Source organism: Streptomyces sp. NPDC004539 (genome assembly GCF_040610055.1).
GTDB lineage: Bacteria > Actinomycetota > Actinomycetes > Streptomycetales > Streptomycetaceae > Streptomyces.
In genome coordinates this window covers 115344-198561 of record NZ_JBEXLS010000021.1, presented here as the reverse complement: position 1 = coordinate 198561, position 83218 = coordinate 115344, and the positions used below count along the sequence as shown (strand labels likewise).

Here is an 83218-nt window from a genome sequence, read left to right as displayed (position 1 = left end):
TGTCCTGGCGGGTGGTGTTGCGGTCGCGCCCCGAGAGTGTCGTTCGCGCCGAGGACGTCCTCGGCGCGATGGACGGTCGCGTGGCTGACCTGGGCCTCGCGGGCGAGATTCTTCTTGGTGAGGGCTCCGTCAGTGTGTCGGTTCGGTCAGCGCGTCGGGCGACGCCGAGGCATGGGGGTCGCTGCGGCGGCCTGCCCAGCCCGGGGCCCGCTGCCGCGCTGCGCGGCGGCAGGTGCGGGGGCTGCCGACAGCCCGGCGATCCGCCGGACCCGCCAGACCATCACCGCGGTAACCGAGTCGGCGCTGTCCAGCTCTCGCCAGGACTTCGCCTCCTCAAGCAACGCGGCCGGATCGTGGCCGGCGGCCTCGGCCTCGGCGAGGGTCGCGGCAAGCGCGTCCCAGCCCTCCCTCTCCCGGGGTACACCCTCGGCCTCAGCTAGCCGGGTGCGGATGATCTCGGCTTGGCGCTCGCGAACCGCCGGGGGCAGCGTCCGGCCACCCTGGGCCATCGCCGCCATCGACCTGGAGGCGACCGTCCTGTACGCCGCCCGCAGCTCGTGGGCGGCGGCCTTGGCGGCTGCGGCCTGCTGGGCGTGGCCGCGCGCTGAGTGCCAGCGGGCGGCAGCGATGGCCAGCAGGACCAAGGCGGACAGCAGCATGCCGCTGGCTCCTCCGTCCTCGCCGCGGTTGGTGGCATAGCCACTGAATAGCATCTGTCGGGCGGCGTAACGCAGGGCGCGGTTGTCGGCGCGCTCGGCGCGGACGTGGCTGCGCGAGGCACGCTCGAATGCCCGCGCAGCCACAAGGAGCTGAGCCCTGGTGTCGGCTGGCGCGCGGATGGCGATCACGTCGATCACCTCGATCGCCCCGGCAAGCTGGGCAGCGACGTGTTCGTCGTCGCCTTCGTCGATCGTGCGGGCGGCGGCGTCGACCGCGTCGGCGGCGGCGCGCCGGGCCTGGGCGGCTCGGGAGCCGGGCACGCGGGCCTGGCCCGTCGCAGTACTGTCGGGCCGTGCGGCGTCGGCGGCATCGCCCAGTCCGGTGCCCAGGCGCTTGCGGATGCGGGGAAGGGAGAGGTCGGGGGCGAGCCGGGAGCCGCCAAAGAAGATCGGTTCACCCTTGGCATTACGGTCGTCGGGGTGGGCTACGGAGTATCCGAGGACGTCACCGGACGGCCCGGTCTTGAGGTTGACCAGGAGGCCAGCGGTCTTGAGCCGGTCGAGGAACTCGTGCTCGTCAGCGGCGCCCGCGAGGGATCGCCGGACGGCGTCGCGCAGCTGGAGCCGGACGGGTTCGCCTCGTCCGAGCCGCTCCGCCTTGTGGCCCTCCGCGCTGGTGGGCCGCTTGGCGGCGGTCCCGTCGCCCTGGTTCAGCTCCTTGAGGCCGAAGTCCTTCTCGATCTGGCGGCATTCGGCCTGGGCCCGCGCCGCGTCGCCGTTCAGGCGGGCTTGGCGCAAGTCGCCGCGCACGATGGTGGCCATGATGTGGATGTGCCGAGGGTCGTGGCGGACCGCGATCCAGCGGCAGCCGTCCGGATCGCCTTCGGTCGCGATGCCAGCTGCGGCGACCACACGGCGGGCGACCTCGGCCCACTCCTCGTCGGTCAGGAGCCGGTCGCCGGGGTCCGCGCTCACGGGACAGTGCCACACGTGCCGCTTCGGCCGGCGCTCGCCGAGCTGGTTGACCCGCAGGTCGAGCGCGGCCTCAAGCTGGGAGAGCGAGGCGTTCGGGTCGCGGCCCGGGTCCGGCGCGAACCCGTCCCAGCTCGCGACGATGTGCGGGTCAACATGTTCGTCGTGCTTGCCGGGACCGAAGAGGTAGGCGAGCAGTCCGTACGTCTTGGATCCACGGCTGATGTCAGGGACCACCTGCCGCCCCGGTAATGAGTTGGGCGGCCGTGCGGTCGACCGTGGCGACGGCGGCGCGGACCGCGCCGAGCGTGGCGTCGAGCGCGGCGGGCCGGACCTGGCCGCCGGCGTTGAAGGCGAACGCGATCTGGTTCAAGTTGTTGCCGACGCGAGCGAGGTGGGCACGGGTGGCAGCAAGGGTGTCGACGGATCGGTCGAGGCGGTCTTGTGGGTCGCGGGCGCTGCTGTGGCCGCGGGCGGCGGCGAGTGTGCTGGTGGCGACGAAGCGGGACACGGTCTGCTCGCGTTGCTCGGCGGCGGCGACGATCTCGTCGCGCTCGGCGGCGTTGAAGCGGGTGACGATGCGGTGGGGGCGCTGCTGGGCGTCGCGGTGGCGGCGGCGCGGGCGGCGCTTGGGCGTCAACTCGTCTTCTGCTGCTGCGAGTTGTGGCGTAGTCGTGGCTTCTCCTTTCCTCGGTTCCCGGAGCGCCCTCGCTCCGGATCCTGGGTGGAGTCGAGCGCCTTCGCTCGGCTCCACCCAGGTCCCTCGCCCCCTGGGCGAGGGCAAGTGCCTGGGGTGGCCCGTAGGGCTGCCCCAGGCGATAGCTTGCTGCGCCGTGGTGCCGGTCCCCGTCCCGGGCAGTGCGGGTCAATTCACCTACACGGCAACCGACTTCAGCGCGCCGAGGGGGCTTCCAGCTGGTAGTCGACGAGCACTTCGACGGCGTACTCGATCGCGTCCGGCGGCGTCTCCAGGACGAACTGCGGGCCGCTGCGGGTCCGGCGGACGATCCAGCTGCCGTCGTTCGCCCCTTCGGCGCTGTGCAGGAGCTTCTTGTCGCTCAGCAGGGCCATCAGTCCGATGGCGAGGTGTTCGTCGGTGTTGCTCTTGGCGGTCAAGTCGGTTCCTCGGGTGGCGTGGCGGCGTATTCGGCGGGTTTCGGGAAGGTCAGCGTCGGGCGGGCGGGGGTTTGCCCTCGATGTCCTTCAGCTCCCGCAGGAGCTGGCCGAGCGCGGTGTTGTTGATCGGCACGTTCTGGGCCCGCAGGCCAGCGCGCAGCGCCTCGCGGGTCAGCCGTCCCTCGGCGGTGGCGGCGACGGTGCGCCCGATCGGCAGCAGCGCCTCCAGCTCGTCCTCGCTCAGCTCCCGCTTCCGGGCTTCGCCGGTCGCTCCCCGCCCAGTACCCGGGACCGGGGACGGAGCGGCGGGGACGGTATTGGGCGTGGTGCTGGCCCTCGGGACGGTCACCGGTCCCGGCCTCGGCTGGTCCCCGGCGGGGACGGTCGGTGTTCCGGGGGTCTCCACGGTCCCGGTGCGGGGACCGGACTCCTTCGCGGGGACCGGGAGCGGTCGGGGCTCGGGACCGGTCCCGGTGCTCGCGGTCCCCGGTGTCGGGACGGCCCTCAGCACGGTCGACTGTGCCGGGACGGTCCCGGGGCCCTGGAGACGAGCGACTGTGGTGTCCGCCGCAGCGGGGACGGCCGGGACCAGGGACGGGGAGATCACCGCGGGGGCCGTGGTGCGGTGGGGCGCGGTCACCGTGGCGGCGGCCTCGCCGCCCGGCCGGGACGCTGCGCTGCTGTTGGGGACCGATCCGCCTCCGTGCCGGGGACCGTGTTCGGCTGGCGGGGCCGCCGCAGCGGGGACCGCTGGGGGCGCGGCGTTTACCACCAGTGGGACGGATTCGGCAGGGACGGAAACGGAGGGGCTGCTCGCCGGTCCCGGCGATGCCGGGGTGCCCGGGACGGTCCCCGGCTTCAGCTCCGGTCCCACCGGTGCGGTCCCAGGGGCGGCCGTTCCGTTCTCGGGGTCGGGGACCGGGTCGGGGACGGCGGCAGCGGCGGAGATCGCGGGAGCGGGGACGGTCCCGTTGGCGGAGGCGGAGACAGACTCGGGGACGGGGACGGTTTGCGGTTGTGCCCCCGAGGCGGAGGCCGGTCCCGGCGGAAGCGCGGCCCGTTCCTCGGGAGCCTTCGTCAGCGACACCGGGGACGGCGAGGGGACAGCGGTCAGCTCGGACTGCTCGTCCGCGGTCACGGAAGCCGCGCTCTCCCGGACGGCGGCTTCGGTCCTCTTGCGGTTCCACCACCGTGTGCGGACGGCGGGCTTGGCCGGGTCCTCCAGGCCGGACGCGTCCCCCCGGCTCCACCGGCTGGTCGTGCTCGGCCCCTGCGTCTCCGGGGTGTCCGCGGGGTCCGTGTCGGAGCCGGAGGTGTGACGGGACATGACGATGTAGAGGTGGGTGGCGCCGCCCAGCACCAACGGGGCGATGGTGCTCAGCACGCCGACGGACCAGTCCGGCAAGTGCAGGCTCTCGCCGGGCGGGGTGAGGTCGTTGAGGCGCACGGCGTGGGTCCAGTTGGCCCAGACGCTCGTAGCCGTGGCGCTGCCGAAGACGCTCCACGTGTAAACGCGGGCCCTCAGCGGCGCTTCCTTCAGCACGACCAGCGCCCTGGTGCCGTAGGCGATGAACCCGTCGATGGCGACGGGGAACAGGTAGGTCAGTTCGGGCCGGACGTGCATGGCGACGGCCATCTGCTGCAAGGCGTCGTAGGACAGGACACCGCCGACGCCGCCCATAGCGCCGATCGTGGCCTTGTCCCACCAGGACATCCCGGGGCGGGATCGCTGGTCGCCGCTCACGCTGCCACCGTCCGGACTGCTGCCATGGAGGCGGCGATGCGCTGCTCGCGCCGTACCGTCAGCGGCTGGGTGGCGATGTTGGAGCGGGCCTCGCGCAGCAGTTCCAGGCCGTACTTGCGGCTGATACCGAGGACGGGCGCCCACGTGCTCACGTCCAGCTCAAGGATCGCAGCGACGGTCACCACGGAGGTGCGCTCCGGCCGGGAGAGGTGGACCGACCGGCCGGCGAGCGCGTCGCGGATGCGCTGCGCCTCCCAGCGGAACACGGAGGCACGGCGGTGGAGGACGAGGCGTTCAGCCTCGGAGAGACCGCCGCGGACGCCCCAGCGGTCGTTCAGGTCCAGAGCCTCTTCCAGGCATTGCTGGCTGACAGGGCAGGCCGCGCACGTCGCCTTGGCGGCTGCAGTCTCCTCGCTCTCGTCGGGCAGGGGGTGGAACCGGTCCGGGTGCGGGGTGCCGGCGCAGGCGGCATCGGTGGTCCAGCCGTGGTCGCGGCGGCGGGCAGCGAGCTGGATCGGGGTGGGCTGGGTAGCGGGCACGGTGCGGTGGTCTCCGAGGTGGGCCTGCTGCGGCAGGCGGCTGGTCGTGGGCGGCCCTGCGGTGGTGGCGAGGTCGGGCCGCTCAGCTGCTGGTGGCGGGCGCGCGGGCTGTTCTGGCCAGGGCGCGGACTTTGCTTTCGATGGCCGGGGCGGCAAGCGGGTTGGCCGGGACGCGGGCGCGGGCTGCTTGTAGCTGCGCGAGGGCTCGCTGGTAACCAGGTGAGCCGTTCTCCCGGTCGCCGACCGGTCCGGGCGGGCGGCGCTCCGGTCCGGTGGTGCTCGGTGCGGGCGCGGTCCTGCCTCTGCGGTCGGCCAGGGCGCGGACGCCGCGCGGCTCGTGGGGCGGGGTCATCGAGTGGCTCCGGTGGTGAGGTGACTGGAAGCGCTGGCGAGGCGCACAACACGCTGGACGAGGTCGGTGCCGTAAAACTGCTCGGCGCTGTCCTGGCCTGCGATGGCGATGGCGGAGGTGACCAGTACGGGCTGGCCTGCGAGGTACTGGCGCCAGGCAAGGGTGCGGACCTCGGCCAGCTCCGCGTCGGTGGGCTCCTGCGGCAGCTCGTCGAGCTGTGGCTTGGGCTTGGAGGCGGCGAAGGCTTCGCGGACCAGGCGGGCGACCGCGTTGCGGCGCGGTGCGGACCACGAGCCGCTCCACTCGGCGTGACGCTCCCGGCTGGCCTGGCGGCTGTCACGCCACCAGGCGACCAGGTTGGCGCGCTTGGCCGGGGTGCCGAACAGCTTCTCCGCGCCGACCAGTCGGGCCGTCAGGAAGCCGCTGGGCCGGTGGATCCGGTCGGATGGGGCGCGCAGGGCGAGCACGGCGATCACCTCGTGGGCCGTCCAGCCCGCGTCGGCGAGATGCCGCACGGCCCAGGCGACCCGCGCGACCGGCGTGCCGGCCAGCCACGGGACCTGCCGCACCAGCTCCAGGCCGAGCTGGTAGCGCCGTCCAACGGCGTTCAGCGCCTTGCGGGTTCTGCCTCTTCTCGTCGGGGAGCTGCTGGACTCCCCGTTTCGAGGCTCGTCCTCAGAGGGAGAAGAGGTAAGTGCTGTAGGAGAGACAGTGCAGGAATCACCCTCCATTGGGGTGCAATCCGAACTCGCAGAAAATGAGGGCTTCTTGGTCCTGCGGGCCTGGCGGAGCACAGTGCGTGCGGCCTTCTTCCCGAGCCGGGCCAGCTGGGTGCGGCCGTGCTCGGAGACGCCGACGACGGCACGGATGAAGGTGTCGGAGGGAGCCGTGCGCAGGCCCAGGGCCTGGTCGAAGGAGGAGGGTATGGTGCGGGCGAACTCGCTTGCGCGGGCTCGCTCGTGGCGCACCCGTGTGCCCTTGACGCGGTAGGCCAGCAGGCCCGCCTTCCGCAGGAGCGCCATGTGGTACTTCACTGTGCGCGTGGAGACCTTGAGCATCCGGGCGAGGAAGTCAACGCCGGGCCGGCAGGGGTTGAGCTGGGCGAGCTGCTGAGCCAGCAGCACGGTGGTCGTGCCGAAGCGCGGGCCGTGGCTGCGGACCGGCGTGCGGGCGCCGAGGTCGTGCGCCCAGTGGACAGCCTGCATCCAGGTGTAGGGGTCGGGGGCGATGCGCGAGCTGGTGGTGGAGATCCACTGCTCGGCGTCGGGAACGGGCAGGCCGGGGGCGCCCGGCGCCCCCTCGGCGGAGGCGCGCGAGGGCAGGAGGGAGCTAGGCATGGAGGTGAAAGGTTTCGCCTGGTGCGCGCGGCACCGGTCGCCAAGGCGGGCGGTGCCGTCAGCGCGGAACGGGTCAGGGCAGGAGAAGGCGCATCAGGGGCGCGGCCACGTCCGACGGCGGGACGGTCGATCCCGGCACGGATGCCTGCGCTCTGCGCGGTGCGGCGGGCTCTACCGCTCGGCGGACGTGGTGAAGGTGAAGGTGAAGGTTCAGGCCGCCAGCGGGAGATCCTGGCCACCGGCAGCGGCCAGGGCGGTCAGTTCCCCGGTGGCCAGGTCGAGGCGGTGGGCACATCCGCGGTCCAGCGGGAAGGCGGTGGCGATCCACCGGGCGATGGCCTGGCGAATCGCCAGCGGCTGCGGGACCGGGCGGCCCTGGGCGTCGTACGCCTCGGCGGTACGCGGCAGGCCGCCCTCAGCGGCACTGTTCAGGACCACCGACGCGGCCCCCGGGGCAAGGCGGGCGAGGATCTCGGCGAAGGCCACGGAGGTGACGGCGACCAGGCGGCCGTCACGGGCCCCGGTTGTACGGATAGAGGAGGACATGCGAGACTCCTGGACTGATGCTCGGCCGCGTTGTGAGATGCGGAGGCCGGGCGTCGGACGTGATCGACGTCCTCGCATGCGGAGGGGTCCGGGAGCGCCAACTTCCGGGCCCTCCACCGAGGGCGGCCGAAGCCGCCGCCTCGCCGGTCGGCCCGGCGCGCAGCGAATGCAGCCCCTGGACGAGCGAGCGCGACATGGCCCCTCACCAGGGATTCTGCACTTTAGTTCCCTTCGGCGAGATCAAAGTACACCAGAGTTCGCCCGAACGGGGTACTAAAGTTCCGATCCTGGCGTGCATCCAGGCACCGGTGGGCACTAAAGTGCGTCCGTGGGACGATCTGGCACGGAGGACACGGCGATGGGCGGACGGATGGACAAGGACAAGGGCCTTGCGCAGATCGCCGCACGCCTCGACCGCCTCTTCGAAGAGCGTCACCCCGACAACCGCGGGCCGTACACCGTTGGCGAAGTCGCCGCCGGCACCGGCATCAGCGACACCCTGCTCCGGGGTATGCGCAGGGGAGACAAGACCAACCCCACGATCGACACACTCGTGAAAATCGCGGCCTACTTCGACGTCCCCCCGACCTACTGGGTTTCGGACGACCCCGACAGGGAGATCGCCGGCCGGGACCTCCAGAGAGCCATGGAGGACGTCGGCGTCCAGTCGATCGCCCTGCGCAGCAAGGGGCTCGACGCCCAGGGTCTGCGTTTCGTCAAAGAGGTGATCGACGTGGCGCGCAGCTCGCAGGGCCTGCCCCCGGTGGAGGAGCCCGGCGAGCCGGGGCCCTGAGTTCATGTCCGCCCTGGCTGCTGCCAAGCGGGCGGCTCCAGACGAGACCCTGCCGTCCGCGACGAGGACGGAGACCGGCTCAGCGAGCTGGAGCTGGTATCTCTCGCAGTGCTGTTCTTGGTCGCCGGGCACGAGACGACACCGCGGCGATCGGCAACAGAGTCCTGGCCCTGCTCCAGCGCCCCGAGCAGCTCGCTCTGCTGCGCGCCGACCCCAGCCATGTCTCTGCGGCGGTCGACGAGCTGCTGCGCTGCGACTCCCCGGTAAGCATCGCGACCTGGCGGTGGGCTCCGACGGCCATCCGGCTCGGTGAGGCGGAAGTGCCAGTGGGCAGCCCGGTCTTCGTCAGCCCCGGGGCCGCCAACTGCGACCCGGACCGGCTCGACCTCGACCGGCCCGACGCCCGGTCGCACCTGGCCTTCGGTCACGGCATCCACCGATGCCTCGGCGCGCCGCAGGCCCAGGCCGAGGTCGAAACCATCCTGCAGCTGCTGCTGGAGCGCTTCCCCGGCCTGCGACTGACGGAACCTGCCGACCAGTTGCCCTGGCGGCACTCTCGGCTGGTCCGCGGGCTGGAGGCGCTGCCCGTACAGCTGTAGCCGTCAGTGGTGAGCCCGTCCGCCTGCCACAGTGGCCGCACCAAGCCGACAGCCGCCCGATCGCGGCCACCCAGGTCCCCCGCTGTCACAGGCTCGCGACGGGCCTCACCGCCGCGAACTCGCCATCGCCGCCCGCACCTTCGCGATGCGGCGCGCGGTCACCTGATCTACGCGATCCTCCGCGCCGTCCGCGCGCCCCACTCCTCGGCAGCCCGCGCACAGCCCCGGCTCGGGCAGCGGGTCGCGGCACTGCTCGCACTCCGCCAGACGCTTCTGCGGTACGACCGACCGCTCAGCGGGCTTCTTCCGCTCCAGCCGCGACCGCAGCACCGCAACTGGAGAGTGCACCACCTCGGGCAACCCGGTCAGCAGCGCCTGCCGCAGCTCGTCCTGCGAGGCTCCCCGCTCCATCCACTCCCGCACCAAGGGCGCGAGCGCCGCCGCCTCCGCCGCGCCCAGCGGCAGCCTCCGTTCCGGGCGAACCGCTCTCAGCAGCGCGTTCACCGCCGCGAGCGACTCCGCGTCCAGGTCCTGCGAGCGCTCCGGAGCCGTACGACGCGGGCGAGGCGTCTGTTCGCAAGCAGGCTCCTCCGGCCCTCCCTCATCATGGGCCGGAGCCGCCGCTGCGAGCGGCTGCTCCTCCTCACGGGGGAGGGAGGGTACTTTGACCAGGTCCTTTGGAAGGACGCCACGATCACCGCACTCCGGCTCACCGGAGCCCGGTGCAGTGGCACCCGGCAGCAGCCCGGTCTGCGGGCAGTCGAAGACGTGCGCCTCCGAGCGCACCTGGCCGCTCGGCAGGCGGACCACCTCCACCCCGTAGTACCCCCACACCCGCAGCTCGTTCAGCGCCGCCGCCAGGGCCTTGCGCCCCTGCGGGCTCGAGTCCGCCATCTGCCGGCACGTCTCGCGCCAGTCGCCCGGACGGGAGAGGAGATCCACCAGCAACCCGCGGGCGGTGTAGCTCATCGCGCGGTTCTGCGCCAGCGCGTTGGGGACGATCACGAAGTTCGACGGATGGGGGCTGCGGTGGATGCGCAGGGAAAACCTCCTCGGCACCGCGGCCGGACCAGTCCCGGCCGCGGGACGACGAACCATAGTCAGGAAGTCCCTGCAAGTGAAGCCCGTGCCGAGCGACCTCGATCACACTCCGATGGTCGTCTGCGCGACCACGACCTCGCTCGCCATGGCACCGCCCCTCTTGATCGGTGTGTCTTTCGACCTTGCCCAGCGGTGCCTCGGGGGGATCTGGGACGTGAGGGCGGGCAACATGTCGGGCGGGGCACCCTGAACTCAGCGCAGTGGCGCGAACGTGAGCACGGCCAGCAGCGCGCCCAGCACGGTCCCGGCGGCGACCTGGGAGGGTGTGTGGTCGCGCAGCTCGATGCGTGACCAGCCGACGAGGGCCACGAGGGCGAAGCCGGCGAGTGCCCAGGGGCCGTACGCCACGGCGATCATGACGACACTGCCCGAGGCGACGGCCTGGTGGACGCTGATCTTCCAGGCGAAGGTGATCGCGGTGAGGGCGAACAGGGTCACCATCATGGTGACCACCATGGCGATCATCTCCTGGGGCGCTCCGCCGGCCAGCATCACGCCGAGGCCGACGGCGACGGACAGGAGGATGAACGGCAGGACGACGAACCGCTGCTTGCGCGAACCGACGTGTCGGTCGCCGTACTTCCCCTTCTGGACCCCGCGTTTGATGAACACCATGGGGATGACGGCGCAGAAGGCGGCGGCGAAGACGCCCCAGGCGATGCCGGACCAGTGGGAGCTGTGCCATCCGATGACGAGGGTGTTGAGGACGATCCAGGTCCGGGGCTCAAGTACGTCGGTGATGCGTTGTGCGGTCGGCGACTTGGAGGCGGGCATGTGGGGGGTCCGTTCGTGGTCGGGTGCGTTCAGACAGTGGTGAGCTGGGTGGGGGTGGGGTGTTTCATCGCGTCGGAGAGTGACACGAGCCAGCGGAGTTCCTCGGCAGGCGCGAGTCCCTTGTTGCCCAGTTCGGGGTGAGGGCCGGGAAGAGAGGGCAGGCCGGCGGCCTTTCGCTCGATCGCAAGGCGCATCCAGGCGGCCTCACGTTGGGCTTGGGCAAGAGGGCTTGCGAGGACATCCGCCTCGGTGACCCATTCCCGGAGCGTGAGCTGGCCGTCGCAGATCTCGATCACGCGCCGGTGCAGCCACAGCTCAGGGCTCAGAACGGGTTCTCGGCGCAGCACGACGTGCGGGGTGGCGCGGGCGACGGCCTTCCAGAGGGGGCGCAGGCGGCGCCAGGCGGTGTACTGGTGGTAGGTCCGTGCGGAGGCCGGTAGGAGGGGAAGCGCCTGGCCCACGACGATCAGGAGGAGCGCGGCGCTGCGCAGGGCGACGGCGATGGCGTTCTGGCCGCCGGTTGAGATCGGCGGGGTGATGTCGGCGAGGCGGAGGTAGACGAGGAGGGTTTTCTGGAGGGCGTAGACCGCTCCGAGGGATGTCCCGATGCCGAGCAGCAGCAGTCCGTTGCGCAGCCAGCGTCCTTCCGTTTCCCGGATCGCGCCGAGGAACAGCCGGGAGGCGACGAACATGGTGACGCCGAGGGAGAGTTCGAAGGTCACGGCGTGAGCGGACGGCCAGAAATGCCCATCGACGTTCTTGAAGGGCATCGAGTCGATTTCCGGCCTGTCCGAGAGGAAAAAAGTGAGTGTCAGGGCCGCGACGGTCAGCGTCCTTCCTGCTATCCGGGCCCTGCCGCTCGGTCTCCGGGCCGGCTGTACGACGGCGATGACGAAGTTCAGGAGGCAGACGGCCGACAGGAATGCGGCGACATGTTCGATGAGCGAGGAGACGCTGTGGATGCGGAACAGAGTGTTCGTGTAATGCGCGACTGCCGGTATCTCGAAGCTCATGGCGAGGGCGATGAGGAGGAGGGTTCCGGCCCAGGCCGTCTGCTTGCGGGTTCGCCCGATTGTCGGGAGGCGCCAGAGGGCCGCGCACCAGAGGAGACCGGCAACGATGGCGTTGCTCATGAGACACCGTCTTCTCGCTGGGGGCCGAGGGCCCTGGCGAGCCGGGTGATGATGCCGGGCCGTCCCGGGGCGAGATCGCCGGGGTGGCTGTGGCGCAGGATGCCGACCATGATCGTGGCCGCGATCTCGGCCTCTTCCTCCTGCTCGGAGTTGTAGGCGGTCCGCCCCAGGGCACGCTGAATCCGGTGGGCGTCGGCCTCGGAGAGCGCGGAGGCGGCGAGGGCTTCGACGGTCCGGTCGCTGCGGTGGTTGAGGAGCAGATGGGCCAGCTCGTGCCGGACGATCTGACTGCGGTGGCGTCGGCTGGCGGCGGCCTCGTGGAAGATGAAGTCGGTGTCCGGCAGTTCGAGCCAGATGCCGCACGGTGCATCGGCGGCCTCGATCGTGGGGAGCGACTCCACTCTCAGGGGGCGACCGCGCTTGAGGGAGATAGCGCGGCACAACTCGTCCACGTCGCTGGGGTTTTCAAGGAATATTCCGCGAAGAGCTTCCTTGCATTCGTGTTGCAGCCGACGCACCTTTCGGGTGCCGGGCCGGTATCGCCGCATTCCTGTTCCCTCGTGCTCACGCCCCCGTGGTTGTTCAGCTTGGTGTGCACGCGAATCACAGGCCGAGATGAATTCCGGGTGCCGAATTTTTATACGGCGTGGTGAATCTTCGATGCAAGTGAAGATCAACTCTCGGCCGGGTAGGGTCCGGAACTTTCTGGCGAATCGTCAGAACGGTCAAGTCCCTCTAGCTCTCGGACTCTAGCGACCACTGCCTCGATCATTTTCAGGGACCCGGGGGAAAGCCCGGCGCTTCTCAGGGCGATGTTTCTCACATCGGCATCGGCGAGGACTGCCGCGAGTTCCGGTTCCGGAGCGTCTCGATCGGGCGGCATCAGGCGTTCTTCCGGGACGCCGAAGAACTGGGCGAGCGCGGAGATCGTGTTGATCGTCGGGTTGGGTCGGTCGCCGCTGCGCAGGGCGGCCACCGCCGCCTCGCTCAGCCCCGAGCCGGCGGCGATCTGGGCGGTCGTGTAGGGCCGGCCGGAGGGGGAACGGACCTCCTCTATGACCGACCGGAGCCCGCGAGCTACCCGGCCGGAACGCTTGTCGGCTGACGTCATGACGGTGTCCTCGGTTGATGGCTTGCGGGTAGAACTCTACGTGAGTGGTTTTCCGTGTCACCGTGGATGACTATTTGACTACTTCAGTAGAAGGTAGCTTGCCATGGATGGAGCGGGGACTGATGGTGTGTCCACCTTGCCCGATCAGCCAAAACCGTTAACTCCTGGCCGTATGCGATCTCTTCGTCATCGAATCCGACCCCTCCGTGGTAGATGTTTCAGCCACACCACAGTATGTTCACGCCCCACAGAAGGAACACCACAGTAGCGATCGGAGGGGGAGGAGAACGAAAAGCGGCGTCCGGGAGAGCCAACTCCTGAACGCCGCTCGTGACATCGAAGTGCCACCACAGTCACGCGGAAGCGGGGCCTCTCAAGTCCAGCCTCCGGCTACGCCACCTCTGCTCGGACTCAGGCGCGTACTGGACATGGAGACACATCTCGGCGTCGCCCTCACGCGGCGGCTTCGGCAGGCAGGTCCCGTACCCGCAGGAGCCGTTGCAGCTCATGCTTGCGGACGCGGTACTCGCATCCCACCCGCAGCACGGCACACGGGTACTGGCCGGTCCGGGCGAGCCTGTACCCGGTCGTGCGGCTGAGGCTGAGCAGCTCGTTCGCGTCGGGCAGGCGGATCGCCGGCGGCAGGCTGGCGATCCGCTGGCGGATCGCCAGGTCGGGCAGGTCCAGGACGCGCAGAAGGTCAGCGGTGACGACCCGATGCTGATCGCCGACCTTGAGGACGGCACAGGGGTACGTGCCTTCGTGGATCATGCGGTACCCAGTGGTGCGGGTGAGGTCCAGAAGCCTGTTGGCGTCGGCCACAAGTAGCGCGGGGGGCAGCTGCGCCAGGGCCTCGCGGGAGAAGCGCTTGACACGCGCCCTCGCCGTTATGTCGTTCAAAGCAGCACTCCCCGTACAGGATGTTCTCTGTCGGAGAAACTTCTACCACACTTGCTCGCGAAGCAGCACAAAGCCAAGTTACGCTGCTTCTCATGACGAACGCACCAGTACCAACTGCGCTCACCCTCCGGGTGGGCGAGGCCGTCCGTGCGGCACGAACCGACTTGGGGCTGAGCGCTCCCGAGGTCGCGAAGAGGTGCGCCGACCTCGGCGTCCCGATCCCTCCCACAGGCATCAACAAGATCGAGAACGGAGGACGCGGCAGCCTGAAGGTCGAGGAGGCTCTGGCGCTCGCCGTAGTGCTGCGGGTGCCGCTCGCATCGCTCCTGGTACCGCTCGGGACGGACGCCACCATCGAGCTTCTGCCGAACCTGCGCATCTCCAGCTGGGAAGCGGTGCGGGTGATCACGGGCGAGGGCTTCACGGAAGACGCGCCCATGGGGAGCCCTCGCTTCACGCTGGCGATGTTCCGTGAGCACGAGGTGGACGTGCAGACGGCGACGATCTCGACGCGCGCGGCCCGCGACTGGCGGGCACAGGCAGGCAAGTCCTCTATCGGCTCGGACAGATACGACCAGCTGACCCGCCAAGCGGCCGAGATGGAGCGCATCGCCCGCGAGGACTGCCGACGCCTGCTGGCCACCCGCCAGCGAATGCGTGATCTTGACCTGCACCCGGCACCGCTGCCGGATCACCTTGCATTCATCGCCCAGGAAGAGGAGGTGCCCGACTGAAGGGCTCCACAACCCGCACGTGCTACTGCCGGGATACGAAGACCGGCGCTCTGCACACCGCGGCGAATCCCTGCCCGAAGCTCCGGAACCCCAAGCACGGCAAGTGGTCCGTGCGCCAAGAGGTCTTCCCCGACGCCGAGGGCAAGCGCCGCCAGTTCCGCCGCACGGGCTTCGAGAACTCGACGGACGCGCAGAAGGAACTCGACCGTGTCCGGGCTCTTCTCGCTCTCGCACCGGAGGACGAGCCCGAGGATCTCGCCCGCGTCAGCGACCTGATCATGCTCTGCCAGAAGGAGCGCTCGCCGCTCCCCGACCCGGAGAACACCGGCCGCCTGCTGAAGGCCGGGTTTAGCCTGACCAGCCGCCTGACGGTCAGCGAGTGGCTCGATGTCTGGCTCAAGGGCAAGAAGAGGCTGCGGCCCACCGGAACGACCCGTTACGACGTGGACATTCGCTGCCACCTGAAGCCCCGCATCGGTCACATCCGGCTCGACAAGCTCCGGGTGGAGCACCTCGACGAGATGTTCGAAGGGATCGACGCGACGAACGTGGAGGTCCTGGAGCAGAACGCGCAGCGGCGCCAGGCGGTCGAGGACCTCAAGTCCATCGAAGACCGGGCGGCCCGCCGCACCGCCCGGGAGGCCATCGCCGCGATGCCGCCGTTCCGGCGCGTCACGGGACTGTCCTCGCAGCACCACATCAAGGCCACGCTGCGCGCCGCACTGAACACCGCCATCGCCCGCCAGCTGATCACCTTCAACCCGGCGCAGCACGTCGAGCTGACGACCGCCCCGAAGCCCAAGGCTCTGGTGTGGACGGCAGCCCGGATCGCCGAGTGGAAGAGGACCGGCAAGAAGCCGTCCCCGGTCATGGTCTGGACTCCGGCCCAGGCTGGTCTCTTCCTCGACCATGTCTCCGACCACAGGCTCTACGCCCTGTGGCACCTCTTCTGCTTCCGCGGCCCCCGCCGCGGAGAGGGCGTCGGTGCCCGCTGGGTCGACTTCGACCGGGACACCCCCTGCCTGTCGGTGGAGACCCAGCTCGTGCAGCTGGGCTGGAACGTCCTTGAAGGCGAGCCCAAGACCTCCAGCGGCATCCGCGTCGTCGCCCTTGACCCGGACACCAACAGCGTCCTGATCTACCACGAGAAGCTGCAGAAGGCCGAGCGGTTTCGCTTCGGCCCCGGCTGGGCCGACACGGGCCGCATATTCGTGGAGGAGGACGGGACCTGGCTCCACCCGGGCAAGGTCTCCGACCTGTTCGCCCGCCTGGTGGAGGAAGCCGGGCTTCCGCCCGTCCGCCTCCACGACCTCCGGCACCTGGCCGCAACGCTCGCACTACTGGCGGGCATCGACATCCGGGTCGTCTCGGAGATGCTCGGCCACAGCGAAACGGCCGTCACCCGCGATATCTATCAGACCGTGCTGGAGGAGATCGCCCGCGAGGCGGCCGAGGCTGTCGTGAAACTCGTCCCCCGCCGCAAGGCGGTCTATCCCCGTCCCGGCATCACCGTCGCGTGACCCTCTCCCCCAACAGTGCCCGCCAGGAAATTCTTTCCGGCGGGCACTGTCGTTCCAGGAAGCTGCGGCGGGCGAAAAAACACTCTCCGTCACCAGCCCGCGAGATGCGCTGGAAGCCCCGAACCGCAGCCGGACAGCGCCCACTGTTTTGGCCCCGCCAGCGTCCATCCGCCCCGGGCAAGTTTCGGGCAAGTTCCTGACGCGCACACGTCATCAAGTCGCTCACGCACTTGACCGTGGCCACACAAAAGCCCAGGTCACTGGCTATGTGACCTGGGATTTTTCAGAGCCGCCTTCGGGATTCGAACCCGAGACCTACGCATTACGAGTGCGTTGCTCTGGCCATCTGAGCTAAGGCGGCGAGCTGGCCACACCATGGTGCGATCAGCGACGGAGGTAAGTCTACACAGTTTCGAAGGGTGCTCGGACCACCCCCCGGCCCGGTCAGGAGCAGCGCTTGTCGGTGGGTGGGACGGTGCCGCGGAGGAGGTAGGTGTTGATCGTGGAGTCGATGCAGGAGCTGCCGCGCCCGTACGCGGTGTGGCCGTCGCCGTCGTACGTGAGGAGGCGCCCGGCGGAGAGCTGGGCGGCGAGGGCCTGGGCCCAGCGGTAGGGGGTCGCGGGATCGCGGAGGGTGCCGACGACGAGGATGGGGGCGGAGCCCTCGGCGGTGATGCGATGGGGGGCACCCGTCGCGCGGACGGGCCAGTACGCGCAGTTGAGGGAGGCCCAGCCCATGCCCTCGCCGAAGACGGGGGACGCCTTCTCGAAGGCGGGCAGGGCGGCGCGGATCTCGTCGGGGGTGGAGTACGCCGGCGGCAGGTCGAGGCAGTTCACCGCGGCGTTGGCGAACATCAGGTTGGCGTAGCGGCCCTTGGAGTCCCGTTCGTAGTAGCTGTCGGCGAGGACCAGCAGCCCCGACCCGTCGTTCTCGCGGATCGCGGCGGACAGGGCCTCACGGAGCTGCTCCCAACTGCTCTCGTCGTACATCGCGGCGATCACCCCCGTCGTCGCGAGGGCCTCGCCCAGCTTGCGGCCGTCCGCGTCGCCCGTCGGGATCGGGTGCGCGTCCAGCCGGCGGAAGAACGCCTTCAGCCCCGAGCCAACCTTCGCCGGGCCGCCGCTCATGAAGCAGTCGGTGTGCCGGACGCAGTCCTTCGCGAACGACTGGAACGCCGTCTCGAACCCGGCGGTCTGGTCGAGGTTCATCTGCCTCGCGGTCAGGGAGGGGTCCATCGCGCCGTCGAGGACGAGCCGGCCGACCCGGTCGGGGAAGAGGCCCGCGTACGTCGCCCCGAGGAACGTGCCGTACGACGCGCCCACGTACGTCAGCTTCGGGTCGCCCAGCGCCGCCCGCAGGACGTCCATGTCCCGCGCGGCCTCGACGGTCGAGACGTGCCGCAGCAGCTTGGGGGCGTCGGCGCCGCAGCCCTCCGCGAACCTCTTGTACGCCGCGACCAGCGTGTCCGTCTCCTTCTGGTCGTCCGGCGTCATGTCGGTCTGCGTGTACGCGTCCATCTCGCGCCCGTCGAGACACTCCACCGGCTCGCTGCGGGCGACCCCGCGCGGGTCGACGGCGACCATGTCGTACCGCGCCCGCACCTCGGCGGGGTACCCGATACCGGCGTACTGCTGGAGGTAGCCGATCGCCGAACCCCCCGGCCCGCCCGGGTTGACCAGCAGCGACCCCAGCCGCTTCCCCGGCCCGGTCGCCTTCTTCCGGGCCACCGCCAGCCGGACGTCCCCCGCACCCGGCTTCGCGTAGTCCAGCGGCGCCCGCATCGTCGAGCACTCGAACCCCGGCACCCCGCAACTGCGCCACCGCAGCTTCTGCCCGTAGTACGACGACAGCTCGGCCGGCGTCGCCTTCGGCAGCGCCACGAGCTGCGTCCGCGCCACATCGGCCGCCGGCGCGGAACACCCGCCCAGCAGCAGCGCCGCCGAGGCGAGCGACGCGATCAGGGCGGCGGGGGAGGTACGGGCCGGGGTGCGGAAGGTGCGAGTACGAGTACGACGGAGGCGCATCACCCGATCGTAACGCTGAGCAACGACATCGATACGGTTCGCCCCTGATTCACCCCGGACGAGTGACAGATCCGTCAACCCACAGTGACGCCACCCTCCCCCGGCCCGTCCTCAACACCACGTTCCACCCCACCTCGCTGACACCACCGACCGCTCCCTCCCCTCCCCGACACGCCCAAGCCCCCTAAAAAACCGCCCCCTCACCCCGCCCGCAGAGCCATCGTCATCGCCTCCACCGCCAGCAACGGCGCCACATTCCGGTCCAACGCCACCCGGCACGCCCCGATCGCCTCGATCCGCCGCAACGTCGCCTCCGCGGACCCCTCCCGGGCGAGCCGCTCCAACGTGTCCTGGGCGTCCGCGTTCGCGAGGGCGATCCGCGTGCCGAGCTGGAGCGCGAGGACGTCGCGGTAGAAGGCCGTGAGGTCGGTCAGCGCGAGGTCGAGGCTGTCGCGCTGGGTACGGGTCCGGCGGCGTTTCTGCTTGTCCTCCAGATCCTTCATCACCCCCGCGGTGCCACGCGGCAGCCGGCTCCCCTGCACCGCGCCGAGCGCCGCCTTCAGCTCCTCGGTCTCCTTCGCGTCGACCTCCTCGGCGAGCACCTTCGCGTCCTCGGCCGCCGCGTCCACCAGCTCCTGCGCGGCCTTCAGCGCCCCGCCGATCTCCCCGACGCGCAGCGGCAGCTTCAGCACGGACGCGCGCCGCTCCCGCGCCGCCGGGTCGGTCGCCAGCCGCCGGGCCCGGTCGACGTGCCCCTGCGTCGCGCGCGCGGCCGACGCCGCGACCTCCGGCTCGATGCCCTCGCGCCGGACCAGCATGTCGGCGACGGCGGCGACGGACGGGGTGCTCAGGTTGAGGTGCCGGCAGCGGGAGCGGATCGTCGGCAGGACGTCTTCGAGGGAGGGGGCGCACAGCAGCCAGACGGTGCGCGGCGCCGGTTCCTCCACGGCCTTCAGCACGGCGTTCGCCGACTTCTCGTTCAGCCGTTCCGCGTCCTCGACGAGGATGATCTGCCAGCGGCCGGTCGCCGGGGACGTGAACGACTTGCGAACCGTGTCCCGCATGTCCTCCGCGAGGATCTGCGTGCCGACCGCGGCGACCGTCGTCACGTCCGCGTGCGTCCCGATCAGGGCCGTGTGGCAGCCGTCGCAGAACCCGCACCCCGGTGCCCCGCCCAGCGCGCGGTCCGGGCTCACGCACTGGAGCGCCGCGGCGAACGCCCGCGCCACCTGCGTACGCCCCGCCCCGGGCGGCCCGGTGAACAGCCAGGCGTGCGTCATCTTCGACGCCTCGGGAGGCGCCGCACCGCTCACCGCCGCCGTGACGAACGCGTCGGCGTCCCGGGCGGCGGCCCCCAGCTGTTCACTGACCCGCTCCTGCCCGACGAGGTCGTCCCACACGCTCACCGCGCCCGCCGCCCTTCCGTTCCGTCCCGTTCAGCACCGCGGACTCCATTGTGCGGGCCACGACTGACAATCCAGGAACGCGAACGGCACCCCGCCACGCGCCCTACCGCCGACGCCCCTCGTCCTCGTCCCGCCGCGACCCCAGCAACTCGTCGGCCAGCGACGGCAGATCGTCCAGCGGCGTCTCCTCGGCCCAGTCCGACCGGGGCCGCCTGCGCGGCGCCCCGCCCTCGTCGACCTGAGGCAGCTCCCGCGTACGGTCCTCGCGCTCGTCCCGGAAGAACCCCGGCGGCACCCGGTCGGCGGGCGCCTCGCCCGAAGCCCGACCCGAAGCCGGACCCAAACCCGAAGCCGGACCCGAACCCGTCGGCGGAACCGGCGGCAGAACGGCCGTCTCCTCGGCATCGGCGTCCACGGCCCACGACGGCCGCGCACCCGAGGCGGCAGCGGACGGCTGAGGCAGCTCGGCCGTCACCTCACCGGCCCCCGTCACCTCACCGGCCGCACCCTTACCGGCCCCCGGCGCCTCGTCCTTCACCAGCCGCACCGGCGGCAGCACCGCGGTCTCATCGACATCGGCATCGACGCCCTTGCCCCGAGCCGCGTCCTGCGGAGCCACCGCAGGGGTCGGCACCGTGACCGCCTCGGACGGCGCGGGCCACGCCCCCTTACGGCCCTTCGCGGTCGGCCAGGCGGCGGACTCACCGGACTCGGTGCGCACCTCGCGCCCCTCGGAAGCCCCCTCGGCCCCGGCACCCCCGCGCGCGGCGGGCCAGCTCACCGCACCGGCACCCGTCCCGGGCTCACCGCCGATCGGCGTCGAGGGCCACCCCCCACCGGTGACCGGCGTCCCCCGGGGCGGCGTACGCGGTCCGGCCTGCGCGGCCTCGGCGGCCTCCTCGGCCGCCCGGCGTGCCTCCTCGGCCCGCAGCAGCGCCTCTTCGGCCCGCCGCTGCTTCTCCAGGCGCCGCGCCTCGGCCTCGGCACGCAACCGCGCCTCCTCCTCGGCCTGCTGACGGCGCCGCTCCTCCTCGGCGGCCCGCCGCGCCTCTTCCTCGGCGCGCGCCTTCTCCTCGGCGAGGAGCCGGGCCCGCTCCTCCTCGGCCCGCTTGCGGGCCTCCTCCGCGCGCACGCGCGCCTCTTCGGCCTGCCGCTCGGCCTCGCGCCGCTGCGCCTCCTCCAGCTCGCGCCGCTTGCGCTCCTCCTCCTCGGCACGGAGCTTGGCGAGCTGCTCCTGGCGCTCGCGCTCCAGGCGCTCCTCCTCGGCCTTGCGCGCGGCCTCTTCCTCGGCCTTGCGCCGGGCGTCCTCCTCGGCCTTCCTGCGCGCCTCCTCCTGGGCCTTGACCTCGGCCTCGGACAGGGGCAGCAGCTGGTCGAGCCGGGCGCGGACGACGGTCGTCACGGACTCGGGCTCCTGGCCCGCGTCGACGACCAGGTAGCGGCCGGGGTCGGCGGCGGCGAGGGTGAGGAAACCGGACCGCACGCGCGCGTGGAACTCGGCGGGCTCGGACTCCAGCCGGTCCGGCGCCTCGGTGAACCGCTCACGGGCGGTCTCCGGGGAGACGTCCAGCAGGACCGTCAGATGCGGGACGAGGCCGTCGGTCGCCCAGCGCGAGATGCGCGCGATCTCGACCGGCGACAGATCGCGCCCGGCGCCCTGGTAGGCGACGGAGGAGTCGACGTACCGGTCGGTGATGACGACCGCGCCACGCTCCAGGGCGGGCCGTACGACGGTGTCGACGTGCTCGGCGCGGTCGGCGGCGTACAGCAGGGCCTCCGCGCGGTGCGAGAGGCCGGCCGAGGAGACGTCGAGGAGGATCGAGCGCAGCCGCTTGCCGACCGGCGTGGCGCCGGGCTCGCGGGTGAGGACCACCTCGTGTCCCTTGGCCCTTATCCACTCGGCGAGGGCCTCGGCCTGGGTGGACTTCCCGGCGCCGTCGCCGCCCTCCAGGGCGATGAAGAAGCCGGTCGCGGCGGGGGCGGTCGCGGGCTCGGAGCCGCCGAGCAGCGCGTCCCTCAGGTCCTGGCGCAGGGGGACGCCGGAGCGGTCGTCGACCTTGGCGAGGACCAGGGCGGCGACCGGCAGCAGCAGCGCGCCGACCAGCATCAGCGTGAACGCGGCGCCGCCGTGCGCGAAGACGAACCGGCCGCTCTCCAGGCGGTGCGGCCCGATGAGGGCGGCGACCAGGGGGGCGATCAGCGCGGCGAACCCGACGAAGACCCGGACGACGGCGTGGAGGTGTTCGGTGACCCGCGCGCGGCGGCTGTCCTCGGTCTCCTGGTCGAGCAGCGCGTGCCCGGTGTTCGCGGCGACACCCGCGCCGACGCCCGCGAGGGCGGCGAGCAGCAGGACCGTCGCGTTGTCCGGGACGAGGCCGGCGGCGAGCAGGGCGACGCCGGTGACCGCGATCGCGAGCGCCAGCAGGCGGCGGCGCGACAGCGCGGGCAGGATCTTGGGGGCCGTACGGATGCCGACGACGACTCCGCCGGTCAGGCCGAGGACGAGGAGGCCGTAGGAGATCGGGCCGCCGGCCAGGTCGACCGCCTGGAGGGCGGAGACGGCGACGGCCGCGGCGATCGCGCCCGCGACGGCGCCGCAGGCGCTCACGAGGAGCGGGATCGCGCCGGTGCGGCCGGTCTCGGAGCCGCTCGCCGCGCGCGGGCGGCGCAGGCCCTCCAGCGGGGAACGCGCGCGCGGGGTGCGCGCCTTGGGCAGCTCCAGCGCGGTGACGACCGACAGGGAGGCGGCGAACAGGCCGGCCGCGACGTACGACGCGAGGGCCGCCTGGTGCTGGTCGAACCAGGCGACACCGGCGCCCAGCAGGACGTTCACCAGGCCGGCGGCGATCAGGACGGCGGCGCCCAGCGGGATCGCCGCGAAGCTCGTCCGCAGCGAGAGGCGGCGCAGCGCGTCCATGTGGTCCGGCAGCGGGCGGACGGTCGCGCCCTCGGGGGGCGGGGCCGGGAGCAGCGCGGGGGCGGCGCCCTCGCGGGCGACGGTCCACAGGCGCTCGGCGATGCCGGTCACGAAGACCGTCGCCAGCAGGAGCACCAGTGCGTTGCCCGGGGTCCAGTCGATCCACAGGGGGGCGACGATGAGCAGGACCGCCCGCACGCCGTCCGCCCCGGCCATCGTCCAGCGGCGGTCCAGGGGGCCGTCGGGGGAGGTGAGCGAGGTCAGCGGGCCGAGGAGGACGGCGCCGAAGAGGACGGTGGCCAGAATCCGCACCCCGAGGACGAGCGCCACGGAGAGCGCCATGCCGCGGTATCCGCCGCCCAGGGACTCCTGGCCGACGGCGGCCTGGAGCGTGAGGAAGACGAGGACCAGGACGGCGAGGGCGTCCCCGACGCCGCCGACCAGCTGGGCACTCCACAGCCGCCGCAGCTGGGGCTGCCTCAGCAACGCCCGCACGGCGCGCTCACGTGAGTCCACCACCAGGGCGTCATTCTCTGCCGGGTGAAGGCCCGTCGGCTGCTCGGCTCGCGTCATGCTTTCAGCCTATCCGCCCCCACTGACAGCCCACCCCCATCCGGCCGCCCCCCACCCCGGAACCCGCACCAAAACGACAACGGTTCCGCATCACGCCGCACAAGAGCGTGATACAGAACCGTGCCCTCAGCCGTTTTCCGGCCGTCCCTCGGTCAGTCCTCCGCGGGAGCGGCCGTCTTCCGCGCCGCCGTGGTCTTCTTCGCGGCGGTCGTCTTCTTCGCCGCCGTCTTCTTGGCGGCGGCCGTCTTGGTCGCGGCGGCCTTCTTCGCCGGGGCCTTCTTGGCGGGCGCCTTCTTCGCGGTCTTCTTGGCCGGGGCCTTCGCCCGCTTCTCCGCGAGGAGTTCGAAGCCCCGCTCGGGGGTGATCTCCTCGACGCTGTCCCCGGAGCGCAGGGTCGCGTTGGTCTCGCCGTCGGTGACGTACGGCCCGAAGCGGCCGTCCTTGACGACGACGGGCGCCCCGCTGACCGGGTCGGTGCCCAGCTCCTTCAGCGGCGGCTTGGCGGCGGCCCGCCCGCGCTGCTTGGGCTGCGAGTAGATCGCCAGCGCCTCTTCGAGGGTGATCGTGAAGAGCTGGTCCTCGGCCTGGAGGGACCGGGAGTCGGTGCCCTTCTTGAGGTACGGCCCGTAGCGCCCGTTCTGCGCGGTGATCTCGACGCCCTCGGCGTCGGCGCCCACCACGCGCGGGAGGGACATCAGCCGGAGGGCGTCGTCGAGGGTGACCGTGTCCAGGGACATCGACTTGAAGAGCGAGGCGGTCCGCGGCTTCACCGCGTTCTTCCCGGTCTTCGGCGTCCCCTCGGGCAGCACCTCGGTGACGTACGGGCCGTAGCGGCCGTCCCGGGCGATGATCTGGTGCCCGGAGACCGGGTCGGTGCCCAGCTCGAAGTCGCCGCTGGGCTTGGCCAGCAGCTCCTCGGCCATCTCGACGGACAGTTCGTCCGGCGCGAGGTCCTCGGGGATGTCCGCGCGCTGGTGGCCCTCGGAGTCCTTCTCGCCGCGCTCGATGTACGGCCCGTACCGGCCGACGCGCAGGACGATCCCGCTGCCGACGGGGAACGACGACACCTCGCGGGCGTCGATCGCGCCGAGGTCGGTCACCAGCTCCTTGAGCCCGCCGAGGTGGTCCCCGTCGCCGTTGCCGGCGTCGGCCGCGCCGCCCGCGTCGCCGGTGCCCTCGCCGAAGTAGAACCGCTTGAGCCACGGCACGGACTGCGCCTCGCCGCGCGCGATGGCGTCGAGGTCGTCCTCCATCTTGGCGGTGAAGTCGTAGTCGACGAGCCGCCCGAAGTGCTTCTCCAGGAGGTTGACGACGGCGAAGGACAGGAACGACGGGACGAGCGCCGTGCCCTTCTTGAAGACGTAGCCGCGGTCGAGGATGGTGCCGATGATCGACGCGTACGTCGACGGGCGGCCGATCTCGCGCTCTTCGAGCTCCTTGACGAGGGACGCCTCGGTGTAGCGGGCCGGGGGCTTCGTCGCGTGCCCGTCGACCGTGATCTGCTCGGCGGTCAGCGGGTCGCCCTCGGTGACCTGCGGGAGGCGCCGCTCGCGGTCGTCCAGCTCGGCGTTCGGGTCGTCCGCGCCCTCGACGTACGCCTTCAGGAAGCCGTGGAAGGTGATCGTCTTGCCGGAGGCGGTGAACTCGACGTCCCGGCCGTCGGAGGCGGTGCCGCCGATCTTGACGGTGACGCTGTTGCCGGTGGCGTCCTTCATCTGGGAGGCGACCGTGCGCTTCCAGATCAGTTCGTAGAGGCGGAACTGGTCGCCGGTGAGGCCGGTCTCGGCGGGGGTGCGGAAACGATCACCCGAGGGGCGGATCGCCTCGTGCGCCTCCTGCGCGTTCTTGACCTTGCCGGCGTACGTGCGCGGGGCGGAGGGGAGGTAGTCGGCGCCGTACAGCTGCGTGACCTGGGCGCGGGCGGCGGTGATCGCCGTGTCGCTGAGGGTCGTGGAGTCCGTACGCATGTAGGTGATGAAGCCGTTCTCGTACAGCTTCTGGGCCACCTGCATGGTCGCCTTCGCGCCGAAGCCGAGCTTGCGGCTGGCCTCCTGCTGGAGGGTCGTCGTACGGAAGGGGGCGTACGGCGAGCGGCGGTACGGCTTGGACTCGACGGACCGGACGGCGAACCGGGTCTGCTCCAGGGCGGCGGCCAGGGCGCGGGCGTTCGCCTCGTCGAGGTGGAGGATCTGCTCGCTCTTGAGTTGTCCCAGGGAGTCGAAGTCGCGGCCCTGCGCGACGCGCCTGCCGTCGACGGTCTGGAGGCGGGCGACCAGCGACGACGGGTCCGACGAGTCCCCGGCGCGGCCGGTCGCGAAGGTCCCCGTCAGGTCCCAGTACTCGGCAGAACGAAACGCGATGCGCTCGCGTTCCCGCTCGACCACAAGTCGTGTCGCGACCGACTGGACGCGGCCCGCCGACAGCTTCGGCATGACCTTCTTCCACAGGACCGGCGAAACCTCGTAGCCGTAGAGGCGGTCGAGGATGCGGCGGGTCTCCTGGGCGTCGACGAGCTTCTGGTTGAGCTGGCGGGGGTTGGCGACGGCGGCCCGGATGGCGTCCTTGGTGATCTCGTGGAAGACCATGCGCTTGACCGGGATGGTCGGCTTCAGGACCTGCTGGAGGTGCCACGCGATGGCCTCGCCCTCGCGGTCCTCGTCGGTGGCGAGGAAGAGTTCGTCGGACTCCTTGAGGAGGTCCTTGAGCTTCTTGACCTGCGCGCGCTTGTCGGCGTTGATCACATAGATGGGCTGGAAGTCGTGCTCGACGTCCACACCGAGGCGGCGCACCTCGCCGGTGTACTTCTCCGGCACCTCGGCGGCGCCGCTCGGAAGGTCACGGATGTGCCCGACGCTGGCCTCGACGATGTAGCCGGGGCCGAGATAGCCCTTGATCGTCTTCGCCTTGGCAGGCGACTCGACGATGACGAGTCGCCGACCGCCCTTCGCGGTCTCGCTTGTCGGGGACAACTTCGCTCTTCTCTCCGGTCGACGCTGGGGCCTCCCCAGGCTTCGTCCCGGGGCACAGTCATGGTGACGCTGCGGAGTGTGACGGTACATCCCGCCCCCGTGTCAAACGGGAAAAGCCCGCAACGGCCACTCGAACGGTAACCCGACTACCGCCATTCCTGCCGCCCGGAGTGTCGAGCGACGGTTTTACGACGGCTGGGGGAACACCGGCCCGCTCGCCGGTACGACGCTCCCGCGCGGGACGCGACCATGCCCCCGGGCGCATGTGCCCGGCCCCTCTCAGACCCGTGTCAGACACCACAGGGCGACGGCGAGCGACGCCACCCCGGCGGCTGTCGCGAACGTCACCGAGACCCCCTGCCGCACCCCGTGCGCGACCGGCTGCCGCTGGCGCGCGCGTACCGCCGTCCACACCAGCAGCCCGCCCCCGAACAGGGCGAACACCACACCCGTGAAAACCGCCGGCCCAGTCTCCATACCGGTCCCCGCCCCCTGTTCCCGCCCCACCCCCTGTGCGGCTCCGCCGGACCCTCCCACGCCCGGACGACACCCCGGCGAACCCGAGGTGAACACACCCCCGACGCCCCGTCAGCCCCCGCCCGCACCCCGGCGCACCGCCGCACACGCCGGGCACACACCACCCCCGCGCGGGTACCTTTCCAGCCGACTTCCGGGAGGGGGCGGACGGGGGGCACGGCCGGTCTTCGGCGACTTTCCGCACAGGGCGCGGACACGGGGCACACTCGCCCCAGGGCCGCGGGAAGCCTCCACGGCCTCCCCCGGACGATCACGCGGTGACCGGCTCCAGGAACCCCTGTTCCACCAGCAGCCGGATCTGTGCGGGGGTCCGGTCGCGCAGGACCACCGGGTCCTCGCCGACGAGCTGGGCGATCGCGTCGAGGATCACACCGGCGCTGAGCGATCCGTCGCACACACCGGCGAACCCGGCGCCGACGGTGTCGACCTTGGTGGCCCGCCGCATCCCGCGGTGCTGGCGCAGGACGACGTGTTCGGGGTCGTCGGCGCCGGGCAGGCCGACCTGTTCCTGGACGACCTCGGAGGCGAGCCGGAAATGGGCGGTGAGGAGGGCGGCGTCGTCGTGGTCGCGGAGGTAGTCGACGCGCTCGAAGTGGGCGCGGATCGCGTCCCCGAGGGGCTGCTCGACGGAGTGCGGCCACTCCTCGACGGTGACGGACGGCTCGGCGGCGCCCGTCCTGCGCAGGGTGATCCACCCGAACCCGACGGCCTTGACCTTGCGCGCCTCGAACTCGTCCAGCCAGGCGTCGTACCGCGCCTGGTAGGCGGCCGGGTCGTCGCGGTGGTCGCCCGCGTCGCGCAGCCACAGTTCGGCGTACTGCGTGACGTCCTGGACCTCGCGCTGGACGACCCAGGCGTCGCAGCCGCGCGGCACCCAGGAGCGGAGCCGGTCCTGCCAGTCCTCGCCCTCGACGTGCTGCCAGTTGGCGAGGAACTGCGCGTACCCGCCGTCGGCGAGCCGCTCCCCGGCGCCCTGGACGAGCGCGCGGCACAGGTCGTCGCCGCCCATCCCGCCGTCCCGGTAGGTCAGCCGGGCACCCGGCGAGATCACGAAGGGCGGGTTGGAGACGATCAGGTCGTACGACTCGTCGTCGCGCAGCGGCTCGTACAGCGAGCCCGCGCGCAGGTCGGCCGCCGGGACGCCGGAGAGGGCGAGCGTGAGGGCGGTGATGTGCAGCGCGCGGGGGTTGAGGTCGGTGGCCGTCACGCGCGTGGCGTGCCGGGCGGCGTGCAGGGCCTGGATGCCGGAGCCGGTCCCGAGGTCGAGCGCGCTGGCGACGGGCGTGCGGACGGTGATCCCGGCAAGGGTCGTGGAGGCCCCGCCGACGCCGAGGACGACGGCTTCGTCCCGCTTGCCGATCCCGCCGGCCCCGCCGACCGCGCACCCGAGGTCGGAGACGACGAACCAGTCCTCGCCGTCGGGCCCGCCGTACGGGCGGACGTCCACGGTCGCCGCGATCTCGTCGCCGGCCCGGGTCAGCCAGCCGCTCGCCACGCACGCGTCGACCGGCAGGACGTCGGCCACGCGCGCGTGGAGCACGGGTCGCTGGAGCAGGAAGAGCCGGACGAGCGCCTCCAGCGGCGTGTCCCCGCGCGTCGCCCGCAGCGCGGGCACCGTCTCGCTGCGGGCCAGCGCGGCGTACGCGGGGGCGCCGAGCAGATCGAGCAGCCCGTCGGCGGTGAAGGAGGCCGCGAGCAGCCCCTCCCGCAGCCGAGCGGTCACATCGGCGTCTTCGGACGAGGGCAGCGGCAAGAGGGTGGCTTCACTCACCCGCCCATTCTCCCCCGCCCTCTCCCTCCCCGGCCGCCCCCCCGGAACCTTCGGCCGGGCGACGCCGTTTCCCGGCCGCCTCGGCCCACCGCCGGCCCGCGGGACGACGCCCCTGAACCGGCCGCCGACTCAACGCACCGCTGGCCGCACCGGGCGACGCCCCCCGAACCGGCCACCGACTCAGCGCTCAGCCCACCGCCGCCCCGCCGGGTGACGGCCCCGAACCCGCCGTCGGCTCAGAGCTCAGCCCGCCGTCGACGCGCTGGGGGACGCCGACGAGCCCGCCGGCTTCGAGGCGGACGGTGAGACCGCCGGGGCCGAAGGGGTGGCCGAGGTGTCGGCGGGCGGTGTCGGGACCGCCGTCTGCTTGCAGGTGTCCTGCTCGACCATCGCCCGCTTCACGTCCCCGGTCTCCAGGTCGGTGAGCGCGGTGTCGCTGGTCTTGAGGGTCTTGAGGTCGGTGGCGACGGCTTCGAGGCCGACGGAGAACTTGGCCTCGCTCTTGGTGTCGAGGGCGTCCGTCTTGGTCTTGAGGCCGGCGTACGACGTGGAGAGCGAGGTGAGCGCCTGGACGGCGTTCTGCTGCTTCGTGGCGCCGTTCTCGACCCCGGGAGGCGCCCCGGCGCCGCTGATGGCGTCGGCGAGCCCCTTGTAGCCCTCGGCCTGCGCCTGGAACGCCTGGGACAGCGTCTGCTGGACCTCCTTCGGGGGGAGGCCGTTGCTGGAGACCTTCTGGATCGAGGCGCTGGCCGTGTCGATCTTGGCCTTGAGTGCCGGGACGTCCGAGCAGAGCTTTCCCGCCCAGGCCACGAGGTCCTTGTTCACCTCGTTGTTCTTCTCGTTGCTGCATCCCGACAGCGTCAGTATCAGAACCGCACCGCCGGACAGCGCGGCCACGAGCTTCTTGTTCACCGGATGGGTCCCTTCCATGGCTCTCGGCCCCGGAAGATACACGCCACCCGGGTGGCCGGTTCAGGGAGAACGGCCCTTATGGGTGCTATCGGAATATTTGTTCCCCGGTATCAGGGAGAGAGAAGGCTCACGACCGCCCCGGTGCACGCCGACGGGCGGCCCGCGCACCCGGTGTGCGCGAACCGCCCGCCCCGACGCCGTGCGGACCTACGAAACCGCCGCCCGGTGATGCGTGCCGGCGCTCTCCCCGGCCGCCTCCTCGTCCCCGACCGCGATCCCGCGCCGCTTGGACACGTACACCGCGCCCACGATCACCGCGAGCGACAGCAGCGCGACCAGGACCCGTACCCCGACGCTCTTGTCCGCGCCGTACGAGAACTTGATCACGGCGGGGGCGATGAGCAGGGAGACGAGGTTCATGACCTTCAGGAGGGGGTTGATGGCGGGTCCGGCGGTGTCCTTGAAGGGATCGCCGACGGTGTCGCCGATGACGGTCGCGGCGTGCGCCTCGCTCCCCTTGCCGCCGTGGTGCCCGTCCTCGACGAGCTTCTTGGCGTTGTCCCAGGCACCCCCGGAGTTCGCGAGGAAGACGGCCATCAGCGTGCCCGCCCCGATCGCCCCCGCGAGGTACGCGCCGAGCGCGCCGACGCCGAGCGTGAACCCGACGAAGATGGGCGCCATGACGGCGAGCAGCCCGGGTGTCGCGAGTTCCCGGAGCGCGTCCTTCGTACAGATGTCGACGACCCGGCCGTACTCGGGTTTCTCGGTGTAGTCCATGATCCCGGGGTGCTCCCGGAACTGGCGGCGCACCTCGAAGACGACCGAACCCGCCGACCGGGACACGGCGTTGATGGCCAGTCCGGAGAACAGGAACACGACGGCCGCGCCCGCGATCAGCCCGACGAGGTTGTTGGGCTGCGAGATGTCCATCATCAGACTCATCGGCGCCCCCGGCCCGCTGAGCTGCTCCCCGACGTCCTGCGCGCCGGTGGTGATGGCGTCCCGGTACGACCCGAAGAGCGCCGCCGCGGCGAGGACGGCCGTGGCGATCGCGATCCCCTTGGTGATGGCCTTCGTCGTGTTGCCGACGGCGTCGAGGTTGGTGAGCACCTGCGCGCCCGCGCCCTCGACGTCCCCGGACATCTCGGCGATGCCCTGCGCGTTGTCGGAGACCGGCCCGAAGGTGTCCATGGCGACGATGACCCCGACGGTCGTCAGCAGCCCGGTCCCGGCCAGCGCGACCGCGAACAGGGCCAGCATGATCGACGTACCGCCGAGCAGGAACGCGCCGTAGACGCCGAGGCCGATCAGCAGGGCGGTGTAGACGGCGGATTCGAGGCCGATGGAGATCCCGGCCAGGACGACGGTCGCGGGGCCGGTGAGGGACGTCTTGCCGATGTCCCTGACCGGGCGCCGGGTGGTCTCCGTGAAGTACCCGGTGAGCTGCTGGATCAGCGCCGCGAGCACGATCCCGATCGCTACGGCGACCAGCGCGAGGACGCGCGGATCGCCGCCCCTGCCGCTGATCGCGGTGTCGGTGACGCCGTCCAGGTCGCCGTAGGAACCCGGCAGGTAGACGAAAACGGCGATCGCGACGAGCGCGAGGGAGATCACGGCCGAGATGAAGAAGCCCCGGTTGATGGCGCTCATACCGCTGCGGTCGGCGCGGCGGGGGGCCACGGCGAAGATGCCGATCATGGCGGTGAGCACGCCGATCGCCGGTACGAGCAGCGGGAAGGCGAGCCCCGCGTCGCCGAAGGCGGCCTTGCCGAGGATCAGCGCGGCGACCAGCGTCACGGCGTACGACTCGAAGAGGTCGGCGGCCATGCCCGCGCAGTCGCCGACGTTGTCGCCCACGTTGTCGGCGATGGTCGCGGCGTTGCGGGGGTCGTCCTCCGGGATGCCCTTCTCGACCTTGCCGACCAGGTCGGCGCCGACGTCGGCGGCCTTGGTGAAGATGCCGCCGCCGACCCTCATGAACATGGCGATCAGGGCGGCGCCGAGGCCGAAGCCCTCCAGCACCTTCGGGGCGTCGGCCGCGTAGACGAGGACGACGCAGGAGGCGCCGAGCAGTCCGAGGCCGACGGTGAACATGCCGACGACCCCGCCGGTACGGAAGGCGATCTTCATCGCCTTGTGGGAGACGGCGGTGAGATCCTTTTCCGGCTCCCCCTCGGCCGGAGTGGCTTCTCTGGCCGCCGCGGCGACCCGCACATTACTGCGCACCGCGAGCCACATGCCGATATAGCCGGTGGCCGCGGAGAACCCCGCGCCGATCAGAAAGAAAACCGATCTTCCGGCCCGTTGATTCCAGTCGTCGGCCGGTAGCAACATCAAGAGGAAGAACACGATCACCGCGAATACGCCGAGCGTGCGCAGCTGCCTGGCGAGATACGCGTTCGCGCCTTCCTGGACCGCCGCCGCGATCTCTTTCATGCTGTCGGTGCCCTCGCCCGCCGCCAGCACCTGGCGCAGCAGCACCCCCGCCACCAGCAGGGCGGCGAGCGCCACGACGGCGATCACCGCCACCAGGACACGATTTCCGTCGGTCAGCTCCGCCATTCGTCCTCCTTGACGTTTGGGCTGAGCTCCTGAGATGTGGACGGATTGTAGGTACCGGAACCCGATCAATACAGTGCGCGGCAGGCAGAATTCGCCGCCGCGTCAAGTAATGCGGCGGGGGCATTAAGATTCTTTTGACGAATCCACTGTAAGTGTTAATCAGCGGGTCCGCACATGCCGAAGGGCCCCGCTGCGGGGGCCCTTCGGTACTGCCGTGTGTATTACGCCGGTGTCGTCGGCCAGGTCATCCGGATGAGCCCCGGCGTGACCTGTACGTCGTCCACGAGCCCGCTGATGACCGCGAGGCCCATGTCGTCCTCCTCGGGCTCGGCGCCGGACGCGCCGCCGGGGGCGGAACTCGGCGCCTCGTCGCCGACCTCGATGGAGAACTGCTTCTCCTCCTCGATCAGCGCGACCTTGACCGGCGCGGTGAGCCCGGCGCTCTGGTGCAGCCCGACCGCGCGGGTGCATGCCTCACCGACGGCGAGCCGGACCTCGTCGAGTACGGCCTCGTCCACTCCGGCCCTGCGCGCCACCGCTGCCGCCACCAGACGGGCGGTCCTGACGTGCTCGGGCAGCGCGCTGAAGCGGAGTTCAACGGTGGCCATGCGTCCCCCTCGGAACTACGGGCGTGCTTGTGGGAAGGCCGGACCGCCGGTGTACGGCGGCCCGGTCCCCCCGGTTGTTCGGTTTGTCGTACCGCTGGTGGGCGGAGGTCAGTCGGTGGCCTCGACGGCTTCCGTGACCGAGGTGTGGATCGGGAACACCTTGGTGAGCCCCGTGATCCGGAAGATCTTCAGAATGCGCTCCTGGTTGCAGACCAGGCGCAGCGAGCCCTCGTGGGCGCGCACCCGCTTGAGGCCGCCGACCAGCACGCCGAGCCCGGTGGAGTCGAGGAAGTCCACGCCCTCCATGTCGACGACGAGGTGGAAATTCCCGTCGTTCACCAGCTCGACCAGCTGCTCGCGCAGCTTGGGCGCGGTATATACGTCGATTTCGCCACCGACCTTGACGATCGTGCGATCGCCGATGGTCTCGGTCGACAGGGACAGGTCCACTGATCCTCCAGCACCTTGCTATCGAGCGGTCGCCCCTCGGGACACCTAGGCAGGAGCCCCTGGACGGTTCGCCAGCCGCGATGGCATTCAATCACTTACCGGCAGGCGTGCACGACGCCTTCGCTCCATTGTCCGTCACGCCGGTGACACACTCGGTGCCGATGGCCAAGAATCACCGATCCGATCGACCCTCCCCGCAGGCGCTGCTGCGCAGCATCGCCGCCGGGCGGGACCGCGCCTCGCGCATCACCCATACGGAGCACTTGCCCCCGCGCGCGGGCCGTCATGCCGTCTGGCCGCACCGAATCCGCGCGGAGGTGATCGCGGCCGTGGAGGGGTACGGCATCGGACACCCCTGGGCGCATCAGGCGCTGGCCGCCGAACACGCCCTGGACGGCGACTCGGTGGTGGTCGCCACGGGCACCGCCTCGGGCAAGTCGCTGGCTTATCTCGTACCGGTCCTGTCGGCCCTCCTGGACGGCTCCGAGGCCCCGAACGGCCGGGGCGCGACGGCCCTCTACCTCGCCCCGACGAAGGCCCTGGCGGCGGATCAGCTCCGTTCCGTGAAGGAACTTTCACAACCTCTCGGCACCTCGGTGCGTCCTGCCGTGTACGACGGTGACACTCCCGTCGAGGAGCGGGAGTGGGTCCGTCAGTACGGCAACTACGTCCTCACCAACCCCGACATGCTGCACCGCGGCATCCTCCCCTCGCACGCCCGCTGGTCCTCGTTCCTGAAGTCCCTGAAGTACGTCGTGGTGGACGAATGTCACACCTACCGAGGCGTGTTCGGCTCCCACGTCGCCCAGGTCCTGCGCCGGCTGCGGCGGCTGTGCGCCCGCTACGGCTCCTCCCCGGTCTTCCTGCTGGCCTCCGCGACGGCCGCCGAGCCCGCCGTCGCCGCCTCCCGGCTGACGGGCCTGCCGGTCGTCGAGGTCGCGGACGACGCCTCCCCGCGCGGCGAGCTGGTCTTCGCCCTGTGGGAGCCGCCGCTGACCGAGCTGCACGGCGAGAAGGGCGCCCCGGTGCGGCGTACGGCGATCGCCGAGACCGCCGACCTGCTGACGGACCTCGCGGTCCAGGGCGCCCGTTCGGTGGCCTTCGTGCGCTCCCGGCGCGGGGCCGAGCTGATCTCCGTCATCGCCCAGGAGAGGCTCGCGGAGGTCGACCGCTCGCTGGCCCGGCGGGTGGCCGCCTACCGGGGCGGTTACCTCCCCGAGGAGCGCCGGGCCCTCGAACAGGCCCTGCACTCCGGGGAGCTGCTGGGGCTGGCGGCGACGACGGCCCTGGAGCTGGGTGTGGACGTCTCCGGGCTCGACGCCGTCCTGATCGCCGGGTACCCCGGTACGCGCGCCTCCCTGTGGCAGCAGGCGGGGCGTGCGGGGCGGGGCGGTGAGGGGGCGCTCGCGGTCCTCGTCGCGCGGGACGATCCGCTGGACACGTACCTCGTCCACCATCCCGAGGCGCTCTTCGACCAGCCCGTCGAGTCGACGGTCCTCGACCCCGACAACCCGTACGTCCTCGCGCCCCAGTTGTGCGCCGCCGCCGCGGAACTTCCGCTCACGGAGGACGACTTCGAGCTGTTCGGGCCGTCCGTCGAAGAGTTGCTGCCCCAACTGGAGGCGGCCCGGCTGTTGCGCCGGCGCACCAGGGCGTGGCACTGGACGCGCCGGGAGCGGGCCGCCGACCTCGCGGACATCCGGGGGGAGGGGGGTACGCCGGTCCAGATCGTCGAGGCGGGTACGGGGCGGCTCCTCGGCACGGTCGACGCCGGGTCCGCGCACACGTCCGTCCACGAGGGGGCGGTCCACCTCCACCAGGGGCGTACGTATCTCGTGCGCGCGCTGGATCTCGACGACTCCACGGCGCTCGTCGAGGAGGCGAACCCGCCGTACTCGACGGTCGCCCGGGACACGACGTCCATCGCTGTCCTCTCCACGGACACGGTGGTCCCCTGGGGGGACGGCAGGCTGCACTACGGCTCGGTGGAGGTGACCAACCAGGTCGTCTCGTTCCTCCGCCGCCGGGTCCTTACGGGCGAGGTCCTGGGCGAGACGAAACTGGACCTGCCCCCGCGCAAACTCCGTACCCGTTCGGTCTGGTGGACGGTCACCGAGGACCAGCTGGACTGCGCCAACATCCCCCCGGAGATCCTCGGCGGCGCCCTCCACGCCGCCGAGCACGCCTCCATCGGCATGCTGCCCCTCTTCGCGACCTGCGACCGCTGGGACATCGGCGGCGTCTCGATCCCCCTCCACCCCGACACCCTCCTCCCCACCGTCTTCGTCTACGACGGCCACCCGGGCGGGGCGGGCTTCTCCGAACGCGCCTTCCACACCGCCGCCCCCTGGCTCCGCTCCACCCTCGAAGCCATCACCACCTGCCCCTGCGACACCGGCTGCCCCTCCTGCATCCAGTCCCCCAAATGCGGCAACGGCAACGAACCACTCCACAAGCGGGGGGCGATACGGCTGTTGGGGGAGTTGCTTCGGGGGGTGGGGTAGGGGGCGGGGGGTGGGGGTTGCGGGGGTGGGGTAACTGGGTGGGGAGTGCTGCGGGGGCGTGGGGGTCGGAGGGGGTGTGGGGCGCACTGGTGCAGGGAGGGGCGCGAGGGGGGCGCGGGGTGCCTTGGGGACAGGGCGGCGCAAAGGGGGAGGCCGGGGAGAGGCGTGGGACAGGACTGAGGGCAGAAGGACTCGGACGAGGACGAGGACGAGGACGGCTACGAAACGGAACCCCCGAACCAACCCGCACCCGACCACCACCCCCAACCCCCAACTCCAGGGGCGCGGGGAACTGCGCAAAAACCCACAACGCACCGGCACCGGCCCAAAGCCCTCGGCCCCCTCTCTCAGGAGCGCGGGGCCGCATCCATTTGCGGCTCCCACCGCGTGGGCGCGACAAGCCACAACGAACCCGCACCCGATGACCACCCCCAGCCCACCCCCTCAGGGGCGCGGGGAACTGCGCGAACAACCACAACGCACCCGCACCCACCCCACCACCTTTCACCCCTACCCCTCGTCCACCAACACCCCCGCCCGAGCCCGAACCTCCGCCCGAAACACCCCCACCCCCGAAGCCACCGTCAGATCCACCACCTCCCCCACGACCGAACACCGCACCACCCGCCCACCCTGCGCCCCGGCCACCCCCCGAGCCCGCTCACAGGCCACCCCCTCCCCCTCGAACACCCTCCCCGCAGCCGCCAACGCCGCCAGATCCGCCCCACCGGCCGCCCGATGCCGTACGACGACGGCCTGCCCCAACGCCAGCACCGCCCCGAACACCACACACAGCACGGCGACGACCACAACCCCCCACACACTCGCGGACCCCCGATCCCCGCACCGCCCCTTCACCGCCCCACCCCCTCGACCACGGCGACAGCCTCCTCCCGCACCTCGAACGGCAGCCCCCCGAACCCGGCCGGCTTGGCGACGACCACCACCCGCACCCGATCCCCCTCCCGCCCGACCGACACCCGAGCCCCCCGAGGGGCGGTGGCCCGCACGACCCGGACCACCGCCTCCCCGGACTCCTCCCGCGCAGCGGCCCGCGCCCCGGCACTCGCCGCGTCCACACACCGGATCTGAACGACCACCGCGAGCAGCCCCCAGACCAGCGCCATCGCGAACCCGACCAGCACCGGCAGCACCACAGCCGCCTCCGCCGTCACGAACCCCCGGTCCCCACCCCGCTCACACCGCTCACACCGCCGCATTGAGCGCCCTCGAAACGATCGCCGCCAACTGCTCGGACACGGCCCCACTGGTCACCACCTTGTAGAGCACCATCGCGAACGCCACAGCCGCCAGAATCCCGACCGCGTACTCCGACGTCGCCATCCCGGCATCCCGCTCCCGCCCCTTCCCCCGGGCCCGCACCCGGCACCCCACACCCCGCATCCGCGCCCACACCATCCGACACACCCCGACCCCAGCCGTCCCGACACCCATCACTCCGCACCTCTCTCGAATCACCGCACCGGACATCACTGACCTCACCTCTCCGCTCTCGACGCACAACTCCCGATCCACAGCCCTCACTTCTCCGCCCTCAGAACACCGCTCCCACCTCCCTCCAGCCCCGTCCCTCCCGAACCGCCCCCTCAGCCACCCATCACCCCTCCCGCCAGCCCGACCATCACCGGCACCACCCCCACCACCACGAACGCCGGCAGAAAACACAGCCCCACCGGCGCGGTGACCATCACCCCGGCCCGCCGAGCCCGCGCGGTGGCCGCACGCAACCTCTCCGCCCGAGCATCCGCGGCCACCCGCGCCACCGGCCCCGCCGCGGGCAACCCCGACACATCCGCCCGCTCCAACACCCGCGCCAGCCCCTCCGCCCCCGGCACCCGAGCCAACCTCCCCCACGCGTCCCGGGGTTCACCCCCGAGCCGCACCTCGGCGGCGCCTCTCGCCAGCCCCTCCCCCACCGGCCCCCCGATCGCCTCCCCCACGGCCTGGGCGGCGACCACAGGCCCGGCCCCGGCGGCGACACAGGCGGCCAACAGATCCGCGGCCAACGGCAGTTGCCGAGCCGCGGCGGCCGTATCGACCACCTCCGCGCCACCCTCACCACCCCGCCGCTCCCGCCCCCGCCGCCACCGCCACACCCCGACGGCCCCCACCACCCCGAGCACGGCCCCGGTCCCGCCACCGACCAGCACCCAGCCCACCCCCACGACCGCCGCCTCGACCCCCCAGCGCCGCACCAGATCCCACACCCGCGCCCTCGGCACACTCGCCTCCGCCACCAGCCGCAACGCCATCAACTCGGCCAACCGCCTCCGCACCTGCCGCTCCCTGCGCACCTTCCCCACCGCCCGCAACCCCCACCCGACCGCGACCAGAACCCCCACAGCCACCCCCAGCCTGTGGACAACTTCCTGACTCACCGACCCACCACCTTCCCGAACCCCTCGAAAGAACCCGCCCCGAACCCGACCCACATGCCGCACCGCCTCCCGCACCGTCTCCCGTACCGAACCCCGAACCCCGAATCCCGAATCCCGAACCCCACCCCGTCCGCAGACACCCCCTCACAACCCGCCCCACCGAACCCACCGCCCCCGCCCTCACACCACCTCCGCCCCCCGAACGATCCGCGCCACCCACCACACCCCCACCCCCTCCAACACCCCACCCACCACCAAGCACCCCAACCCCGCCCCGGAATGCAGCAACACCCCCAACGGATCGGCCCCGATCGCCGCCCCCAGCCCCAACCCCAGCACCGGCAACCCCGCAAGCATCACCGCGGTCGCCCGAGGCCCGGCCAACTGGGCCCGAAGATCCGCCCGTTGATCCCGCTCCGCCCGCAACGCCTCCTCCACCCGCTCAAGCCCGGCGGCAAGCCCGGCCCCCTGATCGACGGCGACCCGCCAGCACGCGGCGAGCCCCAGCAACCCCTCGGCCCCCGGCTGCCGCGCGGCAACGGCGAGGGCGGCCGGCACATCCCCGCCGAACCGGGCCGCCGCCAGCACCCCGGCCCGGGCCTCGCAGAGCCCCGCGGACTCCCGGGCGGCCAACGTCAACGCCTCCCCGGGCTGCCGCCCGGCCCGTACTTCCCCGGCGAGGGCCGCACAGAGCCCGATCACCGCGTCGACCCGCCCCTCCCGCTCCCGCCGCTCCTCGGCGGCCCGCCGCACCCGCCGGACCAACGGCACCGCAACCGCCCCGGCGAGCACCGGCAGCACCGAGGCCCCCAGCACCCCCAGCACGGCCCCGACGACAGGCGCCCACCACTCGGCCCGCCACCGCTCCCGCACGGGCCCCAGCACCCGGGCCACGTCCCACGGCTCGTCGGCGACGACCCCGCCCCCGGCCAGCACCAACCGCGCCCGCCGCACCCCTCGCCGCTCCTCCCCGACCGTCCAGAACACGACCCCGGCACAGGCCACGGCCGCCCCGAGGGACAGTTCGTACGCCGACGTCACGCGCCCTCACCGCCCAGCAGCTCCCGCAGCCGCCCCCACCCGGTCTCCTGGACGAACGCCTCCGCGCCCCACCGCAGCGCCGGCACGGTCCGGACGAGCCCGGCCCGATCCCGTTCCAGGACGTGCACCTCGGCGATCCGCCGCCGCCCGCTCCCGTCCCGCACGAGATGCAGGACGACCGACAGCGCGGCGGCCAACTGGCTGTGCAGCGCGGCCCGGTCGAGCCCGGCGGCGGTGCCGAGCGCTTCGAGGCGGGCGGGCACCCCGGACGCGGCGTTGGCGTGGACCGTCCCGCAGCCGCCCTCGTGGCCGGTGTTGAGGGCCGCCAGCAGATCCAGCACCTCGGGCCCGCGCACCTCCCCCACGACCAGCCGGTCCGGCCGCATCCTGAGGGCCTGGCGCACGAGGTCCTCCAGCGTGACCAGCCCGGCACCCTCCTGGTTGGCGGGTCTGGTCTCCAGCCGGACGACGTGCGGGTGATCGGGCCGCAGCTCGGCCGAGTCCTCGGCGAGGACGATCCGCTCGGCGGGCCCGACGAGCCCGAGCAGCGCGCTCAGCAGCGTCGTCTTCCCGGTCCCCGTCCCGCCGCTCACCAGGAACGACAACCGCGCCCGCAGCAGCGCCCGCAGCACCCGGTCCCCGCCCGGCGGCACGGTCCCGGCGGCCACCAGCTCGTCGAGCGTGAACGCCCGGGGCCGTACGACACGCAGGGACAGGCACGTACAGCCCATGGCCACCGGTGGCAGGACCGCGTGCAGCCGGGTGCCGTCGGGGAGGCGGGCGTCCACCCAGGGCCGGGCGTCGTCGAGCCGCCGTCCGGCGACCGCGGCCAGCCGCTGGGCGAGCCGCCTGACCGCCGCCGCGTCGGGGAAGGCGACGCCGGTCAGCTCAAGCCCGCCGCCCCGGTCCACCCACACCCGGTCGGCCGCCGAGACCAGCACGTCGGTCACCGACGGATCGGCGAGCAGCGGCTCCAGCGGGCCGCTCCCCACCAGCTCGGACCGCAGCCGGTCCGCCGCGCCGAGCACCTCGGCGTCCCCCAGCACCCTCCCCTGCTCCCGCAACGCCTGCGCGACCCGCGCGGGCGTCGGCTCACCCCCACTGACCGCCAGCCACTGCCGCACCCCGTCCAACAGCTCCGTACTCACAACCCTCTCCCGATCTCCCGAAGCGACCTGAAACGAACGAACCAAAACCGAATCGACCCGGACGAAAACGAACCGCGAACCTCTGCGCCTCACCCCTCACTTCCTCACCCCCTCACCGCCCCTTGCCCCACCCCCCTCCACCAGCGCCCGCTCCCAGAACTCCTTGCAGAACCGCCCCAACGCCCCCCGCGCGGCCCCTCCCGGCGGCCCCCCGCCCGCGTCCGCCCGCGACAGCGCCGGGTCCAGCGGGACCTCCCCCGCGAGCGGGAGCCGCAGCAGCCGGGCGACCTCCTGATCGTCGAGACCGGGCGCGCCGGGTGCCCGGACGGCGACCCGGAGGTCCCGCAGGACCATGCCCACCGCCGAGGCGACCCGCCCGGCGGCGGCGACGGCCCGGAGTTCGGCGGGGACGACGAGGAGCCCGAGGTCGAGCTGGGCGAGGGCCTCCGCGACGCCGTCGTCGAAGCGGCGGGGCAGGTCGACGACGACGGTGCCGCCCCGGCGCCGGGCGGCGGCGAGGACCGCGCGGACGGCCTGCGGCGGGATGGCGACGCAGTCGCCGCGGTCCCAGCTGAGGACGCGCAGCGCGTGCAGCTCGGGCAGCGACTCCTCCAGGGCCCCGCCCCCGACGCGCCCCCGGGAGGCGGCGAAGGCGGGCCAGCGCAGCCCTTTCGCGGTCTCCCCGCCGAGCAGGACGTCGAGGCCGCCGCCGAGCGGGTCGGCGTCCACCAGGAGCGTGCGCAGCCCCTCCCGGGCCGAGGTGACCGCGAGGGCGCAGGCGAGCGTGGAGGCCCCGGCGCCACCGCGTCCGCCGATGACGCCGACGGTGAGGGCGGGCCGTCCGACGCCCTCGGCGACATCGGCGATGCGGTCGATGAGCCACTGCTCGCCGTCGGGCAGCACCAGCACGTTGTCGGCGCCGATCTCGACGGCGAGGCGCCACACGTCGGGGTCGTCCTGGTCGCGCCCGACGAGCACCACGCCCCGTCTGCGGGCGGAGTGGCGGACCCGGCGGGCGGCGTCGTCGCCGACCAGGATCAGCGGCGCGGACTCCCAGACCCCGCCGTGCCGCGGCAGCGCGGGGTGCACCTCGGGTGTGGCGCCGGCGGCGGCGCACAGCCGCAGCAGGTCGTCCAGCAGGCACACGTCCTCGGTGACGATGAGCGGCCTGCCCTGGCGTCCCACGGTGGTGGACGGCGGGTCGTGTGTGACGGAACCGGACACGGTTTCCTCCCCTTTCTCGCAATCGGCCGACATCGGCGGCCGGACGGAAACCGGCCACCCCACGTCCGGAAAGCGGAACGGACTCCGAAGTGGACGCGGTGGAATCACGATGCGGCGATCCCGGAAATCGTGTGGATCTTGGTCGAAAACTGTGGACGGGCGGCGGCCTGTGGATATCTCCGTCACCCGAACCGGTGAGCGCGCGCCTTCCCCTGACGAAATCCCGACGACGTGTCGACAAAATGCCGGGAACTCACCGCGGCGATCTCCGCAGAGCAGCCCCGCGACTACGCTCCGTGATGCTCAGCGGGCACGCGAAAGAGGCGGCCGAAACCGCCTCGTACGGCGCGATCGCCGCGGAGAGAAGGGGAAAACGCACCCGGACATGCGACGACCCCCACCGGGGGGGAGAGTGGGGGTCGTCTCCACGGCCCTACTCGGGGGGGGAGGAGTCGGGCCGGGTTAGCACGGTCGCGAACGATCCGTGACTTCCATGGTGTACCCGAGAGCCCTCTCAGGCAAACCCACGCGCCCCACCTTACGCCGAATGGGCTGCGCCTATGCTCAGGGACGTGGAAAACCACCCCTCGCCCCGGACGGCGGCGTTCTTCGACCTGGACAAGACGGTCATTGCGAAGTCGAGCACTCTCACCTTCGGCAAGTCCTTCTACCAAGGCGGTCTGATCAACCGCAGGGCCGCCTTGCGCACCGCATATGCCCAGTTCGTCTTCCTCGTGGGCGGTATGGACCACGAGCAGATGGAACGCACCCGTGAGTACCTCTCCGCGCTGGTGCGCGGCTGGAACGTCCAACAGGTCAAGGAGATCGTCGCCGAGACCCTGCACGACCTGATCGACCCGATCATCTACGACGAGGCCGCCTCCCTCATCGAGGAGCACCACACGGCCGGCCGGGACGTCGTCATCGTCTCCACCTCCGGCGCCGAGGTCGTCGAGCCGATCGGCGAACTCCTCGGCGCGGACCGGGTGGTGGCGACCCGGATGGTCGTCGGGGACGACGGCTGCTACACCGGCGAGGTCGAGTACTACGCCTACGGCCCGACCAAGGCGGAGGCGATCCGGGAGCTGGCCGAGTCCGAGGGGTACGACCTGGAGCGCTGCTACGCCTACAGCGACTCGGCGACGGACCTGCCGATGCTGGAGTCGGTCGGGCATCCGCACGCGGTGAACCCGGACCGCGCGCTGCGGCGTGAGGCGCTCGCGCGCGGGTGGCCGATTCTCGACTTCCACCGCCCGGTCCGGCTCAAGCAGCGCATCCCCTCGTTCTCCGTGCCGCCCCGCCCGGCGCTCGTCGCGGCGGCGGCCGTGGGAGCGGCGGCGGCCACGGCCGGGCTCGTCTGGTACGTCAGCCGGAAACGGGCCCCGCTCGCCTGACCTGCTGGAACGTCCTTCACGCACGGCCAAATGCAAAGAAATGCGGTCAGGACTTTCGCTCTCCCGGGTGCGGGAGTACAAAGGAAGACACGGCCCGCGAGACCGAAGGACATCCGAGAGGATCACCTGACTGACGCATTTGGCCCCACGGACCGCGCATGTGAACCAGGCACCCACGCGACGTCGACCCGTCGATTACGGGCCAGCCGCACCAGGTGACGGGCGAAGCTCCCGACCTGATGGGCAACATTTCGAGGACGCTTGGTAACCCGGCGAACATGCCAGCGGCGGTACGAACCTCTCGTACCGCCGCAACCCTTTTCCGGCCGCTCCCGCACCGCGAGAGACATCAGAAGCGCCAGGAACGCCCCTCCACGCGCGCGTGCCTCACGCCGCGCCCCGCTGGAGCGCCTCGCACACCGCCGTCGACTCCCGCGCCCCCAGCTCGACCGCCCGCCCGCAGTGGACGATCCAGGCGCCGACACCCTCGGGCGTGCCGGAGACGTACCCCTCCAGGGCCGCGAGATAGGCGGCGCGTCCCAGTTCGGCGTGGCCCACCTCGGCCGGGCAGATCGACTTGGGGTCGAGGCCGCTGTCGATCAGGACGATCCGGGCGGCGGCGCGCGCGACGATCCCGTTGCGGGAGGTGAACGGCCGCAGCGCGAGGAGTTCGCCGTGGACGACGGCGGCGGTCACCAGCGCGGGCGCGGCACTGCCGGCGACGATCAGCCCGGAGAGCCCCTCCAGGCGCGCGGAGACCTCGGCGGCGCCCGGCAGCGGGAGTTCGACGAGCGGTTCGTCGACGGGTTCGCCGTCCTGCCGGGGCCGTCCGGTCGTCCCGCCCTGCTCGGCCGCGGCGACGAGGTGCAGCCGGGCCAGGACGCGCAGCGGCGACTGGCGCCAGACGGACAGCAGCTGTCCCGCCTCGGCGCCGAGGCGCAGCGCGGCGCCCACCACGCGCGCCTCGTCGTCGGCGCCGAAGTCGGAGCGTCGGCGGACCTCTTCGAGCGCCCAGTCGGCCCCGGCCAGCGCGGCCGAGCCGCGCGCCCCGCGCAGGGCGGCCTCGGAGGTGACGGCGGTGGAGCGGCGGCGCATGACGCGGTGGCCGTAGACCCGGTCCACGGCCTTGCGGACGGACTCGACGGACTCGGCCACCCCGGGCAGCTCGCCCAGGGCCACAAGGGGATCGGCGGTCGTACTCATGGGTACGACAGTAGCCACCCCGCGCCCGCGCCCCTCGAAGGAGTGGTCTTCTTCACGGACCACTGCCACGTACAGCCATCGGACCACTACCCTTCGTGAACATGAAAATTGCTTTCGTCGGGAAGGGCGGCAGCGGCAAGACGACGCTCTCCTCCCTGTTCGTCCGGCATCTCGCCGCCTCAGAGGCGCCCGTGATCGCCGTGGACGCGGACATCAACCAGCATCTGGGGCCCGCGCTCGGCCTCGACGAGGACCGGGCCGCGGCCCTGCCCGCGCTGGGCGAGCACCTGCCGCTGATCAAGGAGTACCTGCGCGGCGCCAACCCGCGGATCGCCTCGGCCGAGACGATGATCAAGACCACCCCGCCCGGCGAGGGCTCCCGGCTGCTGCGGGTGAGCGAGGACAACCCGGTCTACGAAGCCTGTGCGCGGACCGTGGAACTCGACGGCGGCGCCGTCCGTTTGATGGTCACGGGCCAGTTCACGGACGCCGACCTCGGGGTCGCCTGCTACCACTCCAAGACTGGTGCAGTAGAGCTCTGCCTCAACCATCTGGTGGACGGCCCGCAGGAGTACGTCGTGGTGGACATGACGGCGGGTTCGGACTCGTTCGCCTCCGGGATGTTCACCCGCTTCGACATCACGTTCCTCGTCGCCGAGCCGACCCGGAAGGGGGTCTCCGTCTACCGCCAGTACAAGGAGTACGCCCGGGACTTCGGCGTCGAGCTGAAGGTCGTCGGCAACAAGGTGCAGGGCCCGGAGGACGTCGACTTCCTGCGCGCCGAGGTCGGGGACGACCTGCTGGTGACCGTCGGCCACTCCGACTGGGTGCGCGCCATGGAGAAGGGCCGCCCGCCCCGGTTCACGCTCCTGGAGGACGCCAACCGCGCCGCCCTGGAGCTGCTGCGGACGACGGCCGACGCGTCGTACGGGCGCCGCGACTGGGAGCGGTACACGCGCCAGATGGTGCACTTCCACCTGAAGAACGCCGAGTCCTGGGGGAACGCGCGCACCGGGGCCGACCTGGCGGCGCAGGTCGACCCCGGGTTCGTGCTCGGCGAGGGCGTGGCGCTTACCGCGTGACGGTGGCCGCCGGGGCCCCGGGGACGCCCTTCGGGGCGGGCGCCGGGCGGGCGGTCAGGAAGGCCGTCCAGCCCTGCTTCGGGGCCTCGCCGACGTCCAGGGTGCGGAGCTTCTCCAGCGTCTTCGGGTCCTGGGCGTCGAGCCAGTCGGAGAGCTGGCGGAAGGAGACGCAGCGGACGTCGGGCTTGTTGCAGACCCGTTCGATCGTCTCCTCGACGGCGCGCATGTAGGTGCCGCCGTTCCAGGACTCGAAGTGGTTGCCGATGATCAGGGGCGCGCGGTTGCCGTCGTAGGCGCGCTGGAAGCCCTTGAGGAGGCCGTCACGCATCTGGTCGCCCCAGTACTCGCGCTTGTCGGGGTCGCCCTGGGTGGTGGTGCCGGACTGGTTGACCATGAAGTTGTAGTCCATGGTGAGCTGCTCGTAGGAGTGGCCGGGGAACGGCACGAGCTGCATGGACAGGTCCCACAGCCCTTCCTTCTTGCCGGGCCAGACCTGGTTGTTGACGCCGCTGGTGTCGTAGCGGAAGCCCAGTTCGCGGGCGGCCTTGCGGAAGTTCTGCTGGCCTTCGAGGCAGGGGGTGCGGGCGCCGACCAGTTCCTTGTCGTAGTCGAAGGGCAGGGGGGCCGCCTTCGTCATCCCGGTGTTGGTCTTCCACGTCTTGACGAATCGTTTTGCCTGAGCGATCTCGTCCTTCCAGTCGGCCACCGACCACTCGCCGACCCCGCCGCCCTTGCCGCAGAAGTGGCCGTTGAAGTGCGTGCCGACCTCGTTGCCCTCCAACCAGGCGAGACGCAGTTGCTTGACGGTGTCGGCGATGCCCTGCTCGTCGTTGAAGCCGATGTCGGAGCGGCCCGGCGAGTGCTGCGGCGGCCGGTAGAGGTCACGTTTCTCCTCGGGCAGCAGGTACACACCGCTGAGGAAGTAGGTCATCGTCGCGTGGTTGGCCTTGGCGACCCCCCGGAAGTGCGAGAACAGCTTCTGGCTGTCCTCCCCGGCGCCGTCCCAGGAGAAGACCACGAACTGCGGCGGCTTCGCGCCGGGCGCGAGCCGCTCGGGGCGGGGCAGGTGGGGCTGGGCACCGGTGTAGGCGGTGGACCCGTCCCCGATGAGTCGTACGGCGTTCTTCGGCGCCGGGGCGGCCGGCTTGGCCTTCTGCGGGCCCCGCGCCCCTTCGCTGGCGGCGTCGGGGCTCCCGCCCGCACAGCCGGCGAGCGACGTGGCGACGGCCGCGGCGAGCACGGCGCACGCGGCGATCCTCTGGGTGGCGGCCATCTGTTTCCTTCTCTTCCGGGGACGCGACGGGCCGCCGGGGCGAGCCGACGGCGCCGCCAAGGTCGCACGGGACCGGGAAGGAATTAGTACGACAAGCCGATCAAATACCCACGTCATCCGCAAGGGTGATCAATGGGTCCATTTGCTCTCATGTTCTATTCCCTATCTTTACTCTGCATTACGATTCGTTTACCGAGCGTTACTTCATCCCGCCGCTGCATAGGAGACGGGAAACATGTTCGCCTGCGCCCCCACCCAAGCCGTCGATCCGTACGACCACACCCCGCGCCACCACCCGGCCCACCCCGCGCACAGCCCCCCGCCGCGCCGCCGCTTCCGCCTCGCGGGAGCCGATGTCTCCGCCTCGATCGCGGTCTTCCTGATCGCGCTCCCCCTCTCCCTGGGCATCGCGCTGGCCACCGGCGCCCCGCTCCAGGCCGGCCTCGTCGCCGCCGCGGTCGGCGGGCTCGTCGCCGGGCGGCTCGGCGGATCGCCCTTGCAGGTCAGCGGCCCCGCCGCGGGCCTGACGGTGGTCACCGCCGACCTCATCCAGCGCTACGGCTGGCGGACGACCTGCGGGATCACCGTCCTCGCCGGCCTCGCCCAGCTCGCCCTCGGCTGCCTGCGCGTGGCGCGCACGGCCCTCGCCGTCAGCCCCGCCGTCGTCCACGGCATGCTCGCCGGCATCGGCGTCACCATCGCCGTCGCCCAGCTGCACATCGTCCTCGGCGGCAGCCCGCAGAGCTCCGTCATGGACAACGTCCGCGCCCTGCCCGCCCAGCTCGCCGGGCTGCATCCGGCGGCGGTCGCGGTGAGCGCGCTCACGCTGGCGCTCCTGCTGCTGTGGCCGCGCATCCCCGGGCGGCTCGGGCGGCTGCTGCGCAAGGTCCCCGCAGCCCTGGTCGCCGTGACCGGCGCCACCGCCGTCGCCTCGCTCGCCGGGCTGACGCTCCCCAAGGTCGACCTGCCCTCCTGGTCGAGCCACGCGCTGGCCGGGCTGCCGGAGGGACCGGTGCTCGGGATCGTCGCCGCCGTCCTCACGACCACGCTGGTGTGCAGCGTGCAGTCGCTGCTCGGAGCGGTCGCCGTCGACAAGATGATCGCCTCGCGGCAGGCGTCCGCGCCCGTCGCCGGCAGCGGCCCCGCCCCCCGGCCCGCCGCCCCCGCGCCGCGCGTCGGCCGCTCCGACCTGGACCGCGAGCTGCTCGGCCAGGGCGCCGCGAACATCGTCTCGGGGGCGCTCGGCGGACTCCCCGTCGCCGGGGTCGCCGTGCGCAGTTCGGCCAACGTGCACGCGGGGGCGGTGAGCCGGAACTCCACGATGCTGCACGGCGTTCTCGTAGTGATCGCCGCGCTGCTGCTGGTCCCGGTCCTGGAGCTGATCCCCCTCGCCTCCCTCGCCGCCCTGGTCATGGCCGTCGGCATCCAGATGGTGTCCCTGCATCACATCCGTACGGTGACGCGCCACCGCGAGGTGCTCGTCTACGCCGTCACCACCCTCGGCGTGGTCCTCCTCGGCGTCCTGGAGGGCGTCCTCCTCGGGGTCGCCGTCGCGGTCGCCGTCGCCCTGCACCGCCTCGCCCGCACCCGCATCACGCACACCGAGCGGGACGGCGTCCACCGCATCCACGTCCGGGGCCAGCTCACCTTCCTCGCCGTCCCCCGCCTCAGCCGCACCCTCCACCTCGTCCCCCAGGGGGCGCACGCGGTGGTGGAGCTGGACGGCTCCTTCATGGACCACGCGGCGTACGAGTCCCTCCAGGACTGGCACAAGACGCACACCGCCCAGGGAGGCACCGCCGACCTCTCCGGCCGCCGCGCCCCCGCGGCCCCGGCCGAGTGCCGCTGCCGTCCCTGGACGCCGTGGCGCAACCACCAGTGCGACAGCCTGATGCCGGCCACGAAAGACCTGAAGGACCTCCAGGAGCCGAAGGGCCCGAAGGCGGCGGCCGGGGCTTCGGGACTGGGCGACGACAGCGTCGTACCGCCGGAGCACGCCGACGGCACCGGTACGACGAACGCCACCGGCCTCGCCGCTTCCCTCGCAGACGCCGACGCCGGCACCACCGCCCCCGGCGCCGAAAGCCACCCCACCCCGCCCAGCGCACACCAACTGGCCCGAGGCATCAGCGCGTTCCAGCGCAACACCGCCCCCCACGTCCGCGGCGAACTCGCGCGGCTGGCCAGAGAGGGCCAGCGCCCGGCGCAGCTGTTCCTCACGTGCGCGGACTCCCGGCTCGTCACGTCGATGATCACCTCCAGCGGCCCGGGCGACCTCTTCGTCGTACGGAACGTCGGCAATCTCGTCCCGCTGCCCGGTGTGGAGAGCGGGGACGACTCGGTGGCCGCGGCGATCGAGTACGCGGTGGACGTGCTGGAGGTCCGGTCGATCACGGTGTGCGGGCACTCCGGGTGCGGGGCGATGCAGGCGCTGCTCAACACCGGGCAGGACGCCCCGCAGACGCCGCTCAGGCGGTGGCTGCGGCACGGCAGGCCGAGTCTGGAGCGGATGGCGGACGACAGCCGGGCCTGGGCGAAGCTGGCCGGCCGCACGCCGGCGGACGCGGTGGAGCAGCTCTCGCTGACCAACGTCGTCCAGCAGCTGGAGCACCTGCGGGCGCACGAGTCGGTGGTCCGCGCCCTCGCCGCCGGCACCCTGGAGCTGCACGGCATGTACTTCCACGTCGGCGAGGCGCAGGCGTACCTGCTGACGGAGTCCGCCGAGGGCAGACTCTTCGACCACGTCGGCTCGGCGGACCGCACGGCCTGAACCGGGCGCCCGGAGCACGCCCCCGCCCCCTCTCCCCCTCAAACCGGGAATTCGAACCCCAACCCCCCGAAGTGTGAAAGGTGTTACAGACGCTGAACTCCCTCTCCCCGACATCCGTGGGTACGAATGACCCCAGCCGATCCTGACCCCGACAGGTCTAAACCATTGATCGGCCGACCCTTGTCATCGCCCCCCGGGTCTGATGAGCTGTGGCCTGGGACACAACGGACACCCTGGGAAAGGGAGATGTCGTGAGCAACGAGAGCCTGGCCAACCTCTTGAGGGAGGAGCGGCGCTTCGCTCCGCCGGCGGACCTGGCGGCGAACGCCAATGTCACGGCCGAGGCGTACGAACAGGCCAAGGCTGACAGGCTCGGCTTCTGGGCGGCGCAGGCCCGCCGGCTGAGCTGGGCCAAGGAGCCGACCGAGACGCTGGACTGGTCGAACCCGCCGTTCGCGAAGTGGTTCGCGGACGGCGAGCTGAACATCGCCTACAACTGCGTCGACCGGCACGTGGAGAACGGCCTGGGCGACCGGGTCGCGATCTATTTCGAGGGCGAGCCCGGCGACAGCCGCGCGATCACCTACGCCGAGCTGAAGGACGAGGTCTCCAAGGCGGCCAACGCCCTGCTGGAGCTGGGCGTCCAGGCGGGCGACCGGGTCGCGATCTACCTGCCGATGATCCCCGAGGCCGCGGTCGCGATGCTGGCCTGCGCCCGCATCGGCGCCCCGCACTCCCTCGTCTTCGGCGGCTTCTCCGCCGACGCGCTGGCCACCCGCATCCAGGACGCCGACGCGAAGCTGGTCATCACGGCGGACGGCGGCCACCGGCGCGGCAAGCCGGCGGCGCTCAAGCCCGCCGTCGACGGCGCCGTCGCCAAGGCCGGCGGCGTACGCAACGTCCTCGTCGTCCGCCGCACCGGGCAGGACGTCGCCTGGGACGACAGCCGCGACCTGTGGTGGCACGACGTCGTCGGACGGCAGTCCGCCGAGCACACCCCGCAGGCGTTCGACGCCGAGCACCCGCTGTTCATCCTGTACACCTCGGGGACGACGGGTAAGCCCAAGGGCATCCTGCACACCTCCGGCGGCTACCTCACCCAGGCGTCGTACACCCACCACGCCGTCTTCGACCTCAAGCCCGAGACCGACGTGTACTGGTGCACGGCCGACATCGGCTGGGTGACCGGGCACTCGTACGTCGTCTACGGGCCGCTCGCCAACGGCGCGACCCAGGTCATGTACGAGGGGACCCCCGACACCCCGCACCAGGGGAGGTTCTGGGAGATCGTCCAGAAGTACAAGGTGTCGATCCTCTACACCGCGCCGACCGCGATCCGGACGTTCATGAAGTGGGGCGACGACATCCCCGCGAAGTTCGATCTCAGCAGCCTGCGCGTCCTCGGCTCGGTCGGTGAGCCGATCAACCCCGAGGCGTGGATCTGGTACCGCAAGCACATCGGGGCGGACGCGGTGCCCGTCGTCGACACGTGGTGGCAGACCGAGACCGGCGCGATGATGATCTCGCCGCTTCCCGGAGTCACCGACGCCAAACCCGGTTCCGCGCAGACGCCGTTGCCCGGTATCTCCGCGACCGTCGTCGACGACGAGGCGAACGAGGTGCCCAACGGGGGCGGCGGGTATCTCGTCCTCACCGAGCCGTGGCCCTCCATGCTGCGCACCATCTGGGGTGACGACCAGCGGTTCATCGACACGTACTGGTCGCGCTTCGAGGGCAAGTACTTCGCGGGCGACGGGGCGAAGAAGGACGACGACGGCGACATCTGGCTGCTCGGCCGGGTGGACGACGTCATGCTCGTCTCCGGGCACAACATCTCGACGACCGAAGTCGAGTCGGCCCTCGTCTCCCACCCCTCGGTGGCGGAGGCGGCGGTTGTCGGCGCCACCGACGAGACCACCGGACAGGCCATCGTCGCGTTCGTCATCCTGCGCGGCACCGCCTCCGAGAGCGACGACCTGATCGCGGACCTCCGCAACCACGTCGGCGCCACCCTCGGCCCCATCGCCAAGCCCAAGCGTGTCCTGCCGGTCGCCGAACTCCCCAAGACCCGCTCCGGCAAGATCATGCGCCGCCTCCTGCGGGACGTCGCCGAGAACCGCGAGATGGGCGACGTCACGACCCTGACCGACTCCACGGTCATGGACCTCATCCAGGCGAAGCTCCCGGCCGCGCCCAGCGAGGACTGACACGCCCTTCGCACCCCGACGACGCTCCCGGCACCGAGCAGGTGCCGGGAGCGTCGTGCGTGGGGGACGGGGAACGGGCTGTGCGGGTGGATGGGGGAGCGCCGTGCATGGTGGGGCGAGCTGCGCGGTGCGTGAGGGGCAGGGGAGCGCGTCGTGTGCGGCGGGCGGGGCGAGCCGCGTCCGCCGTGTGCGGTGGGCGGGGCGGGGGTGCCTCGTGTGCGGCAGAGGGGAAGCCTCGTGCGTGGCGGGCGAGGGGGAGCGCGTGCGTGACAGGCAGGGGGAGCGCGCCGTGTACAGAAGGCAGGGCGAGCCGTGCTGTGCGTGGCGGCTGAGGGGGAGCGCGTGCGTGGTGGGCAGGGGGGAGCGCGCCGTGTGCGACGGGGGCGCCTCGTGTGTGGCAGGGGGCGAGCCTCGTTCGTGGCGGGCGGGCGGACGCCTCCGGTGTCCACCAGCGTGCCGTCCAAGTCGCCCCGTGCATGGCGGGCCGGCCGCACAATGGGCCGCATGCTGCTGCCCGCCTCCCACGTCCGAGCCGAGTTCGTCGAGGCCGTCCGGATCACCGGCCCCGCCGGGCACCTGACCTCGCGGGGGCTGTCCGGCGAGGTCGTGGAGGTGTGGGTGGCGGAGGAGGCGCGGGAGGTGCTGCGGCTGGCCGGGGAGCTGCCGGACGGCGAGCAGCACCGGTGTTTCGTCCCGGGCTGGGGGCTGCGGGCCCATGACGAGGCCGGGCCGCTCTTCGAGATCGCGTTCTGCTTCCGGTGCCACGGCGTACGGGTCTGGGGGCCGGGCCTCCCGCCGGAGGTGCGCGGCCAGAACTTCGACGCGGGGAGCGCCGCCGCCCTTGAACTGCTGGCGAGGTTCCGTGCCTGCACCCCAGGCACCCCAGGCACCCCCAGTTCTCCCGCCGCCCCCAACTCCCGCAGCCATCCCCAGCGCCCCTAGCTCTCCCAGCGCCCCCGCCACCCCCAGCTCCGCCGACGCCCCCGGCGCCCCAGACTCCCCTGACATCCCAGGCCCCCTTGCCATCCCCAGCACCCCCAGCTCCTCCGACGCCCCGGCGCTCCAGACTCCTCCGGCATCCCTGGCTCCCCTGACATCCCAGGCCCCCTTGCCATCCCCAGCTCTCCCGGCGCCCCCGTCTCCCCTGCCTCCCCCGTCAGCCCCAGCAGCCCCAGCAGCCCCAGCAGCCCCAGCAGCCCCAGCAGCCCCAGCAGCCCCAGCAGCCCCAGCAGCCCAGAATCCCCCGGCTCCCCCAACTCCTTCGCAGCCATCCCCAGCTCTCCCGGCGCCCCGTCTCCCCTGCCTCCCCCGTCAGCCCCCGCCTCCTCCAGCTCCCCCAGTTCCTACGCAGCCATCCCCAACACCCCCGCCGCCCCCAACTCCTCCGGCCTCCCCCGCGCCCCAGACTCCCCCAGCTCCCCGCCCTCCCACCCAAAAATCCCCCCAGATGACCCCCACCCCCGTCTTCGGTACCCTGGTAAAGGTCGCGTCAAGATCGTGGCCGGGCCCGTAAAGGGTCCTCAAGGTGCGCCGGGAAGTCTGGTCGGCATGTGTGTCCGCATGCCCTGAGACCGGAGGTCGTCCCCGTGACCGCGCCCCGCAGCACCCGCAAGCTCCTCGGCCGTCTGTCGCTGCCCGAACGGACGTTCGTCGTGGACGCGCTCCGGACGGAGACCGTCGGCGGGGTGCTGTTGCTGATCGCGGCCGTCACGGCGCTGGTGTGGGCGAACGTGCCGGCGCTCAAGGGGAGTTACGCGAGCGTCAGCCACTTCCACCTCGGCCCGGGGGCGCTCGGACTCGATCTGTCCGTCGCACACTGGGCGGCCGACGGACTGCTGGCCGTCTTCTTCTTCGTCGCCGGGATCGAGCTGAAGCGGGAGCTGGTCGCCGGGGATCTCAAGGACCCGAAGGCCGCCGCGCTGCCCGTCGTCGCCGCGCTGTGCGGGATGGCGGCACCGGCATTGGTCTATACCGTCGTCAACGGCAGTGTGGGCGGGTCGCTCGCCGGGTGGGCCGTGCCGACCGCCACGGACATCGCGTTCGCGCTGGCCGTCCTCGCCGTGATCGGGACGTCGCTGCCGAGCGCCCTGCGCGCGTTCCTGCTGACGCTGGCCGTGGTGGACGACCTGTTCGCGATCCTGATCATCGCCGTGTTCTTCACGAGCTCGCTGGACTTCGCGGCGCTGGGCGGGGCGGTCGCGGGCCTGGTGCTCTTCTGGGTGCTGCTGCGCAAGGGCGTGCGGGGCTGGTACGTGTACGTCCCGCTCGCCGTCGTCGTCTGGGCCCTCATGTACAACAGCGGCGTCCACGCGACGATCGCCGGGGTCGCGATGGGGCTGATGCTGCGCTGTACGACGCGGGAGGGCGAGGAGAGGTCGCCCGGGGAGCGGGTCGAGCACCTCGTGCGGCCGGTGTCGGCGGGGCTCGCCGTCCCCCTGTTCGCGCTGTTCAGCGCCGGGGTGACGGTGTCGGGCGGGGCCCTCGGGGACGTGTTCGGGAAGCCGGAGACGCTGGGCGTCGTCCTCGGGCTGGTCGTCGGGAAGACGCTCGGCATCTTCGGCGGGACCTGGCTCACCGCGCGCTTCACCCGGGCCTCCCTCAGCGAGGACCTCGCCTGGGCGGACGTCTTCGCGCTGGCCTCGCTCGCGGGGATCGGCTTCACCGTCTCCCTGCTGATCGGCGAGCTGGCGTTCGACGGGGACGCGGCCCTGACGGACGAGGTGAAGGCCGCCGTCCTGATCGGCTCCCTGATCTCCGCGTGCTGCGCGACCGTCCTGCTGCGCCTGCGCAACGCGCGCTACCGCCGGCTCGCCGAGGACGAGGAGCGCGACGAGGACGGCGACGGCATCCCGGACGTGTACGAGGAGGACGACCCCGCGTACCACCTGCGGATGGCCGAGATCCACGACCGCAAGGCCGCCGAGCACCGCCGGATCGCCCGGGAGATCGCCGCCGCGCGCCACACGGCCGCCGAAGTACCGGGCGGGACGGGCGCCGGGGACGGGCGTCCGGCATGATCTGACGGGACGGTACAAATCGAGAGCCTGTGAAGACGAGGGAGAACGCGATGAGCGCACCTGACGACAGCCCGGTCGGCGCCGAACGCAGTGTCGGCCAGTTGTTCGCCTCCGCGACGGCCGAGATGTCCGCGCTGGTGCACGACGAGATCGCGCTGGCGAAGGCGCAGCTCAAGCAGGACGTGAAGCGCGGGGTGATCAGCGGAGGCGCGTTCACCGTCGCCGGCGTCGTCCTCCTGTTCTCCCTGCCGATGCTCAACTTCGCGCTGGCGTACGGCATCCGGACCTGGAGCCACTGGAACCTGGCGGTCTGTTTCCTGCTGTCGTTCGCCGCGAACGTGCTGGTCGCCGTGGTGCTCGGGCTGGTCGGGGTGGCCATGGCGAAGAAGGCCGCGAAGAGCAAGGGCCCGCAGAAGGTGGCCGCCTCCATGAAGGAGACCGCGGGCGTCCTCCAGAACGCGAAGCCGCACCCCCGGCCCGAACTCGCCCTGGAGAAGTCCCCGAAGGCCGTCGAGGCTGTGGCACGCTCGACATCATGACGGACCCCTCGACAGCGCCCTCCACAGTCGTACGACCGGACGGCCCCTGGACGCACCGCGAAGTCGCCGCGAACGGCGCGCGCTTCCACATCGCGGAGGCGGGCGAGGGGCCGCTGGTGCTGATGGTGCACGGCTTCCCCCAGTTCTGGTGGACGTGGCGGCATCAGCTGACGGCGCTCGCGGACGCCGGTTTCCGCGCGGTCGCCCTGGATCTGCGCGGGGTCGGCGGCAGCGACCGCACCCCGCGCGGCTACGACCCGGCGAACCTCGCGCTCGACATCACCGGCGTCATCCGCTCCCTCGGCGAGCCGGACGCGGCGCTCGTCGGGCACGACCTCGGGGGCTATCTGGCGTGGACGGCGGCGGTGATGCGCCCCAAGCTCGTACGGCGCCTCGCGGTCGCCTCGATGCCGCATCCCCGGCGGTGGCGCTCCGCGATGCTCGCCGACGTCAAGCAGACGACGGCGAGTTCACACATCTGGGGGTTCCAGCGGCCCTGGCTGCCGGAGCGGCGGCTCGTCGCGGACGACGGCGCGCTGGTCGGCGAGCTGATCCGGGAGTGGTCCGGTCCCGTGCCGCCGGACGAGGAGGCGCTGGCGGTGTACCGGCGCGCGATGTGCATCCCGTCCACCGCGCACTGCTCGATCGAGCCGTACCGCTGGCTGGTGCGCTCCCTCGCCCGCCCCGACGGCGTCCAGTTCTACCGCCGGATGAAGCGCCCGGTCCGCGTCCCGACCCTCCACCTCCACGGCTCCCTCGACCCGGTCTCCCGCGCCCGCAGCGCGGCGGGCAGCGCCGAGTACGTCGAAGCGCCGTACCGCTGGCGGCTGTTCGACGGGCTCGGGCACTTCCCTCAGGAGGAGGACCCGGTGGCGTTCTCGGCGGAGCTGGTCAACTGGCTGAAGGACCCCGAACCCGACCGGTGAACCCGGCCGTCGAACCCGCTGTGTGACGAGGCCGGTGCGCCCGGTATCCGGACGGGAACGTCTGTCCTGCGAACGGTCAGGTGTCCCGGCGCGCGGGCGGATTGCCGGGGTCCGGGGAGGTTATCGACCTTGGGGCGGGGGCAGACGTCGGGGTATGGGCTGGACGCACGACTACAGTGACGCAGCACGCAACCGCCGCTCGGCCGACGGCCTGAGCCCCCACCAGCGAGGCAGCGACCCGGACTTGCCGGGCAGCGACCTCCGGGTGGGCATTCCGCGCATCCTGCGCCGCAGGGCCCGCTGGGTCTCGGTGCGCCTGCGCCACCCACGCGGCTGACCCCCACCCACGCCGCCCCCTACAGCGCGCAGTTGTCGCTGTCGACCTGCTGCGACGCCGTACGGCCCTCCGTGATGTCCTGCCGGATCTCGTCGGCGGTCAGGGCGTACCCCGTCTGCGGGTCGTCCAGGGACTTCGCGAAGACGACGCCGTAGACCTTGCCGTCGGGGGTCAGCAGGGGGCCGCCGGAGTTGCCCTCACGGACGGTCGCGTACAGGGAGTAGACGTCCCGGCGGACCGTGCCGCGCTTGTAGATGTCCGCGCCGGACGCCGTGATGCGCCCGCGCACGCGCGCCGCGCGGACGTCGTACGCGCCGTTCTCGGGGAAGCCGGCGACGATCGCGCCGTCGCCGCTGCCCGCGTCGTCCGTCGTGAAGCGCAGGACCGGCGCGTCCAGGTCGGGGACGTCCAGGACGGCGATGTCGCGCTTCCAGTCGTACAGGACGACTTTCGCGTCGTACTTGCGGCCCTCGCCGCCTATCTGGACGGTGGGTTCGTCGACGCCGCCCACGACGTGCGCGTTGGTCATCACGCGGCGTTCGCCGAAGACGAAACCGGTGCCCTCCAGGACCTTGCCGCAGCTCTCGGCGGTGCCCATCACCTTGACGATGGACCGCTTGGCGTTCACCGCGACCTGGCTGCCCGCGAGCGCCGGGTCCGGGGGGTCGACCTCGCGGATCGGCTCGTTGGAGAAGGGGGAGAAGACCTGGGGGAAGCCGTTCTGCGCGAGGACCGAGGTGAAGTCCTTGAACCAGGTGTCCGCCTGGACCGGGAGCGTCTCCGAGACGCTCAGCAGGACCTTCGAGCTGCGGACCTCCTTGCCGAGGGTCGGCAGGGTGGTCTGCGCGAGCATCGAGCCGAGCAGCCAGGCGACCAGCAGCATCGCCGCGACGTTCACCAGCGCCCCGCCCGTCGCGTCCAGGACGCGCGCCGGGGACCAGGTGATGTAGCGGCGCAGTTTGCTGCCGAGGTGGGTGGTCAGCGCCTGCCCGATCGACGCGCAGACGATCACGACGACGACGGCGACGACCGCGGCCGTCGTACTGACCTCCGAGCTGTCGGTCAGGGCGTCCCAGATGACCGGCAGGAGGTACACGGCGACCAGGCCGCCGCCGAGGAAGCCGACGACCGACAGGACGCCGACGACGAAGCCCTGGCGGTAGCCGACGACCGCGAACCACACAGCCGCGACCAGCAACAGGATGTCCAGCACGTTCACCGCTCGGCGCCTCGCCTATTCAACTCGCCCTCACCACAGGTCGACCGACGGCCCCGGAGGGACCGGCTGGGGGTCCGGCGTCACTCCGGGGTCTGCCGGGGTCCGGCGTTCCTCGGGGGTCGGCCGGGGGGTCTCGGCGTTCCTCCGGGGGCGGCCGGGGGTTCCGGTCTCCCACCGAGGTCGGCCGGGAACTTCGGCGTCGCTCCGGGGGCGGCCGGGAACTTCGGCGTTCCCCTGCGAAGTCTGCCGGGGGCTCCGGCGTTCCTTCGAGGTCGGCCCGGGTTCTCGGCGTCCCTGCGAGGTCCGCCGGGCATCCCCGTGTCCCTCCGAGGTCGGCCGGAGACTCCGGCTTCGCTCCGGGAGCGGCCGTGGGGGCCGGCGTCTCCCAGGAGGTCCGCCGGGAGGTCCGGGGGTCCGCCGGGGTCGGCCGGGGGCCGGTGGTTTCCCGAGGTCGGCCGGAGAGTCCCCGTTCGGCTGCCGGGCCTCGGGGGCGGCTCGGTGCTCGGGGGGAGCGGCCGGGCGGTACCCGTGGTCCGACGAATCGGGTGGAGCGTCTCCGTCTGCTCGCCGGGCGCCGGGAGGGTCCCGGGTTCCGGTGAGGGACGCGGAGAGAGTTCCGCGTCCGGGGGACACCCTGTCATGCGCGCCAGTCCAGCGGGACCTGCTTGTCGTGGTCCCAGGGGCGCTCCCAGCCCGCGTAGTGCAGGAGGCGGTCGATGACGCCGGCCGTGAACCCCCACACGAGGGCCGATTCGACCAGAAATGCCGGACCCGCGTGGCCGCTGGGGTGCAGGGCGGTGGCGCGGTGGGCGGGGTCCGTGAGATCCGCCACGGGGACGGTGAAGACGCGGGCCGTCTCGGCGGGGTCCACGGCGTCCACGGGGCTCGGTTTGCGCCACCAGCCGAGGACCGGGGTCACGACGAAGCCGCTGACCGGGATGTACAGCTTGGGGAGGACGCCGAAGATCTGGACGCCGGCCGGGTCGAGACCCGTCTCCTCCTCGGCCTCCCGCAGCGCGGCCCGCAGCGGGCCGTCGCCCTGCGGATCGCCGTCCTCGGGGTCCAGCGCACCCCCGGGGAACGAGGGCTGCCCCGGATGCGACCGCAAGGACCCGGCCCGCTCCATCAGCAGCAGCTCCGGCCCGCGTTCGCCCTCGCCGAAGAGGATGAGTACGGCGGACTGGCGCCCGCCGCCGTCCGCCGGCGGCAGGAACCTGCTGAGCTGCACCGGCCGCACGGTCTCCGCCGCCCGCACCACCGGCTCCAGCCACTCCGGCAGCCCTTCCTTACTGACCTCCACCGACGCCCCGCCGTCCTTCACATGCCTCACGTCCGCCCCACCCCCGCTCTCTCCGTACCAACGCCCGACTCCCCCGAGATCGTTCCACCCCACCCCGAACCTCCTCCCCGCTTTCCCTCCCGATCATGTGGGCGTCCACATCACGGACATCTGGGGGGTACGACGGGGGTGGGGCCGACGGTTGGGCTGGGGCCGGGCCGGAGCCGGGGGCCGGGCGGGGCCGGGGGCCGGACGGGGCCGGGGGCCGGGCGGTGCCGGGGGCCGGGCGGTGCCGGGCGGGGCCGGGGGCCGAGGTCCGAGGGCCGGGCGAGGCCGAGGGCTGGGGGCCGGGCGGGGCCGAGGTCCGAGGGCCGGGGGCCGGGGGCCGGGGGCTGGGCTGGGCTGGGCTGGGCTGGGGACAAAACCGAAGCCGGGGGACAGGGGCCGGAGCCGAGGGCCCGAGGGTCGAGCAAGGGCTGAGGACCGGGCCAGGGCCGGGCTGAGGACCGGGGCCAAGGGCCGGAGGCCAAGGGCCGGGGGCCGGGGGCCGGGCTGAGGACCGGGGCCGAGGACCGGAGGCCAAGGGCCGGGGCCGGAGGCCGGGGGCGTCGCCGGGGCAGGTCCGGGAGAACAGGGCCGGGTGTGGAACACCGGGCCGGAGCCGACGAGGAGGCCGGCCGGAGGGCACAGTGCCGTTTCGGGGCCGGATCGGCTGCGGGCGGCAGGGGGTGGGGGCGTGCGAGGCTCGGGGCGGGGGTGAGTGCGCTTCCGCACGCCGGTTCGAGCACGCGCACACGCGTGGGTGGGCTCGCCGGGTTCGCCGGAAGCAGGGGCGTACGGGCCACGCGCACGTGCGTGGGTGGGTGGGTCTGCTGCCACCCCGCCGGCCGGGGCCGGGGTCGTACGTACGCGTCCGGGTGGCCGCGAAGGCTGAGCGTCCCGGCCGAGCCGAGTGGTTGCGTGCGGTTGGGGCAGGAGTTGGGCGAGAAGTTCGGCACCCACGACGGCGTCCGAGTGGCTGCGCGCGGGTGGGCCGGAGACGGGCGGATGAGGTCGGCCCCTGCCGCCACAGCCGTACGCCAGCGCGTGGTGGGCGGGGAAACCGCCGGGGGCGAAGGCTGGGGCCGACGGCAGTCGTACGCGCGTGGCGCCCGGCCGATCGGCCCGTACCGCGTGACCCGGCGCGTACGCGCGCGGGTGGGGCGGCCTCTGCCGATGTGCGGGGGTACGCGCGTGGGTAGTCCTCAGCCGGGGCGAGTACGGCCCGCTTGCCGCCGGTGTGGGGGTACGCGCGCGTGGGTGATCCGGCTCGGCGCTCGGCCGTGTACGGCCCGTACGCCGCCGTTCCGTCCCTCGCGACTTCGTGCGGCCCGAGCTGGCGCGCCGGGGCCCCGCCACCGCCCCGCACGCCGCGTACGCCGTCACCCGCCCCTCAGCGCCCCGCCCCCGGCCAACGCCTCATCCCCTCCCCAGCGGCGGGGCCGCCTTGCCGCCCGCGTCGAGGTAGGACTGTGGGGGGTTGAGGCGTTGGCCGGGGAAGCCGCCCTTCTCGTACTTGAGGAGTTTGCGGGCCTTCTCGGGGTCGGTCTCGCCCTCGCCGTAGGCGGGGCAGAGGGGGGCGATGGGGCAGGCGCCGCACGCGGGCTTGCGGGCGTGGCAGATGCGGCGGCCGTGCCAGATGACGTGGTGGGAGAGGTCGGTCCAGGCGGACTTGGGGAAGAGCTCGGAGATCGCGGCCTCGATCTTGCCGGGGTCCGTCTCGGCGGTCCACCGGAAGCGGTGGACGAGACGCTGGAAGTGCGTGTCGACGGTGATCCCGGGACGCCCGAACGCGTTGCCCAGCACCACGAACGCCGTCTTGCGGCCGACACCGGGGAGTTTGACCAAGTCCTCCAGCCGCCCCGGGACTTCGCCGTCGAAGTCCTCGACGAGCGCCTTGGACAGACCGATCACGGACTTGGTCTTGGCCCGGAAGAACCCGGTCGGCCGGAGGATCTCCTCGACCTCCTCGGGGTTCGCGGCGGCGAGATCCTCGGGCGTGGGGTACTTGGCGAAGAGACCGGGCGTCGTCTGGTTCACCCGCAGGTCGGTGGTCTGGGCCGACAGGACCGTCGCCACGATCAGCTGGAAGGGGTTCTCGAAGTCCAGCTCGGGATGGGCGTACGGATAGACCTCGGCCAGCTCCCGGTCGATCCGGCGGGCCCGGCGGACCAGCGCCGTACGGGACTCGGTTTTCCCGCCTCCGGACGATTTCTTCACAGAAGCCTTCTCCGTCATGTCTGCCCTTTTCGTGCCGCCGCCAGAGATCCCCCGCCGTCCTGTTCGCCCACGGCGGAATCCCGCCGTCGGACCGCCGCGCGGCCCCCCTCGGCCCGCGCTCCCACCGGCGATTTGGACACTCGGCCAGCCTAGAGCCCGGCACTGACATCCGCCCCGGCCCCCGGTGATCGGCCCCCGATTGGACCCCTGCCGCTTACCTCGGGACAGGTGTGCGGCATCCTTGTGACAGATCACACTGTTTGGACCGTCCGGCAAAATGGGCACCAGGGCCCCTTGGTACGTGGGGGCGCAAGATCCCCTGAGCAGGTCGACAAGGAGAGAACTCGTGGACGACGTTCTGCGGCGCAACCCGCTGTTCGCTGCTCTCGACGACGAGCAGGCCGCGGAGCTGCGCGCCTCCATGAGTGAGGTGACCCTCGCGCGTGGCGACTCCCTGTTCCACGAGGGCGACCCGGGCGACCGGCTCTACGTCGTCACCGAGGGCAAGGTCAAGCTCCACCGCACCTCCCCGGACGGCCGCGAGAACATGCTCGCCGTGGTCGGCCCCGGCGAGCTGATCGGCGAACTGTCGCTGTTCGACCCGGGCCCGCGTACGGCGACGGCGACGGCGCTGACGGAGGTAAAGCTGCTCGGCCTCGGCCACGGCGACCTCCAGCCCTGGCTGAACGCCCGCCCCGAGGTCGCCGGCGCGCTCCTGCGCGCGGTGGCGCGGCGCCTGCGCAAGACCAACGACCAGATGTCCGACCTGGTCTTCTCCGACGTCCCCGGCCGGGTGGCGCGCGCGCTGCTCGACCTCTCGCGCCGGTTCGGCGTGCAGTCGGAGGAGGGCATCCACGTCGTCCACGACCTCACGCAGGAGGAGCTGGCGCAGCTCGTCGGCGCGTCCCGGGAGACCGTCAACAAGGCCCTCGCGGACTTCGCGCAGCGCGGCTGGCTGCGCCTCGAAGCCCGCGCGGTGATCCTGCTGGACGTCGAGCGGCTGGCCAAGCGCTCGCGCTGACCCGTCCTCCCGGAGGCCGATTCCGTCGGGCCGCGGCGAAAATGAGCTGCCCGGCGGGTTCCGGCGGCGCCACAGTGGGCGCATGGCAGAACCGGTTCCTCACGGACGTCCCGAACACCGGGGTCTCGACCCCCAGGGCCGTATCGCGCGCGAAGGTTCCCTCGCACGCGTGCGGCCCGCTTTCCGTCCGGTCGTGGCGGCGGCCCGGGACGGCGTCCTGGACACCTTCGGGGCCCGGCTGCACAGCGCGTACCTGTACGGCTCCGTCCCGCGCGGCACCGCGCGCGTGGGGCGCAGCGACCTCGACCTCCTGATCGCGACCCGTACGGAGCCCTCAGGGGCCGAAAGGGACGCCGTACAGGCCCTCGGGGAGCGGCTCGACAAGGAGTTCCCGGAGATCGACGGCGTCGGGGCCCTCCTGTACGGCCGTGAGCGCCTCCTGAGCGACGCCGAGACGTACGACATGGGCTTCTTCGTCGCCTGCCTGTGCACGCCGCTCCTGGGGGACGACCTCGCCGAGTACCTCCCCCGCTACCGCCCCGACTCCCGCCTCGCCCGGGACACCAACGGCGACCTGGCGGCGCTGCTGCCCGTCTGGCGCGCACGTGTCGCCGCCGCGGCCGGTCCCGGCGCCCGCGCCCGCCTCGTCCGCTTCCAGTCCCGCCACCTCGTCCGCACCGCGTTCACCCTCGTCATGCCCCGCTGGAACGGCTGGACCAGCGATCTGTACGAGATGGCCGACGCGTTCGCCGAGTACTACCCCGCGCGCGGGGCACAGCTCCGGGCCGCCGCGGAACGGGGGTACGAGCCGGCGGACTCACCGGAGGCGCTGGCGGAGTACGCGCAGGACCTGGGCCCCTGGCTGGCCGAGGAGTACGCGCGCGTGCACGGCGTGAAGGGCGGGCCCGCTAGATGAGCCCGTGTTCCCGTAGGTACTCCAGCTGTGCCCTGACCGAGAGTTCCGCCGCCGGCCACAGGGAGCGGTCCACGTCGGCGTAGACGTGGGCGACGATCTCGGGGGCCGTGCGGAAGCCGTTCTCGACGGCCGTCTCGATCTGGGCGAGGCGGTGGGCCCGGTGGGCGAGGTAGAACTCGACGGCGCCCTGGGCGTCGTCGAGGACGGGGCCGTGGCCGGGGAGGACGGTGTGGACGCCGTCGTCGACCGTGAGGGAGCGCAGCCGGCGGAGGGTGTCCAGGTAGTCGCCGAGACGGCCGTCCGGGTGGGCCACGACGGTCGTGCCGCGCCCGAGGACCGTGTCGCCCGTCAGGACGGCCCGGTCGGCCGGGAGGTGGAAGCACAGGGAGTCGGCGGTGTGCCCGGGGGTGGGGACGACGCGCAGCTCCAGGCCGCCGGTGGTGACGACGTCGCCCGCGGCGAGCCCCTCGTCGCCGAGGCGCAGCGCGGGGTCCAGCGCGCGTACGCGCGTACGCGTGAGCTCGGCGAACCGGGCGGCGCCCTCGGCGTGGTCGGGGTGGCCGTGCGTGAGGAGCGTGAGGGCGATCCGGCGGCCCGCCCGCTCCGCCGTGTCGATCACCGCGCGGAGGTGGCCCTCGTCCAGCGGACCGGGGTCGACGACGACGGCGAGGTCGGAGTCCGGCTCGGCGACGATCCAGGTGTTGGTGCCGTCCAGGGTCATCGCGGAGGCGTTCGGCGCGAGGACGTTGACCGCGCGCGGGGTGGCCGGCCCGGAGAGGACCTCTCCGCGCGGCTGACCGGGCAGGGCGCCTGCGTGCGTCATGCGGGGGCTCCGGGGATCGGGATGCGCTTGGTGAACTCGTCGTGTCCCGGCCAGGACAGCACGACCTCCCGGTCGGTCAGCCGGGCGGTCGCGAGGACCGGCGTGAGGTCGCGCCCGCGCGCGACGGCGAGCGCCTCGGACGCGCTGCCGCAGAGCGCGAGCTGACGCAGGGTGGCGATGGTCGGCGGCATCATCGTCAGCTCGCCCCGGTCGTACGCCTGCGCCGCGGCGGCCGGCCGGAGCCACACCGTGCGGTCGGCCTCGGTGGAGGCGTTCCGGGTGCGCTGGCCCGCGGGGAGCGCGGCGGCGAAGAACCACGTGTCGTAGCGCCGGGGTTCGAACTCGGGGGTGATCCAGCGTGTCCAGGCCCCCAGGAGGTCCGAGCGCAGCACCAGGCCCCGCCGGTCCAGGAACTCCGCGAACGACAGCTCACGGGCCACCAGGGCGGCCCTGTCGGCCTCCCAGTCGTCGCCGGTGGTGTCCTCGATCACCGAATCGGCGGTCGGACCCGCGAGCAGGACGCCGGCCTCCTCGTACGTCTCGCGGACGGCCGCGCAGACGATCGCCTGGGCCGACGCGTCGTCCGTGCCGAGCCGGTCGGCCCACCACGCGCGCGTGGGGCCCGCCCAGCGGACCGTCCGGTCGTCGTCCCGGGGGTCGACGCCGCCGCCGGGGTACGCGTACGCGCCCGCGGCGAACGCCATGGACGTCCGTCGGCGCAGGAGGTGGACGACGGGGCCGGCGGCGGTGTCCTTGAGGAGCATGACGGTGGCCGCGCGCCGGGGCTCGACCGGTGTCAGCGTGCCGTCCGACAACGCGCGGATCAGGTCCGGCCAGTCCGGTGGGAACCACTGCCCATTCGCCATGGGCGGAGGCTATCCGCTGGGGAGCGAATGTTCGAGAGGGGGCCGGAAATGCGAAAACCCCCCGGGAGGGGGGTTCGCGCGGGGTGTGTCAGTCGGTCACTTCGACCAGGAACTCGACCTCGACCGGCGCGTCCAGCGGGAGCACCGCGACGCCGACCGCGCTGCGCGCGTGCACGCCCTTCTCGCCGAGGATCTCACCGAGCAGCTCGCTCGCGCCGTTGATCACACCGGGCTGGCCGGTGAAGTCGGGCGCGGAGGCGACGAAGCCGACGACCTTGACGACGCGGACGACGCGGTCCAGGTCGCCGATCACGGACTTGACGGCGGCCAGGCCGTTCAGCGCGCAGCGCGCCGCCAGCTCCTTGGCCTCCTCGGCGGTGACCTCGGCGCCGACCTTGCCGGTGACGGGCAGCTTGCCGTCGGTCAGGGGGAGCTGACCGGACGTGAAGACGTACGCGCCCGTGCGCACGGCGGGCTGGTAGGCGGCCAGCGGCGGGACGACGTCCGGGAGGGTCAGGCCCAGTTCGGCGATCCGGTCCTCGACCGCGCTCACGCCTTGGCCCGCTTCAGGTAGGCCACCAGCTGCTCGGGGTTGGGGCCGGGCACGACCTGGACCAGCTCCCAGCCGTCCTCGCCCCAGGTGTCCAGGATCTGCTTCGTGGCGTGGACGAGCAGCGGCACAGTTGCGTATTCCCACTTGGTCATGGGGCGACTGTATCCGCATGTGGTGAGGGGGTTGTCCACAGGCTGAGGGCGGGGTGTTCGTGGGACTGTCGTACCGGTTTATCCACAGGCTGCTGATTGGTCCGGGCGTCGAGTGGTTACGCTCGAAGACGTGAGCAGGTTCCAGGTCGTCAGCGGCAAGGGCGGGACCGGAAAGACGACGGTCGCCGCGGCCCTCGCGCTGGCCCTCGCGTCGGAGGGGAAGCGGACGCTTCTCGTCGAGGTGGAGGGCCGGCAGGGCATCGCGCAGCTCTTCGAGACGGAGGCCCTTCCGTACGAGGAGCGGAAGATCGCCGTCGCGCCCGGGGGCGGGGAGGTGTACGCGCTGGCCATCGACCCCGAGCTGGCCCTTCTGGACTACCTCCAGATGTTCTACAAGCTCGGGAGTGCGGGGCGCGCGCTGAAGAAGCTCGGCGCGATCGACTTCGCGACGACGGTCGCGCCGGGTCTGCGGGACGTCCTGCTGACCGGCAAGGCGTGCGAGGCGGTGCGGCGCAAGGACAAGTTCGGGCGGTTCGCCTACGACCACGTCGTCATGGACGCGCCGCCGACGGGCCGGGTGACGCGTTTTCTGAACGTGAACGACGAGGTGGCCGGGCTCGCCCGGATCGGGCCGATACACAATCAGGCGCAGGCCGTGATGCGGGTGCTGAAGTCCCCGGAGACGGCCGTGCATCTGGTGACGCTGCTGGAGGAGATGCCCGTCCAGGAGACGGCCGACGGCATCGCCGAGCTGCGCGCCGCGCGGCTGCCGGTGGGGCGGGTCGTCGTCAACATGGTGCGGCCCGAGGTGCTGGACTCCGACGCGCTGGAACTCGTGGCCGGTGTCACGCGTTCCTCTGTCGCACGGTCGCTGTCGGCGGCGGGCCTGGGCGGGGCGCGTCGCGGGGGCCAGGCGGAGAGACTCGTCGACCCGCTCCTCACGGAAGCCGCGGAGTACGCCGAGCGCCACCGCCTGGAGCAGGAGCAGCGCGCCGTCCTCACCGACCTCGGCCTCCCCACCCACGAACTCCCCCTCCTCACCGAGGGCATGGACCTCGCGGGCCTCTTCCAACTCGCCACCGAACTGCGGACCCAGGGAATCGCATGAGCACCCACCACTCCTCCGAAGCCGAGCCGACGCCCGCTTCCGGCAGCTCCGCCGAAGGAGGGTCCGCCCCCGCCGCCCACGACACCCCCCGCCGTCTCTCCCCCGCGCGCGTGCTCGATGTCGACCCCGTGCTCGATGATCCGAAGACGCGGATCGTGGTGTGCTGCGGGTCGGGTGGGGTGGGGAAGACGACGACGGCCGCGGCGCTGGGGCTGCGGGCGGCGGAGCGGGGGCGGAAGGTCGTCGTGCTGACGATCGATCCGGCGCGGCGGCTGGCGCAGTCGATGGGGATCGACTCGTTGGACAACACACCTCGGCGGGTGAAGGGCGTCGAGGGCGGCGGCGAGCTGCACGCGATGATGCTGGACATGAAGCGCACGTTCGACGAGATCGTCGAGGCGCACGCGGACCCGGAGCGGGCCGCCGCGATTCTGGGGAACCCCTTCTACCAGTCGTTGTCCGCGGGGTTCGCCGGTACGCAGGAGTACATGGCGATGGAGAAGCTCGGCCAGCTGCGGTCGCGGGACGAGTGGGACCTCATCGTCGTCGACACGCCTCCGTCCCGGTCCGCGCTGGACTTCCTGGACGCCCCGAAGCGCCTCGGCTCGTTCCTGGACGGCAAGCTGATCCGCGTCCTGCTGGCCCCCGCGAAGGTCGGCGGACGCGCGGGGATGAAGTTCCTGAACGTCGGGATGTCGATGATGACCGGCGCGCTGGGCAAGCTCCTCGGCGGCCAGCTCCTCAAGGACGTCCAGACGTTCGTCGCGGCGATGGACTCGATGTTCGGCGGTTTCCGCACCCGCGCGGACGCGACGTACAAACTCCTCCAGGCCCCCGGTACGGCGTTCCTGGTGGTCGCCGCCCCCGAGCGGGACGCCCTGCGCGAGGCGGCGTACTTCGTCGAGCGCCTCGCCGCCGAGGACATGCCGCTGGCGGGCCTGGTCCTGAACCGGGTGCACGGCAGCGGCGCGGCGCACCTCTCCGCGGAGCGGGCGCTGAGCGCGGCGGAGGTGCTGGACGCGGAAGACCCAGAAGACCCAGAAGACGCGGAAAACACGGAAGACGCGGAAGACATGGAGGGCGCGGAGGACACAGCGGGCGCGGCGCCCGACGGAGGCGCGGAAAATCTTGACCCGCCCGGCATTGTCGATCAGGACCCAGGGAAGGCTGACCTACGTAACTCTCCCGACCCACGCGGAAGTTCGGAATCCCCCGGCACCGACTCCCCTCCTCCCGACGGCGGTTCCCCCACCGGCGCCGATGCGGAGCGGTCCGTCGACCGGCTCACCGCCGGCCTCCTCAGACTGCACGCGGACCGTATGCACCTGCTCTCCCGCGAGCAGCGCACACGCGACCGCTTCACCGCGCTCCACCCCGAGGTCGCGGTCGCCGAGGTCGCCGCGCTCCCCGGTGACGTGCACGACCTGACCGGCCTGCGGGACATCGGCGCCCGCCTCGCGGCGAACCGGCCCGAACTGCCGGAGGACAGCGTCGACTGAGACGCCGGGCGCGCACGGCGTCGTACCTGGGCCGACGTCATACGCAAGCCGGCGTCGTACGTGGAGCCGGCGTCGTACGTAAGGCCGGTGTCGTACCCGGCGGGACCCGCGCGGGGCGTCATGTGCGCAGGGCGAAGCCGGTGGTGTCGTCTTCGCCGCCGAAAACCCCGAGCCGAGAATCGAGCCCCCGACCCGGCTCGGAAGGAATTCGGCGTGCGTCAAGAAAGAGTCCGACGGTTCGGGGCCCGGAGCCCCGCGAACCGGAGAGACGGACACTCACCGAAGGCCCACGAGAACCCTCGCCGCGTATCCTCCGGCCGCTATCCCACCGCCGCGTAGCTCTCGTACACCCGCTCGTCGTCGAGCGAGACGACACCGGCGACGCTCACGACGCCCGTGCCCCGCTCGTACTCCGAGCGTGCGGTCTCCAGGAGCCTGCGCCAGGAGGTGACGGTCGGCCGGCGGCGCAGCAGGGCCCGCCGTTCACGCTCCGTCATCCCTCCCCACACGCCGAACTCGACGCGGTTGTCGAGCGCGTCGGCCAGACATTCGGTGCGTACCGGGCAACCGGTGCACACCGCCTTGGCCCTGTTCTGCGCTGCTCCCTGAACGAACAGTTCATCCGGATCAGTAGTGCGGCAGGCAGCCTGCGCACTCCAGTCGGTTACCCAGCCCATACCGGCGCCGTCCTCTCCCGAATCGAGGCTCCCCCACGGCGGCAGCGGCATATTCACCGCCGCCAGTTGAGGACGTTACGGAAGGTGGGCACAGCGCAACACCCCCTTCGGGCCCAATCTTGAATGGCCCGAACGGACTATGCGCATCCGGCAGATCACCCGAGCGAGTGAGCCCGCGACAAACGTGACTTACCCGGCGAAATCAGGGCAGTTCACTGGGGTCACAACGGACGCCACGTGACACACGAGGCGGATTCGGGCACGCCCCCGACGAAAAAAGTCGGGCAACTCCAGAACGATTCGGGGTCGTCGGACGTATTGATACGTGGCCCTGCCGCTGTGACTCTTGAGCGCAGCTTAGGCCAAGGCATATACGCGTGTCCGGAGAATGGGAAGGTCCGCGCGCCCGGCGTGCCCGCGAGCACCCCCCACACTCCCCCACGTCACAATCCTGTCCCCGAACAGCCCCACGGCCGCCCGCGCCACCGGAACCCGTGAGGCGACGGATTAGGCTGGTCCGCATGCCAAAGAAGCGCTCGGGCGGTGGTCTGTCCACGACGCAGCAGGCCGCCAAGTTCCTCGGTGTCAGTGTGCTCTCCGGAGCGGTCCTGGCGGGGATCGCGCTGCCCGCCGTCGGCGCGCTGGGCCTCGCCGCGAAGGGGTCGGTGGAGTCGTTCGACGAACTCCCGGCCAACCTGAAGACGCCCCCGCTCAGCCAGCGCACCTCGATCCTGGACGCCAAGGGCAACCAGATCGCGTCCGTGTACTCGCGCGACCGCACGGTGGTCGACCTCAAGAACATCTCGCCGTACATGCAGAAGGCGATCGTCGCGATCGAGGACTCGCGCTTCTACCAGCACGGCGCGGTGGACCTGAAGGGCATCCTGCGCGCGCTGAACAAGAACGCGCAGAGCGGCGGCGTCTCCGAGGGCGCCTCGACGCTGACCCAGCAGTACGTGAAGAACGTCTTCGTCGAGGAGGCGGGCGACGACCCGACGAAGGTCGCCGAGGCCACCCAGCAGACGATCGGCCGCAAGATCCGTGAGCTGAAGTACGCGATCCAGGTCGAGGAGGAGCTCGGCAAGAAGAAGATCCTGGAGAACTACCTCAACATCACGTTCTTCGGGCAGCAGGCGTACGGCGTCGAGGCCGCCTCGCAGCGCTACTTCTCCAAGCACGCCAAGGACCTGAACGTCCAGGAGGCGGCGCTGCTCGCCGGCATCGTCCAGTCGCCGAGCCTCTACGACCCGATCAACGACGAGAAGCAGGCGACCCTGCGCCGCAACATCGTCCTCCAGCGGATGGCCGAGCTCGGCGACATCTCGCAGGCCGACGCGGACAAGGCGAAGGCCGCGCCGCTCGGACTCAAGGTCACCCAGCCGAAGAACGGCTGCATCACCGCCGTCAAGGGCGCCGGGTTCTTCTGCAAGTACGTCGAGAAGGTCTTCCTCAGCGACCCGGTCTTCGGCAAGACCAAGGAGGACCGGGCCAAGATCTGGAACCAGGGCGGGCTGACGATCCGCACGACCCTGGACCCGCAGGCCCAGGACTCCGTCCAAGAGTCGATCAAGGACCACGTCTACCAGTCCGACAAGGTCGCGACGGCCGTCACGCTCGTCGAGCCCGGCACCGGCAAGATCCTCGGCATGGGCCAGTCGAAGCCGTACGGCTACGGCAAAAATGAGACCGAGTACAACTATTCCGTCGACTCGGCGTACGGGGGCTCCAACTTCGGCTGGCCGACCGGTTCGACGTTCAAGCCGTTCCTCGCGGCGGCGGCCCTGGAGGAGGGGCGGCCGGCGAACCAGGTGTACTCGGCGCCGTACGACATGCCGTACCCCGACCGGGTCTCCACGTGCAGCGGCAAGGACTGGCGCAACCTCGGCGACGACACGGTGGAGAACGAGAGCGAGTCCGAGGTCGGGCCCTACGACCTGCGCAAGGCGATGGAGCTCTCCGTCAACACGTACTTCGTGCAGATGCTGGAGGACATCGGGATGTGCCCGGTGTCCAAGATGATCGACGGCCTCGGGGTGGTCCAGGGGAACGGCAAGAAGGTCCCCGAGCAGCCCGCCTCGATGACTCTCGGCGCGACCGGTCTCTCCCCGCTGACGATGGCCAGCGCGTACGCCGCGTTCGCCTCGCGCGGTATGTACTGCACGCCGGTCGCCATCGAGTCGATCACGCAGACGGTCGGGAACACCAAGAAGTCCCTCCAGGTGCCCAAGTCGACGTGCTCGCGCGCGATGAGCGAGAAAACGGCAGACACGATCAACACCCTGCTCAGCGGGGTCGTCGACTCCGGTACCGGTAAGACCGCCGGCCTCAAGGACGGCCGCGCCAACGCCGGTAAGACGGGTACGACCGACTCCCGCAAGAACGCCTGGTTCGTCGGCTACACCCCGAACCTCTCCGGCGCGGTCTGGGTCGGCAGCGCCACCCAGAAGGTCGAGATGCAGCGGATCTGGATCGGCGGCGAGTACCACTCCCTCGTCTACGGCGGTGACACCCCCGGTCCGATCTGGAAGCAGGCGATGACCGGCGCCCTCGACGGCAAGGACTCGCCCTCGTTCCACACCGTCACCATCCCGGGCAGCAAGACCGACCGCGACAACAACGGGAACAACGGCGGCAACGGGAACGGGCGCGGCCGGGGCAACGACAACAACAACGGCGACAACAACGACGGGTTCATCGGCGGGCTGCTGACCGGGGGCACGACCGGGGCCAACACCTCGACCGGCGGGACGTCCGACGGGTCCGGGGGCGGGGACATCCCGACCCCGACGATCACCGGGTTGCCGGAGGGGCTGTTCCGGGGGAACAACGGGAACGGGAACGGGGGCCGGAACTAACCGGAACTAAAGGGAGGGCATCCCGAGGGGCGCCCCTGGGGTTCCGGGGGCGCGCAGGTTCGGGTAGTCGGAAGGGCCCCTTCACCGTCGTACACGTGTTGTGTGTCGTACGACGGTGAAGGGGCCCTTTTGCGTGAGGTCCCGGTGTCGGGGGTGCCGGTGCCAGGGGGTCCCGGTGTCGGGGGTGCCGTGCCGGTGCCGGTCTGGGGATGCCGTGCCGGGGGCCGGACGGGGCTGAGGTGCTGGGGTCAGCCGGCGAGGAGCTTCTTGACCGTGGCGGCGACGCGACCGCCCTCCGCGAGGCCCGCGACCTTGGGGCCGACCAGCTTCATGACGGCGCCCATGGCCCGGGGGCCCTCCGCGCCGGCGGCCTTGGCCTCGACGACGGCCGCCGTGACGATCTCGGTCAGCTCGTCGTCCGTGAGCTGCTTGGGGAGGTACTCGGCGAGGAACGCGCCCTCCGCCGTCTCCCGCTCCGCCTGCTCGGTCCGGCCGCCCTGCGTGAACGCCTCCGCGGCCTCGCGGCGCTTCTTCTCCTCGCGGGCGAGCACCTTCAGGACCTCGTCGTCGGAGAGCTCGCGCTTCTCCTTGCCCGCGACCTCCTCCTTGGTGATCGCGGTGAGCGTGAGGCGCAGCGTCGAGGAACGGAGTTCGTCGCGGGCCTTGATCGCGGTGTTGAGGTCTTCCTGAAGCTTGGACTTGAGCGTGGTCATGGGGTTGATTGTGGCAGGTGCGGGAGGGTGGGGGCTCGGGGTTTTGGCCTGAGCTGCACCTAGGGGGCGAATGGGGGTCGGGTCAGGGGGCGGGCTGTGTGGGGGAGGGAGCGGGTCTGACACGATGGCGGTATGCACGCGCGATACGGAGTTCCCCTGGGAATCGCGGCGGTCGGCGCCGCCGGACTGATCTACTCGGCCGGGTTCGAGGCCCGTTCGTTCCGGCTGCGGCGGGTGACCGTCCCGGTCCTGCCCGCGGGGATGCGTCCGCTGCGTGTGCTCCAGGTCTCCGACATCCACATGGTCGGCGGACAGCGCAAGAAGCAGCGCTGGCTGCGCTCCCTCGCGGGCCTGCGCCCCGACTTCGTGATCAACACCGGCGACAACCTCTCCGACCCGGACGGCATCCCGGAGACGCTGGACGCGCTGGGCCCGCTGATGGAGTTCCCGGGCGCGTACGTCTTCGGCTCCAACGACTACTACGGGCCGAGGCCGCGCAACCCCGCGAAGTACCTGCTGGAGAAGGCCACCGGCAAACACGGTCTGAACGGCAACGCCCCCGCCGAGAACATCGTCCACATCGACTGGGAGACCCTGCGAGACGGGTTCGACGGCGCAGGCTGGCTCAACCTCACGAACACGCGGGGCGTCCTGAAGATCGAGGGTGTCTCCATCGAGCTGACGGGGCTCGACGATCCGCACATCCGCCGGGACAGGTACGAGCAGGTCGCCGGGGGGCCGTCCGCCTCCGCCGACTTCTCCATGGGCATCGTGCACGCGCCCTACCTGCGCGTCCTCGACGCGTTCACCGCGGACGACTACCCGCTGATCCTCGCGGGGCATACGCACGGGGGGCAGTTGTGCGTGCCGTTCTACGGGGCGCTGGTGACGAACTGCGATCTCGACGCGGGGCGGGTGAAGGGGTTGTCGACGCATACGGTCGGGGAGCGGACGTCGTACATGCATGTGTCGGCGGGGTGTGGGACGAATCGGTATACGCCGGTGAGGTTCGCGTGTCCGCCGGAGGTGACGTTGTTGACGTTGGTGGAGAGGGAGTCGGTGGGGAGGGAGTAGGTGGGGTGAGGGGGGTGAGGTGAGGGGGGTGGGGTGCGCGGGGTGCGCCTTTCGGGGACGGGCTCGCCGGCGTCGTAGGCGTCCGTGTCCCCCACTCAGCCCACCCGGATCGCCCGGTATGCCGGGTTTCCCTAGCTTGGGGGCATGACCGCTCCGATACCCCGGGACATCCCGGACCTGCCGGCGATCCCCCGTACGCACGCACTGTTCCCCTCGTACGTCTCGCACGTCCCGGCGACGGCCGTGGTCGCCCCGGTGCGACGGCCGCTCGCGGCGGCGCTGCGGCTGATGCTGGCGGGGGCGGCGGTGGGGAGCGTGGGGCTGGCGCTGCTGCTGGGCGACCCGCTGGTCGTGCTGAGCCACTTCTCCGTGCAGAGCACGCTGGTGCTGGCGCTGGTGACGGCGCTGTCGGCCCGGCGGGCGTGGGCGGCACGGCGCCCGCTGCCCGGCGCGCTGACGGGCGCGGCCCTCATGTACACGATCACCGGCGCCCTGACGTACCACCTCCTGCTGGCGCACCACGCGGACGCGGCGCCGCTGACCGGCGGGACGACCGGCTGGCACGCGATCACCACCCACCTCCTGCACACGGCGGTCCCCGCGGCGGCCGTCCTCGACTGGCTCCTGCTGACGCCGCCGGCGCGGATGCGGTTGCGGCAGGCCGCGTCGTGGCTGGTCTTCCCCCTCCTCTACCTGGGCTTCACGCTCGCCCGTGGCCACCTGCTGGCGGCGGGCTCCCCCGCCCGCTACCTCTACCCATTCCTCGACGTCGCGACCGACGGCTACCGGCACACCCTCGCCAACGCGCTCCTCCTCGGGCTCGCCGTCTACACCCTCTCCCTCCTCCTCACCGCCCTCGACCACATCCGCCCCAACCCCGTCCGCCCCCACCCCAAAACCGGATTTCGTCTCCAGCCGCCTGTGGGCTAAAGTTAACGACGTCGCCGCGACAAGCAGGATGAGCAGCGACATCGGGGTGTAGCGCAGCTTGGCAGCGCGCTTCGTTCGGGACGAAGAGGTCGTGGGTTCAAATCCCGCCACCCCGACAGTGTTTCAGCGGGTCAGGCCCGGTACTGAGAGATCAGTGCCGGGTCTGGTCTGTTTTGGGGGGTGGTCTGGGGTTACAGGAGTGCGGTCAGTGGTTCGACGGTCTGCCAGTGTTTGAGGTATTCGACGGCTGAGTGCGGATCGGTGTTGCGGTTCTTGACCGAGCGGGTGCGTTCGAGGGTGGTGTCGGCGGTGGGGAAGAGGGTGCGCAGGCGGAGGGTGGCGACGATGAAGTCGTCGCGGTCGGCGACGTTCACCCAGCGTGCGAGGTGGGGCGGGGAGGAGAGGGGCTGGGGGCGCAGGCGGTGGCGGATGATGGAGCGCAGGCCGATCGGGGAGCCGTAGGTGATCAGCAGCGGGAGCGGGCGGTCGAGCCGGTGGAGGGCCTCGTAGGCGACGACCGTGCCCAGCGAGTGCGCGAGCACCGCCTTCGTGTCGGGGGTCAGCCGGGACAGGACGGCCTGGATCGCGCCCTCGCGGACGGTCTCGTCGTCCAGGTAGGCCGCGACCTGTCCGAGGTGGAAGACACCGGTGCCGCTCAGCGCCGCGAAACCGGAGCGGGCGACCGGGCCGAGGCGTCCCAGCATCGCGACGAACATCCGCAGCAGTTCGGCCGGGCCCTGCTCGGGGCCCGTCTCGGCGCTCAGTTCGGCCAGGGCTCGGGCGGCCTCGGCGCGGGCGGCGGGATCGGAGGCGTGCTGCCGGATGTTGGCCATGAGGTCGGCGGCGATCTCCTCGCCGGTGGCCGCGATCGGGTCGGGCAGCGGCATGTCCCAGTCGTCCCGGGGCACGTAACGGGCGTACAGGTGACGGTAGTAGGCCATGGCGACCGTGACGGAGCCGTCCTCCAGCCGGCCGGCCGCGTCGGCACGGCCGTTGTCCCGCAGGGTCCGGGCCAGCGCGCGCGTCCAGTCGTCGCGCAACCGGTCCTCGGTCTCCTCCTCGGCGCCGATGCCGTGCACCATGACCAGCTCAGCCATGCCTCTCCGTCCACCGTCCCAGCACGCCTCCTCGGCGGGCGGAGAGTATCCCACCGGACGGTTACCCATCGTCAATTCATCTGACGCATCTGTGAGTTGACGGGCTCCGTGCGACGGTGGCGTGCCGATAATGCCAGGGTGACGGACGAGCGCAGAGCATTGGTGATCGCGTCCCACTGGGACGCCCGGGAGGAGAAGCCGGAGAGCCGGCTGGAGCAATTGGACTCCTGCGCGGAGCAGTTGGCCGAGCTGCTGCTCGATCCGCTGCGCGGGGACTGCGAACCGGCCCTGGGCGAGGGCTTGTTGATGAATCCGCGGACCGTGGCGGAGGTGGTCGCGGCGCTCACTGAGGCGTTCGAGGAGGCGTCGGCGGCCGGTGCCCCGCTGGTGCTGGGGTTCCTCGGGCACGGACACGTCGTCCGCGAGGGCGAGTTCCTCTTCCCGGTCGCCTCCACGCCCGCCGTACCGGGCCCGGAGACCGCGCTCGACCTGCCCTCGGAGCTGGGCACCCTGGTCCGACGGCACGGCGGTGTACGGGAGTTGACCATCGTCATCGACGCGTGCCTGTCCGGGTACGCGGCGCTCTTCGCGACGCGCGGGTGGTTCGGGACGGCCATGCAGACCGGCCGGCGGATCGAACTGCTGACGTCCTCGGACAGCCGCGTCTCCTACGGGATGCAGTTCTCCCGGGCGTTGAACGCGCTCGTGCGGCACGGCGACATCCGCCTCGAACAGACCCTGCGCACCCAGCCGGTCCGGCGGGCGGTGGAGGCCCGCCTCTCCCGGCAGGTGCCCCAGGCGGCTTCGTACGACGGCGGCGGGAGCGCGCCCGAGCAGCCGTACGACACCTGGCTCGCCCACAACGTGGCGTACCAGCGGGAGTTGAGCGTGCTGGCGGGGTCGTCCGACGCGGGTGTGCTCATGCCGCCGCTGCGGCACTTCCAACCCCCCGCCGGACTGGGGGAGTTCGTCGCGGCGGTCCGCGGCAACCGGCTCGTCGCCGTCCTCGGCACCATGGGCACTGGGAAGACGACGCTCGCCTCCGCGCTGTGCCGTACGGAACTGCTTCCGCCGCAGGACGCGGCCGGCGCTCCAGTCGTCTGCGGGCTGATCCGGCTCGACACGACGCGCTGGACGGCGGGTTCGGCCTGGTCGCTGCTGTCGGACCAGCTGAGGAGGTATCTTCCGGGGTTCTCCGAGGCGAGGAAGGCGTACGCCGCGCGGGTGCCGGAGAGCGAGCGGACGCTGCTGCCGCGCACGGTGGCCGAGATCGGCGGACCGCTCGGACTGATGGAACCGCGCGACCCGGTGCGCGTGATCGTGGACGGCCTCGACCAGGTAGATACGCCGCACCAGACGGAACTGGTACGGGAGTTGAACGCGCTCGCCGACGCGGCGCCGGAGTGGTTCGGCGTGGTGGCGACGGTCCGCGAAGGCGTCGCGCTGGCCGGCGACTGGCACCGTACGCCCGTTCCTCCGCCCGGGGAGGCGCAGTTGAGGGCGTACCTCTCGACGGCGCGGCACGCGACGGGTGCCAGGCAGGAGGCCATCCTCCAGCAGGCGAACGGGAATTGGCAGGTCACCCGGGTGCTCGGGGAGAGCGGTCCGCTGCGCGGGGCGGGGCGGGTGTCCTTCGCCGAGATGTACCGGGAGACGCTGCTCGCCAAGAAGGCGCTGGTCCCGGGCGGGCACGGCCGGTGGCTGGACACGGTGCTCGCGGTGACGGCCGCCGCCGGGCCGAGTCCCACGCTGCCCCGTCCGCTCCTGCTGCGGGCCTGTGCCGATTCCGGCGGCCCGCAGGACGACGAGGGTCTGGAGCAAGTCCTGGCCCTGCTCCCGGGGTTGGTGGTGCGTTCGCCGCATCCGGACGGGTTCGAGCTGTTCGGCGTGCACCACCCCTCCCTGATCGACTACGTGCGGGAGGAGGAGGACGTGGTGGCCGGGCACCAGGCCCTGTGCCGCGCTCTTGAGACCATGGCCCCCATGGACCGGCACACACCTGACGACCCCCTGCACGCCTACGCCGAGCAGGCCGAACCGGAGCACCTGTGGCAGGCCGCCGAGCGTGATCCGTCGTTGTACGAGCGGCTGTTGGAGTCCCTGGAACGGCGTCCGGCGGCCGAGGCGGCGGTCAACCGCGCCCGCTGGACGGCCTGGGGAGAGCGGCTGGCGAAACGTCCCGGAGCGGACTCACCGGTGACGCTGTACGCCCGGGAGCGGGCGTCCTACTGGACCAGCAAGGCCGGGGCGTACGACCGGGGCCGCGAGCTGTACCGCGCTCTCGTGGCGGACCAGCGCCGCGTCCTCGGTGACGACGCCCCGCAGGTGCTGGAAGCCCGCTACCGGATCGCGTACGCGACCGGCGAGACCGGTGAGTTCGCCGAGGCGCTGCGGCTGCACCACGCCGTACTCGCCGACCAGGTAAGGGTGTTCGGCCCGGACGATCCCCGCACGCTGAAGAACCGGCACGACATCGCGTACTGGACCGGCCGGGGCGGGGACATGGCGGAGGGGCTGCGGCTGCACGAGGAACTGCTGGCGGACCAGCGCCGCGTACTCCCGCCCACGGACCAGGCGGTGCTGGAGAGCCGGCACTACATCGCGTACTGGCACGGCATGCTGGGCCGTTACGACACGGCGCTGGCGCTGCACGAGGAGCTGCTGCGGGACCGGATCGAGGTCTTCGGCGCCGACCACGCGCAGGTGCTCTTCAGCCGGTTCAACATCTACAAGTTCCTCGGGGAGTCCGGGCGCAAGCAGGAGGCGCTGGACGGTTTCCGCGCCCTGGTGCCGGACATGCGGCGCCTTCGTGGCGAACACCATCCCAACACGCTGCTCGCGCGGCTGAACATCGCGCGCTTCACCTGGGAACTGGGCGATCCCGCGGGCTCGTTCGCGCTGCACGAGGAACTGCTGGCCGACCAGCACGAGACGCTCGGCGTCAACTATCCCGCCGCGCTGATCACCCGTTTCAACATGGCCATGCTCAAGGCGGAACTGGGTGACCCGGACACGGCGCTCGCCGAACTGGACCGGTTGCTGGAGGAACGGCTGGCCTTCTACGGCAACCCGCTGCACCCGGAAGTGATCAGGACCCGGTTCGGGCGGGCTCGGGTGATCGCGCGGCAGGGGGATGTCGAGAGGGCGGCGGCGTTGCTGCGGGAGGTGCGGGACGATCGGGTGCGGGTTCTCGGGGCGGAGCATCCCGACACGGTGGCTGTGCAGGCGGAGCTCGACGGGTTGGGGTAGGCCGCAAAGGGCTTGCTGTACAGGTGAGTTGAGCGGAAGAGGCAAGGGAGTGGAGGGCCCGGGTCCCGTCCCCACACGGTGTCCGGGCCCTCCACGGTCAGGGGTTGTTCCAGGTTCGGGGTTGGTTCAGGTGAGGGCTATTTCAGGTAGGCGATGCCGTCCGTGGTGACGGCTGGGCGGCCGGCGGTTCCGAGGACCTCGATCTTGAGGGTGTGTCTGGCCGAGGTGGGCCAGGAGTGGGTCCAGGGGGCGTCGCGGTACTTCGTGGTGGCGGACTTGAGGTCGAGGGTGGTGATCTTCTTGCCGTCGAGGTAGATCACGGCCTGGCCGGAGGTGGCGGCGCGGGAGGTGATCCAGGAGACGGAGCGGCCGGTGAAGGTCCAGGTGAGGGAGGCGTTCTTGGTGGAGCTGGAGTAGGACTTGCCGCCGAGGTAGGAACTGGAGGATTTCGTGGTCCAGTTGCCCGTCCTGGTGGCCGCCGTCTCCTGGAGGATGACCGGGGTGGCCGAGGTGGCGGCGGTCGCGGTGTTGCCGGCCTGGTCGTGGGCCGTGAGGGACCACGTCGTCGAACTGCCTGACTTCGCCGTCGAGTTGGCGGACGTGACGGCCGGGCCGTAGGTCAGTTTGGCCGGGGCCGTCAGGCGGACCTCCTTCAGCGCGGCGCTGTCGGCGGCCTTCCAGGTCAGCTTGACGGGGACGGCGGCCGTGTCGACCGTGCCGGTGCGCAGGGTGACGGTGGGCCTGGTGGGGAAGGTGGGGGCGGTGGTCTCGGCGACGACCATGACGGCGGCGGACGTCGTCGTCAGCCCGGACTGGTGGGTCGCGCGGACCTGGAGCCGGTGGGAGCCGAGGGCCAGGGCTGCCTGGGCGGAGGTCGCGGTGCCGGCGGTGGAGGTCACCGCCTTGCCGTCGACCAGCAGTTCATGCTTGGTGATGAGGGAACTCGGTGTGGACGACGTCCAGTTCAGGGTGGCCGTCGACTTCGTGTAGTACGTGCCCGCCGAAACACCCGCTCCGGTCACGGACTTGGCCGTGAGGCCGGTCACCGGGCCCGCCGCCCAGGTCCGCAGGGTGGGGAGCTGGGCGTACAACTGGTTGCCGGGGCACTGGGTGTTGTAGCTGTCCCGGTGGCCGTGCAGGGTCGGAAGGGTCAGCTTGGCGCCCGAACTCCACTTCTTGCCCGCGTAGTTGCTGCCGGTGCTGCCCGCGGTGAGGGTGGTGGTGGCCGTGGGGCTCACTCCGTACTGGCCCAGCTTCCAGGCGGCGACGCGGGATACGGAGGCGAGGGCGGCCTGGCTCGGGGTGACGCTCGTGTACGTGCCGAGGATGGAGATGCCGGAGGTCTCGGCGTTGAAGCCGTAGGAGTGGGCGCCCATCACCGGGCGGTCGACGCCGCCCTTGCGGCCCTCGTAGACGGTTCCGCACTTGTCGACGAGGAAGTTGTAGCCGAGGTCTTTCCAGCCCAACTGCTTGACGTGGTAGGCGTAGATGCCCCGGACGAGGGCCGGGCCCTGGGCGCAGGTGTAGTCGTTCGACTCGGCGGTGTGGTGCACCACGACCGCCTTCACCTTCTCGCCCGGGAGGTAGCCGGGGGCGTCTGGGCTGAGCGTCTCGTCCGCGCCCCAGGAGGCGCGCGAGACGATCGCCGGTCGGGGGGCGGTGGAGGGCGGGGCGCTCGGCGCGGAGGCGCTGGGGCTGGGTTCGACAGAAGGGGAAGCGGGGGGAGTTGAGGCGGGCGACTCCGGGGCCGACGGTTCGGTCGGGGTGGGGGTGGTCTCGTCCTCGCCGGGCGCGCTCTCCGAGGGGGAGGGTTCCGTGCTCTCCGGCGGCTCGGGGGTGGGGCTCGGGGACTCCTCCGGGTCGTCGCCGTCCAGGCGGAAGGCTACGGGTTGCATGTCGGCGGGGAAGGAGGCGGGTTGGGCTTTCGCGGCGCCTTGAGCGGTGCCCTCAGCGGTGCCTTGGGCGGTGTCTTGAGCGATGCCCTGAGCACTGCCTTGGGTGGCGCCTTGAGCAGTACCCTCGGTGGCGCCTTGAGCAGTGCCCTCGGTGGCGCCCCGAGTGGTGCCCCCGCCCTCCCCCGGGTCGATCATGTCGAGCCGCAACCCCGCCGGCAGCCCCGCCTTGGCCTGCCCGCCGGCGACGACCCGCACCTCCACGCCGTCCGAAGCCCCCACCCAGGCCGGTTCGCTGCCGCCGCGCCGCGCGGACATCTCGCCCTGCCCGCTGTCCCCGTCCAGGCTCAGCCACGACGACCACTTCCCGGAGCCCACGGCCCGGGTCCGCGCCTCGATGGTGCCCTCGACCCGCGCCCGGGGATCGGTCCAGGTCACGCCGAGGAGGCTGAACTCGGCGGCCTTGTCCCGCTTCAGCGTCGCCCGGTCGCCCCGCTCGCCGGTCTCCAGCGCGGCGGTCCGGGTCCGCGCCTCGACGGGCCCCGGCCTGCTGTCGGCCGAACTCCCCTCCGGGGAACCGCTGTTGGTGACGATGAGGGCTCCGGAGATCCCCACCAGGGCGGCTGCCGTCCCCCACACATATCTGGGCCTGGGTCTCATAGAATTCGCTTCGTTTCCTTCCGCTTCCGCGGGCATCACCCGGCGGAACACCTGGACGTCCGAAGCAATTCGATCACCGGACGCCGCCGGAAAACAGTGAGATCTTCACTGATTCAGCTCCGGTCGGCCGCCCTTCCAATCGCTTCCTCGACCGCCGCAATACGTTCCGCGAGAACTTCCAGCGCGACGACGGCCCGCCCCAGCGGATCACTTCCGCCCAACGGGACATAAGACGCTTTCACCGCCGCCCACCGCTCGGATTGCGCACCGGAAAGCGTCCCCCTCAACTCGCCGAGTTTCAGCAGATTCGCCTCGGCCCCGCCGGTCAACGTCTGCGCCTCGGCGAGGAAATGGTCCTCGATGACGGCGTCGAGTTCCCGTTCGTTCATCGCGGGGCGAATCCGCTGGACGATTCGGTTCATCGTCCGGTACGACCCTTGCAGGCGGAACGGCGGCTCGGTGCGCGTCTCCTCGGCCCGGGCGGCGGATTCGATGTACGCGGCGTTCACCGCGAGCACCGTCTCCCGGGCCCGCAGGACATGCCGGACGACGGAGACGATCTCCTCGGTCTCGGCGCCGGCATAGGGATGGCGCAGCCGGTCCGGTGCCGCCGCCGGGTCGCCCTGCGCCAGGCGGACGAAAAGCTCCAGGTCGGCCCGGTCTTGGCCGGCGAGCGGCGCGAGAACGGGATGCGAGGTGAGCGCGTTCTCCAGGAAACTCTCGGCGAACACGGATTCCTTGCCGGTGAGGACGTCGCCGAGATTCCATACGTCGGCCCGATTCGCCAGCATGTCCGGCACCCGGAAACGCGATCCGGACTCGGTGAAAGGGTTTCCGGCCATGCAGACGGCGAACCGCTTTCCCCGCAGGTCGAAAGTCCGGGGCTCGCCGTCCCACACCCCGTCGATCCGCCGGGTCGCGTCGCACAGCGGAATGAACTTCTGGAGGAATTCGGCGGAGACGTGCTGGATGTCGTCGAGATACAGCAGCGTGTTGTTTCCCGCCGCCAGCGCGAAGTTGACCTTCTCGATCTCCTGCCGCGCCGTCGCATTCGGCGCCTCGGCCGGATCGAGCGAGGTGACGTCGTTCCCGAGCGCCGGGCCGCTGATCTTCACCAGCATCAGGCCGAGCCGGTCCGCGACATACTCCACCAAGGTCGTTTTCCCGTATCCCGGCGGGGATATCAGCAGCAGCAGTCCGCCGGTGTCGGTGCGCTTCGACTCCCCCGCGGTTCCGAGCTGGCGCGCGAGGCTGTCGCCGATCAGCGGCAGATACACCTCGTCGATCAGCCGGTTCCGCACGAAGGCGGTCATGGGCCGCGGCCGGTGCTCCGCCAGCCGCAGCCTCGTCCGCTCCCCCGCCACCAGCTCGGTGCGCCGCCGCTGGTACGCGCGGAAGGCGGGTACGTCCCGCTCCTCGAACTCACCTGTCCTGGCGAGGAATTCGTCGAGGCGAAGCGTCAACCTGCCGTCCGTCACGCGCGGATGGGGTGCGAGGAGACCCTCGACCGTCACGGAGTGCGAGACCTCCAGCGTGTACCGCCCCAGCTCCGGGCAGAGTTCGGCGGCCACGGCCTCGGCCAGCTCGCCCTCCGTCACGTCCAGCCCGCTCGACGACGCGTACGCCGACAGCCACGCCCCGACGAGCTGGCGCCGGTCCGCGAGCCCCTCCAGCGCGGCGAGGTCGTCGTCGTACGCGGAACTCCCCACGGTGGAGCGGAACTTGTCGATGAGCGTGCGGGCGGGGAGGCTCAGTACGAACCCCTCGGGGCCGCTGGTCAGCTCTTCGAAGAGGTAGGCGGCGGCTGCGTGCGGGGCGCCCGGCGTCTCCAGGGCGGCGGCCAACTCCCTTATAAGGTCCGGGATTCCGAGGGCCGTGCCGAACAGTTCGCTGACGCGGGCCAGGGAGACCGCGCGCCGGGTCCAGGTCTGCCGGGCGTCGGCTCCGAGGCCGTGGGTCCAGGCCAGCTGGGCGGCGGCGCGGACGGCGGGCTCGTGGCGCAGGGTGCCGACACGGTCGTACAGGGGCAGGAGGGCGCGGAGGATCGCGGTCGCGTCGTGGTCGTGGACGCCGCGCTCGTACCCCTCGTCGTAGGACTTCTGAGCTACCTCGCGTACCAGGGCGGGGAGGTCGTCGGTCGTGGTGAGGGGGGTGGGGCCGTGGCTGCGCAGGAGTCGGGCGGCGAGGTGTTCGGCGCGGCTGACCTGCGGAGATTCGGAGGGGAGGGTGCGGTCCCAGTAGGGGCGGGCGGCGGTGAGGGCGGGATCGGTGACGGGGGCGCGGTAGTCGGTGCCGGTGAGCGCGAAGGCGAGGCCGTCACCCTGGGGGACCAGGGTGAGGTCGAGGGGCTGGGTGGTGACGGCGAAGCGGTGGGCGCCCAGGCGCAGGGTGCGGCCGTCGTCGGCGTAGAGGTCGGTGCGGTCGCGCAGGGCGCGGGTGGCCTCCTGGCGGGCGGCGCGCAGTCGGCCGTCCAGCTCCTCCGCCCGTACGGAGTCGCCCAGTTGGCGGAGTTCGTCGGCCGTGCGGCGGATCTTGGCGACCATCGGGTCGGAGGCGAAGTGGGTGCTGACGGCGTCCGCGTCGGGCAGGGTGGCCGCGCGGCGGGCGATCGTCTCCAGGACGCGTACGGCGGAGGCGGCGAGGTGTTCGGCG

The 83218-nt window shown here is 71.9% G+C and carries 67 protein-coding genes and 2 tRNA genes (1 of these 69 running past the window's edge); 23 read left to right on the top strand and 46 right to left on the bottom strand.

Features of this window, described 5'->3' with window-relative positions; translation table 11 throughout:
- Positions 1-146: 146 nt before the first annotated feature.
- The 8 genes from ABZX85_RS35235 to ABZX85_RS35200 form a co-directional block, all read right to left on the bottom strand.
- On the bottom strand, positions 147-1868 hold the full coding sequence (locus tag ABZX85_RS35235) for a mobilization protein (protein ID WP_355877975.1): 1722 nt from the start codon (positions 1866-1868) through the stop codon (positions 147-149).
- Positions 1858-2271: a plasmid mobilization relaxosome protein MobC gene (mobC, locus tag ABZX85_RS35230; RefSeq protein ID WP_355877972.1), complete on the bottom strand. Its 414-nt coding sequence runs from the start codon at positions 2269-2271 to the stop codon at positions 1858-1860. Before mobC ends, ABZX85_RS35235 begins: the two co-directional genes overlap by 11 nt.
- A gap of 251 nt (positions 2272-2522) precedes the next feature.
- A complete protein-coding gene (locus tag ABZX85_RS35225; protein ID WP_355877970.1) occupies positions 2523-2747 on the bottom strand; it encodes a hypothetical protein in 225 nt (74 codons plus the stop codon).
- A gap of 49 nt (positions 2748-2796) precedes the next feature.
- A complete protein-coding gene (locus ABZX85_RS35220) occupies positions 2797-4491 on the bottom strand; it encodes a DUF2637 domain-containing protein (RefSeq protein ID WP_355877967.1) in 1695 nt (564 codons plus the stop codon).
- Positions 4488-5030 (bottom strand): WhiB family transcriptional regulator, encoded by a 543-nt coding sequence (locus ABZX85_RS35215; protein ID WP_355877964.1) that lies wholly within the window; start codon positions 5028-5030, stop codon positions 4488-4490. Before ABZX85_RS35215 ends, ABZX85_RS35220 begins: the two co-directional genes overlap by 4 nt.
- Before the next feature lie 82 nt (positions 5031-5112).
- On the bottom strand, positions 5113-5382 hold the full coding sequence (locus tag ABZX85_RS35210) for a hypothetical protein (protein ID WP_355877961.1): 270 nt from the start codon (positions 5380-5382) through the stop codon (positions 5113-5115).
- Positions 5379-6719 (bottom strand): helix-turn-helix domain-containing protein, encoded by a 1341-nt coding sequence (locus ABZX85_RS35205; RefSeq protein WP_355877959.1) that lies wholly within the window; start codon positions 6717-6719, stop codon positions 5379-5381. The genes ABZX85_RS35210 and ABZX85_RS35205 overlap by 4 nt, the downstream gene beginning before the upstream one ends.
- A gap of 210 nt (positions 6720-6929) precedes the next feature.
- On the bottom strand, positions 6930-7265 hold the full coding sequence (locus tag ABZX85_RS35200; protein WP_355877956.1) for a hypothetical protein: 336 nt from the start codon (positions 7263-7265) through the stop codon (positions 6930-6932).
- A gap of 328 nt (positions 7266-7593) precedes the next feature.
- On the opposite strand from ABZX85_RS35200, the gene ABZX85_RS35195 reads away from it, so the two are divergent.
- On the top strand, positions 7594-8058 hold the full coding sequence (locus ABZX85_RS35195) for a helix-turn-helix transcriptional regulator (protein ID WP_355877953.1): 465 nt from the start codon (positions 7594-7596) through the stop codon (positions 8056-8058).
- Positions 8055-8657, top strand: a complete 603-nt coding sequence (locus tag ABZX85_RS35190) for a cytochrome P450 (RefSeq protein WP_355878006.1) — start codon at positions 8055-8057, stop codon at positions 8655-8657. The genes ABZX85_RS35195 and ABZX85_RS35190 overlap by 4 nt, the downstream gene beginning before the upstream one ends.
- Positions 8658-8762: 105 nt before the next feature.
- Here ABZX85_RS35190 and ABZX85_RS35185 read toward each other — a convergent pair whose 3' ends face one another.
- The 6 genes from ABZX85_RS35185 to ABZX85_RS35160 form a co-directional block, all read right to left on the bottom strand.
- Positions 8763-9755, bottom strand: coding sequence for a hypothetical protein (locus ABZX85_RS35185; protein WP_355877950.1), 993 nt, complete (start codon positions 9753-9755; stop codon positions 8763-8765).
- A gap of 195 nt (positions 9756-9950) precedes the next feature.
- Positions 9951-10532 carry a hypothetical protein gene (locus ABZX85_RS35180; protein WP_355877947.1) on the bottom strand — a complete coding sequence of 194 codons (582 nt, stop codon included), beginning with the start codon at positions 10530-10532 and terminating at the stop codon, positions 9951-9953.
- A gap of 29 nt (positions 10533-10561) precedes the next feature.
- On the bottom strand, positions 10562-11665 hold the full coding sequence (locus tag ABZX85_RS35175; RefSeq protein ID WP_355877944.1) for an MAB_1171c family putative transporter: 1104 nt from the start codon (positions 11663-11665) through the stop codon (positions 10562-10564).
- The gene (locus ABZX85_RS35170) at positions 11662-12066 is read right to left on the bottom strand and encodes a hypothetical protein (protein WP_355877941.1); all 405 of its coding nucleotides are present in this window, start codon (positions 12064-12066) and stop codon (positions 11662-11664) included. Before ABZX85_RS35170 ends, ABZX85_RS35175 begins: the two co-directional genes overlap by 4 nt.
- A 272-nt stretch (positions 12067-12338) precedes the next feature.
- Positions 12339-12776 (bottom strand): helix-turn-helix domain-containing protein, encoded by a 438-nt coding sequence (locus tag ABZX85_RS35165; RefSeq protein ID WP_355877938.1) that lies wholly within the window; start codon positions 12774-12776, stop codon positions 12339-12341.
- Between the two features lie 453 nt (positions 12777-13229).
- On the bottom strand, positions 13230-13676 hold the full coding sequence (locus tag ABZX85_RS35160; protein WP_355877936.1) for a hypothetical protein: 447 nt from the start codon (positions 13674-13676) through the stop codon (positions 13230-13232).
- Between the two features lie 92 nt (positions 13677-13768).
- On the opposite strand from ABZX85_RS35160, the gene ABZX85_RS35155 reads away from it, so the two are divergent.
- Entirely contained in the window at positions 13769-14410 is a 642-nt protein-coding gene (locus tag ABZX85_RS35155) for a helix-turn-helix transcriptional regulator (protein WP_355877934.1), read from the top strand.
- Between the two features lie 110 nt (positions 14411-14520).
- The gene (locus ABZX85_RS35150; protein ID WP_355877932.1) at positions 14521-15930 is read left to right on the top strand and encodes a tyrosine-type recombinase/integrase; all 1410 of its coding nucleotides are present in this window, start codon (positions 14521-14523) and stop codon (positions 15928-15930) included.
- A gap of 287 nt (positions 15931-16217) precedes the next feature.
- Here the strand turns inward: ABZX85_RS35150 and ABZX85_RS35145 are convergent.
- The 11 genes from ABZX85_RS35145 to ABZX85_RS35095 form a co-directional block, all read right to left on the bottom strand.
- Positions 16218-16291, bottom strand: a tRNA-Thr gene (locus ABZX85_RS35145).
- Positions 16292-16374: 83 nt separating this feature from the next.
- The gene (locus ABZX85_RS35140; protein WP_355877930.1) at positions 16375-17955 is read right to left on the bottom strand and encodes an alpha/beta hydrolase; all 1581 of its coding nucleotides are present in this window, start codon (positions 17953-17955) and stop codon (positions 16375-16377) included.
- 200 nt (positions 17956-18155) lie between these two features.
- Positions 18156-19361: a DNA polymerase III subunit delta' gene (locus ABZX85_RS35135; RefSeq protein ID WP_355877927.1), complete on the bottom strand. Its 1206-nt coding sequence runs from the start codon at positions 19359-19361 to the stop codon at positions 18156-18158.
- 103 nt (positions 19362-19464) lie between these two features.
- Positions 19465-22851 (bottom strand): dTMP kinase, encoded by a 3387-nt coding sequence (gene tmk / locus ABZX85_RS35130; RefSeq protein ID WP_355877924.1) that lies wholly within the window; start codon positions 22849-22851, stop codon positions 19465-19467.
- A gap of 152 nt (positions 22852-23003) precedes the next feature.
- The gene (gene topA, locus ABZX85_RS35125; RefSeq protein ID WP_355877921.1) at positions 23004-25820 is read right to left on the bottom strand and encodes a type I DNA topoisomerase; all 2817 of its coding nucleotides are present in this window, start codon (positions 25818-25820) and stop codon (positions 23004-23006) included.
- Positions 25821-26099: 279 nt separating this feature from the next.
- Entirely contained in the window at positions 26100-26297 is a 198-nt protein-coding gene (locus tag ABZX85_RS35120) for a hypothetical protein (protein ID WP_355877918.1), read from the bottom strand.
- 310 nt (positions 26298-26607) lie between these two features.
- Entirely contained in the window at positions 26608-28128 is a 1521-nt protein-coding gene (locus ABZX85_RS35115; protein WP_355877915.1) for a methyltransferase, read from the bottom strand.
- A 243-nt stretch (positions 28129-28371) separates the two neighbouring features.
- Positions 28372-29040 (bottom strand): small secreted protein, encoded by a 669-nt coding sequence (locus ABZX85_RS35110; protein ID WP_355877912.1) that lies wholly within the window; start codon positions 29038-29040, stop codon positions 28372-28374.
- A 207-nt stretch (positions 29041-29247) separates the two neighbouring features.
- Positions 29248-31602, bottom strand: a complete 2355-nt coding sequence (locus ABZX85_RS35105) for a sodium-translocating pyrophosphatase (RefSeq protein WP_355877909.1) — start codon at positions 31600-31602, stop codon at positions 29248-29250.
- Positions 31603-31823: 221 nt separating this feature from the next.
- A complete protein-coding gene (locus ABZX85_RS35100; protein ID WP_355877906.1) occupies positions 31824-32210 on the bottom strand; it encodes an ATP-binding protein in 387 nt (128 codons plus the stop codon).
- A 108-nt stretch (positions 32211-32318) separates the two neighbouring features.
- Positions 32319-32660: an STAS domain-containing protein gene (locus ABZX85_RS35095; protein ID WP_010358428.1), complete on the bottom strand. Its 342-nt coding sequence runs from the start codon at positions 32658-32660 to the stop codon at positions 32319-32321.
- 80 nt (positions 32661-32740) lie between these two features.
- On the opposite strand from ABZX85_RS35095, the gene ABZX85_RS35090 reads away from it, so the two are divergent.
- Positions 32741-35164: a DEAD/DEAH box helicase gene (locus ABZX85_RS35090; protein WP_355877903.1), complete on the top strand. Its 2424-nt coding sequence runs from the start codon at positions 32741-32743 to the stop codon at positions 35162-35164.
- 510 nt (positions 35165-35674) lie between these two features.
- Here ABZX85_RS35090 and ABZX85_RS35085 read toward each other — a convergent pair.
- The 7 genes from ABZX85_RS35085 to ssd form a co-directional block, all read right to left on the bottom strand.
- A complete protein-coding gene (locus ABZX85_RS35085) occupies positions 35675-36022 on the bottom strand; it encodes an Rv3654c family TadE-like protein (RefSeq protein WP_355877900.1) in 348 nt (115 codons plus the stop codon).
- The gene (locus ABZX85_RS35080) at positions 36019-36384 is read right to left on the bottom strand and encodes a TadE family type IV pilus minor pilin (protein ID WP_355877897.1); all 366 of its coding nucleotides are present in this window, start codon (positions 36382-36384) and stop codon (positions 36019-36021) included. The genes ABZX85_RS35085 and ABZX85_RS35080 overlap by 4 nt, the downstream gene beginning before the upstream one ends.
- Complete coding sequence (locus ABZX85_RS35075) at positions 36371-36568, bottom strand: DUF4244 domain-containing protein (protein WP_355878003.1); 198 nt, start codon at positions 36566-36568, stop codon at positions 36371-36373. The genes ABZX85_RS35080 and ABZX85_RS35075 overlap by 14 nt, the downstream gene beginning before the upstream one ends.
- A gap of 203 nt (positions 36569-36771) precedes the next feature.
- Positions 36772-37563, bottom strand: a complete 792-nt coding sequence (locus ABZX85_RS35070) for a type II secretion system F family protein (RefSeq protein WP_355877894.1) — start codon at positions 37561-37563, stop codon at positions 36772-36774.
- Positions 37564-37743: 180 nt separating this feature from the next.
- Positions 37744-38604 carry a type II secretion system F family protein gene (locus ABZX85_RS35065; RefSeq protein ID WP_355877891.1) on the bottom strand — a complete coding sequence of 287 codons (861 nt, stop codon included), beginning with the start codon at positions 38602-38604 and terminating at the stop codon, positions 37744-37746.
- Complete coding sequence (locus tag ABZX85_RS35060; RefSeq protein WP_355877888.1) at positions 38601-39752, bottom strand: TadA family conjugal transfer-associated ATPase; 1152 nt, start codon at positions 39750-39752, stop codon at positions 38601-38603. Before ABZX85_RS35060 ends, ABZX85_RS35065 begins: the two co-directional genes overlap by 4 nt.
- A 96-nt stretch (positions 39753-39848) precedes the next feature.
- Positions 39849-40976: a septum site-determining protein Ssd gene (ssd, locus tag ABZX85_RS35055; RefSeq protein ID WP_355877885.1), complete on the bottom strand. Its 1128-nt coding sequence runs from the start codon at positions 40974-40976 to the stop codon at positions 39849-39851.
- Between the two features lie 560 nt (positions 40977-41536).
- Here ssd and ABZX85_RS35050 point away from each other — a divergent pair.
- Positions 41537-42370, top strand: coding sequence for an HAD family hydrolase (locus ABZX85_RS35050; RefSeq protein WP_355877883.1), 834 nt, complete (start codon positions 41537-41539; stop codon positions 42368-42370).
- A gap of 387 nt (positions 42371-42757) precedes the next feature.
- Here the strand turns inward: ABZX85_RS35050 and ABZX85_RS35045 are convergent, their stop codons facing one another.
- Entirely contained in the window at positions 42758-43573 is an 816-nt protein-coding gene (locus ABZX85_RS35045; RefSeq protein WP_355877880.1) for an oxidoreductase, read from the bottom strand.
- A 101-nt stretch (positions 43574-43674) separates the two neighbouring features.
- Between ABZX85_RS35045 and ABZX85_RS35040 the strand changes: the two genes are divergently transcribed.
- Positions 43675-44655: an ATP-binding protein gene (locus ABZX85_RS35040; protein WP_355877877.1), complete on the top strand. Its 981-nt coding sequence runs from the start codon at positions 43675-43677 to the stop codon at positions 44653-44655.
- Here ABZX85_RS35040 and ABZX85_RS35035 read toward each other — a convergent pair.
- On the bottom strand, positions 44645-45928 hold the full coding sequence (locus tag ABZX85_RS35035; protein ID WP_355877874.1) for a hypothetical protein: 1284 nt from the start codon (positions 45926-45928) through the stop codon (positions 44645-44647). The genes ABZX85_RS35040 and ABZX85_RS35035 overlap by 11 nt on opposite strands.
- A gap of 235 nt (positions 45929-46163) precedes the next feature.
- Here ABZX85_RS35035 and ABZX85_RS35030 point away from each other — a divergent pair, with 235 nt between their 5' ends.
- The 7 genes from ABZX85_RS35030 (at position 46164) to ABZX85_RS35000 (ending at position 55724) form a co-directional block, all read left to right on the top strand.
- Positions 46164-48698 carry a SulP family inorganic anion transporter gene (locus ABZX85_RS35030; RefSeq protein WP_355877871.1) on the top strand — a complete coding sequence of 845 codons (2535 nt, stop codon included), beginning with the start codon at positions 46164-46166 and terminating at the stop codon, positions 48696-48698.
- A 251-nt stretch (positions 48699-48949) separates the two neighbouring features.
- A complete protein-coding gene (acs, locus tag ABZX85_RS35025; RefSeq protein ID WP_355877869.1) occupies positions 48950-50905 on the top strand; it encodes an acetate--CoA ligase in 1956 nt (651 codons plus the stop codon).
- A 504-nt stretch (positions 50906-51409) separates the two neighbouring features.
- Entirely contained in the window at positions 51410-51847 is a 438-nt protein-coding gene (locus tag ABZX85_RS35020; protein ID WP_355877866.1) for a hypothetical protein, read from the top strand.
- A 644-nt stretch (positions 51848-52491) separates the two neighbouring features.
- The gene (gene nhaA / locus ABZX85_RS35015) at positions 52492-53922 is read left to right on the top strand and encodes a Na+/H+ antiporter NhaA (RefSeq protein ID WP_355877864.1); all 1431 of its coding nucleotides are present in this window, start codon (positions 52492-52494) and stop codon (positions 53920-53922) included.
- A gap of 50 nt (positions 53923-53972) precedes the next feature.
- Positions 53973-54461, top strand: coding sequence for a phage holin family protein (locus ABZX85_RS35010; protein ID WP_355877861.1), 489 nt, complete (start codon positions 53973-53975; stop codon positions 54459-54461).
- Entirely contained in the window at positions 54458-55387 is a 930-nt protein-coding gene (locus ABZX85_RS35005; RefSeq protein WP_355877858.1) for an alpha/beta hydrolase, read from the top strand. The genes ABZX85_RS35010 and ABZX85_RS35005 overlap by 4 nt, the downstream gene beginning before the upstream one ends.
- Positions 55388-55541: 154 nt before the next feature.
- Complete coding sequence (locus tag ABZX85_RS35000; RefSeq protein ID WP_355877855.1) at positions 55542-55724, top strand: hypothetical protein; 183 nt, start codon at positions 55542-55544, stop codon at positions 55722-55724.
- A 19-nt stretch (positions 55725-55743) separates the two neighbouring features.
- Here the strand turns inward: ABZX85_RS35000 and ABZX85_RS34995 are convergent, their stop codons facing one another.
- From ABZX85_RS34995 to nth, 3 genes are all read right to left on the bottom strand, one after another.
- Complete coding sequence (locus ABZX85_RS34995; RefSeq protein WP_355877852.1) at positions 55744-56943, bottom strand: MarP family serine protease; 1200 nt, start codon at positions 56941-56943, stop codon at positions 55744-55746.
- A gap of 637 nt (positions 56944-57580) precedes the next feature.
- Complete coding sequence (locus ABZX85_RS34990; RefSeq protein ID WP_355877849.1) at positions 57581-58273, bottom strand: CoA pyrophosphatase; 693 nt, start codon at positions 58271-58273, stop codon at positions 57581-57583.
- Positions 58274-59680: 1407 nt separating this feature from the next.
- A complete protein-coding gene (nth, locus tag ABZX85_RS34985; RefSeq protein ID WP_355877847.1) occupies positions 59681-60499 on the bottom strand; it encodes an endonuclease III in 819 nt (272 codons plus the stop codon).
- A 328-nt stretch (positions 60500-60827) separates the two neighbouring features.
- Here nth and ABZX85_RS34980 point away from each other — a divergent pair, with 328 nt between their 5' ends.
- On the top strand, positions 60828-61502 hold the full coding sequence (locus ABZX85_RS34980; protein ID WP_010350941.1) for a Crp/Fnr family transcriptional regulator: 675 nt from the start codon (positions 60828-60830) through the stop codon (positions 61500-61502).
- Between the two features lie 82 nt (positions 61503-61584).
- Positions 61585-62418, top strand: coding sequence for a nucleotidyltransferase domain-containing protein (locus tag ABZX85_RS34975; RefSeq protein WP_355877844.1), 834 nt, complete (start codon positions 61585-61587; stop codon positions 62416-62418).
- Here ABZX85_RS34975 and ABZX85_RS34970 read toward each other — a convergent pair.
- The 4 genes from ABZX85_RS34970 to ABZX85_RS34955 form a co-directional block, all read right to left on the bottom strand.
- Positions 62411-63241 (bottom strand): MBL fold metallo-hydrolase, encoded by an 831-nt coding sequence (locus tag ABZX85_RS34970; RefSeq protein ID WP_355877841.1) that lies wholly within the window; start codon positions 63239-63241, stop codon positions 62411-62413. The genes ABZX85_RS34975 and ABZX85_RS34970 overlap by 8 nt on opposite strands.
- Positions 63238-64107 carry an NUDIX hydrolase gene (locus ABZX85_RS34965; RefSeq protein ID WP_355877838.1) on the bottom strand — a complete coding sequence of 290 codons (870 nt, stop codon included), beginning with the start codon at positions 64105-64107 and terminating at the stop codon, positions 63238-63240. Before ABZX85_RS34965 ends, ABZX85_RS34970 begins: the two co-directional genes overlap by 4 nt.
- An 88-nt stretch (positions 64108-64195) precedes the next feature.
- Entirely contained in the window at positions 64196-64660 is a 465-nt protein-coding gene (locus ABZX85_RS34960) for a RidA family protein (RefSeq protein WP_355877835.1), read from the bottom strand.
- Positions 64657-64812 (bottom strand): DUF4177 domain-containing protein, encoded by a 156-nt coding sequence (locus tag ABZX85_RS34955; protein WP_010350935.1) that lies wholly within the window; start codon positions 64810-64812, stop codon positions 64657-64659. The genes ABZX85_RS34960 and ABZX85_RS34955 overlap by 4 nt, the downstream gene beginning before the upstream one ends.
- Before the next feature lie 130 nt (positions 64813-64942).
- On the opposite strand from ABZX85_RS34955, the gene ABZX85_RS34950 reads away from it, so the two are divergent.
- Together ABZX85_RS34950 and ABZX85_RS34945 are read left to right on the top strand one after the other, a co-directional pair.
- On the top strand, positions 64943-65920 hold the full coding sequence (locus ABZX85_RS34950) for an ArsA-related P-loop ATPase (RefSeq protein WP_355877832.1): 978 nt from the start codon (positions 64943-64945) through the stop codon (positions 65918-65920).
- Complete coding sequence (locus tag ABZX85_RS34945; RefSeq protein WP_355877829.1) at positions 65917-67419, top strand: ArsA family ATPase; 1503 nt, start codon at positions 65917-65919, stop codon at positions 67417-67419. Before ABZX85_RS34950 ends, ABZX85_RS34945 begins: the two co-directional genes overlap by 4 nt.
- A gap of 320 nt (positions 67420-67739) precedes the next feature.
- Here ABZX85_RS34945 and ABZX85_RS34940 read toward each other — a convergent pair whose 3' ends face one another.
- Entirely contained in the window at positions 67740-68096 is a 357-nt protein-coding gene (locus ABZX85_RS34940; protein ID WP_187748146.1) for a WhiB family transcriptional regulator, read from the bottom strand.
- Positions 68097-68617: 521 nt separating this feature from the next.
- On the opposite strand from ABZX85_RS34940, the gene ABZX85_RS34935 reads away from it, so the two are divergent.
- On the top strand, positions 68618-70951 hold the full coding sequence (locus tag ABZX85_RS34935) for a transglycosylase domain-containing protein (protein ID WP_355877826.1): 2334 nt from the start codon (positions 68618-68620) through the stop codon (positions 70949-70951).
- 248 nt (positions 70952-71199) lie between these two features.
- On the opposite strand, the gene ABZX85_RS34930 is transcribed toward ABZX85_RS34935, so the two are convergent.
- The gene (locus ABZX85_RS34930; RefSeq protein WP_355877823.1) at positions 71200-71664 is read right to left on the bottom strand and encodes a GatB/YqeY domain-containing protein; all 465 of its coding nucleotides are present in this window, start codon (positions 71662-71664) and stop codon (positions 71200-71202) included.
- Positions 71665-71796: 132 nt separating this feature from the next.
- Between ABZX85_RS34930 and ABZX85_RS34925 the strand changes: the two genes are divergently transcribed.
- The 3 genes from ABZX85_RS34925 to ABZX85_RS34915 all read left to right on the top strand — a co-directional run bounded on the left by ABZX85_RS34925 (position 71797) and on the right by ABZX85_RS34915 (position 73784).
- On the top strand, positions 71797-72738 hold the full coding sequence (locus ABZX85_RS34925; protein WP_355877820.1) for a metallophosphoesterase: 942 nt from the start codon (positions 71797-71799) through the stop codon (positions 72736-72738).
- A 144-nt stretch (positions 72739-72882) separates the two neighbouring features.
- Positions 72883-73668, top strand: a complete 786-nt coding sequence (locus ABZX85_RS34920) for a Pr6Pr family membrane protein (protein WP_355877817.1) — start codon at positions 72883-72885, stop codon at positions 73666-73668.
- A gap of 42 nt (positions 73669-73710) precedes the next feature.
- Positions 73711-73784: transfer RNA gene (locus ABZX85_RS34915), tRNA-Pro, on the top strand.
- 75 nt (positions 73785-73859) lie between these two features.
- Here the strand turns inward: ABZX85_RS34915 and ABZX85_RS34910 are convergent.
- The gene (locus ABZX85_RS34910) at positions 73860-74765 is read right to left on the bottom strand and encodes a hypothetical protein (RefSeq protein WP_355877814.1); all 906 of its coding nucleotides are present in this window, start codon (positions 74763-74765) and stop codon (positions 73860-73862) included.
- A 138-nt stretch (positions 74766-74903) separates the two neighbouring features.
- Here ABZX85_RS34910 and ABZX85_RS34905 point away from each other — a divergent pair, with 138 nt between their 5' ends.
- Positions 74904-78014: a tetratricopeptide repeat protein gene (locus ABZX85_RS34905; protein WP_355877811.1), complete on the top strand. Its 3111-nt coding sequence runs from the start codon at positions 74904-74906 to the stop codon at positions 78012-78014.
- Between the two features lie 137 nt (positions 78015-78151).
- On the opposite strand, the gene ABZX85_RS34900 is transcribed toward ABZX85_RS34905, so the two are convergent.
- Both ABZX85_RS34900 and ABZX85_RS34895 read right to left on the bottom strand, forming a co-directional pair.
- The gene (locus ABZX85_RS34900) at positions 78152-80566 is read right to left on the bottom strand and encodes an N-acetylmuramoyl-L-alanine amidase (protein ID WP_355877808.1); all 2415 of its coding nucleotides are present in this window, start codon (positions 80564-80566) and stop codon (positions 78152-78154) included.
- Positions 80567-80679: 113 nt separating this feature from the next.
- Positions 80680-83218: the 3' portion of a DNA repair ATPase gene (locus tag ABZX85_RS34895; protein ID WP_355877805.1), read on the bottom strand. 2267 nt of this gene lie beyond the right edge of the window; the window shows 2539 of its 4806 coding nt (coding positions 2268-4806); its start codon lies beyond the right edge, outside the window; its stop codon occupies positions 80680-80682.

Coding starts and splice junctions, on each gene's coding strand:
- ABZX85_RS35210 (WP_355877961.1), bottom strand. CDS start 5,382: ATGACCCCGCCCCACGAGCCGCGCGGCGTCCGCGCCCTGGCCGACCGC.
- ABZX85_RS35205 (WP_355877959.1), bottom strand. CDS start 6,719: ATGCCTAGCTCCCTCCTGCCCTCGCGCGCCTCCGCCGAGGGGGCGCCG.
- ABZX85_RS35200 (WP_355877956.1), bottom strand. CDS start 7,265: ATGTCCTCCTCTATCCGTACAACCGGGGCCCGTGACGGCCGCCTGGTC.
- ABZX85_RS35185 (WP_355877950.1), bottom strand. CDS start 9,755: ATGGTTCGTCGTCCCGCGGCCGGGACTGGTCCGGCCGCGGTGCCGAGG.
- ABZX85_RS35180 (WP_355877947.1), bottom strand. CDS start 10,532: ATGCCCGCCTCCAAGTCGCCGACCGCACAACGCATCACCGACGTACTT.
- ABZX85_RS35175 (WP_355877944.1), bottom strand. CDS start 11,665: ATGAGCAACGCCATCGTTGCCGGTCTCCTCTGGTGCGCGGCCCTCTGG.
- ABZX85_RS35165 (WP_355877938.1), bottom strand. CDS start 12,776: ATGACGTCAGCCGACAAGCGTTCCGGCCGGGTAGCTCGCGGGCTCCGG.
- ABZX85_RS35155 (WP_355877934.1), top strand. CDS start 13,769: ATGACGAACGCACCAGTACCAACTGCGCTCACCCTCCGGGTGGGCGAG.
- ABZX85_RS35140 (WP_355877930.1), bottom strand. CDS start 17,955: ATGCGCCTCCGTCGTACTCGTACTCGCACCTTCCGCACCCCGGCCCGT.
- tmk (WP_355877924.1), bottom strand. CDS start 22,851: ATGACGCGAGCCGAGCAGCCGACGGGCCTTCACCCGGCAGAGAATGAC.
- ABZX85_RS35120 (WP_355877918.1), bottom strand. CDS start 26,297: ATGGAGACTGGGCCGGCGGTTTTCACGGGTGTGGTGTTCGCCCTGTTC.
- ABZX85_RS35105 (WP_355877909.1), bottom strand. CDS start 31,602: ATGGCGGAGCTGACCGACGGAAATCGTGTCCTGGTGGCGGTGATCGCC.
- ABZX85_RS35100 (WP_355877906.1), bottom strand. CDS start 32,210: ATGGCCACCGTTGAACTCCGCTTCAGCGCGCTGCCCGAGCACGTCAGG.
- ABZX85_RS35090 (WP_355877903.1), top strand. CDS start 32,741: ATGGCATTCAATCACTTACCGGCAGGCGTGCACGACGCCTTCGCTCCA.
- ABZX85_RS35080 (WP_355877897.1), bottom strand. CDS start 36,384: ATGCGGCGGTGTGAGCGGTGTGAGCGGGGTGGGGACCGGGGGTTCGTG.
- ABZX85_RS35075 (WP_355878003.1), bottom strand. CDS start 36,568: ATGCGGGGTGTGGGGTGCCGGGTGCGGGCCCGGGGGAAGGGGCGGGAG.
- ABZX85_RS35050 (WP_355877883.1), top strand. CDS start 41,537: ATGCTCAGGGACGTGGAAAACCACCCCTCGCCCCGGACGGCGGCGTTC.
- ABZX85_RS35045 (WP_355877880.1), bottom strand. CDS start 43,573: ATGAGTACGACCGCCGATCCCCTTGTGGCCCTGGGCGAGCTGCCCGGG.
- ABZX85_RS35040 (WP_355877877.1), top strand. CDS start 43,675: ATGAAAATTGCTTTCGTCGGGAAGGGCGGCAGCGGCAAGACGACGCTC.
- ABZX85_RS35035 (WP_355877874.1), bottom strand. CDS start 45,928: ATGGCCGCCACCCAGAGGATCGCCGCGTGCGCCGTGCTCGCCGCGGCC.
- ABZX85_RS35030 (WP_355877871.1), top strand. CDS start 46,164: ATGTTCGCCTGCGCCCCCACCCAAGCCGTCGATCCGTACGACCACACC.
- ABZX85_RS35020 (WP_355877866.1), top strand. CDS start 51,410: ATGCTGCTGCCCGCCTCCCACGTCCGAGCCGAGTTCGTCGAGGCCGTC.
- ABZX85_RS35010 (WP_355877861.1), top strand. CDS start 53,973: ATGAGCGCACCTGACGACAGCCCGGTCGGCGCCGAACGCAGTGTCGGC.
- ABZX85_RS35005 (WP_355877858.1), top strand. CDS start 54,458: ATGACGGACCCCTCGACAGCGCCCTCCACAGTCGTACGACCGGACGGC.
- ABZX85_RS35000 (WP_355877855.1), top strand. CDS start 55,542: ATGGGCTGGACGCACGACTACAGTGACGCAGCACGCAACCGCCGCTCG.
- nth (WP_355877847.1), bottom strand. CDS start 60,499: ATGACGGAGAAGGCTTCTGTGAAGAAATCGTCCGGAGGCGGGAAAACC.
- ABZX85_RS34975 (WP_355877844.1), top strand. CDS start 61,585: ATGGCAGAACCGGTTCCTCACGGACGTCCCGAACACCGGGGTCTCGAC.
- ABZX85_RS34970 (WP_355877841.1), bottom strand. CDS start 63,241: ATGACGCACGCAGGCGCCCTGCCCGGTCAGCCGCGCGGAGAGGTCCTC.
- ABZX85_RS34965 (WP_355877838.1), bottom strand. CDS start 64,107: ATGGCGAATGGGCAGTGGTTCCCACCGGACTGGCCGGACCTGATCCGC.
- ABZX85_RS34955 (WP_010350935.1), bottom strand. CDS start 64,812: ATGACCAAGTGGGAATACGCAACTGTGCCGCTGCTCGTCCACGCCACG.
- ABZX85_RS34945 (WP_355877829.1), top strand. CDS start 65,917: ATGAGCACCCACCACTCCTCCGAAGCCGAGCCGACGCCCGCTTCCGGC.
- ABZX85_RS34940 (WP_187748146.1), bottom strand. CDS start 68,096: ATGGGCTGGGTAACCGACTGGAGTGCGCAGGCTGCCTGCCGCACTACT.
- ABZX85_RS34935 (WP_355877826.1), top strand. CDS start 68,618: ATGCCAAAGAAGCGCTCGGGCGGTGGTCTGTCCACGACGCAGCAGGCC.
- ABZX85_RS34930 (WP_355877823.1), bottom strand. CDS start 71,664: ATGACCACGCTCAAGTCCAAGCTTCAGGAAGACCTCAACACCGCGATC.
- ABZX85_RS34925 (WP_355877820.1), top strand. CDS start 71,797: ATGCACGCGCGATACGGAGTTCCCCTGGGAATCGCGGCGGTCGGCGCC.
- ABZX85_RS34920 (WP_355877817.1), top strand. CDS start 72,883: ATGACCGCTCCGATACCCCGGGACATCCCGGACCTGCCGGCGATCCCC.
- ABZX85_RS34910 (WP_355877814.1), bottom strand. CDS start 74,765: ATGGCTGAGCTGGTCATGGTGCACGGCATCGGCGCCGAGGAGGAGACC.
- ABZX85_RS34900 (WP_355877808.1), bottom strand. CDS start 80,566: ATGAGACCCAGGCCCAGATATGTGTGGGGGACGGCAGCCGCCCTGGTG.